Source organism: Streptomyces sp. NPDC026301 (assembly GCF_055567935.1).
Genome location: NZ_JBVHPN010000006.1, coordinates 1 through 113,727 on the forward strand (window position 1 = coordinate 1; position 113,727 = coordinate 113,727).

At 71.9% G+C, this 113,727-nt stretch carries 105 protein-coding genes, 2 tRNA genes and 1 riboswitch (1 of these 108 only partly in view); of the genes, 21 read left to right on the forward strand and 86 right to left on the reverse strand.

Annotated elements, in window-relative coordinates; all coding sequences use genetic code 11:
• Positions 1-144: 144 nt before the first annotated feature.
• The 10 genes from ACZ4MH_RS11630 to ribD form a co-directional block, all read right to left on the reverse strand.
• On the reverse strand, positions 145-1,266 hold the full coding sequence (locus ACZ4MH_RS11630) for a hemolysin family protein (RefSeq protein ID WP_351595949.1): 1,122 nt from the start codon (positions 1,264-1,266) through the stop codon (positions 145-147).
• Positions 1,263-2,642 (reverse strand): hemolysin family protein, encoded by a 1,380-nt coding sequence (locus ACZ4MH_RS11635; RefSeq protein ID WP_351595946.1) that lies wholly within the window; start codon positions 2,640-2,642, stop codon positions 1,263-1,265. Before ACZ4MH_RS11635 ends, ACZ4MH_RS11630 begins: the two co-directional genes overlap by 4 nt.
• A gap of 258 nt (positions 2,643-2,900) precedes the next feature.
• Positions 2,901-3,350 carry a PH domain-containing protein gene (locus tag ACZ4MH_RS11640; RefSeq protein ID WP_351595943.1) on the reverse strand — a complete coding sequence of 150 codons (450 nt, stop codon included), beginning with the start codon at positions 3,348-3,350 and terminating at the stop codon, positions 2,901-2,903.
• 85 nt (positions 3,351-3,435) lie between these two features.
• Positions 3,436-4,284 carry an ATP phosphoribosyltransferase gene (hisG, locus tag ACZ4MH_RS11645; protein ID WP_351595940.1) on the reverse strand — a complete coding sequence of 283 codons (849 nt, stop codon included), beginning with the start codon at positions 4,282-4,284 and terminating at the stop codon, positions 3,436-3,438.
• A gap of 50 nt (positions 4,285-4,334) precedes the next feature.
• Positions 4,335-4,607, reverse strand: coding sequence for a phosphoribosyl-ATP diphosphatase (locus ACZ4MH_RS11650; RefSeq protein WP_030251465.1), 273 nt, complete (start codon positions 4,605-4,607; stop codon positions 4,335-4,337).
• 33 nt (positions 4,608-4,640) lie between these two features.
• Positions 4,641-5,126 (reverse strand): 6,7-dimethyl-8-ribityllumazine synthase, encoded by a 486-nt coding sequence (ribH, locus tag ACZ4MH_RS11655; RefSeq protein ID WP_031059195.1) that lies wholly within the window; start codon positions 5,124-5,126, stop codon positions 4,641-4,643.
• Positions 5,127-5,197: 71 nt separating this feature from the next.
• Positions 5,198-6,490: a bifunctional 3,4-dihydroxy-2-butanone-4-phosphate synthase/GTP cyclohydrolase II gene (locus ACZ4MH_RS11660; protein WP_351595935.1), complete on the reverse strand. Its 1,293-nt coding sequence runs from the start codon at positions 6,488-6,490 to the stop codon at positions 5,198-5,200.
• Positions 6,487-7,140, reverse strand: a complete 654-nt coding sequence (locus tag ACZ4MH_RS11665; protein WP_351595932.1) for a nicotinamide mononucleotide transporter family protein — start codon at positions 7,138-7,140, stop codon at positions 6,487-6,489. The genes ACZ4MH_RS11660 and ACZ4MH_RS11665 overlap by 4 nt, the downstream gene beginning before the upstream one ends.
• Positions 7,137-7,745: a riboflavin synthase gene (locus ACZ4MH_RS11670; protein ID WP_351595929.1), complete on the reverse strand. Its 609-nt coding sequence runs from the start codon at positions 7,743-7,745 to the stop codon at positions 7,137-7,139. The genes ACZ4MH_RS11665 and ACZ4MH_RS11670 overlap by 4 nt, the downstream gene beginning before the upstream one ends.
• Position 7,746: 1 nt before the next feature.
• A complete protein-coding gene (gene ribD, locus ACZ4MH_RS11675; protein WP_351596001.1) occupies positions 7,747-8,823 on the reverse strand; it encodes a bifunctional diaminohydroxyphosphoribosylaminopyrimidine deaminase/5-amino-6-(5-phosphoribosylamino)uracil reductase RibD in 1,077 nt (358 codons plus the stop codon).
• Between the two features lie 181 nt (positions 8,824-9,004).
• Positions 9,005-9,135, reverse strand: a riboswitch (FMN riboswitch).
• Between the two features lie 200 nt (positions 9,136-9,335).
• Here ribD and ACZ4MH_RS11680 point away from each other — a divergent pair.
• A complete protein-coding gene (locus ACZ4MH_RS11680) occupies positions 9,336-10,148 on the forward strand; it encodes an SDR family oxidoreductase (protein ID WP_351595926.1) in 813 nt (270 codons plus the stop codon).
• Positions 10,149-10,173: 25 nt separating this feature from the next.
• Here ACZ4MH_RS11680 and ACZ4MH_RS11685 read toward each other — a convergent pair whose 3' ends face one another.
• Positions 10,174-10,980: a GAF and ANTAR domain-containing protein gene (locus ACZ4MH_RS11685; RefSeq protein ID WP_351595923.1), complete on the reverse strand. Its 807-nt coding sequence runs from the start codon at positions 10,978-10,980 to the stop codon at positions 10,174-10,176.
• 309 nt (positions 10,981-11,289) lie between these two features.
• Here ACZ4MH_RS11685 and ACZ4MH_RS11690 point away from each other — a divergent pair, with 309 nt between their 5' ends.
• Complete coding sequence (locus ACZ4MH_RS11690; RefSeq protein WP_351595920.1) at positions 11,290-12,015, forward strand: response regulator transcription factor; 726 nt, start codon at positions 11,290-11,292, stop codon at positions 12,013-12,015.
• A 31-nt stretch (positions 12,016-12,046) separates the two neighbouring features.
• The gene (locus tag ACZ4MH_RS11695) at positions 12,047-13,819 is read left to right on the forward strand and encodes an ATP-binding protein (RefSeq protein WP_467754478.1); all 1,773 of its coding nucleotides are present in this window, start codon (positions 12,047-12,049) and stop codon (positions 13,817-13,819) included.
• A gap of 49 nt (positions 13,820-13,868) precedes the next feature.
• Here the strand turns inward: ACZ4MH_RS11695 and ACZ4MH_RS11700 are convergent, their stop codons facing one another.
• A complete protein-coding gene (locus ACZ4MH_RS11700; protein WP_467754479.1) occupies positions 13,869-15,110 on the reverse strand; it encodes an ROK family transcriptional regulator in 1,242 nt (413 codons plus the stop codon).
• Between the two features lie 74 nt (positions 15,111-15,184).
• On the opposite strand from ACZ4MH_RS11700, the gene ACZ4MH_RS11705 reads away from it, so the two are divergent.
• Positions 15,185-16,402 (forward strand): MFS transporter, encoded by a 1,218-nt coding sequence (locus tag ACZ4MH_RS11705; RefSeq protein ID WP_351592624.1) that lies wholly within the window; start codon positions 15,185-15,187, stop codon positions 16,400-16,402.
• A gap of 60 nt (positions 16,403-16,462) precedes the next feature.
• Here the strand turns inward: ACZ4MH_RS11705 and ACZ4MH_RS11710 are convergent, their stop codons facing one another.
• The gene (locus ACZ4MH_RS11710; RefSeq protein ID WP_351592621.1) at positions 16,463-16,957 is read right to left on the reverse strand and encodes an acyl-CoA thioesterase; all 495 of its coding nucleotides are present in this window, start codon (positions 16,955-16,957) and stop codon (positions 16,463-16,465) included.
• A gap of 227 nt (positions 16,958-17,184) precedes the next feature.
• Here ACZ4MH_RS11710 and ACZ4MH_RS11715 point away from each other — a divergent pair, with 227 nt between their 5' ends.
• Entirely contained in the window at positions 17,185-18,588 is a 1,404-nt protein-coding gene (locus tag ACZ4MH_RS11715; RefSeq protein WP_351592618.1) for a uracil-xanthine permease family protein, read from the forward strand.
• Positions 18,589-18,832: 244 nt separating this feature from the next.
• On the opposite strand, the gene ACZ4MH_RS11720 is transcribed toward ACZ4MH_RS11715, so the two are convergent.
• Positions 18,833-19,525 (reverse strand): DUF5995 family protein, encoded by a 693-nt coding sequence (locus ACZ4MH_RS11720; protein WP_351592615.1) that lies wholly within the window; start codon positions 19,523-19,525, stop codon positions 18,833-18,835.
• 187 nt (positions 19,526-19,712) lie between these two features.
• Here ACZ4MH_RS11720 and ACZ4MH_RS11725 point away from each other — a divergent pair, with 187 nt between their 5' ends.
• Entirely contained in the window at positions 19,713-20,642 is a 930-nt protein-coding gene (locus ACZ4MH_RS11725) for an LLM class F420-dependent oxidoreductase (RefSeq protein WP_351592612.1), read from the forward strand.
• A 222-nt stretch (positions 20,643-20,864) separates the two neighbouring features.
• Here the strand turns inward: ACZ4MH_RS11725 and ACZ4MH_RS11730 are convergent, their stop codons facing one another.
• From ACZ4MH_RS11730 to ACZ4MH_RS11750, 5 genes are all read right to left on the reverse strand, one after another.
• Positions 20,865-22,556 carry a flavin monoamine oxidase family protein gene (locus tag ACZ4MH_RS11730; protein ID WP_351592609.1) on the reverse strand — a complete coding sequence of 564 codons (1,692 nt, stop codon included), beginning with the start codon at positions 22,554-22,556 and terminating at the stop codon, positions 20,865-20,867.
• Positions 22,557-22,696: 140 nt separating this feature from the next.
• Positions 22,697-23,494, reverse strand: coding sequence for a carbon-nitrogen hydrolase family protein (locus tag ACZ4MH_RS11735; RefSeq protein ID WP_351592606.1), 798 nt, complete (start codon positions 23,492-23,494; stop codon positions 22,697-22,699).
• Between the two features lie 269 nt (positions 23,495-23,763).
• A complete protein-coding gene (locus ACZ4MH_RS11740; RefSeq protein WP_351592603.1) occupies positions 23,764-24,219 on the reverse strand; it encodes an Lrp/AsnC family transcriptional regulator in 456 nt (151 codons plus the stop codon).
• Positions 24,220-24,229: 10 nt separating this feature from the next.
• A complete protein-coding gene (locus ACZ4MH_RS11745; protein WP_351592600.1) occupies positions 24,230-25,711 on the reverse strand; it encodes an amino acid permease in 1,482 nt (493 codons plus the stop codon).
• Positions 25,712-26,179: 468 nt separating this feature from the next.
• On the reverse strand, positions 26,180-27,616 hold the full coding sequence (locus ACZ4MH_RS11750) for a GuaB1 family IMP dehydrogenase-related protein (RefSeq protein ID WP_351592597.1): 1,437 nt from the start codon (positions 27,614-27,616) through the stop codon (positions 26,180-26,182).
• A gap of 287 nt (positions 27,617-27,903) precedes the next feature.
• Here ACZ4MH_RS11750 and ACZ4MH_RS11755 point away from each other — a divergent pair, with 287 nt between their 5' ends.
• Entirely contained in the window at positions 27,904-28,896 is a 993-nt protein-coding gene (locus ACZ4MH_RS11755) for a hypothetical protein (protein WP_351592594.1), read from the forward strand.
• A 98-nt stretch (positions 28,897-28,994) separates the two neighbouring features.
• Positions 28,995-29,444 (forward strand): GNAT family N-acetyltransferase, encoded by a 450-nt coding sequence (locus tag ACZ4MH_RS11760; protein ID WP_351592591.1) that lies wholly within the window; start codon positions 28,995-28,997, stop codon positions 29,442-29,444.
• A 9-nt stretch (positions 29,445-29,453) separates the two neighbouring features.
• Here the strand turns inward: ACZ4MH_RS11760 and ACZ4MH_RS11765 are convergent, their stop codons facing one another.
• From ACZ4MH_RS11765 to fmt, 9 genes are all read right to left on the reverse strand, one after another.
• Positions 29,454-29,897: a barstar family protein gene (locus ACZ4MH_RS11765; RefSeq protein ID WP_351592631.1), complete on the reverse strand. Its 444-nt coding sequence runs from the start codon at positions 29,895-29,897 to the stop codon at positions 29,454-29,456.
• A gap of 166 nt (positions 29,898-30,063) precedes the next feature.
• Positions 30,064-31,047 carry a sugar-binding transcriptional regulator gene (locus ACZ4MH_RS11770; protein ID WP_351592630.1) on the reverse strand — a complete coding sequence of 328 codons (984 nt, stop codon included), beginning with the start codon at positions 31,045-31,047 and terminating at the stop codon, positions 30,064-30,066.
• Between the two features lie 192 nt (positions 31,048-31,239).
• Positions 31,240-31,923 (reverse strand): ribulose-phosphate 3-epimerase, encoded by a 684-nt coding sequence (rpe, locus tag ACZ4MH_RS11775; RefSeq protein ID WP_351592588.1) that lies wholly within the window; start codon positions 31,921-31,923, stop codon positions 31,240-31,242.
• Positions 31,924-31,988: 65 nt separating this feature from the next.
• On the reverse strand, positions 31,989-33,188 hold the full coding sequence (locus ACZ4MH_RS11780) for a M20 family metallopeptidase (RefSeq protein WP_467754480.1): 1,200 nt from the start codon (positions 33,186-33,188) through the stop codon (positions 31,989-31,991).
• A complete protein-coding gene (locus tag ACZ4MH_RS11785; RefSeq protein WP_351592582.1) occupies positions 33,185-34,627 on the reverse strand; it encodes an MFS transporter in 1,443 nt (480 codons plus the stop codon). Before ACZ4MH_RS11785 ends, ACZ4MH_RS11780 begins: the two co-directional genes overlap by 4 nt.
• A 118-nt stretch (positions 34,628-34,745) precedes the next feature.
• Complete coding sequence (locus ACZ4MH_RS11790) at positions 34,746-35,369, reverse strand: TetR/AcrR family transcriptional regulator (RefSeq protein WP_351592579.1); 624 nt, start codon at positions 35,367-35,369, stop codon at positions 34,746-34,748.
• A gap of 198 nt (positions 35,370-35,567) precedes the next feature.
• Entirely contained in the window at positions 35,568-37,001 is a 1,434-nt protein-coding gene (locus ACZ4MH_RS11795; RefSeq protein WP_351592576.1) for an RsmB/NOP family class I SAM-dependent RNA methyltransferase, read from the reverse strand.
• A 42-nt stretch (positions 37,002-37,043) separates the two neighbouring features.
• Positions 37,044-37,484, reverse strand: coding sequence for a nuclear transport factor 2 family protein (locus tag ACZ4MH_RS11800; protein ID WP_351592573.1), 441 nt, complete (start codon positions 37,482-37,484; stop codon positions 37,044-37,046).
• A gap of 90 nt (positions 37,485-37,574) precedes the next feature.
• Positions 37,575-38,513, reverse strand: a complete 939-nt coding sequence (fmt, locus tag ACZ4MH_RS11805) for a methionyl-tRNA formyltransferase (RefSeq protein WP_351592571.1) — start codon at positions 38,511-38,513, stop codon at positions 37,575-37,577.
• A gap of 230 nt (positions 38,514-38,743) precedes the next feature.
• Here fmt and ACZ4MH_RS11810 point away from each other — a divergent pair, with 230 nt between their 5' ends.
• Positions 38,744-39,268, forward strand: coding sequence for a hypothetical protein (locus ACZ4MH_RS11810; protein ID WP_351592569.1), 525 nt, complete (start codon positions 38,744-38,746; stop codon positions 39,266-39,268).
• A 224-nt stretch (positions 39,269-39,492) separates the two neighbouring features.
• On the opposite strand, the gene ACZ4MH_RS11815 is transcribed toward ACZ4MH_RS11810, so the two are convergent.
• The 14 genes from ACZ4MH_RS11815 to pyrR form a co-directional block, all read right to left on the reverse strand.
• Positions 39,493-41,637 (reverse strand): primosomal protein N', encoded by a 2,145-nt coding sequence (locus ACZ4MH_RS11815; RefSeq protein WP_351592567.1) that lies wholly within the window; start codon positions 41,635-41,637, stop codon positions 39,493-39,495.
• Between the two features lie 116 nt (positions 41,638-41,753).
• Positions 41,754-42,962: a methionine adenosyltransferase gene (metK, locus tag ACZ4MH_RS11820; RefSeq protein WP_351592564.1), complete on the reverse strand. Its 1,209-nt coding sequence runs from the start codon at positions 42,960-42,962 to the stop codon at positions 41,754-41,756.
• Positions 42,963-43,202: 240 nt separating this feature from the next.
• Positions 43,203-44,411, reverse strand: coding sequence for a bifunctional phosphopantothenoylcysteine decarboxylase/phosphopantothenate--cysteine ligase CoaBC (gene coaBC, locus ACZ4MH_RS11825; protein WP_351592561.1), 1,209 nt, complete (start codon positions 44,409-44,411; stop codon positions 43,203-43,205).
• A gap of 135 nt (positions 44,412-44,546) precedes the next feature.
• Positions 44,547-44,819, reverse strand: a complete 273-nt coding sequence (gene rpoZ, locus ACZ4MH_RS11830; RefSeq protein WP_030610454.1) for a DNA-directed RNA polymerase subunit omega — start codon at positions 44,817-44,819, stop codon at positions 44,547-44,549.
• A 53-nt stretch (positions 44,820-44,872) separates the two neighbouring features.
• Positions 44,873-45,478 (reverse strand): guanylate kinase, encoded by a 606-nt coding sequence (gmk, locus tag ACZ4MH_RS11835; protein WP_078649466.1) that lies wholly within the window; start codon positions 45,476-45,478, stop codon positions 44,873-44,875.
• 39 nt (positions 45,479-45,517) lie between these two features.
• A complete protein-coding gene (locus ACZ4MH_RS11840) occupies positions 45,518-45,841 on the reverse strand; it encodes an integration host factor (RefSeq protein WP_030251572.1) in 324 nt (107 codons plus the stop codon).
• Between the two features lie 222 nt (positions 45,842-46,063).
• Positions 46,064-46,903 carry an orotidine-5'-phosphate decarboxylase gene (gene pyrF / locus ACZ4MH_RS11845; RefSeq protein ID WP_351592557.1) on the reverse strand — a complete coding sequence of 280 codons (840 nt, stop codon included), beginning with the start codon at positions 46,901-46,903 and terminating at the stop codon, positions 46,064-46,066.
• Positions 46,900-48,012 carry a quinone-dependent dihydroorotate dehydrogenase gene (locus ACZ4MH_RS11850; RefSeq protein ID WP_351592555.1) on the reverse strand — a complete coding sequence of 371 codons (1,113 nt, stop codon included), beginning with the start codon at positions 48,010-48,012 and terminating at the stop codon, positions 46,900-46,902. The genes pyrF and ACZ4MH_RS11850 overlap by 4 nt, the downstream gene beginning before the upstream one ends.
• A gap of 64 nt (positions 48,013-48,076) precedes the next feature.
• The gene (carB, locus tag ACZ4MH_RS11855; RefSeq protein WP_351592552.1) at positions 48,077-51,385 is read right to left on the reverse strand and encodes a carbamoyl-phosphate synthase large subunit; all 3,309 of its coding nucleotides are present in this window, start codon (positions 51,383-51,385) and stop codon (positions 48,077-48,079) included.
• Positions 51,378-52,520, reverse strand: a complete 1,143-nt coding sequence (carA, locus tag ACZ4MH_RS11860) for a glutamine-hydrolyzing carbamoyl-phosphate synthase small subunit (protein ID WP_351592550.1) — start codon at positions 52,518-52,520, stop codon at positions 51,378-51,380. The genes carB and carA overlap by 8 nt, the downstream gene beginning before the upstream one ends.
• Complete coding sequence (locus ACZ4MH_RS11865) at positions 52,517-53,116, reverse strand: PH-like domain-containing protein (RefSeq protein WP_351592547.1); 600 nt, start codon at positions 53,114-53,116, stop codon at positions 52,517-52,519. The genes carA and ACZ4MH_RS11865 overlap by 4 nt, the downstream gene beginning before the upstream one ends.
• Positions 53,113-54,399 (reverse strand): dihydroorotase, encoded by a 1,287-nt coding sequence (locus ACZ4MH_RS11870; protein WP_351592544.1) that lies wholly within the window; start codon positions 54,397-54,399, stop codon positions 53,113-53,115. The genes ACZ4MH_RS11865 and ACZ4MH_RS11870 overlap by 4 nt, the downstream gene beginning before the upstream one ends.
• A gap of 2 nt (positions 54,400-54,401) precedes the next feature.
• Entirely contained in the window at positions 54,402-55,391 is a 990-nt protein-coding gene (locus ACZ4MH_RS11875; protein ID WP_351592541.1) for an aspartate carbamoyltransferase catalytic subunit, read from the reverse strand.
• Between the two features lie 92 nt (positions 55,392-55,483).
• The gene (pyrR, locus tag ACZ4MH_RS11880) at positions 55,484-56,074 is read right to left on the reverse strand and encodes a bifunctional pyr operon transcriptional regulator/uracil phosphoribosyltransferase PyrR (RefSeq protein ID WP_351592538.1); all 591 of its coding nucleotides are present in this window, start codon (positions 56,072-56,074) and stop codon (positions 55,484-55,486) included.
• Positions 56,075-56,295: 221 nt separating this feature from the next.
• On the opposite strand from pyrR, the gene bldD reads away from it, so the two are divergent.
• Complete coding sequence (gene bldD, locus ACZ4MH_RS11885) at positions 56,296-56,796, forward strand: transcriptional regulator BldD (RefSeq protein WP_030251597.1); 501 nt, start codon at positions 56,296-56,298, stop codon at positions 56,794-56,796.
• Positions 56,797-57,189: 393 nt separating this feature from the next.
• Here bldD and nusB read toward each other — a convergent pair whose 3' ends face one another.
• The 13 genes from nusB to ACZ4MH_RS11950 form a co-directional block, all read right to left on the reverse strand.
• The gene (gene nusB, locus ACZ4MH_RS11890; RefSeq protein ID WP_351592534.1) at positions 57,190-57,618 is read right to left on the reverse strand and encodes a transcription antitermination factor NusB; all 429 of its coding nucleotides are present in this window, start codon (positions 57,616-57,618) and stop codon (positions 57,190-57,192) included.
• A gap of 2 nt (positions 57,619-57,620) precedes the next feature.
• Positions 57,621-58,187, reverse strand: a complete 567-nt coding sequence (gene efp, locus ACZ4MH_RS11895; protein WP_351592531.1) for an elongation factor P — start codon at positions 58,185-58,187, stop codon at positions 57,621-57,623.
• Positions 58,188-58,255: 68 nt separating this feature from the next.
• Positions 58,256-59,374, reverse strand: coding sequence for a M24 family metallopeptidase (locus tag ACZ4MH_RS11900; protein ID WP_467754498.1), 1,119 nt, complete (start codon positions 59,372-59,374; stop codon positions 58,256-58,258).
• A gap of 90 nt (positions 59,375-59,464) precedes the next feature.
• Entirely contained in the window at positions 59,465-60,349 is an 885-nt protein-coding gene (locus ACZ4MH_RS11905; RefSeq protein WP_351592525.1) for an AAA family ATPase, read from the reverse strand.
• 122 nt (positions 60,350-60,471) lie between these two features.
• Positions 60,472-61,563, reverse strand: a complete 1,092-nt coding sequence (gene aroB / locus ACZ4MH_RS11910; RefSeq protein ID WP_351592522.1) for a 3-dehydroquinate synthase — start codon at positions 61,561-61,563, stop codon at positions 60,472-60,474.
• Entirely contained in the window at positions 61,560-62,075 is a 516-nt protein-coding gene (locus tag ACZ4MH_RS11915; protein ID WP_351592519.1) for a shikimate kinase, read from the reverse strand. Before ACZ4MH_RS11915 ends, aroB begins: the two co-directional genes overlap by 4 nt.
• Positions 62,072-63,256, reverse strand: coding sequence for a chorismate synthase (aroC, locus tag ACZ4MH_RS11920; RefSeq protein WP_351592516.1), 1,185 nt, complete (start codon positions 63,254-63,256; stop codon positions 62,072-62,074). The genes ACZ4MH_RS11915 and aroC overlap by 4 nt, the downstream gene beginning before the upstream one ends.
• Before the next feature lie 134 nt (positions 63,257-63,390).
• Entirely contained in the window at positions 63,391-64,224 is an 834-nt protein-coding gene (locus tag ACZ4MH_RS11925) for a shikimate dehydrogenase (protein WP_351592513.1), read from the reverse strand.
• 34 nt (positions 64,225-64,258) lie between these two features.
• Positions 64,259-65,899 (reverse strand): endolytic transglycosylase MltG, encoded by a 1,641-nt coding sequence (gene mltG, locus ACZ4MH_RS11930; RefSeq protein WP_467754481.1) that lies wholly within the window; start codon positions 65,897-65,899, stop codon positions 64,259-64,261.
• 129 nt (positions 65,900-66,028) lie between these two features.
• Positions 66,029-66,493, reverse strand: a complete 465-nt coding sequence (gene ruvX / locus ACZ4MH_RS11935) for a Holliday junction resolvase RuvX (RefSeq protein ID WP_351592874.1) — start codon at positions 66,491-66,493, stop codon at positions 66,029-66,031.
• 14 nt (positions 66,494-66,507) lie between these two features.
• Positions 66,508-69,177: an alanine--tRNA ligase gene (gene alaS / locus ACZ4MH_RS11940; RefSeq protein WP_351592871.1), complete on the reverse strand. Its 2,670-nt coding sequence runs from the start codon at positions 69,175-69,177 to the stop codon at positions 66,508-66,510.
• Positions 69,177-69,515 (reverse strand): DUF6167 family protein, encoded by a 339-nt coding sequence (locus ACZ4MH_RS11945; RefSeq protein WP_351592868.1) that lies wholly within the window; start codon positions 69,513-69,515, stop codon positions 69,177-69,179. Before ACZ4MH_RS11945 ends, alaS begins: the two co-directional genes overlap by 1 nt.
• A gap of 7 nt (positions 69,516-69,522) precedes the next feature.
• Positions 69,523-69,957 (reverse strand): DUF948 domain-containing protein, encoded by a 435-nt coding sequence (locus ACZ4MH_RS11950; RefSeq protein WP_351592865.1) that lies wholly within the window; start codon positions 69,955-69,957, stop codon positions 69,523-69,525.
• Positions 69,958-70,165: 208 nt separating this feature from the next.
• Here ACZ4MH_RS11950 and ACZ4MH_RS11955 point away from each other — a divergent pair, with 208 nt between their 5' ends.
• Positions 70,166-72,349, forward strand: a complete 2,184-nt coding sequence (locus ACZ4MH_RS11955; RefSeq protein ID WP_351592862.1) for an ATP-binding protein — start codon at positions 70,166-70,168, stop codon at positions 72,347-72,349.
• Between the two features lie 54 nt (positions 72,350-72,403).
• On the opposite strand, the gene rpsD is transcribed toward ACZ4MH_RS11955, so the two are convergent.
• Positions 72,404-73,015 (reverse strand): 30S ribosomal protein S4, encoded by a 612-nt coding sequence (gene rpsD, locus ACZ4MH_RS11960; RefSeq protein WP_351592859.1) that lies wholly within the window; start codon positions 73,013-73,015, stop codon positions 72,404-72,406.
• A 188-nt stretch (positions 73,016-73,203) separates the two neighbouring features.
• Here rpsD and ACZ4MH_RS11965 point away from each other — a divergent pair, with 188 nt between their 5' ends.
• Positions 73,204-73,956, forward strand: coding sequence for a DUF2470 domain-containing protein (locus ACZ4MH_RS11965; protein ID WP_351592857.1), 753 nt, complete (start codon positions 73,204-73,206; stop codon positions 73,954-73,956).
• 79 nt (positions 73,957-74,035) lie between these two features.
• Here ACZ4MH_RS11965 and ACZ4MH_RS11970 read toward each other — a convergent pair whose 3' ends face one another.
• The 5 genes from ACZ4MH_RS11970 to ACZ4MH_RS11990 form a co-directional block, all read right to left on the reverse strand.
• Positions 74,036-76,258 (reverse strand): NADP-dependent isocitrate dehydrogenase, encoded by a 2,223-nt coding sequence (locus tag ACZ4MH_RS11970; RefSeq protein WP_351592855.1) that lies wholly within the window; start codon positions 76,256-76,258, stop codon positions 74,036-74,038.
• 113 nt (positions 76,259-76,371) lie between these two features.
• Positions 76,372-77,739 carry a replication-associated recombination protein A gene (locus ACZ4MH_RS11975; RefSeq protein WP_351592852.1) on the reverse strand — a complete coding sequence of 456 codons (1,368 nt, stop codon included), beginning with the start codon at positions 77,737-77,739 and terminating at the stop codon, positions 76,372-76,374.
• 55 nt (positions 77,740-77,794) lie between these two features.
• On the reverse strand, positions 77,795-78,442 hold the full coding sequence (locus tag ACZ4MH_RS11980; RefSeq protein ID WP_351592849.1) for a vitamin K epoxide reductase family protein: 648 nt from the start codon (positions 78,440-78,442) through the stop codon (positions 77,795-77,797).
• A gap of 250 nt (positions 78,443-78,692) precedes the next feature.
• Entirely contained in the window at positions 78,693-79,955 is a 1,263-nt protein-coding gene (hisS, locus tag ACZ4MH_RS11985; protein ID WP_351592846.1) for a histidine--tRNA ligase, read from the reverse strand.
• An 11-nt stretch (positions 79,956-79,966) separates the two neighbouring features.
• Positions 79,967-80,683: an MBL fold metallo-hydrolase gene (locus ACZ4MH_RS11990; RefSeq protein WP_351592843.1), complete on the reverse strand. Its 717-nt coding sequence runs from the start codon at positions 80,681-80,683 to the stop codon at positions 79,967-79,969.
• Between the two features lie 183 nt (positions 80,684-80,866).
• On the opposite strand from ACZ4MH_RS11990, the gene ACZ4MH_RS11995 reads away from it, so the two are divergent.
• Together ACZ4MH_RS11995 and ACZ4MH_RS12000 are read left to right on the forward strand one after the other, a co-directional pair.
• Positions 80,867-81,685 carry a peptidylprolyl isomerase gene (locus ACZ4MH_RS11995; protein ID WP_351592840.1) on the forward strand — a complete coding sequence of 273 codons (819 nt, stop codon included), beginning with the start codon at positions 80,867-80,869 and terminating at the stop codon, positions 81,683-81,685.
• A gap of 245 nt (positions 81,686-81,930) precedes the next feature.
• Positions 81,931-83,160: a DUF349 domain-containing protein gene (locus ACZ4MH_RS12000; RefSeq protein WP_351592838.1), complete on the forward strand. Its 1,230-nt coding sequence runs from the start codon at positions 81,931-81,933 to the stop codon at positions 83,158-83,160.
• Between the two features lie 69 nt (positions 83,161-83,229).
• Here the strand turns inward: ACZ4MH_RS12000 and ACZ4MH_RS12005 are convergent, their stop codons facing one another.
• From ACZ4MH_RS12005 to pgsA, 15 genes are all read right to left on the reverse strand, one after another.
• The gene (locus tag ACZ4MH_RS12005; RefSeq protein WP_351592835.1) at positions 83,230-85,761 is read right to left on the reverse strand and encodes a RelA/SpoT family protein; all 2,532 of its coding nucleotides are present in this window, start codon (positions 85,759-85,761) and stop codon (positions 83,230-83,232) included.
• 257 nt (positions 85,762-86,018) lie between these two features.
• Positions 86,019-86,567 carry an adenine phosphoribosyltransferase gene (locus ACZ4MH_RS12010; protein WP_351592832.1) on the reverse strand — a complete coding sequence of 183 codons (549 nt, stop codon included), beginning with the start codon at positions 86,565-86,567 and terminating at the stop codon, positions 86,019-86,021.
• Positions 86,564-87,700, reverse strand: a complete 1,137-nt coding sequence (gene secF / locus ACZ4MH_RS12015; RefSeq protein ID WP_351592829.1) for a protein translocase subunit SecF — start codon at positions 87,698-87,700, stop codon at positions 86,564-86,566. The genes ACZ4MH_RS12010 and secF overlap by 4 nt, the downstream gene beginning before the upstream one ends.
• A gap of 1 nt (position 87,701) precedes the next feature.
• Entirely contained in the window at positions 87,702-89,453 is a 1,752-nt protein-coding gene (gene secD, locus ACZ4MH_RS12020; RefSeq protein ID WP_351592827.1) for a protein translocase subunit SecD, read from the reverse strand.
• 149 nt (positions 89,454-89,602) lie between these two features.
• Positions 89,603-90,139 (reverse strand): preprotein translocase subunit YajC, encoded by a 537-nt coding sequence (gene yajC / locus ACZ4MH_RS12025; protein WP_351592824.1) that lies wholly within the window; start codon positions 90,137-90,139, stop codon positions 89,603-89,605.
• A gap of 162 nt (positions 90,140-90,301) precedes the next feature.
• Complete coding sequence (ruvB, locus tag ACZ4MH_RS12030; RefSeq protein ID WP_467754482.1) at positions 90,302-91,402, reverse strand: Holliday junction branch migration DNA helicase RuvB; 1,101 nt, start codon at positions 91,400-91,402, stop codon at positions 90,302-90,304.
• 55 nt (positions 91,403-91,457) lie between these two features.
• Positions 91,458-92,078, reverse strand: coding sequence for a Holliday junction branch migration protein RuvA (gene ruvA / locus ACZ4MH_RS12035; RefSeq protein ID WP_351592821.1), 621 nt, complete (start codon positions 92,076-92,078; stop codon positions 91,458-91,460).
• Positions 92,075-92,701, reverse strand: coding sequence for a crossover junction endodeoxyribonuclease RuvC (gene ruvC, locus ACZ4MH_RS12040; protein ID WP_351592818.1), 627 nt, complete (start codon positions 92,699-92,701; stop codon positions 92,075-92,077). The genes ruvA and ruvC overlap by 4 nt, the downstream gene beginning before the upstream one ends.
• Before the next feature lie 222 nt (positions 92,702-92,923).
• A complete protein-coding gene (locus ACZ4MH_RS12045; protein WP_351592815.1) occupies positions 92,924-93,676 on the reverse strand; it encodes a YebC/PmpR family DNA-binding transcriptional regulator in 753 nt (250 codons plus the stop codon).
• Between the two features lie 63 nt (positions 93,677-93,739).
• Complete coding sequence (gene pdxT, locus ACZ4MH_RS12050; RefSeq protein WP_351592812.1) at positions 93,740-94,336, reverse strand: pyridoxal 5'-phosphate synthase glutaminase subunit PdxT; 597 nt, start codon at positions 94,334-94,336, stop codon at positions 93,740-93,742.
• Positions 94,337-94,344: 8 nt separating this feature from the next.
• On the reverse strand, positions 94,345-95,256 hold the full coding sequence (pdxS, locus tag ACZ4MH_RS12055) for a pyridoxal 5'-phosphate synthase lyase subunit PdxS (RefSeq protein WP_351592880.1): 912 nt from the start codon (positions 95,254-95,256) through the stop codon (positions 94,345-94,347).
• A gap of 183 nt (positions 95,257-95,439) precedes the next feature.
• Positions 95,440-95,982 (reverse strand): LemA family protein, encoded by a 543-nt coding sequence (locus ACZ4MH_RS12060; RefSeq protein WP_351592809.1) that lies wholly within the window; start codon positions 95,980-95,982, stop codon positions 95,440-95,442.
• Between the two features lie 128 nt (positions 95,983-96,110).
• Positions 96,111-97,271: a glycosyltransferase family 4 protein gene (locus ACZ4MH_RS12065; protein ID WP_351592806.1), complete on the reverse strand. Its 1,161-nt coding sequence runs from the start codon at positions 97,269-97,271 to the stop codon at positions 96,111-96,113.
• Positions 97,268-98,215: a phosphatidylinositol mannoside acyltransferase gene (locus ACZ4MH_RS12070; protein ID WP_351592803.1), complete on the reverse strand. Its 948-nt coding sequence runs from the start codon at positions 98,213-98,215 to the stop codon at positions 97,268-97,270. The genes ACZ4MH_RS12065 and ACZ4MH_RS12070 overlap by 4 nt, the downstream gene beginning before the upstream one ends.
• Positions 98,212-98,862 (reverse strand): phosphatidylinositol phosphate synthase, encoded by a 651-nt coding sequence (gene pgsA, locus ACZ4MH_RS12075; RefSeq protein ID WP_351592800.1) that lies wholly within the window; start codon positions 98,860-98,862, stop codon positions 98,212-98,214. The genes ACZ4MH_RS12070 and pgsA overlap by 4 nt, the downstream gene beginning before the upstream one ends.
• Before the next feature lie 364 nt (positions 98,863-99,226).
• Here pgsA and ACZ4MH_RS12080 point away from each other — a divergent pair, with 364 nt between their 5' ends.
• Entirely contained in the window at positions 99,227-101,434 is a 2,208-nt protein-coding gene (locus tag ACZ4MH_RS12080; RefSeq protein ID WP_351592797.1) for an elongation factor G-like protein EF-G2, read from the forward strand.
• Between the two features lie 215 nt (positions 101,435-101,649).
• A complete protein-coding gene (locus ACZ4MH_RS12085; RefSeq protein ID WP_351592877.1) occupies positions 101,650-103,302 on the forward strand; it encodes a hypothetical protein in 1,653 nt (550 codons plus the stop codon).
• Positions 103,303-103,370: 68 nt separating this feature from the next.
• On the opposite strand, the gene ACZ4MH_RS12090 is transcribed toward ACZ4MH_RS12085, so the two are convergent.
• The gene (locus ACZ4MH_RS12090) at positions 103,371-103,931 is read right to left on the reverse strand and encodes an HIT family protein (RefSeq protein ID WP_351592794.1); all 561 of its coding nucleotides are present in this window, start codon (positions 103,929-103,931) and stop codon (positions 103,371-103,373) included.
• A 72-nt stretch (positions 103,932-104,003) separates the two neighbouring features.
• A complete protein-coding gene (thrS, locus tag ACZ4MH_RS12095) occupies positions 104,004-105,983 on the reverse strand; it encodes a threonine--tRNA ligase (protein WP_351592791.1) in 1,980 nt (659 codons plus the stop codon).
• Positions 105,984-106,138: 155 nt separating this feature from the next.
• Here thrS and ACZ4MH_RS12100 point away from each other — a divergent pair, with 155 nt between their 5' ends.
• A complete protein-coding gene (locus tag ACZ4MH_RS12100) occupies positions 106,139-106,693 on the forward strand; it encodes a DinB family protein (RefSeq protein ID WP_351592788.1) in 555 nt (184 codons plus the stop codon).
• A 21-nt stretch (positions 106,694-106,714) separates the two neighbouring features.
• Here ACZ4MH_RS12100 and ACZ4MH_RS12105 read toward each other — a convergent pair whose 3' ends face one another.
• A complete protein-coding gene (locus ACZ4MH_RS12105; protein WP_351592785.1) occupies positions 106,715-107,890 on the reverse strand; it encodes a hypothetical protein in 1,176 nt (391 codons plus the stop codon).
• Positions 107,890-108,456 carry a DUF4365 domain-containing protein gene (locus tag ACZ4MH_RS12110; RefSeq protein WP_351592782.1) on the reverse strand — a complete coding sequence of 189 codons (567 nt, stop codon included), beginning with the start codon at positions 108,454-108,456 and terminating at the stop codon, positions 107,890-107,892. The genes ACZ4MH_RS12105 and ACZ4MH_RS12110 overlap by 1 nt, the downstream gene beginning before the upstream one ends.
• 236 nt (positions 108,457-108,692) lie before the next feature.
• Between ACZ4MH_RS12110 and ACZ4MH_RS12115 the strand changes: the two genes are divergently transcribed.
• On the forward strand, positions 108,693-109,418 hold the full coding sequence (locus ACZ4MH_RS12115) for a 3'-5' exonuclease (protein ID WP_351592779.1): 726 nt from the start codon (positions 108,693-108,695) through the stop codon (positions 109,416-109,418).
• Positions 109,419-109,491: 73 nt separating this feature from the next.
• Here ACZ4MH_RS12115 and ACZ4MH_RS12120 read toward each other — a convergent pair.
• From ACZ4MH_RS12120 to ACZ4MH_RS12135, 4 genes are all read right to left on the reverse strand, one after another.
• Positions 109,492-109,563, reverse strand: a tRNA-Val gene (locus ACZ4MH_RS12120).
• A 64-nt stretch (positions 109,564-109,627) separates the two neighbouring features.
• Positions 109,628-110,098 (reverse strand): SRPBCC family protein, encoded by a 471-nt coding sequence (locus ACZ4MH_RS12125; protein ID WP_351592776.1) that lies wholly within the window; start codon positions 110,096-110,098, stop codon positions 109,628-109,630.
• Positions 110,099-110,186: 88 nt separating this feature from the next.
• Positions 110,187-110,258: transfer RNA gene (locus tag ACZ4MH_RS12130), tRNA-Val, on the reverse strand.
• Positions 110,259-110,344: 86 nt separating this feature from the next.
• A complete protein-coding gene (locus tag ACZ4MH_RS12135; protein WP_351592773.1) occupies positions 110,345-110,788 on the reverse strand; it encodes a TIGR02611 family protein in 444 nt (147 codons plus the stop codon).
• Positions 110,789-110,974: 186 nt separating this feature from the next.
• Here ACZ4MH_RS12135 and ACZ4MH_RS12140 point away from each other — a divergent pair, with 186 nt between their 5' ends.
• Both ACZ4MH_RS12140 and ACZ4MH_RS12145 read left to right on the forward strand, forming a co-directional pair.
• Positions 110,975-111,388 (forward strand): SsgA family sporulation/cell division regulator, encoded by a 414-nt coding sequence (locus tag ACZ4MH_RS12140; RefSeq protein WP_003959770.1) that lies wholly within the window; start codon positions 110,975-110,977, stop codon positions 111,386-111,388.
• A 336-nt stretch (positions 111,389-111,724) separates the two neighbouring features.
• Positions 111,725-112,291 carry a CGNR zinc finger domain-containing protein gene (locus ACZ4MH_RS12145; protein ID WP_351592770.1) on the forward strand — a complete coding sequence of 189 codons (567 nt, stop codon included), beginning with the start codon at positions 111,725-111,727 and terminating at the stop codon, positions 112,289-112,291.
• A 31-nt stretch (positions 112,292-112,322) separates the two neighbouring features.
• On the opposite strand, the gene ACZ4MH_RS12150 is transcribed toward ACZ4MH_RS12145, so the two are convergent.
• Entirely contained in the window at positions 112,323-112,520 is a 198-nt protein-coding gene (locus tag ACZ4MH_RS12150; protein ID WP_351592886.1) for a hypothetical protein, read from the reverse strand.
• A 195-nt stretch (positions 112,521-112,715) separates the two neighbouring features.
• Positions 112,716-113,165 carry a hypothetical protein gene (locus ACZ4MH_RS12155; RefSeq protein ID WP_351592767.1) on the reverse strand — a complete coding sequence of 150 codons (450 nt, stop codon included), beginning with the start codon at positions 113,163-113,165 and terminating at the stop codon, positions 112,716-112,718.
• A 175-nt stretch (positions 113,166-113,340) separates the two neighbouring features.
• Here ACZ4MH_RS12155 and ACZ4MH_RS12160 point away from each other — a divergent pair, with 175 nt between their 5' ends.
• Positions 113,341-113,727: the 5' portion of a DsbA family protein gene (locus ACZ4MH_RS12160; protein WP_351592764.1), read on the forward strand. 135 nt of this gene lie beyond the right edge of the window; only the first 387 of its 522 coding nucleotides appear in the window; it begins with the start codon at positions 113,341-113,343; its stop codon lies beyond the right edge, outside the window.

A 113,727-nucleotide genomic window follows, 5' to 3' on the forward strand; every position in this document is an offset into this window, starting at 1 on the left:
GGGGGGGGGGGGGGGGGGGGGGGGGGGGGGGGGGGGGGGGGGGGGGGGGGGGGGGGGGGGGGGGGGGGGGGGGGGGGGGGGGGGGGGGGGGGGGTAGGGGGGGGGGGGGGGACCCCCCCCCGCCCCGCTCTCGTACACGGGCTCTCAGCCCGCCATCGCCCGGTCCCCCGGCTGCGCGTTTCCGGACTGCAGGTCGCCGGCGCCGCGTGGTTCGGCGATGTGCGCCGGGCCGGTCTCACCGCGGTGTGCGGGGTCGCGTACCTCGCCGACCAGCTTCTCCAGTACGTCCTCCAGGGCGACCAGGCCGAGCACCCGGCCCGCGCCGTCGGAGACCGCCGCGAGGTGCGAGGCCGCCCGGCGCATCGCCGTGAGCGCGTCGTCCAGCGGGAGTTCGGCGCGCAGCGTGGTCATCGGGTGCCAGATGTGCTGCGGCACCGCACGGTCCCGCTCCTCCAGGTCCAGTACGTCCTTGACGTGCAGATAGCCCATGTACGCACCGCCCGGCGCGGACACCGGGAAGCGCGAGAAGCCCGTCTTCACGGTCAGCTCCTCGACCTGCCGGGGCGTCACGGACGGGTCGACAGTGACCAGGGCCGCCCGGTCGATCAGTACGTCGGTGACCGGGCGGCGGCCCAGCTCCAGGGCGTCGGAGAGGCGTTCCTGCTCCCCCGGGTCCAGCAGCCCGGCCTGGCCCGCGTCCGCCACGAGGTGGGTGAGCTGCTCGGTGGTGAACACCGCCTCGACCTCGTCCTTGGGCTCCACCCGGAAAAGCCGCAAAATGCCGCGGGCGCAGGCTCCCAGCAGCGCGGTGACCGGGCGGCACATCCGGGCGAAGACGACCAGGCCCGGGCTGAACCACAGGGCGGTCTTCTCCGGCGCGGCCATCGCGAGGTTCTTCGGCACCATCTCGCCGATGACCAGGTGCAGGAAGACCACGAGGGCCAGGGCGATGGCGTAACCCAGCGGGTGGATCAGCGCTTCGGGGAGATGCACCGCGTGGAAGAGCGGCTCCAGCAGCCGGGCCACGGTCGGCTCGGCGACCGCGCCCAGCGTCAGCGAGCAGACGGTGATGCCGAACTGCGCGGCGGCCATCATCTGCGGGAGGTTCTCCAGCCCGTACAGCACCCGCTTCGCCCGCTTGGAGCCCTCGGAGGCCAGCGGTTCGATCTGGCTGCGGCGTACGGAGACCAGCGCGAACTCCGCGCCGACGAAGAAGCCGTTGACGAGCACCAGCAGGGCGGCGACGAACAGTTGCAGCACGCTCATCGGACACCTGCCCGCTCGCCGGCCGGCACGGCCACGGCGGCGCCCTGCGCCGTGCCGGTCTCGGCCTGCGCCGCACCGGTCCGGATCAGGCGCACCCGGTCGGCGCGGTGGTGCGCGACCAGCCGCACCCGCAGCCGCCAGCCGTCCAGTTCGGCGGTGTCCCCGGAGGCGGGGATCCGGCCGAGTACGTGGGCGACCAGTCCGGCCACGGTCTCGTACGGGCCGTCCGGCGCGCTCAGGCCGATCCGGCGGAGCGTGTCGACGCGGCAGCCGCCGTCGGCGTCCCAGGCGGGGTGGCCGTCCTCGGCGGGCGCGAGCACCAGCTCCGGCAGGTCCGCGTGGTCGTGCTCGTCGCGGACCTCGCCGACCAGTTCCTCGATGATGTCCTCCAGGGTCACCACGCCGGCCGTGCCGCCGTACTCGTCGACGACCACGGCTATCGGCTGCTCGCTGCGCAGCCGCTCCAGCAGCGGCTGGACGGGCAGCGACTCCGGGACCAGCAGCGGGGCGACCGCTATCCGGCCGACGGGGGTGCGCAGCCGGTCCTGCGCCGGGACGGCGAGCGCGTCCTTGAGGTGGACCATGCCCACGACCTCGTCGATCCGGGTGTGGTAGACGGGGAAGCGGGAGAGGCCCGTGGCGCGGGTGAGGTTCAGTACGTCCTCGGCGGTCGCGGAGGACTGCAGCGCGGAGACCCGTACGCGCGGAGTCATCACGTTCTCCGCGGTCAGCTCGCCGAGCGCGAGGGTGCGCACGAACAGGTCGGCGGTGTCCTGCTCGATGGCGCCGGCCCGCGCGGAGTGCCGGGCCAGCGAGACCAGTTCGCCGGGGGTGCGGGCGGACGCCAGCTCGTCGGTGGGCTCGACGCCGAGGGACCGCACGAGGCGGTTGGCCACGGTGTTGAGCAGCGAGATCACCGGGCGGAAGAAGCGCGAGAAGGCGTGCTGCGGGCCCGCGACGAAGCGCGCGACGGTGAGCGGCTTGGAGACCGCCCAGTTCTTGGGGACCAGCTCGCCGATCACCATCTGGACGGCGGAGGCCAGCAGCATGCCGATGACGACGGCGATGCCGGGCACCGCGCCGGCGGGCAGCCCGGTGGCCGCCAGCGGCCCGCCGAGCAGGTCGGCGAGGGCGGGCTCGGCGAGCATGCCGACGACCAGCGAGGTGATGGTGATGCCCAGCTGGGTGCCGGAGAGCTGGAAGGAGAGCTCGCGCAGCGCGGTGACGACCGTACGGGCACGGCGGTCACCGGCGTCGGCGGCCCGTTCGGCGGCCGCCTTCTCCACGGTGACGAGGCCGAACTCCGCGGCCACGAAGAAGCCGTTCGCCAGGATCAGCACAAAGGCCGCGGCGAGCAGCAGCAGAGGGACTGTCATGCCGCCGCCTCCCACGTGCACGGGAGCGCCGCGGTCTGCGGGCGGCGTCCGGGAGGGGCGGCGCAGGTACTACAGGACGATCCGTCCATTGCTGGAAGGAGTCACTCCTCGGGTCGCAGGGTCCCCACGAAGGGGGCGGGGCACGGCACGGCCCCGGGCTACAGAGTAATCAGGCCGGGCGCGGCGAGGGGAGAGCCGACGGACGTGCGGTACGCCGCACGGCGCGGCCCTTGCCGGATCGGGGCGGCGGGCCTTCGGTCAGCGGTCGCGGCCGTCGGTGCCGTGCGCCTCGGCGAGGGCCCGCAGCGTACGGGCGTCCTGGACGGCCTGCTCCTTGGCGATGCCGGGCTGGATGCCCATCGCGGGCAGGCTGGTGCCGTCGGCGAGGTCGAGGTGGACCCAGGCGTCGCCGACGCGGAGGTTCACCCGCAGGACTTCGGCCCAGACCAGCTCGCGCTTGGTCGTGAGGTTGACGACGGTGACGCCGCGCTCCGTGGCGACGACCTTGGGCCGCGCGAGCAGCAGCAGTACGGCCAGTACGAGCAGCCCGGTGAACACGAAGCTGATCCGCTCGCCGCCGCTGAGGGCCGGCAGCAGGAACGCGACGACCGTGAGGGCCACCAGCTGGGCGATGCCGACGACGTACAGGACGGCACGGGTGCGGGCGGGCCGGAAGGTCACCGGGAGGTCGGGCAGAGGCGCGGACACGTCGTCGTCTTCCGTGGCGGGGGCGGCGGTACGTACACGGGCCGTACGCAGGCCGCGGAGCGGATACGTACGGCCCGGCGGGCGGTCAGAGGCGGCAGGCGTGGATGCCGGTCGTCAGGATCGCGCGGGCACCGAGGGCGTACAGCTCGTCCATGACGCGCTGGGCGTCCTTGGAGGGGACCATCGAGCGGACCGCGACCCAGCCTTCGTGGTGCAGCGGGGAGACGGTCGGCGACTCCAGGCCCGGGGTGAGGGCCACGGCCTTCTCGACCTGGTCGACGCGGATGTCGTAGTCCATCATCACGTACCGGCGGGCCACCAGGACGCCCTGCATGCGCCGCAGGAACTGCTGCACCTTCGGGTCGTCGGCGGGGGCGCCCTCGCGGCGGATGACGACGGCCTCGGACTTCAGGATCGGCTCGCCGATGATCTCCAGGCCGGCGTTGCGCAGCGTCGTACCGGTCTCGACCACATCCGCGATGATCTCGGCGACGCCGAGCTGGATGGCGGTCTCCACCGCGCCGTCGAGGTGCACGACGGAGGCGTCCACGCCGTTGTCGGCGAGGTGCTGCTTGACCAGCCCGGAGAAGGAGGTCGCGACGGTCATGCCGCCGAACTCCTTGACGTCCTTGGCCGTGCCCGGGCGGGTGGCGTAGCGGAACGTCGAGCCGGCGAAGCCGAGCTGCATGATCTCCTCGGCGTCCGAGCCGGAGTCCAGCAGCAGGTCACGCCCTGTGATGCCGATGTCGAGCTTGCCGGAGCCGACGTAGACCGCGATGTCGCGGGGGCGCAGGAAGAAGAACTCGACCTCGTTCTCGGCGTCGACCAGGACCAGCTCCCTGCGGTCCTTGCGCTGGCGGTAGCCGGCCTCATGGAGCATCGCCGACGCAGGCTCGGACAGTGAACCCTTGTTGGGGACGGCGATGCGCAGCATGAGGGGGCTTCCTTTGTACGAGGGAGAGGGTGAGCGGTGGGTGATGCGGATCAGAGGTGGGCGTAGACGTCGTCAAGGCTGATGCCCTTGGCGACCATCATCACCTGAAGGTGGTAGAGGAGCTGCGAGATCTCCTCGGCGGCGGCGTCGTGGGATTCGTACTCCGCGGCCATCCACACCTCGGCGGCCTCTTCGACGACCTTCTTGCCGATCGCATGGACGCCGGACTGGACCAGCTCGGCGGTGCGGGAGGTAGCGGGGTCGCCGGTGGCGGCCTTCTGCTGGAGCTCGGCGAAGAGCTCCTCGAACGTCTTCTTGGACATGATGTCCCTACCCTAGCGGTCGGCCGCCCTTGGTCAGCGCCAGGGTTCGGATACGGAACGGAGCGTGGCAGCGGTGGCGACGGCGGCGGTGACCGCCTCGTGGCCCTTGTCCTCATTGGAGCCCTCAAGGCCCGCGCGGTCCAGCGCCTGCTGCTCGTCGTCGCAGGTCAGCACGCCGAAGCCGATGGGCACGCCGGTGTCGATGGAGACCTGGGTCAGGCCCTGGGTGACGCCCTGGCAGACGTACTCGAAGTGCGGGGTGCCGCCGCGGATGACCACGCCGAGCGCGACCACCGCGTCGTATCCGCGGCCCGCGAGCACCTTGGCGACGACCGGGAGCTCGAAGCTGCCCGGGACGCGCAGCAGGGTCGGCTCGTCGATGCCCAGCTCGGTCAGCGCGCGCAGCGCGCCGTTCACCAGGCCGTCCATGACCTGGGTGTGCCACTGGGCAGCGATGACGGCCACCCGGAGGTCGCCACAGTTCTTCACGGACAGTTCGGGTGCGCCCTTGCCGCTCACGTTGCTCCTCGTGCTGATGGTGCGTAGTAGGTGATGTACGTAGTGATGTACGTAGTGATCTATCGGGTGTCTTACTGGGTGCCGCAGGCCGAGGCGCGGTCCGCCGGGTCCAGCCACGGCAGGTCGTGCCCCATGCGGTCCCGCTTGGTGCGCAGGTACCGCAGGTTGTGCTCGCCGGCCTGGACCGGCATCGGCTCCCGGCCCGAGACGTGCAGGCCGTGTCCGGCCAGTGCCGCGGTCTTCTCCGGGTTGTTGGTCATCAGGCGCAGCGAGCTCACGCCGAGGTCGTCGAGGATCTGCGCGCCGGCCGCGTAGTCCCGGGCGTCGGCGGGCAGGCCCAGCTCCAGGTTGGCGTCCAGGGTGTCCCGGCCGCGCTCCTGGAGCTCGTAGGCGCGCAGCTTGGACAGCAGTCCGATGCCGCGTCCCTCATGGCCGCGCAGGTAGATCACCACGCCGCGGCCCTCCTCGCTGATCCGGCGCAGCGACTCCTGGAGCTGCGGGCCGCAGTCGCAGCGCAGCGAGTGGAAGATGTCGCCGGTCAGGCACTCGGAGTGGACCCGGACGAGGACGTCCTCGCCGTCGCCGAGCTCCCCGGCGACCAGCGCGATGTGCTCGACGCCGTCCACGGTGGAGCGGTAGCCATGCGCGGTGAAGTCGCCGAAGGCGGTGGGCAGGGTGGTCGTGGCCTCGCGGCGCACGGTGGGCTCCGCGCTGCGGCGGTAGGCGATCAGGTCCTCGATGGAGATGATCGCGAGGCCGTGCTTGCGGGCGAACGGGATCAGCTCGGGCAGCCGCAGCATGGTGCCGTCCTCGCCCGCGATCTCCACGATCGCGGCGGCGGGGCGCAGTCCGGCGAGCCGGGCGAGGTCCACGCCGGCCTCGGTGTGGCCGTTGCGTACGAGCACGCCGCCGGGCTTGGCCCGCAGCGGGAAGATGTGGCCGGGCCGGACGAAGTCGCCGGGGGCGGACTCGCCGGAGGCCAGCAGGCGCAGCGTGGTGGCGCGGTCGGCGGCGGAGATGCCGGTGGACACGCCGTGCTCGGCGGTGGCGTCCACGGAGACGGTGAAGGCCGTCTGCATGGACTCGGTGTTGTGCTGGACCATCTGCGGGAGCTCCAGCCGGTCCAGCTCCGGGCCCTCCATGGGCGCGCAGATCAGGCCGCGGCACTCGCTCATCATGAAGGCGACGATCTCGGGGGTGGCCTTCTCGGCGGCGAGGACGAGGTCGCCCTCGTTCTCGCGGCTCTCGTCGTCGACGACCACGACGGGGCGTCCTGCGGCAATGTCCGCGATGGCCCGCTCGACGGGGTCGAGCGTGAGGTCGATCGCGTCGGGACCTTCGTACCAGTTCTGCTGTGCGGTCATGCCGCCGCTCCTTCCAGGACGGGCTGCGTACTCGTACGGGAGCGCAGCCACCAGTCGCGCAGGCCCCACAGGACGAGACCGAAGTAGACGACGTAGACCAGGCCGGAGAAGGCCAGGCCGCTGCTGAAGGCCAGCGGGACGCCGACCACGTCGACCAGCAGCCAGGCGAACCAGAACTCCACCAGGCCGCGGGCCTGGGCCACCATCGCGGCGAGCGTGCCGACGAAGATGTAGGCGTCCGGCCAGGGGTTCCAGGACAGCTGGGGAACCTGCGCGAAGAGGAAGCCGACGGCGAGGGTGCCGACGGCGGTGCCCGCGATCAGGGTGGAGCGCTCGCGCCAGGAGGCGAAGCGGACGGCGATCGTGCCGTCCTGGGCCTGCTGCCGGCCGCGCTGCCACTGCCGCCAGCCCCACAGGGCGACGCCGATGACCAGCAGCTGCTTGCCGACGCCGCCGGCGAGCTGCGCGGAGGCGTACGCGGCGACGAGGATGACGCCGGAGAGGAACTGCGCGGGCCAGGTCCATATGGAGCGCCGCCAGCCGAGGGCCAGGGCTATCAGGCCGACGGTGTTGCCGATCATGTCGGTCCAGATGACGTGCTGGCCGAAGGCGGTGAACGCCTCGCCGTTCAGCCAGGTCAGTACGGTCATCGCGCGGCCCCCGCAGCGTCGTGGCCGAGCAGCCGCTCGACGTACTTGGCGAGGACGTCGACCTCCAGGTTCACCGGGTCGCCGACCTGCTTGATGCCGAGCGTGGTGAGGTCCAGGGTGGTCGGGATGAGGCTGATGGTGAAGTGGTCGGCACCGGCCTCGACGACGGTGAGGCTGACGCCGTCGACGGTGATAGAGCCCTTCTCGACGACGTAGCGGGCCAGGCCGTCCGGCAGGGCGATCTTCACGATCTCCCAGTGCTCGCCGGGGGTGCGCTCGGCGATGGTGCCCGTGCCGTCGACGTGGCCCTGGACGAGGTGGCCGCCGAGCCGTCCGCCGAGCGCCATCGGGCGCTCCAGGTTCACCCGGGAGCCCTTCTCCAGCGCGCCGAGGCTGGACCGCTTGAGCGTCTCGGCCATCACGTCGGCGGTGAACTCACCGTCCGCCGTCTCCACGACGGTCAGACACACGCCGTTGACCGCGATGGAGTCGCCGTGCTTCGCGCCGTCGGTGACGAGCGGGCCGCGCAGTCGGAAGCGGGAGGCGTCCGTCAGCGTCTCGACGGCGACGACCTCACCCAGTTCTTCGACGATTCCGGTGAACACTTCAGTTCTCCTCGTGGAGGGCGGGGGTGGCGGTGATGCGCAGATCGGGGCCGAGCCGTTCGGTGTCGGTCACATCGAGGCGCAACGCCCGGGCGATGGTGGAGATTCCGGCGTCGCCCAGCGCGGCCGGGCCGGCGCCGAGCAGTGTGGGGGCGAGATAGCCGACGACCTTGTCGACGACGCGGGCCGCGACGAAGGACCCGGCGAGGGTCGGGCCGCCTTCCAGCAGTACGGAGCAGACGCCGCGGTCGTACAGCGCGCCGAGCAGGGCCGGTACGTCCAGGCCCGGGCCGTCCGCGGCGCGCGGCAGCCGGACGACGGTCGCGAGCTCTTCGAGGTGGGTCGCGTCGGCGTCCTCGGCGACCGCGATCAGGGTCGGCGCCGTGCCGTCCAGTACTCGGGCGCCGGGCTTCACGGCCGTGGCGGAGGAGTCGACGACGACCCGCAGCGGCTGGGTGACCTCGGTGTCCGGCAGCCGCGCGCCGAGCTGCGGGTCGTCCGCGCGTGCGGTGCCGGAGCCGACGATCACGGCGTCGGCCACGGCGCGCAGCCGGTGCACGTCGGCGCGGGACTGCGGCGAGGTGATCCACCGGCTGGTGCCGTCGGCGGCCGCGATCCGGCCGTCCAGCGTGGCCGCGTACTTCCACAGCACGAAGGGTCGGCGGCGCAGTACGGAGGTCAGCCAGGCTTCGTTCCCGGCGGCGGCCTCGTCGGCCAGCAGCCCGCCCTCGACGTCGACGCCGGCCGCGCGGAGCGTCACGGCGCCGCCGGTCGCGGCCGGATTGGGGTCGGAAACGGCGTAGACGACGCGGGCGACGCCGGCGTCGATGAGGGCCTGGGCGCAGGGACCGGTACGGCCGGTGTGGTTGCAGGGCTCCAGGGTGACCAGCGCGGTGCCGCCGCGGGCCCGCTCACCGGCCGCTTCGAGTGCGTGGACCTCGGCGTGGGGGCCACCGGCCCGTTGGTGCCAGCCCTCACCGACCAGCTGCCCGGACGCGTCGAGGACGACGCAGCCGACGGCGGGATTGGGGCTGGTGTGCCCGAGGCCGCGGGCGGCGAGCTCGATGGCCCGGCGCATCGCCGTGGTCTCAGCGGGGGCTGTCGCGGCCACCGGGTCCTCCTGCCTCTTCAGGCACGGACTCCGGGGCTGTCGCGAGCGACAGAAGCGGTACGGAACAACACGATCACCGGGCCGGACAGAGGATCCCGTCCGTCATGGACGGGACCGCCGACGGCGGTGCACCGATGCTGCTCGCCCGCCGCGCACTGCCTCCCATCCGGACTTTAACCGTCGGTGCAGGAATTTCACCTGCTCAACCGGCCGCTGGCTGCGGACGGGTCGCGGACTGTAACCGCCGGTTCGGACTTTCACCGACCCCGGAGTGCGCTGCGTATGTCAGTACCCCTCCAGTCTGCCACGTCTGATCGTCGGCCATGCGGGCGCACACCTGTGGGCTGACTCACACTGGGTGGCGGGATGTGTACGCACCTGCCCCGGGAGTTCTCCGCGCGTTCCCGGGGAGTTCTTACGGTGACGGACCGCGCCCCGGCGCGGTCGAATGACAGGACAGTCTCCGGGAGGAGCGGGCGATGACGACGTTTCTGGTGACCGGCGGCACGGGGACCCTCGGGCGGGTGGTGGTGGACCGGCTGCTGGCCGACGGGCACACCGTGCGGGTGCTCAGCCGACGGCCGCACACCCGCGCGGAACACCCGCGGCTGCACTCGTACGCCGTCGATCTGCGCAACGGCGTCGGGCTCGCCGCCGCGGTGTCCGGCGTGGAGGTGATCGTGCACTGCGCTTCGACGCCGTCCGGCGGCGACCTGGATGCGGCGGGCCAATTGGTGGACGCGGCGCGGACGGCGGGCGTAGGCCACCTCGTCTATATCTCCATCGTCGGCGTGGACCGGGTGCCCCTGCGCTACTACCGCACCAAGCACGAGGTCGAGCGGCTGCTGGCGGAGTCGGACGTGCCGTGGACCGTGCTGCGTACGACGCAGTTCCACGACCTGGTGCTGCGGATGGTGAAGGCCGGCGCGCGGTCGCCGGTGCTGCCGGCCCCGGCGGGCGTACGGGTCCAGCCCGTCGACGTCCGCGAGGTGGGCGCGCGGCTGGTGGAGCTGGCGTACGGCAAGCCGTCCGGGCACGTCCCGGACATGGGCGGCCCGGAGATCTTCACCGCCCGCGAACTGATCGACCGCACCCTGCACGCGGGCGAGCGCCGCCGCCTCGCGCTGCCGGTGCGCCTCCCCGGCGCGACGTACCGGGCCTTGCGGGCGGGCGGCAACCTCGCCCCGGACCACGCGACCGGCAAGCTCCGCTACACCGACTTCCTGGCCGAACGCGGCGGCCGGGTCCCGGGCGTCCGGGTGGTCCGGAGCGGCGACACGACGGCGGGCTGAGGACCGGGACCGCCCGCCCGCTCCGTCACCGCCCCCGTCCGATCGGTGCGGACGGGGGCGGCCAGGGGCCGGCGGGGTCGTCGACGAGGGCGCGGGCGAGGTCGTACAGGCGCATCCGGTGCGCGCGGGCGTAGCCGCGCAGCACCTCGAAGGCGGCGTTCGGGGAGAGGCCGAGCCGGACGGCGAGGATGCCCTTGGCCTGTTCGATCGGGACGCGGGTGGAGAGGGCCTGTTGGAGTTGGCCGACCCGGACGAGGCAGTCGGTGAGCGTCCGTTGCATCAGGAGTCCGGTGGTGGCGGCCCGGGCCAGGGTCTGGGCGCGCTCCTGGTGGTGCGCGTCCAGCGACCCGGTGGCGCGGCGGTAGAGGTTGATGACCCCGACGGCGTGGTCGTCGTGACACAGGGGTTCGGCCCACATGGCCCGGTAACCGGCGGCCGTCGCCCGCAGGGCGAGTCCGGGCCAACGGGACCGGCCGGCGGTGAAGTCCGCGACGCGGTGCGGGCGGCAGGTGCGCAAGGCTTCGATGCACGGCCCCTGCGCGGTCTCGATCTCGTACACCTCCACGCGGCGCAGCGCTTCGTCGGAGCTGGCGGCCATTTCGACGGCTCCGCCGTTGGGGCCGGAGGGCGCCCCGGCCTTCATGGCCGCGGCCGCGGGTCCGACGAGTATGACGCCGACGGAGTCGACGGGCAGCAGGTCGAGGCAGTGCTGGATCAGGCGCCGGGTGAGCGGCGCCGACGTGGTGTCGGTGTGACACTGGATCAGGTTCAGCAGGGCCCAGGTGAGAGCGCGGTCCTGCCCGCCGCATGAGGGACCGGTGGCATGGGGCATCGGAGGTTCCCGGGAGTAAGCGGTGTCCTGGGCGTGGCGGTGGTGGCCGGACAGGCCGCCCGGGCGTCGACGGAACGGCTGCCCGCCCGAATCGACGCCCTTCGTCCTGCCCTCGTTGTTCTCGGCGTGAGATGCTGCGATGGACAGCACTTCGAGGGCCGGTGGTCCAGTAATAGCGCGGCTGGTTGGCCGACTCCTCCACGCCGGATCAACGTCGTCTCAACACTGTCGACTCTCGCGGAGTCACCGTTGCCGTTATCCTCCGGACCGCATTCGGACTACTGCGCAGCCGGCGCCGCGGCGGACCGCGTGCCGTCCGCACACCGGCCGGTGGTCGCGCTCATCGAGGACGAGCCCGACCTCATGGCCATGTCGCAGGCGTACCTGGAGCGCGAGGGCTTCGCCGTGGTGAGCGCGCGCGACGCCCGCTCGGGGCAGGCGGTGCTGGACGGCGAACCGGTCGACCTGGTCATCCTGGACCTGGGGCTGCCGGACGGCAACGGCCTGGACCTGCTGCGCGGGGTACGCGAAGCGGACGGACCACCGGTGATCATCGTGACCGGGCGCGGCGAGGAGACCGACCGGGTGCTCGGGCTGGAGCTGGGCGCCGACGACTATGTGGTCAAGCCGTTCTCCCAACGCGAACTGGCAGCGCGCATCCGGGCCGTGCTGCGCCGGGCGGCACCCCGGCAGGACCGGCGGAGCGCCGGACGGCCGCCGGTCCTCCGGCTGGGCGAGCTGATCGTGGACACCGGCGCACGGCAGGTGCGCACCGTGGGCGGACCGATCGCCTTCACGCCGCGCGAGTACGCGTTGCTGGAGTTCCTCGCGGCGGCGCCGGGCCAGACCTTCTCGCCCGGTCAGCTGATGGGCCGGGTGTGGGACGGCGGCGACTGGCAGGCCCCGGCCACCGTCACCGAACACGTCTACCGCGTACGGCGCAAGCTCCTGGCCGCCGGTGTCGGTGCGCCGCGCATCACGACGGTGCGCGGCTTCGGCTACCGGCTGGACGTAACGGCCGATCCGTACGCGTGACACCCCCGTACTCAGCAGGAGGTGAAGTGCCATGACTGCGGGCCCGCAGCAGGACGGCACCACCCACCGCACCACGTCCGCACCGGACTACCACGCACTTTTCGACGCGACACCCTCGCCCTACCTCGTCCTGGACCCCGAACTGCGCATCGTCGAGGTCAACCGGGCGTATCTGGCGGCCACCCTCACCGAGCGCCGGGCCATCCTCGGCCGCCCGATCTTCGAGGTGTTCCCCGACAACCCGGCCGACCCGACCGCGGACGGCGTCCGGAATCTGGCCCACTCCCTGCGCACCGTGCTCGCCACGGGACGGGCCGACACCATGGCCATGCAGCGCTACGACATTCCGGACGGGACGGACGGCGCCTTCGTGGAACGGTACTGGTGTCCGGTCAACACCCCTGTATTGGACGACACCGGCGCGATCACCCACATCATCCACCGGGTCGAGGACATCACCGAGTTCATACGCCTGCGCAGCGCGGGGCAACGCCAGCAGCGGGCCGCCGCCGAGCAACAGCAGCGCGCCGAACGCATGGAGAGCGAACTGTTCGCCCGCAGCCGCGAGGTCCAGGCGGCCAACCAGCGGCTGACGCAGGCCAACGAGGCGCTGACGGCGGCCGGGGCGGCGCTGCGCGCGCAGCAGGAGGCCAAGGACCGCTTCATCGCCACCCTCTCGCACGAACTGCGCAATCCGCTGGCCGCGTTGCAGGCCGCCGGTGAACTGCTCGCCCTGGACATTCCGGCCGCGCACCCGGCACTGGCCGTCCTGCAGCGGCAGATCACGCACATGGTGCGGATGACCGACGACCTGCTGGACGCGACCAGAGCGCTGACCGGCCGGCTGCAAGTGGCCCGTGAGCGGCTCGATCTGCGCTCCGTGGTCACCGCCGCCGCCGAGGACATGCTCCCCGAGTACGACCGGACGCGGCGCAGGCTCCTGGTCGTCATGCCGTCCGGCCCTGTGCCCGTCGAGGGGGACCGCGTGCGGCTCGCGCAGATCACCGCCAACCTGCTCAGCAACGGCCGCAAGTACACCCGGCCGAACGGCACGGTGGAACTCGCCCTGGAGACGGTGGCCGGCCCCGGCGGCACCGAACACGCCCTCCTGACCGTGCGCGACGACGGCGTCGGATTCGACCCGGCCACCGCCGACACCCTCTTCGACGCCTTCGTCCGGGCCGCCCCGGCCGCCGACACGACGACCGGCGGGCTCGGACTCGGCCTGCCGATCGTCCGCGGCATCGCCGAGATGCACGGCGGCACCGTGGAAGCCCACAGCGACGGCCCCGACAGCGGCGCGTGCTTCCTCATCCGCCTTCCGCTGACCTCCGCCGCGGCACCGCTCCCCCGCCGGTCCGGGCGGCCGGCCGCGGCCGCCCGGCGCCCGCCGCTGCGCGTCCTGGTGATCGAGGACAACGCCGACCTGGCCGCCACCTACCGCGCCCTGCTGGAGCGGAGCGGCGACCGCGTGACGGTCGCGCACACCGGCAGCGCCGGCCTGGCCGCCGCCGGCGCCGCCCCCTTCGACCTGGTCCTCAGCGATCTCGCGCTCCCCGACATCCACGGCCACGACGTCGCCCGCCGACTGCGCGAAGCACTCCCGGCCGACCGCACCCGGCTGGTCGCCGTCTCCGGTTTCAGCCAGCGCGCCGACCGCGACCGCTCGGCCCGCTCCGGTTTCGACGCCCACCTGACCAAGCCGCTGACCCTCACCGAGCTGGACCGCCTCCTGGCCCGGTGGGCCGGCGATCCGTCTCCGTGGCCACAGGACGCGTCCGCGTCCGGGCCCTCCTCCCTGTGACCGCTTCCCGACCGAAACGCTCCCTGCGTCGTTCAGTGAGTGGCGTCGTTCAGTGCGCCGCGTCGTCCGGGCTGAAGAGGTCGTCCTGGGCGGCGTCCTTGGCGGCGAGTACGGCACCGCGCAGGACGCCGCGGCCGCCCACCGTGCCCGCGCGGACCTCGGTGTACAGGGGCGACATGCGGGCCGCGTACGTGGCCACCCGGGTGGCCAGGGCCTCGCCGCCGGCCCGGCCGATCTCGCCGCCGAGTACGACACAGCCGGGGTCGAGCACGGCGGCCACCGCGGCCACGCCGACGGCGACGCGCCGCGCGAGGGCGTCGAGGAAGGCGGCACCAACGGGCCCCGCGGCCACGGCCGCGCGGACGACGTGTTCGGCGGGCGGTGCGTCCGTACCGTCTTCGACGTTCGCGGGGACGAAGCCGTACTCCCCCGCGAGTGCCACGATCGCCGGGGAGGCGGCGAGGGAGTGGAAGCCGCCGTCGCAGCCCGCGGCGGTGGGCAGCGACGGTGTCCCCGGTACGGGCAGGAAGCCGATCTCGCCCGTGCCGCCGGAGGCGCCGCGGCGGAGCCGGCCGTCCAGGAACACCGCGGCCCCCACGCCGTGGCCCAGCCACAGGAGGACGAAGGTGTCGCGGTCGCGGTCGCGGGCCGCGCCGTCCCGGCATTCGGCGATGGCCGCGAGATTGACCTCGTTCTCCAGGAGCAGCGGCGCTTCGAGGCGGTCGCGCAGCCCGGCGACCAGCGCGCCGTGCCAGGAGGGCAGCGTCCCGGTGCCGGTCAGCCGCCCGGTGGCGGGGTCGACGAGGCCGGGGGCGCCGACCGCGACGGTGTGCGCGCGTACCCCGCCGGCGCGCGCCAGCGCACGGTCCAGCGCGGCGTACGCGCCGGCCACCGCGTCCTCGGGGGCGGCGTCCTCGGCGACCGGTACGGACTCCTGCGCGCGGATGACGCCGAGCAGGTCGGCGACGGCGACGGTGACGCCGTGCGTGCGAACGTCGATGCCGGCGAGGTGGGCGCGGTCGGCGACGATGCCGTAGAGCCGGGCGTTGGGGCCGCGGCGGTCGGCGCCCGTCTCGCCGACGACCGCGATCAGCCCGGCGGCCCGCAGCCGCTCGACGAGGTCGGCCACCGTCGGCCGGGACAGCCCGGTCCGCTCCTTGAGCTGATGGGCCGTCATCTGACCCTCGTCCTCCAGCAGTTGGAGAGCGATGCGGTCGTTGATGGCCCGCGCGGTGCGCGGCGACGCGGTACGGGACGCCGTACGGCCGGTGCGCGCGGAGGTGTCAGGCATGGCGGAATCCTTCCAGAGCACACGCCCCGCAAATATCGGAGGTTAATAGGCAGGGACCCTGATAGTTTGCCGCCATGCCCGTCAACGGTGGTTCCGCAGCGGCAGCCCCGCCCCGCCAACTGCGCCGCGCACGCTGGTCGGTGGCGCTGGTCTTCCTCGTACACGGCTCGGTGACCGGCAACTTCGCCACCCGCGTCCCCTGGATCCAGGAGCACACCGGCGTCAGCGCCGGGGAGCTCGGGCTCGCGCTCGCGTTCCCCGCGATCGGCGCGTCCCTGGCGATGCCGCTGGCCGGCCGGATCAGCCACCGCTTCGGCGCCCGTACGGCGCTGCGCGGACTGCTCGCCCTGTGGACGCTCGCCCTCGCGCTGCCCGCACTCGCCCCGAACCTCTACGCGCTCTGCGGCGCGCTGCTGGTCTATGGGGCCGCGGCCGGGACCTCGGACGTGGCGATGAACGCGCTGGGCGTCGAGGTCGAGCAGCGCCTGGAGAAGCCGATCATGTCGGGGCTGCACGGCATGTGGAGCGTGGGCGCGCTGCTGGGCTCGGCGGCCGGTACGGTCGCGGCCCACGCCGCCACCGACGCCCGCTTCCACCTCTCGCTCGCCGCGGGCGTGCTGACCGTACTGGGCGCGGTCTTCTGCCAGGGCGTACTGGACCTGCGCAGCACCCCGGACGAGCATCCGCCGCCGCGGTTCGCGCTGCCCCCGAAGTCCGCGCTGATCATCGGCGCGGTCGGTTTCTGCGCGGTGTTCGCCGAGGGCGCGAGCCTGGACTGGTCGGCGGTGTACCTGCGGGACGTGCTGGGCACGTCGGCGGGGCTCGCGGCCGGCTCGACGACCGCGTTCGCCTGCACGATGGCGGCGGCCCGACTGGCGGGCGACCACGTGGTGGCCCGCTTCGGAGCGGTGCGCACGGTACGGGCGGGCGGCGTACTGGCCACGGCCGGCGGGCTGCTGATCGTCACGGCACAGCACCCGGTCATGGCGGTGGCGGGTTTCGCGCTGATCGGGCTGGGCATCGCGGTGGTCGTGCCGCTGGCGTTCGCGGCGGCGGGCCGCAGCGGCCCGGCCCCGAGCCAGGCCATCGCGGGCGTCGCGACGATCACGTACACCTCGGGCCTGATCGCGCCCTCCGCCATCGGCTCGATCGCCCAGGCCACCTCGCTGACCGGCTCCTTCGCGCTGGTCACGGTGCTGGCACTGGGCCTGATACTGGGCGCGGGCGTGCTCCGCGTACCGGAGCGCCGGGCGTCGGTCAGCTCGGCGACATTCGACCTGAAGGGGTCGTGAAGGGGTACCGAAGGGGCACTAAAGGCCTCCTGACCCGGCGCGCTCGGCAGCGGCCGGCGATCAGCTCGCGTCCGGCAGGGCCTCCGGGCGGGCGAGCTTGCGGGCTATCGCGCGGCCCTCGTCGGTCCAGGGCGTGGGCCGCAGGGTCCGCGCGTCGACGCGGACCAGGATGCGATGGCCCTGCGCGTACGTGGTGGCGCCGTCCGCCGAGCAGACCCGGAAGCCGTAGGTGAGGCTGGTACGGCCCAGGCGCTCGACCCACAGGTGGGCGGCGTACTGGCCGGGGCGGGTGATCGGCGCCTCGTAGGAGACGCGCATCTCCTTGATGACGTTGGCCATGTCGCCTGCGGCCGCCCAGTCGCCCTCGAAGCCGAAGCCGTGGCCGTGCCAGTACTCGCCCCAGGCGCGCTCGACGAGCAGCGGGAAGCGCGAGTTGTGGAGCATGCCGAGCGCGTCGAGGTCGTCGAAATGGACCGTCACAGGGACCAGCTCGCCGTACGGGAGGGTCTGGGCGGTCTCGGCGGTCTCGGCGGTATACGGGGCGGCGGCGCTCACGGTCGTACTCCTGGTGGTGCGGGGTGGTCGGGGCACATGCGTTCAAAAGTTGAACCATCTTCATCGTAAGCATGCGCTTAGACCGCTTTCACCACCGGGAGGAGTGACCGAGGCCATACACCTCGCACCCGGACACAGCAGGCGGAAGCGGACCGCCCCCGCACTAACATTGGCCGGTCACCGCCGGTCGGTGGCCTCATGACAACTTGACGAGAACGGGAGCATTCATGGGCCTCGGCGTGCGCTGGACCCTCCACGGAGACGGGCGCACCCCAGCGCCGGGTGCCGTGGTCCGACCCGACGAGCGGCTGACCTGGCCGCGTACCGCGGGCCTCGGCGCGCAGCACGTGGTGGCGATGTTCGGCGCGTCCTTCGTGTCGCCGGTCCTCATGGGGCTGGACCCCAACCTCGCGATCATGATGTCCGGCGTCGCGACGATGATCTTCCTGCTCGCGACCCGCGGCCGGGTGCCCTCCTACCTCGGGTGCAGCCTCTCCTTCGTGGGCGTCGCGGCGGTCATCCGGGCGCAGGGCGGTACGAGCGCCACGGTGACCGGCGCGGTCCTCGTGGTCGGCGCGGTGCTCTTCGCGATCGGGCTCGCCGTGCAGAAGTTCGGCGCGCGGATCATTCACGCGGCGATGCCGCCGGTCGTCACCGGCGCGGTCGTCATGCTGATCGGCTTCAACCTCGCGCCGGTGACCGCGAGTACGTACTGGCCGCAGGACCAGTGGGTGGCGCTGCTGACCATGCTCTTCACCGGGCTGGCCGTGGTCTGCCTGCGCGGCTTCTGGTCGCGCATCGCGATCTTCCTCGGCCTGGTCTTCGGGTACCTCGTGTCCTGGCTCTTCGACCTGGTCTTCGGGATGATCCACTCCCAGAACGGCGCGGGCAAGGTGACCGACCACTGGCGACTGGACTTCTCGGCCGTCGCCAAGGCCGACTGGGTCGGCCTGCCCTCCTTCCACGGACCGAGCTTCAGCTGGTCCGCGATCCTGGTCGCGCTGCCGGTGGTGATCGCGTTGGTCGCCGAGAACGCCGGGCACGTCAAGGCGGTCGGCGAGATGACCGGCGACCCGCTGGACGACAAGCTCGGCACCGCGATCTCCGCGGACGGCGCCGCCTCCGTACTCTCCACCGCGCTCGGCGGCCCGCCCAACACCACGTACTCCGAGAACATCGGCGTCATGGCGGCCACCCGCGTCTACTCCACCGCCGCCTACTGGGCCGCCGCCTGCTTCGCGCTACTCTTCGGACTCTGCCCGAAGTTCGGCGCGGTGGTCGCCGCGATCCCGGGCGGCGTACTGGGCGGCATCACGGTCATCCTATACGGCATGATCGGCCTGCTGGGCGCGCAGATCTGGGTCCACAACAAGGTGGACCTGCGCAATCCGCTGAACCTCGTCCCCGTGGCCGCGGGCGTCATCATCGGCGTCGGCGGCGTCAGCCTGAAGATCTCCGACAACTTCGAACTGGGCGGCATCGCCCTGGGCACGATCGTCGTCCTCTCCGGCTACCACGTACTGCGCGCACTGGCCCCGGCCCACCTGAAGCAGCAGCACCCGCTGCTGGACGAGGGAACTTCGTCGTACGACGAGGGGTCGGACGGCGAGGGCGGGGGCGGGGCCGCGTAGGGGGACGCGTCAGGCCCGGGGCTTGGCGCAACGGGTCACGCGCGGGGCGGTAGCGTCGTGGCGCAACGCGTCACGCGCGGGGCGGTAGCGTCGTAGCGCAACGCGTTTCAGGCCCCGGCGGCGCGTATACAGGTGCACACCCCAGAGGCCCCCACCAGGGGGTTACCCAAGGGGGTGGCCGGCGAAGCGCGGCGGGGCAGGGCCCGCGCGCATCCGGTGGCCCTCAGGCGCGTGTCGGGGTCCGTCAGTCGCGGAGTGGGGTCAGGAGCATTTGGCCGATCAGGCCGACGCTTGCGTCCAGGCGCTGGGCGAACTCCTCCCCCACTTCCGGCAGTCCGCGCAGGCTCCACAGCACCCGGGCCGCCGCCCACGCGCCGTCCCGGGCCGCCTCCAGGCTCCACGAGCCGGCCAGGTGGGTCAGCGGGTCGGCGATGTCCAGCAGGTCGGGGCCCGGCATCAGCCGCTCGCGCACCCGCTCCTCCAGCCCGGTCAGCACCCGCCCCACCCGGTCGAAGTCGGCCTCCAGCGCGGCCGGTTCGCACTCCAGGGCCTGGCAGGTGTCCACCAGGGCGAACGCCAGGTCGTGCCCGATGTGCGCGTTGATCCCGGCCAGCGCGAACTGCAGCGGCTTGACGCCGGGGTGGCAGCGGAGCTGGAACAGCGGGCGCCAGCAGGCCGGGGCCCGCAGCCCTGCCGTGACGGCGTCCACCGCGCTCAAGTACCGCAGCGCGAACCGCACGTCCAGCTCGGCGGCCGCGCCCGCGTCCCGGAAGCCGCCCGCGCCGATCTGCCGTCCGACCTCCTCGGTGACCTGCAAGTACACCCGGTTGAACACCGCGACGCCGTCGCGCGGGGGCAGCGCCGCGTCCAGCGCGCGCATCCGCGCCACGATCTTCGCCACGCCTGCCGGCGCGCCCGTCGGCTGCATCGTCGTCATGCGGTCAGCGTGGCAGGGCCGGGGGCCGGGCAGGGACGGCGCGGCGACGCGTGACCGGATCGGGCTAACGATCAGTGCGCGCCGGGGCGCGCGCCTTTGCGCCCCCTGGCGGCCGGAACTCCCGCGGGTCCGGCGGACGTTGATCGCTCGTACACCGCCGGCGAACCGGATCCGAAGGAGCACAGACATGGCTGTCCGACTCGGGCTGAGCCTCCCGCAGATGCGGCAGTACGACCTCGGGCGTGACGTGCCGGACGTGGCGCGCGCCGCCGAGCAGACCGGTTACGAAAGCCTCTGGGTCTTCGAGCGCGTGCTCTTCCCCGAGCCCGCGACTCAGGGGTTGTACGGCATACCGGGCCTGCCCTGGCCCGATCAGTACCGCTCGGTGGCCGACCCGCTGGTGACGCTGACGCTGGCAGCCGCGGCCACGGAGCGGGCGAGGCTGGGCACGAGCGTGCTGGTCGCTCCTTTGCACGTGCCCTTCCAGCTCGCCCGCAGCCTCGCCTCGCTGGACGCGGCCAGCGGCGGCCGGGTGATCGCCGGGCTCGGCACGGGCTGGTCCCTGGACGAGTACGCGGCCGCTGCGGTGGCCCCCTTCGAGCGGCGCGGCAAGGTGCTGGACGAGCTGCTGGAGGTGTGCCGGGCGGTGTGGGGACCGGACCCGGTGGCGTACGAGGGCGAGCTGACCACGATCGCGCCGTCCGAGGTCGGCCCCAAGCCGGCCCGGCCGATCCCGGTGCTGCTGCCCGCCAACAGCCCGCGGGCGCTGCGCCGCCTGGTGGACCGGGCGGACGGCTGGATGCCGGTGGGCATGGGCGCCAGGAAACTGGCCGAGCAGTGGCGGCAGATACAGGACCTGGCCGCGGAGCGCGGCCGCACGGCCCCGTTCCAGAACGTCCTGCGGGTGAACACCCAGCACACACCCAAGGCGTACGAGGGCCAGGACCGCGCCCCCTTCCAGGGCAGCGTCGCGCAGATCGTCGAGGACCTGGCCGCCCACGCCGAGGTGGGCCTGGAGGAGATCCTGGTCGACCTCCAGGGTCGGGCCCGGGACGCGGAGGAGCTGAAGGACCTGGCGGCGGAGGTGTACGAAGCGGCGCGGGCGGCGGGGATATGAAGCGCGGCCGGGACACCACGGGCGGTCGGCGGACGGGCGGTCAGCGGATGGGCCACTGAGCCTGCGGGGGGAGCCGCCGCGCGACTCCCCCCGTCCCCGAGTCCGGGCCCCCGGCCGGTTCAACGGCGGCCGGTCCACCGACGGCCGGTTCGCCGACGGCCGGTCCGCCGTCGGCCGGCCGGGAGGGCGGTCAGGCCTCCGTCGGTCGGCCGGGGTGGGCGGTCAGTCCTCCGGCAGTTCGACCGGGGCGATCTCGTCGTACAGGTCGCCGGGGCCGGGGTTGGTGGTGTCCGTGCCGCCGCCGAAGTGGTGCATCACGCCCCACACCGCGTTCAGCGCGGTCTGCACGGCGCCCTCGGCCCAGCCGGCGGTCCAGGAGATGTCGTCACCGGCGAGGAAGAGGCCGCGCTTGTCCTCAGGAAGGAGGTCCTGCATGAAGTGCGTGAACAGCCGGCGCTGGTAGCGGTAGTGCCCCGGCAGGTTGGCCTTGAACGCGCCCATGAAGTAGGGCTCGTTCTCCCAGGACACGGTCACGGGGTTGCCGATGATGTGCTTGCGGATGTCGACCTTCGGATAGATCTCCGAGAGCGACTTCAGCATGACCTCCATGCGCTCGTTGGCGTCCAGCGGCAGCCACTTCAGGCTGTCGTCGCACCAGGTGTAGGAGAGGCAGATGACCGCGGGCTCGTCGGGCCCGTTGTCGAGGAGGTAGGTGCCGCGGGTCATCCGGTCGGTGAGCGTCATCGACATGACGTCCCGCCCGGTGTCCTCGTCCTTGTCCAGCCAGAAGGGCCGGTCGACCGGCACGAAGAGCTTGGAGGACTCCATGTAGTGAGTACGCTCCATCGCCGTCCAGTGGTCGATGGGGAACAGCGCGTCGTCGCACTCGATCTTTGACAACAGCATCCAGGACTGCGCGGTGAAGACGGCCGCCTGGTAGGTGCGGATGTCGCCGGAGGCGTCGGTGACGGTGATCCGGTTGCCGGCGGTGCGGTTCAGCCGGGTCACGGCCGGGCGCGGCGCGCCGTCGTGCAGCGAGGAGAGGGACGTGCCCTGGGCCCAGTGCACGATCTTCGCCGGCTCACGCTCCCACAGCCGCAGCGGGAGCTGCTGGCTGCCGCCGACGATGCCGCGGTGGTGGTCGTCGGCCTCGGTGTAGACGACGCGGAGGATCTCCAGGATGGAGTTGGGGAAGTCGGTGTCCCAGCCGCCGGTGCCGAAGCCGACCTGGCCGAAGATCTCCCGGTGCCGGAAGGACTTGAAGGCGCTGGAGTCGCAGAGGAAGCCGTAGAAGGTCTGGTTGTCGAGCTTCTCGACGAGCTTCGCCCAGATCTCGCGGATCCGCGGGACGTCGCGCTCGCGGAGGGCGCGGTTCATGTCGGAGAAGTCCGCGCCCTCCTCCAGGCAGGCGTTCCAGGCGTTCATGACCTGGTGGTAGACCTCCGGCAGGTCGTCCACGGTGCGGGCGTAGTGCGACTCGCCCTTGAGGTCGACGACGGTGGAGGGGGTGTCGGGCGCGAGCGGGTTGGGGAACGGCTTGGTCGTGAGGCCGACCAGGTCGATGTAGTGCTGCAGCGCCGTGGAGGACGGCGGGAAGCGCATGGCGCCCATCTCGGCGGTGAGCGAGGAGTCGCAGCCCTCGAAGCCGACGGTGCGCAGCCGGCCGCCGATCTGATCCGCCTCGTAGACGACGGGCTTGAGGCCCATCTTCATCAGCTCGTAGGCGGTGACGATGCCGGAGAGGCCGCCGCCGATGACCGCGACCTCGGTGCCGTGCTCGGTCGCGGGTATCTGGCCCAGGCCCGCCGGGTGGGCGAGGAAGTCGTCGTACGCGAAGGGGAAGTCCGGTCCGAACATGGTGATCGGCGGCTGCGCGTCGGTGTGCTGGACAGCGGTGGGCACCGTGGACGTCATGGGGGCGAGACTCCTTGCAAAACAGCGCAAAACGCGGGGAAAGGGGCAGGCGGGGCCAGGGCGGGGCGGCCAGGGACGGGCCGGGACGGCCAGGGGTGCAACGGGGGTGCGACGGGGGTGCGACGGGGGCGCCGCCGAGGTCAGCTCAGCGAGCCGTACAGCCCGGGGCGGCGGTCCTTCAGGTAGGTGTTCGCCTCGCGGGAGGCCGCGAGGAAGCCGGGGTCGACGTCCCCGTACACCACTTCCTCGCCGCGGCCGGCGCGGGCGCGCACGACTCCGTCGGGACCGGCCAGCGTGGAGAGCCCGACGAACTCGAACTCCTCCTCCTGGCCGACGCGGTTGACGTACGCCACGTACAGCTGGCTCTCGAAGGCGCGGACCGGGATCATCGACTCCGCGACGAACTGGTACGGATGCATCTGGGCAGTGGGCACGACCAGGAAGTCGGTGCCGGCCAGCGCGTGGGCCCGGACGTTCTCCGGGAATTCCACGTCGTAGCAGATCAGCAGGCCGATCCGGACGCCGTTCAGCTCGGTCTGGACGACGGGCTCGTCGCCGGGGGTGAACCACTCCTGCTCGAAGCAGCCGAAGAGGTGCGTCTTGCGGTAGTTCGCGAGCCGCGTGCCGTCGGGGCCGATGAGCTGCGCGGAGTTGTAGACGGTGTCGCCGTCGCGCTCCGGGTAGCCGTACAGGACGGCGATGCCGTGCTCGGCGGCGATCCGCGCGATCTCGTCGGCGCTCTCGCCGTCGGCCGGCTCGGCGAGCCGGGAGACGCCGGAGCCGATGGCGTAGCCGGTCAGGTACAGCTCCGGGCAGGCCAGCAGTCCGGCGCCGGCCGCCGCCGCGTCGGCGGCGGCCCGCTCCAGCGCCTTGAGGTTGTACGCCACATCTCCGGGCCGTCCCGAACTCTGAAGCAGGGCGGTGCGCAGCGAAGACATGGGACCCCTCGGGTGATGCGTACGGACGTTCGGACGACGCCTTTCAAGAGCGCCTGTCGTCGGACGACGGCTCTCAGGAACGTCTTCCGGAAGACGTCTAGACGGTACGGTCCGGGGAGCAAGTGGTACAAGGCTGCACCATTGCGCTCCACGTACCGATTCGTTGCGCCTTATGGGCCGCTCGCGGCGATTCGTTGCGTCCCTGCCGCGCGCTCACCGCGGCGCCGCACTCAAAGTGCTCGGACACGGGCTCTCAGGCGGTCGAGCGCTCAGACCGGGGAGCCGGAGGAGAAGCGCCGCAGGAGGGGCGAGAGCACCAGGACGGACTTGGTCCGCTCGACGAAGTGCTCGCCGGCGATGCGTTCCAGTACTCGCTCGAAGTGCCGCATGTCGGCGGCGAAGACCTGGACGATGGCGTCCGCCTCACCGGTCACGGTGGAGGCGGACGCCACTTCGGGATAGCGCGAGAGGCCACGGTGGATGGCCTCGGGCGAGGTGTTGCGACGGCAGTACAGCTCGACGAAGCCTTCGGTCTCCCAGCCGAGCGCCGCCGGGTCCACCCGTACGGTGAACCCGGTGATGGCGCCCTCGGTGCGCAGCCGGTCCACCCGGCGTTTGACGGCCGGGGCCGAGAGCCCGACCTCCTGACCGATGTCGGCGTAGGAGCGGCGGGCGTCCTCAGCCAGGGCGTGGACGATGCGTTCGTCGAGGTCGTTCAGTCGCACGGAGGGTGGTTCACTTCTCTGCGGTGGCCAATCGGGAGCGGCGCATGCCGTAAGCGAAGTAGAACACGAGACCGGCCGCCATCCAGACTCCGAAGACCACCCAGGTGACGGCGTCGAGGCTGCCCATCATCCAGATGCAGAGCAGGAAGCCGATCACGGGGAAGAGCGGCGACAGCGGCGTGCGGAAGCTGCGCGGCATCTCGGGGCGGGTCTTGCGCAGCACGATGACCGCGATGTTGACCAGCGCGAACGCGAAGAGCGTGCCGATGCTGGTGGCGTCGGCGAGCTGGCCGAGCGGCACGGCGGCGGCCAGGATGCCGCAGAAGAGCGAGACGATGACGGTGTTGGCGCGGGGCGCGCCGGTCTTCGGGTGGACCTTGGAGAAGACCTTGGGCACCAGGCCGTCGCGGGACATCGCGAAGAGGATGCGGGTCTGGCCGTAGAGCACGGTCAGCACGACGCTGGCGATGGCGACCACGGCGCCGGCCGCGAGCAGCACGGCCCAGAAGCTCTGGCCGGTGACGTTCTTCATGATCCCGGCGAGCGCGGCCTCGGCGCCGTCGAACTTCTGCCAGGGCAGCGCGCCCACGGCGATGGCCGCGACCAGGCAGTACAGCGCCGTGACGATCACCAGCGAGAGCATGATGGCGCGCGGCAGGTCGCGCTGCGGGTTCTTGGCCTCCTCGCCGGCCGTGGAGGCGGCGTCGAAGCCGATGTAGGAGAAGAAGAGGGTGGCGCCGGCGGCGCTGACGCCCGCCATGCCCAGCGGCATGAAGGGGGCGTAGTTCCCGGCGCGGATGCCCTGGAAGGCGACGCCGCAGAAGAGCAGCAGCGCGGCGATCTTCACCGCGACCATGATCGTGTTGGCGCGGGCGCTCTCCTTCGCGCCGCCCAGCAGGAAGGCCATCGCGAGCAGCACGACCAGCAGCGCGGGCAGGTTGAAGATGCCGCCGTCACCGGGCGGCGCGGCGATCGCCTCGGGGATGGTGAAGCCGAACGTGCCGGACAGCAGCTCGTTGAGGTACTGCCCCCAGCCCACCGCGACCGCGGCCACGGACACGCCATACTCCAGGATCAGACACCAGCCGCAGATCCAGGCGACCAGCTCGCCGAGCGTGGCGTAGGCGTAGGAGTACGAGGAGCCGGAGACCGGGATGGTGCCGGCCAGCTCGGCGTAGGACAGCGCCGAGAAGAGCGCGGTGATGCCGGCGATCACGAAGGAGATGACGACCGCGGGGCCCGCGTCCGGCACCGCCTCGCCCAGCACGACGAAGATGCCGGTGCCGAGGGTGGCGCCGATACTGATCATCGTCAGCTGCCACATGCCCAGGGAGCGGCGCAGGGTGCCGCCCTCTCCCTGGCCGCCCTCGGCGACCAGGCGTTCGACGGGCTTGCGCCGCATCAGCGTTCCGAGCGGCCCGGGGCGGGACGGAGGCTGCTGCGGCTGGGGGTCGCTGCCCTCGGAGGGAGGGGCTGCGCCGTGGTCCAACACTGGGGTGGCTCCTTTATCGCTGCCGTTCCGGCGGCGGTGACCATGGCGGCCCGCACGCGGGCAGCATGAAGCAACCCGCACGGGGACCCGCCGAGCGGACGGTCCCCGCCACTCCACGTAACTAACTTGCCTGACCTTAAGGCCCGCGTGTGACCTGCCGTAATGCGGGTTCTTTGCGTATCGGCGCATGATCCTTGCGCACGAACGGCGACGGCGGCCATTTGTTGCGCGACTGCGGCGTGTTGAGGCCATGGAATCGAAGGAGGGGCATTTCGGCCGGACGGGCGGGCGGAAGCGGAAGTAAGCGATCTCACGCGCCTCCGCCACCGGGACGGGACGCTGCCGCGACGGGACGGACCGCTGCGGGCGCCCCGGAAACGCGCACGGGCCCGGCCCCGCGCGGCGTGCGCGCGGGACCGGGCCCGTGACGAGCGACGAGGCTCGCCGGCTGCTGACGAGGCGCGTCGGCTACCAGCTGTTGTGCAGCGGCTTGCCCTCGGCGTAGCCGGCCGCGCTCTGCACGCCGACGACGGCCTTCTCGGCGAACTCGGTGAGGTTCGAGGCGCCCGCGTAGGTGCAGGAGGAGCGCACGCCCGCGATGATCGAGTCGATCACGTCCTCGACGCCGGGGCGGGCCGGGTCGATGAACATCCGGGAGGTGGAGATGCCCTCCTCGAAGAGGCCCTTGCGGGCCCGGTCGTACGCCGACTCCTCGCTCGTGCGGTTGCGCACCGCACGCGCCGAGGCCATGCCGAAGCTCTCCTTGTAGAGCCGGCCGTCGGCGGTCTGCTGGAGGTCGCCGGGCGACTCGTACGTACCGGCGAACCACGAGCCGATCATGACGTTGGACGCGCCGGCGGCCAGCGCCATGGCGACGTCGCGCGGGTGCCGCACGCCGCCGTCCGCCCAGACGTGCTTGCCGTACTTCTTGGCCTCGGCGGCGCACTCCATGACGGCGGAGAACTGCGGGCGGCCCACGCCGGTCATCATGCGGGTGGTGCACATGGCGCCCGGACCGACGCCGACCTTGATGATGTCCGCGCCGGCCTCGATGAGGTCGCGCACGCCGTCGGCGGCGACGATGTTGCCCGCCACGATCGGGACCTGCGGGCCCAGCGCCCGGACCGCCTTGACCGCGCTGATCATGGACTCCTGGTGGCCGTGCGCGGTGTCCACGACGAGGGTGTCCACGCCCGCGGCCAGCAGCGCCTTGGCCTTGCCCGCCACGTCGCCGTTGATGCCGACGGCGGCGGCGATGCGCAGCTTGCCGTCGGCGTCGGTCGCCGGGGTGTAGAGGGTCGCGCGCAGGGCGCCCTTGCGGGTGAGGATGCCGACCAGCTGGCCGTCCTTGCCGACCGCGGGGGCGAGCTTGCGGTTGGCGGCGTCGAGCCGGTTGAACGCCTCGCGCGGGTCGATGTCGGCGTCCAGGACGAGCGGGTCCCGGGACATGACCTCGGCGACCTGGGTGAAGCGGTCCACGCCGGTCAGATCGTGCTCGGTGACGATGCCGATGGGGCGGCCGCCCTCGACGACGATGCCCGCGCCGTGCGCCCGCTTGGGCAGCAGGGACAGCGCGTCGGCGACGGTCGCGATCGGCGACAGCACGATCGGGGTGTCGAGGACGAGGTGGCGCCGCTTGACCCAGCTGACGACATCGGTGACGACGTCGATCGGGATGTCCTGCGGGATGACGACGAGACCGCCGCGGCGGGCGACCGTCTCGGCCATCCGGCGCCCGGCGATCGCGGTCATGTTCGCCACGACCAGCGGGATGGTGGTGCCCGTGCCGTCCGGCGTGGCGAGATCCACGGCCTGCCGGGAGCCGACCGCGGAGCGGTTCGGCACCATGAACACGTCGTCGTACGTCAGGTCGTACGGCGGCTTCGAATCGTTCAGAAATCGCATGCTAACTCTCTCACCTGCGGTTTTGCTTGGGTAGCGGGCGGGGAGTCAGCACCGGTCCGGCGGCCGGATATGGATCGGCCAACAGCGGATCAGGCATCAAGCTCCTAGTACATCATCGCTGATCCGGCACCGGAATGACGAGCTTCGGGCGCCGAACGGCCAGGTTCTGTGTCATCACCCGAGCGGCGCACGCGCCGGCTGTGTTTTCCCCCGAAATTGCGCCGGTCGAGGTAAACGCCGTGCACAGGGAGGGTTTCCGGAGCGGGGGACTCCCTTAACGTGCAGTGATGATCAGAAAAGCACTCCTCGCGTCGGGTGTCGCCGGCGTGTGCCTCGCGTCCGTCGCCGCCACCGTCGCCTTCGCGGACGGCACGGACCACTCCGCCTCCCACGCCCCGGCCTGGCAGAAGGTCGGCGACGGGATGACCGGCGGCGTCAGCGGGATGGCCGTGGCCAAGGCCGCGGGCGACCGCCTCGACCTGCTCGTGGCCCGGGACAACAAGGACGCCGGCCAGGTCCGGCTCTCGTCGGTACGGCTGGCGCCCGGCCATCGGCCCGTCGTACGGGACCTGAAGTGGGCCGGGAGCGAGGTGCCCAAGGACCTGGAGTCGCTGGACGCCGTGCCCGGCCGGCCCGGCGAGTACACCACCGTGAGCAGCGGCGACAGCGGAAAGTTCCGCCCGACGGTGTACGACGTGGCGGTGAGCGGCGGTACGGCGACGGTCCGCTGGTCGGCGCCGCTGCCGGGCACCGAGAAGTACGCGGGCGACCACACGCAGAACTACGAGGCGTTCGCCCTCCACCGGGACCGCGCCACCAAGAAGTACGTGGCGGTCTGGGCCACCCGCGGCAGCAACGGCACCGCCTCCCAGGTGCGGACCGCCGCCTTCGACCCGGCCGCGGCCGCTGCGGACAAGGCCTTCGGACAGGTCAGCGCCCCGGTGGCGTTCCGCGCGCCGTGGCCGACGCAGGACGAGGTGCGGCACATCAGCGACCTGAAGATCGCGCGGGACGGGACCGTGGTGCTCTCCTCGGCCCAGGACCCGAACAAGAACTCGGGGCCGTTCAGCTCCGCGGTGTTCACGGCGGGCCGGCTCACGGTCGACAAGGGCCGGCCGTCGCTGAAGCTGCGCAAGCCGGAAGAGGTTCGCCGCTACACGACGGGGGACAACCGCAAGATCGAGGCGGTCGCCCTGCTGCCCGACGGCGACCATGCCCTGTGGGGCACGGACGACGAGGACTTCGGCGGCTCGGTGCTGCAGGACCGCCTGGACGACTGACGCCCCGCGTACCGGCTCCGGGTCCGGCCGGGGCCGGAGCTCCGGTGCCGGTCCACCGCGTTACCCGCCCGAAACGGGACCTCGGCAGAATCCCGGCCATGAAGATCGAACAGGTGGCCTGGGACGACCCGGACGCCGCCGTCCTGCGGGCACAGCAGCGGACCGAGATCGCGGAGATCTACGGGACCCCGGACAGCGAGCCCGGGGTCCCGCCCTCGGCGGCGGACATCACCGCGTTCTTCGTGGCGTACGAGGACGACGGCATACCGGTGGGCTGCGGCGGCCTGCGCGACCTCGGCGACGGAATCGGCGAGGTCAAGCGGATGTACGTGCTGCCGGACCGGCGCGGCTCGGGCGCCGCGGCCGCCGTGCTGCGGGCCCTGGAGGAGTGGGCGCGCGACCGGGGCTGGACCCGGCTCCGGCTGGAGACGGGCGACCGGCAACCCGCCGCGGTCCGCTTCTACACGCGCTCGGGATACGCCCGCATTCCGAACTTCGGGACGTACGCGGGCCTCGCGGCCTCCTGGTGCTTCGAGCGGGTGCTGTAGGACGGGCTGCTACCGGTGGGCCCGTGCCGTGCCGCCCGCGTCGCGGGTCAGCAGCACGGCCAGTCCGGTGTCCGTGTCGCGCCAGTGCGCCACCGCGTCGGCGAGGACCGACTCGGCCACCCGCCACTCCTCCGGCTCCGCCGCGGCATAGCCCTGCCAGGCCCGTACGACCAGCAGCCGGCCGCCGTGCGCCGCCGGCCACCAGGACAGGTCGCCGAGGCAGTCGGCGAGCGCGTCCCAGTTCCGCCCGAACCAGGACGGCAGCCGCAGCGCCTCCGCGGCGCGCGTCATGAACTCCGCCTTGTCGGCGGCCCCTTCGAGGTCGAGCACGGTGCCCTGCCAGCCCGCGGTCAGCGCGGCGTCCAGCGCGTCCTGCACGGGGCGGCCCGCGGGCCAGGACAGTACGCCGGGCGGCGTCCGCCCGTCGAGCACCGCGGCCAGCGGCCTGGGCACGCCGTCCGGCGCGGGGCCGGGGGCGCCGGTACGCCGGCCGGCACCCGCCTGGCCGGGGACTCCGGGTGAATCTGGCATGCCGCGATGCTGTCACAGCCCCGGCCGGCGCGCCGGGCGAACGGCCTCCGTACGGTGCACGCCCTGTGGGGCGGTTACTCCAGCAGGCTCAGGAGTCCGGGTCCTCGCGGTCCAGTGCCGGCCGCGGGCCCGGAGCGGACTCCAGGAGGAGGTGATCGGCGGCGGCGGTATCCGTGACCAGGCTCGTGACCAGGCCGGACTTCAGGACCGCGCCGATCGCGTGGGCCTTGCGCTGGCCGCCCGCGATGGCGATCACCTCGGGGATGCGGCGCAGCCGGTCGGCCTCGACCGTGATGCAGCGCTCCCCCAGGTCACGGCCGATGCGCCGGCCCTCGGCGTCGAAGAGGTGCGCGGACATCTCCGCGGCGGCGCCGAGCGAGGCGTAGTGCTCGCGCTCGTCCTCCGAGAGCATGTCGTACACCGTCGAGATGCCCGGCGCCCAGGAGCCGATGGAGACGCACGCGACGGTGACCTTGTCGAAGTAATCGAACGCCCGCGCGATACCCGTCTGGCCCCGCAGCGCCGCGGCTGTGGCCGAATCCGGCAGCAGCATCGGCGCGTAAATGGGGTGGGCCTCGCCGCCGGAGACATCGGCGGCGCGGCGGACCGCCTCCACCGAGCCGCTGTCGGCGGTCCCCGCGTCGTACACACCGGTCAGCTGAACCACCGTGCACGGCGGCAGCCGGTGCAGCGCCGACGCCATGTGGATCGTCGAGCGGCCCCAGGCGATGCCGAGCACGTCGCCCTCGGCCACCAGCTCGCCGAGCAGGTCGGCGGCGACGTCGCCGAGGTTCTCCGGGTCCGGCGCGTCGTCGGAGTCGGCGGCCGACTCCACGACCACGGCGTGCCGCAGGCCGTAGCGGGCCCGCAGCGCGTCCGAGCGCTCGGCGTCCAGCTCGGCCGGGACGCGGATCTCGATACGTACGAGGTCACGCTCCAGTGCGGTCTCCAGCACCCGCGCGACCTTGAAGCGGCTGACGCCGAACTCCTCGGCGATCTGGATCTTGGATTTGCCCTCGAGATAGAACCGGCGGGCCATGGCCGCAGCCTGCACCAGCTCGGCGGGGCCCATCCCGGAATGTGGGCGGCTGGCAACCACGAAAATCTCCCCTACTGCGCACCTGATCGACTCTGCGCTCATCCTTCCAGAAACCCGAGGTCGCCGTGGGCCATGACCCTTCGGCCCGCGATGAACGCTGCGTGGCCACGAGGTCAACCCCCGCCGCCCCGGGTGGTGGCCGCGCGTCCGCGCGGCCCGGCCGCGTCAGTGCGCGCAGCCCCAGCCGGCCGCCGCGGTCGCGGCGTCGGCCTTGTCCCGCAGCGCGCGGACGGCCTTCGCCGGGTCCTCGGCGCCGTACACCGCGGAGCCCGCGACGAAGACGTCGGCGCCCGCCTCGGCGCAGCGCTCGATCGTCTTGTCGGACACCCCGCCGTCCACCTGCAGCCACATCTCCAGACCGTGCTTGGCGATCAGCGCGCGGGTGCGGCGGATCTTCGGAAGCATGATGTCCAGGAACGCCTGCCCGCCGAAGCCCGGCTCAACCGTCATGATCAGCAGCATGTCGAGCTCGGGGAGCAGGTCCTCGTACTGCTCGATGGGCGTGGCGGGCTTCAGCGCCATCGAGGCCCGCGCGCCCTTGGCCCGGATCTCCCGCGCGAGGCGGACCGGCGCGGCCGCGGCCTCCGCGTGGAAGGTGACGGAACCGGCACCGGCCTCGACGTACTGCGGCGCCCAGCGGTCCGGGTCCTCGATCATCAGGTGGCAGTCGAGGGGGGTGTCGGTCGCCTTCCGCAGCGACTCCACCACGGGGACGCCGAGCGTCAGATTGGGCACGAAGTGGTTGTCCATGACGTCGACGTGGAGCCAGTCCGCGCCCTCGACGGCCTTCGCCTCCTCGGCGAGGCGGGCGAAGTCGGCGGACAGAATGCTGGGGTTGATCAAGGCCATGACACCAGTATGTCGTGACGGCGCCGACATCCATAAGCGGGTCGGGGCCGACGTCCATGAGGGGGTCAGGGGCGCGGGCTCGCGGCGCCCTCCCGGGCGGCGGCGCGCTGCCCCACCGCGGCCAGCAGCCGATCGCGCTGCCCGGGGTCCGCGGCCAGCGAGACGCCCGTCCAGGCCATGGCGACGGCGCCGTCCAGGACCGCCCGGTCGGCGCTCTCAGAGGTGCCGGCGGCGGCGAACTCGGGTGTGTGCTGCCGGGCGCCGCCGGTGTCGTAGCCGATCATCGGGTGGATCGTGGGCAGCAGGTGCGAGACGTTGCCCATGTCGGTGGAGCCCGCGCGCTCCGGAGCGCGCCCGACGGTACGCCCGAGGGCCTCGGCGGCGCCCGCGTACAGCTCGGCCACGGTCGTGTCCTGGCGCAGGTCGGCGAAGTCGTGCCCGTGCCGCTCCATCCGCAGCTCGGTGCCGGTGGCCAGCGCGCCCGCCTCGAAGCAGGCCCGTACCCGCTCCTGGAGGGCGCGCAGCGACTCCAGGGTGGGCGAGCGTACTTCGTAGCGGGCGGCGGTCCGGGCGGGGATGACGTTGGCGGCCTGGCCGCCGTCCGTGATGATGCCGTGCACGACGCTCTCCGGGGGCAGCTGCTGGCGCAGCAGGCCGAGCCCGGTCTGGGCCACGGTGAGCGCGTCAAGGGCGTTGCGGCCCTCCCAGGGAGCGGCGGCGGCGTGCGCCGGGCGTCCGGTGTAGGTGAGGTTCCAGGAGCCGATGGCCAGCGAGCCGTTGCCCACGGTGTCGGCGTCGTTCGCGTGCACCATCATCGCGACGGCCACGTCGTCGAAGAGCCCGTCCTCGATCATGTACACCTTGCCGCCGCCGTCCTCCTCGGCCGGGGTGCCGAGCAGTTTGACGGTGATGCCGAGGTCGTCGGCGACCTCGCCGAGCGCGAGGGCCGCGCCGAGCGCCGCTGTGCCGTTGACGTTGTGGCCGCAGGCGTGACCGATCCCGGGCAGCGCGTCGTACTCCGCGCACAGGCCGACGACCAGCTCGCCGCCGCCGCGGACCGCGGTGAACGCGGTGGGCAGTCCGGCGACGCCGCGCTCGACGGTGAATCCGGCCCGCTCGGCGAGCCCGGCCAGCGCGGCCGCCGACCGGTGCTCCTCGAAGGACAGCTCGGGGTCGGCGTGCAGCCGGTGGCTGAGGCCGAGCAGTTCCTCCCGCCAGGACTCGGCGGCGTCGCGCACGGTGCGGTGGTGGGCGGTGGGCTTCACTGGTGTGCTCCTTCGGGGGCGGTGGCGTGCGGGGCGGAGGACGCGGCGGGGCGCAGCTTCAGGACGGCCAGCGCGGCGGCGAGACCGGCGGCGCCGCACAGCGCCCAGCCGGTGGTGTAGCCGCCGAGGGCGATCCGGCCGTCGGCGGTGGCGTGCGCGGCGAGCGCGGCGCCGAGCAGGGCGGACCCGACGGCGGAGCCCAGCGACAGTACGAGTTCGTTGACGCCGGCCGCAGTCGCGGTCTCCTCCGGGGCGACGGCCTCGACGGTCAGGGTGCGGGTGGCGGACTCGAAGAGCCCCAGCGCGGCACCGATGAACAGGGACGCGATCAGGTAGTGGGCCAGGCTGGTGTGGAGTACGAGCAGGAACCCGAAGCCGAGGAGTGTGGTGACACCGGCCGCCGACACGGTGACGCGCTCCCCCAGCTGCCGCAGCAGCGCCGGGCAGAGCGCCGAGGTGGCCACGCTGGCGAGCGTCATCGGGAGCAGCGCCCAGCCGATGGCGGTCGCGTTCAGTCCGATGCCGTAGCCCGCTGCCTGCGGCGAGGCGCCGAGGAACGTCGCGTTGACGGCGATCGACCCGATCGTGGCCGCCGAGACGCAGAAGGTCACCACGCTCAGCACGGCGACTCTGGGGTTGCGGAACATCCGTACGTCGACGAGCGGCTGTGCCACCCGCAGTTCCAGCGCCCACCAGCCGGCCAGCGCCACGATCCCCACCAGCCCGCAGCCCACGGTCGCGGCCGAGGTCCAGCCCCAGGCGGCGCCCTGTGCCAGCGCGACCACCACGCCGACCAGCCCGGCGGTGAGCAGGAGGAAGCCCGGTACGTCGAACCGCCGGGCCGCGGCCGCCGGCGTCGCGCCGTCCGGCAGCAGGAACCCCGCGACCAGCCCCAGTACGCCCGCGCCCACGCCGATCCACAGGCCGAGCCGGGCGTCCTGCGCGCCGACCGCGCCGGAGACGATGCCCGCGCAGCCGACGGCCAGCAGCAGCGCGCCGACCAGCACGCCGATGCCGCGCCGGGAGGCGGCCTCGCCCTGCTGGTGGCGGAGTACGCCGATCATCAGCGGCATGAAGCCGACTACGCCGCCCTGCAGGGCCGCGCCGAGGGTCAGGAAGGGGAGCGTGGGACGCAGCGCCATGACCAGCGAGCCGAGTACGACCATGAGGATCGAGGCGCGGAGGAGCCGCCGGTAGCCGAAGCCGTCGCCGAGCCGGGAGAGGACCGGGGTGAGCACGGCGCAGCTCGCCATCTGCACCACGATGATCCAGTTCTGCTGTGCGGTGCCGAAGCCGGCCTGCGCGCCCAGTCCGGGCAGGATCGGCGGCAGGTACTGCTGGGTGGCGCCGCTGGCGACCTCGACGAGCGCCATGGACGCGAGCATGGCGCGGGGCCCGAGGGGGCGGCCCTGCCGTACGGGTCTGACTGTTCTGTTCATGACAGAAACCTCGGTTCAGGAGGGGGCGGTACGCGCTTGCGGGCAGGCCGGAGCGACGGCCCGCCACGGAGGCGTACCGGGAGAGGGGCTTCGCGGGATTGAGCGGGATTGGGCGGGATTAAGGAGCGGTTTCCGGCTTCGGCAGGCGCGGCACGGCCCCGGACAGCGCGAGGTCGACCATGGCCTCGGCCTGGGAGGCGAGCAGCGCGTCCGAGCGGACTTCGGTACGGAACATCACCGTGCCCGACCACATGTCGATCAGCAGGTCCACGTCGATGTCCGCCGGCAGATCGCCGCGGGCCACCCCGCGCTGGACCGCGGCGCGCGCGAACTGCCGCCGGGGGCCCAGTACTTCGGTACGGAAGCGGTGCAGCACGGCCGGGTCGCCGATGGTCGCCCACAGGGAGGACAGCAGCCTGCCGCGGCTCTCCCCCACGTCCCGCACGATCTGCGCGAAGAGCTCCCGCATCTCGGCGCGGGTGTCCCCGAGGTCGGGGATGTGCTCCACCTCGGCGTTGCGGATGAGCAGCTCGCCGACGAGCGCGGATTTGTTCGCCCAGCGGTGGTAGACCGTCTTACGGGTGACGCCGGCCCGGGCCGCGACCTTCTCGATCGTCAGCTCCAGATAGCCCAGCTCTTCGAGGAGCCCGGCCGCGGCGTCCAGGACCTTGCCGTCCAGCTCGGGGTCTTTGGGACGGCCGCCGCGGCCCGCTTCGGTCTTCGGGGTGGGACGCGAACTCATGGGGCACTCCGCAGCGGCAAGGGGAGAGAGGCCGGCGGATCTCCGCCGGCAGGCCAACAACGTACGACGGGCCACCCACCCGGTCAATACTTCAACGGGAACACTCTGTACCCGATCATCGACCGCACCCTGTCCAGCAAGGCGGGGAAGCTCCCGCAGTTAGAACCCAGAGCGTCCCCTAACCCACCCGCCGCGTCCTCACGCCGTGCGGCGCAGCAGCGCCAGGTACATCGCGTCCGTGCCGTGCAGATGCGGCCAGAGCTGGACGTCCGGACCGTCGCCGAGGGCGGGGACGCCGGACATCAGCGGGCGTGCGTCGACGAACTCCGCGGCCACGCCCTCGTCCCGCCCCTTGAGCACGTCGTCGACGACGGCGCGGGTCTCCGCCAGGTGCGGCGAGCAGGTCGCGTACCCGACGACCCCGCCGACCCGTACGGCCTTCAGCGCCTGCCGCAGCAGGTCGCGCTGGAGCGGCGCGAAGCCGTCCAGGTCCTCGGGGCGGCGGCGCCAGCGCGCCTCCGGACGGCGGCGCAGCGCACCCAGACCCGTGCAGGGCACGTCCACCAGGACGCGGTCGAAGGAGCCGGGGCGCCAGACCGGACGCGTACCGTCGGCGGCGATCACCTCGTACGGCCCGGGGTTGCCCGCCAGCGCCCGCGCGACCAGCCGCGCGCGGTGCGGCTGCTTCTCCGCGGCGAGCAGCGCGGCACCGCGATCGGCCGCCAGCGCGCCGAGCAGCGCCGCCTTGCCGCCGGGCCCGGCACACGCGTCCAGCCAGCGCCGGTCGGCCCCCTCGACAGGCGCGTTGGCGAGCGCGACGGCGACCAGCTGGCTGCCCTCGTCCTGTACGCCCGCGCGCCCCTCGCGCACGGCGTCCAGCGCGCCCGGCTCGCCGCCCTCGGTGAGCCGCACCGCGTACGGCGACCAGCGACCGGGCAGTCCGTTCTCCTCACCGACCGCGGCGAGCAGCTCCTCCGGGGTGGACCGGCCGGGCCGGGCGACCAGCGTCACCTCGGGCCGCTCGTTGTCCGCCTCCAGCAGGTCCTCGATCCCGGCCCGGCCGCCGCCCAGCGCGTCCCACAGCGCCGAGACGACCCACCGCGGGTGCGAGTGCACGACCCCCAAGTGGTCTTCCGGGTCCTCGTCGTACGGCGGCGCGACCCGCTCCAGCCAGCCGTCCAGGTCATTCGCCGCGATCTTCCGCAGCACGGCGTTGACGAACTTCGCCCGCCCGTCACCGAGCACCACCCGCGCCAGCTCGACGCTCGCGCTGACCGCGGCGTGCGTCGGGATGCGCGTGCCCAACAGCTGATGCGCGCCCAGGCTCAGCACGTCCAGCACCGGCGGATCGACCTCGCGCAGCGGCCGGTCGACGCACGCCGCGATGATCTCGTCGTACGTGCCCTGCCGGCGCAGCGTCCCGTAGACCAGCTCGGTCGCCAGCGCGGCGTCCCGCCCGTCGAAGTTCCCGGCCTCCCGCGCCTTGCGCAGCAACGGCGGCAGGACGAGGTTCGCGTACGCGTCCCGCTCGTCGACCGCGCGCAGGGCCTCGAACGCGAGGACGCGTACGGGGTCCTTCTTCGGCCTCCGGTGGGGCTTGCTGCCGGGACGACGACGAGGCTGGTCGTTCACGAGAAAGGTGCTCCGCTGCTGACGAGGACGAATCCCCCCAGCCTACCGCCGCAGCAGGTCGCCCCAGCCGCCCTGGATCATGGTCTGGAACGCCCACGCCCCGTCCCGCTTCACCAGCACGTCCGCGTACCGCACCGCCTGCGCCTGCCCGCCGGCGGTGAACACGGCGTCGGTGAACACCACGGCGAGCGACGCACTCAGGAAATGAGGCGTCCGCGTCGACTCGAACGACACCTCCTCGCCCCCGCCCATCACCTCACGCATCGTCCGGACGAACTCCGCCCGGCTCCACTGCCCGGCCCAGCCGTTCCCCGCGGAGTCGTCACTGACGACGTTGAGCGGAAACACGGCCATCTCCGCCATCCCCTCGGCATCGACCTCCGCACTCAACGCGTCGTACCGCGTGAACCACTCCGCCAGCTCCCGGCGGTCCTGCTCGGTCGGGCTGTACCCGGCGGCTTGGGGCACCACGTACTCAGCCATGCGGACTCCTCATTAGACAAGTTTGACTAGTGACACCGGCCCAATACCCGGACGTCGCACTAATCAAACTTGAACAATGACGGCCGGGGCTCAGTCCCCGAGCCGCTCCCCGGCCGCGATCCGCACGCCGCGCGCCCAGTCAGCCGCGGCCATCGGCTTCTTGCCCTGCGGCTGCACCCACTGCAGCTGGACGGGGTGACTGCCGGTCCCCACGAAGACGGCCTTCTTCGTGGCCGCGATCTCGCCGGGCGCCAGCTCCAGGTCCGTACGGTCGGGCACCAGCGCCACCGACATCACCTTCAGCCGCTCGTCCCGGAAGAGCGTCCACGCGCCCGGCGCGGGTGCGCAGCCGCGGACCACCCGGTCCACCCGCAGCGCGGGCGCCGACCAGTCGATCTTCGCGTCCTCGACCTCGATCTTCGGCGCGAGCGTGATGCCCTCGGCCGGCTGCGGCACCGCGTTCAGCGTGCCGTCCTCGATGCCGTCCATGGTCGCGGCCAGCAGCCCGGCCCCGGCGAACGCCAGCCGGGTCAGCAGGTCGCCACTGGTGTCCGTCGGCCGGACGTCCTCGGTCAGCACGCCGTAGACCGGCCCCGAGTCCAGCCCCTCCTCGATCCGGAACGTCGACGCGCCGGTCACCTCGTCACCCGCCAGCACCGCGTGCTGGACGGGCGCCGCGCCGCGCCACGCGGGCAGCAGGGAGAAGTGCAGGTTCACCCACCCGTGCGCGGGAATCTCCAGCGCGGACTTCGGGAGCAGCGCGCCGTACGCCACGACCGGGCAGCAGTCGGGCGCGATCTCGCGCAGCCGGGCCTGGAAGTCCTCGTCCCGCGGCCGGGCGGGCTTGAGCACCTCGATGCCGGCCTCCTCGGCGCGCTGCGCGACCGGGCTGGCGACGAGCCGGCGGCCGCGCCCGGCCGGGGCGTCCGGCCTGGTCACGACGGCCACCACCTCGTGCCGGTCCGACGCGATCAGGGCGTCAAGGGCGGGCAGGGCGACCTCGGGGGTGCCGGCGAAGACGAGCCTCATGGGTGGCGTACTACCTCTCAGCGCTGCGGAACGGCGCACCAGTCTATGGGGCGTCAGCACCGGGGGCGTACGGGTTACCGCGCGCCCCAGCTGGAAGCTCGTACGCCCCCATACCGTGACCCCACCCGGCGCTGTCGCGTTGGTCAAACGACATTGACCACAGCGGACCGCTGACCCGGTCCACGAAATGTGTCTTCTTCCGCATCAACGCCGGTTCGAGAGGCTTGTTCATGGCCGACCACGCAACCCACGACGCCCAGGCACGCGCCAGTCTCCATCTACTGGTGCGGGACATCGAGCGGGTCCGCCGGCAGGTGGACGCACTGCGCACGCTCACCGCACAGCTCGGCAACGTCTACCGACCGCGGCGCTCCGGCCCCTCCACGGGCTTCGTCGTGTACGGACGCGCCCCGGCACCCACGGTGCGCCTCGCCCAGGAGCTGCGGGACAGCGTCGAGACGCTCGTCACGGCCGCGGTCGACTTCGACCGTTCGCTCGGCTTCTCGTGGGACGCGGTGGGTTCGGCACTCGGCGTCACCAAGCAGGCGGTCCACCGCCGGTACGGCGCCCGCCGCGCCGCCGCCCAGCCCCCCGCCGACGGCCAGGACACCCCCCGCGTCCCCGAAGCCACCACCTCGCGCCCGGTCTCCGTAGCGCCGGCGCTGCCGCCCACCCCCTCCGTCCCCGCCGCCCGCACGATGCCGACCCAGAAGGACCCCCGAGCCGGCGCTTTCCCGGGTCCGCGCAACGGCTGACCCTCCGCAGCCCCGCCGACAGGCTACGGACACCAGCCCCCACGCACCCCTTCCCTCCCCCACTACGGGAGGGGGCGGGCCGCAGCGGGTGGGTGTTCGGACGTAAAGCGAAGCAGTCCGAACACCCACCCGCGGAGGTCCGTCACCGCGCCGAAACGCACCCAGCCCGTCCGGCGTTTGAGGACACCGTCGACGGGGCGCACCCCGACGGACAGAACCGCTGGCTATCCAAGGTCCAGCGGATCGACCCGAACCCGCACTGCGGAACCCTCCCTCTTCACCATCCGCGCAGCCCAAGCCGCCTTCAGCGCGGCGGCCATCGCCGCCCCCTCCCCCGGCGGCACCCGGACAAGCACCCGCTCCCACTCCTCGCCCACCGGCGGCTCCCCCGCCCGCCGCGGGCGTCCCGCGGCGGGGGCCGGTACGGGGACCGGCCCCAACACCTCGGCCGACGGCGGCAAAGCCGCCCCCCGCACCAGCTCCGCGACGTCCTCGGGACGCCCCGCCACCGAAGCCATCCGCGACACCGGCGGAAACCCCAGCTCCGCCCGCTCCGCGAGCTCCCGTACCGCGTGCCCCACGGGATCCCACCGCACCAGCGCCTGCACCGGCCGCAGCGTCGGCTCCCCCGTCACCACGACGACGCCCCCGTCCTCCGCGCCGCGCACCAGCGCCCCCGCGCCCAGCCAGCGCCGCAGCGCCTCCTCACCGGCCCGCAGATCGGGGCGGTTCAGCAGGGCCCAGCCGTCCAGCAGCAGCGCCGCCGCATAGCCGCCCGTCGCGACCGGCTCCGCGCCGGGCGTGGAGACGACGATCGCCGGCCGGTCGGGGACGGTGTCCAGCACATGGTCCCGGCCCGACGTCCGCACCGGCACCCCGGGGAACGCCCGCCCCAGCTCCTCCGCCGTCCGCCGCGCGCCCACGACCTGGGCCCGCAGCCGCGCGTGCCCGCACTCCGTGCAGTGCCAGTCCGGCGCAGCCGTACCGCACCAGCCGCAGCACAGCGCGCTGTCCTGGTCCGGCGCCTCCAGCGGCCCCGCGCAGTGCCGGCAGCGCGCGGGCTCGCGGCACCGCGCGCAGGCCAGCCGCGGTACGTATCCGCGCCGGGGCACCTGGACCAGTACCGGACCGCGGGCCAGCCCGGCGCGCGCGGTCTGCCAGGCGAGCGAGGGCAGTCGCGCCGCCCGCGCGGCCTCGTCGCGCGCCGTCTCCGCGTCCCCGATCGTGCGGACCAGCGGCGCCGCCGCGCGCACCTGGTCGCGCCCCGCTTCCAGCGACCGCGCCCAGCCGTTCTCGACGAGCTGCGCGGCCTCGACCGTGCGCCCGAGATCACCGATCAGGCACGCCGCCTTCTCGTGCACCGCACGCAGCAGCAGCACGTCCCGCGCGTGCGGATACGGCGCGTTGGTGTCGCTGTGGCTGGAATTCCCGTCGTCCCACACCGCCACCAGCCCCAGATCGGCCACCGGTGCGTACATCGCCGCGCGCGTCCCCACGACGGCCCGCACCGCGCCCCGGCGTATCGCCAGCCAGCGGCGGTACCGCTCCTCGGGGCCGGAGTCCGCCGTCAGCAGCGTGTGCGTCCCCCGGCCCACCAGCTCGGTCAGCGCGGCGTCCACCCGGGCGGCCGACCGCCCGTCGGGCAGCACGACCAGCGCGCCCCGCCCCGACGCCAGCGTCGCCGCCACCGCGGCGGCCAGCTCCCACGGCCAGTGCGGCCCCGGCAGCGCGGTCCACACGACGCGGGGCGAGCCGCCCCCCGCGAGCGCGTCGATGAAAGCGGTCCCGTCGGGATACCGCTCCCAGCTCGCGAGCGCGGGCACCGCGGGCGGGGGCGGCGGCGCCGGGAAGCGCTCCGCCTCGGCCTTGGCGTGCCGCGGCGGGATGGCCAGCTGCAGTACATCGGCGAGCGAGCCGGCATACCGGTCGGCCACCGCGCGGCACAGCGCCAGCAGCGGCGGGCTGAGCACCGGCTCCGGGGAGACGACCTGGGCGAGGGCCGCCAGCGGGCCTCGGTAGTCGGACTCGGCGATGCGCTCGACGATGTACCCGTCGAGCAGGCCGCCGCCCTCGCGCCGGCCCTCGCGCACCCGGCTCGTCCCCGCGCCGAACCGGACCCGGACCCGGACGCCGGGCTGCGCCTCCTCGTCCATCGCGGCGGGCACCGCATAGTCCCAGAGCTTGTCCAGATGCACCGGGCCCTTGTCCACCAGGACCCGGGCCACCGGCCGGTCCTTGGCCAGCTCGGCGCCGCGCCACGTCCGCGGCCTGGCCTTCGGCGCCTTCTTCTTGGCCTCCCGCACGGTCTCCCGGATCAGGGCCAGCTGCTCCCCCTGCTCCCCGGCCCCCGACCCGTTCTCGCTGCTCACACCCTCAGTCTTAGCAGACGGCACTGACAGCGCCCGCGGGGCACGGACGGGCCGGAAACGCCTCCGGGCCCGTACCACCGCAGTGGTACGGGCCCGGAGGCAGGAAGAACGGGGGCTTAGAGGCCCGCGGCCTTGCGGAGGGCGTCGACGCGGTCCGTGCGCTCCCAGGTGAAGGCATCCAGCTCGCGGCCGAAGTGACCGTACGCGGCGGTCTCGGCGTAGATCGGGCGGAGCAGGTCGAGGTCGCGGATGATCGCGGCCGGGCGGAGGTCGAAGACCTCGCCGATGGCCTGCTCGATCTTCTCGACGTCGACGGTGGCGGTGCCGAAGGTCTCCACGAAGAGACCGACCGGCTCGGCCTTGCCGATCGCGTAGGCGACCTGGACCTCGCAGCGCTGGGCCAGGCCCGCCGCCACGACGTTCTTCGCGACGTAACGCATGGCGTACGCGGCGGAGCGGTCGACCTTGGACGGGTCCTTGCCGGAGAAGGCGCCGCCGCCGTGGCGGGACATGCCGCCGTAGGTGTCGATGATGATCTTGCGGCCGGTGAGGCCCGCGTCACCCATCGGGCCGCCGATCTCGAAGCGGCCGGTCGGGTTCACCAGGAGGCGGTAGCCCTCGGTGTCGAGCTTGATGCCGTCCTCGATGAGCTGGTTCAGGACGTGCTCGACGACGAACTCGCGGATGTCGGGAGCGAGCAGCGAGTCCAGGTCGATGTCCGAGGCGTGCTGCGAGGAGACGACCACGGTGTCCAGGCGGACCGCCTTGTGACCGTCGTACTCGATGGTGACCTGGGTCTTGCCGTCGGGGCGGAGGTACGGGATGGTCCCGTTCTTGCGCACCTCGGACAGGCGCTTGGACAGGCGGTGCGCGAGGTTGATCGGGAGCGGCATCAGCTCCGGGGTCTCGTCGCAGGCGTACCCGAACATCAGGCCCTGGTCGCCGGCGCCCTGCTTGTCCAGCTCGTCCTCGTCGCCCTCGACCCGCTTCTCGTAGGCGGTGTCGACACCCTGGGCGATGTCCGGGGACTGCGCGCCGATCGATACGGAGACGCCGCAGGAAGCGCCGTCGAAGCCCTTCTTGGAGGAGTCGTAACCGATCTCCAGGATCTTGTTCCGCACGAGGGTGGGGATGTCGGCGTAGGCCTTCGTGGTCACCTCGCCGGCCACGTGCACCAGGCCGGTGGTGATCAGCGTCTCGACGGCGACCCGGGAGGCCGGGTCCTCCTTCAGGAGGGCGTCGAGGATGGTGTCGCTGATCTGGTCAGCGATCTTGTCGGGGTGGCCCTCGGTGACGGACTCCGAGGTGAACAGGCGGCGGGACACATCGCTCCCTGGGGTTGCAGCGGCTGCTGTCTGATCATTGACGGACCTGCCGAGAGCTGCGCTCGGCGCGATCCACGGCCAGTTTATCGGTCGGGCGTCCTGTTCGGGCACGCAGTCTCGTTCTGTGGATGCGCCGTGACCAGGGACACCCTGCCAGCAGGCCCTGGAGTACCGCTCAACGGCAGGCCGGCACAAGGGTTTTTGCCGTGGCGAGCGGGCCGGAATGGGCTCATCGAGTGATCAGGAAATTCGCTCGGCGACCAGGTCCCAGACCGTGTCGGCCAGGGCTTCCTTGGGCCCGTGGGGCACGGGGATCTCGGCGCCGTCGGCGGCCAGCACGACCGCCTCGTTCTCGGCCGAGCCGAAGGTCTTGTGCTCCCCGACCTCATTGACGACCAGCAGGTCACAGCCCTTGCGGGCCAGCTTCTTGCGGCCGTTCGCCAGGACGTCGTCGGTCTCGGCGGCGAACCCGACGACGATTTGCCCGGGACGCGCCCGCTCCGCGGAGATTTCCGCGAGGATGTCGGGATTCCGCACCAGCTCGATCGGCGGCTGCTCCACGTCGTCCCGCTTCTTGATCTTGCCGGGGGCGTAGTGGGCCGGGCGGAAGTCGGCCACGGCGGCCGCCATGACCACGGCGTCCGCGTCGGCCGCCGCCTTCAGCACCGCCTCGCGCAGCTGGACGGCCGTACCGATGTGGACCACGTCCACGCCCGCCGGGTCGGGCAGCCCGGTCTCCCCCGTGACCAGCGTCACGCGGGCGCCGCGCGCCACGGCCGTACGGGCCAGCGCGTACCCCTGCTTCCCGGAGGAGCGGTTGCCCAGGTACCGGACGGGGTCCAGCGGCTCGCGGGTGCCGCCGGCGCTGACCACGACGTGCCGGCCCGCGAGGTCGGCGGTGACCGCCTCGGGGCCGCGCGCCAGCACCCGGCGGCAGACCTCGAAGATCTCGGTGGGGTCCGGGAAGCGGCCCTTGCCGGTGTCGACGCCGGTCAGGCGGCCCACGGCGGGCTCGATCACGATCGCGCCGCGGCGGCGCAGGGTCGCGACGTTCTCCTGGGTGGCCGGGTGCTCCCACATCTCGGTGTGCATCGCCGGGGCGAAGATCACCGGACAGCGGGCGGTCAGCAGCGTGTTCGTCAGCAGGTCGTCGGCGAGGCCGTGGGCCGCCTTGGCCAGCATGTCGGCCGTACAGGGAGCCACCACGACCAGGTCGGCGCCCTGGCCGATCCGGACGTGCGGAACCTCGTGCACGGACTCCCAGACCTCGGTCGAGGCGGGATTGCCGGAGAGCGCGGCCCAGGTCGCCTCGCCCACGAAGTGCAGCGCGGAGGCCGTCGGCACCACGCGGACGTCGTGCCCGGACTCGCTCAGCCGCCGCAGCAGCTCGCACGCCTTGTACGCGGCGATCCCGCCGCTGACCCCCAGGACGACCTTGGGCTTGTCCATCGTCTTCGCTGCTCCCCGAGCCAGGGCGCCCCTGCGCCGAACACCTGCGTGCACCTGTGCGTGCACGTACCCATGACACACCAAGGGCCCGGCAATCGCGTTGCCGGGCCCTTGGTGAAGGAAATGCTCGCGGCCTTACTGGGCCGGGCCCTCCACGGCCTCGGAGGTCAGCAGACCCGCGTTGATCTCGCGCAGCGCGATCGAGAGGGGCTTCTCGTGGACGTGGGTGTCCACCAGGGGGCCGACGTACTCGAGCAGGCCCTCGCCGAGCTGCGAGTAGTACGCGTTGATCTGTCGCGCACGCTTCGCCGCGTAGATCACGAGGCTGTACTTCGAGTCGGTGGCCTCGAGAAGCTCATCAATCGGCGGGTTGATGATGCCCTCGGGCGTGGTGATGGAAGAGGACACTCTCTGCCTTCCGAAGGTGTGTGATCAGGGAATTTCCGGAAAAGTACAGAAGGTCATTCTCCGGAGTTATTCAGCATCAAGGCTAGCAGCTCACGGGAGACGTCCTCGACGGAGGTGTTGACGAGCGTCTCGTCGAACTCCTTCTCGGCGGCCAGCTCGACGCGCGCGGCCGCCAGCCGGCGCTCGATCACCTCGGCCGACTCCGTGCCCCGGCCGGTGAGCCGGCGGACCAGCTCCTCCCAGCTCGGCGGGGCCAGGAAGACCAGCCGGGCCTCGGGCATCGACTCGCGGACCAGCCGTGCGCCCTGGAGGTCGATCTCCAGCAGGACCGGCTCGCCCGCGGCCAGGTGGTCCAGGACCGCCTGGCGCGGGGTGCCGTAGCGGTTGCCCGCGAATTCCGCCCACTCCAGCAGCTCACCATTGGCGATCAGCTTGTCGAATTCCTCGTCGTCGACGAAGAAGTACTGGACGCCGTGCCGCTCGCCGGGACGCGGCTTGCGGGTGGTGGCCGACACCGAGAGCCATACCTCGGGGTGGACCTTGCGCATATGGGCGACGACCGTGCTCTTGCCGACCCCGGAGGGGCCGGAGAGCACGGTCAGCCGCGGTTGTCTGTCCGGGGTTGCCGGGGTCGCCCCCCGGGAGACTGCAGAACTCATGCAGCGATTATTCCAGCTCCCCGGGGATGCCTGAGCACCTCAGGAAGCGGCGTTGCCGAACTCACGCTCAAGAGACGCGATCTGGTTGGAGCCGAGACCGCGCACGCGGCGGCTCTCGGAGATGCCGAGCCGCTCCATGATCTGCTTGGCGCGGACCTTGCCGACGCCGGGCAGGGACTCAAGGAGGGCGGAGACCTTCATCTTGCCGATGACGTCGTTCTCCTGGCCCTGCTTGATGACCTCGTGGAGGGAGGCACCGGAGTGCTTGAGCCGATTCTTGACCTCGGCGCGCTCCCGGCGAGCCGCGGCGGCCTTCTCGAGCGCGGCTGCGCGCTGTTCAGGGGTAAGGGGCGGAAGAGCCACGCCTACGTCACCTCGGATGTCGAACTGGATACGGACCGGTGTGGAACCTAGTCGCCCCGCACCTGCGGAGCAACGAACAACGCGCTTACGTGCGGTGCTCTCGTCGGAGACTAGCGGGCGAGGGCGCCAGAGTCAGCGAGAACAGACGAAAAGTCCTGGTCAGCCTCTGCCGACCAGGACATTTCGGGACCAAAGTACCGGCGAAAATGCCGGTGGCTGTCACTAACCGACCGCTGCGGCCACATCCTCGGCGAATCGAGCCGCCGCATCGCGCAGACCTGCGGCGTCCGGACCGTGACGCAGAACACCCCGGCTGACACTCGGGACCACATTGCGCACAGCGGCCCCGAAGACCTTCGGCAGGTCCGCGGGGGTCGCTCCCTGCGCACCGATACCGGGCGCGAGCAGCGGCCCGTTCACGGCGAGGTCGTACGAGGACAGGTCGCCCAGCGTCGCGCCCACGACGGCCCCGAAGGAGCCCAGGGGCTCGGCGCCCGCGTTCTCCTCCTTGAGGTGGGCGAGCATGGCGGCCCCGACCGTGGCGCCGTCGGCCCGTACGGCGTGCTGCACCTCCTGGCCCTCCGGGTTGGAGGTCAGCGCCAGCACGAAGAGGCCGCAGCCGTTCTCCTTGGCCAGGTCCACTGCGGGCTTCAGGGAGCCGTAGCCCAGGTACGGGCTGACGGTGAGCGCGTCGGAGAAGAGCGGGCTGTCCTTGCCGAGGAAGGTGTCGGCGTACGCGGCCATGGTGGAGCCGATGTCGCCGCGCTTGGCGTCCATGACGACCAGCGCGCCCCGCTCCCGGGCCTCGGCGACGGCGGTCTCCAGTACGGCCAGACCGCGCGACCCGAAGCGCTCGAAGAACGCGGCCTGCGGCTTGAAGACCGCGACCGTCTCGCCGAGCGCCTCGACGACGGTACGGGTGAACCGCGCCAGGCCCGCGACGTCGTCGTTCAGGCCCCAGTCGGCCAGCAGCGAGGCGTGCGGGTCGATGCCGACGCAGAGCGGGCCGCGGGTGTCCATGGCGCGGCGCAGACGGGCGCCGAAGGACTCTACGGAGGTCATGGGGAGGTCACCTTCCGGTGCTCGGCGCCGACGGCCTCGGCGAGGGTGGCGTACGGACTGGTGGCCAGGCGCGCTGCCAGGCCCTTGTGGATCGCGCGGCACCAGAAGGGGCCCTCGTAGATGAAGGCGCTGTAGCCCTGGACGAGGGTGGCGCCGGCCAGGATGCGCTGCCAGGCGTCCTCGGCGTTCTCGATGCCGCCGACGCCGATCAGGGTGATGCGGTCGCCGACGCGGGCGTACAGGCGGCGCAGCACTTCGAGGGAGCGCTGCTTGACCGGGCGGCCGGAGAGCCCGCCGGTCTCCTGGACGAGCGCGGGGTCGGACATCAGGCCCAGGCCCTCGCGGGCAATGGTGGTGTTGGTGGCGATGATGCCGTCCAGGCCCAGTTCGAGGGCGAGGTCGGCGACGGCGTCGACGTCCTCGTCGGCGAGATCGGGGGCGATCTTGACCAGGAGCGGGACGCGGCGGTCCGTGACCGTACGGTCCGCGGCTTCCCGTACGGCCGACAGCAGCGGGCGCAGGTGGTCGACGGCCTGGAGGTTGCGCAGGCCGGGGGTGTTCGGCGAGGAGACGTTGACGACGAGGTAGTCGGCGTGGGCGGCGAGGCGCTCGGTCGAGGTCACGTAGTCGCCGGTCGCCTCCTCCTCCGGCACGACCTTGGTCTTGCCGATGTTGACGCCGAGCGTCGTGCTGAAGGCGGCCTTGCGGGCCGCCAGGCGGGCCGCCACGGCCGCGGAGCCCTCGTTGTTGAACCCCATGCGGTTGATCAGCGCGCGGTCCTGCACGAGGCGGAAGAGGCGCTTCTTGGGGTTGCCGGGCTGCGGCTGCGCGGTGACCGTGCCGATCTCGACGTGGTCGAAGCCGAGCATGGTCATGCCGTCGATCGCGACGGCGTTCTTGTCGAAGCCCGCGGCGAGCCCGAAGGGGCCGTGCATCCGGCGCCCCAGGGCCTCGACGCGCAGCTCCTTGTAGCGCGGCGCGAGGACGGCGGCCACGAAGGTCCGCAGTACGGGGACGCGGGCGGCCAGCCGGATCCAGCCGAAGGCCAGGTGGTGGGCCTGTTCGGGGTCCATCCGCTTGAAGAGCAGGTTGAAGAACAGCTTGTACACAGGAATGTCCTCATGCAGAGGGGGACACCGTGGTGGTCGGTGTCCCCCTCGATCGGCTGGCTGCTTAGTCGCGGGCCGCGGTCAGGTGCTCCGCGTGCTCCTGGAGGGAGCGGACGCCCACCTCACCGCGGGACACCGCCTCGATGCCCTGGACGGCGGCCGCGAGGGCCTGAACCGTGGTCAGGCAGGGCACGGAGCGGGCCACCGCCGCCGTACGGATGTCGTAGCCGTCCAGGCGGCCGCCGGTGCCGTACGGGGTGTTGACGATCAGGTCGACCTGGCCGTCGTGGATGAGCTGGACGATGGTCTTCTCGCCGTTCGGGCCCTCGCCCTCGGACTGCTTGCGCACGACCGTGGCGTTGATGCCGTTGCGGCGCAGCACCTCGGCGGTGCCGGAGGTGGCCAGCAGCTCGAAGCCGTGCTGGACCAGCTCGCGGGCCGGGAAGATCATCGCGCGCTTGTCGCGGTTGGCGACGGAGACGAACGCGCGGCCCTTCGTGGGCAGCGCGCCGTACGCGCCGGCCTGCGACTTGGCGTACGCCGTGCCGAAGACCGAGTCGATGCCCATGACCTCGCCGGTGGAGCGCATCTCCGGGCCGAGGACGGTGTCCACGCCGCGGCCCTGCATGTCGCGGAAGCGCGACCAGGGCATCACGGCCTCCTTGACGGAGATCGGCGCGTCCATCGGGAGCGTGCCGCCGTCGCCGGTCTTCGGGAGCATGCCCTCCGCGCGCAGCTCGGCGACGGTCGCGCCCAGCGAGATGCGGGCCGCGGCCTTGGCGAGCGGTACCGCGGTGGCCTTCGAGGTGAAGGGCACCGTACGGGAGGCACGCGGGTTGGCCTCCAGGACGTACAGGATGTCGCCGGCCATCGCGAACTGGATGTTGATCAGGCCGCGGACGCCGACGCCCTTGGCGATGGCCTCCGTGGAGGCGCGCAGCCGCTTGATGTCGAAGCCGCCGAGGGTGATCGGGGGCAGCGCGCAGGCGGAGTCGCCGGAGTGGATGCCGGCCTCCTCGATGTGCTCCATGACGCCGCCGAGGTAGAGCTCGGTGCCGTCGTAGAGCGCGTCGACGTCGATCTCGATGGCGTCGTCGAGGAAGCGGTCGATCAGCACCGGGTGCTTGTCGATCAGGCCCGCGTGCCGCTCCAGGTACTCGCCGAGGGAGGGCTCGTCGTAGACGATCTCCATGCCACGGCCGCCGAGCACGTAGGACGGGCGCACCATGACCGGATAGCCGATCTCGGTGGCGATCTTCTTGGCGTCCTCGTACGAGAAGGCGGTGCCGTACTTCGGGGCCGGCAGGCCGGCCTCGGTGAGCACACGGCCGAAGGCGCCGCGCTCCTCGGCGAGGTCGATGGCCTCGGGCGAGGTGCCGACGATCGGCACGCCGTTGTCCTTCAGGGCCTGCGCGAGGCCCAGCGGGGTCTGGCCGCCGAGCTGCACGATGACGCCCGCGACCGGGCCCGCGGCCTGCTCGGCGTGCACGATCTCCAGCACGTCCTCGAGCGTGAGCGGCTCGAAGTACAGGCGGTCGGAGGTGTCGTAGTCCGTGGAGACGGTCTCCGGGTTGCAGTTGACCATCACGGTCTCGTAGCCCGCGTCGCTGAGCGCGAAGGAGGCGTGGACGCAGGAGTAGTCGAACTCGATGCCCTGGCCGATGCGGTTCGGGCCGGAGCCCAGGATGATCACCGCGGGCTTCTCGCGGGGCGCGACCTCGGTCTCCTCGTCGTAGGAGGAGTAGAAGTACGGCGTCTTCGCGGCGAACTCGGCGGCGCAGGTGTCGACCGTCTTGTAGACCGGGCGCACCCCGAGCGCGTGCCGGACCTCGCGGACGACGTCCTCGCGCAGCTCGCGGATCTCGGCGATCTGGTGGTCGGAGAAGCCGTGCCGCTTGGCCTCGGCGAGGATCTCGGGGCCGAGCTTGTCGGCGGCCGCGATCTCGTCGGCGATCTCCTTGATCAGGAAGAGCTGGTCGACGAACCACGGGTCGATCTTGGTGGCGTCGAAGACCTCCTGCGGGGTGGCCCCGGCGCGGATGGCCTGCATGACGGTGTTGATCCGGCCGTCGGTCGGGACCTGCGCCTTGACCAGCAGCTCGGCCTTGTCACCGGGCTCGCCGGCGAAGGCGAACTGGCTGCCCTTCTTCTCGATCGAGCGCAGCGCCTTGTTCAGCGCCTCGGTGAAGTTGCGGCCGATGGCCATGGCCTCGCCGACCGACTTCATGGTCGTGGTCAGCGTGGCGTCGGCGGCCGGGAACTTCTCGAAGGCGAAGCGCGGCACCTTGACCACGACGTAGTCGAGCGTGGGCTCGAAGGACGCCGGGGTCTTCTCGGTGATGTCGTTCGGGATCTCGTCCAGCGTGTAGCCGACGGCGAGCCGGGCCGCGATCTTGGCGATCGGGAAGCCGGTGGCCTTCGAGGCGAGCGCGGAGGACCGGGAGACGCGCGGGTTCATCTCGATGACGATGACCCGGCCGTCCTCGGGGTTGACCGCGAACTGGATGTTGCAGCCGCCGGTGTCGACGCCGACCTCACGGATGATCGCGATGCCGACGTCCCGCAGGACCTGGTACTCGCGGTCGGTCAGCGTCATCGCGGGCGCGACGGTGATCGAGTCGCCGGTGTGCACGCCCATCGGGTCGAAGTTCTCGATGGAGCAGACGACCACGACGTTGTCGTTCTTGTCGCGCATCAGCTCCAGCTCGTACTCCTTCCAGCCGAGGATGGACTCCTCCAGGAGCACCTCGGTGGTCGGGGAGAGCGTGAGGCCCTGGCCGGCGATGCGGCGCAGCTCCTCCTCGTCGTGCGCGAAGCCGGAGCCGGCGCCGCCCATGGTGAAGGAGGGGCGGACGACGACCGGGTAGCCGCCGAGCTCCTCGACGCCCTTGAGGACGTCGTCCATGGAGTGGCAGATGTACGAGCGCGCGGACTCGCCGTGGCCGATCTTCTTGCGGACCTCCTCCACGACCTCCTTGAAGAGGTCGCGGTCCTCGCCCTTGTTGATCGCCTCGACGTTGGCGCCGATCAGCTCGACGCCGTACTTGTCGAGCACCCCCTGCTCGTGCATGGAGATGGCGGTGTTGAGCGCGGTCTGGCCGCCGAGCGTGGGCAGCAGCGCGTCGGGGCGCTCCTTGGCGATGATCTTCTCGACGAACTCGGGGGTGATCGGCTCGACGTACGTGGCGTCGGCGATCTCCGGGTCGGTCATGATCGTCGCCGGGTTGGAGTTCACCAGGATGACGCGCAGGCCCTCGGACTTGAGGACCCGGCACGCCTGGGTGCCGGAGTAGTCGAACTCGGCGGCCTGGCCGATGACGATCGGGCCGGAGCCGATGACCAGGACGGACTGGATATCGGTGCGCTTAGGCACGCTGGCCCTCCATCAGGCTAACGAAGCGGTCGAACAGGTAGGCGGCGTCGTGGGGACCGGCCGCCGCTTCGGGGTGGTACTGGACGCTGAAGGCCGGCCGGTCGAGCAGCTGGAGGCCCTCCACCACGTTGTCGTTCAGGCAGACGTGGGAGACCTCGGCGCGGCCGTAGGGGGTCTCGGAGACCTTGTCGAGCGGCGCGTCGACGGCGAAGCCGTGGTTGTGCGCGGTGACCTCGACCTTGCCGGTGACGCGGTCCTGCACCGGCTGGTTGATGCCGCGGTGGCCGTACTTCAGCTTGAAGGTGCCGAAGCCGAGCGCGCGGCCCAGGATCTGGTTGCCGAAGCAGATGCCGAACAGCGGGGTGCCCCGCTCCAGTACGGCCTGCATCAGCGCGACCGGGTGCTCGGCGGTGGCCGGGTCGCCCGGGCCGTTGGAGAAGAACACGCCGTCCGGCTGCACCGCGTAGATGTCCTCGACGGTGGCGGTGGCGGGCAGCACGTGCACCTCGATGCCGCGCTCGGCCATGCGGTGCGGGGTCATGCCCTTGATGCCGAGGTCGATGGCGGCGACGGTGAACTTCTTCGTGCCGATCGCCGGGACGACGTACGCCTCTTCGGTGGCGACCTCGGCGGAGAGGTTCGCGCCCTTCATCTCGGGGGCCTGGCGCACCTTGGCCAGCAGCGTGCCCTCGTCGGGCAGCGCGTCGCCGGAGAAGATGCCGACGCGCATGGCGCCGCGCTCGCGCAGGTGGCGGGTGAGCGCGCGGGTGTCGACGCCGCTGATGCCGACGACGCCCTGGGCGCGCAGCTCGTCGTCCAGGGTGCGGACGGAGCGCCAGTTGGAGGGCGTCCGGGCGGGGTCGCGGACGACGTAGCCGGAGACCCAGATCTTCCGGGACTCGGGGTCCTCGTCGTTGACGCCGGTGTTGCCGATGTGCGGGGCGGTCATGACGACCACCTGGCGGTGGTAAGAGGGGTCGGTCAGGGTCTCCTGGTATCCGGTCATGCCGGTGGAGAACACCGCCTCGCCGAACGTCTCCCCCACGGCCCCGTAGGCGCGGCCGCGGAAGCTGCGGCCGTCCTCCAGGACGAGTACGGCGGGAACCTTCGCGGTTCCCCTGGTGGAGGTCGTCATCGTGCGCCTTCCGTTTCGGTGGTCGTGCTGGTCAGCGCCTCGTTGCGCTGGATGGTCTCGTTGAGTGCGGTCACCCACGCGGGGTGCTCGGTGGCCCGGTCGGAGCGGAAACCGGAGTCGATCTCCTTCTCGCCCAGCCGCCAGGTGATCACCAGCAGGCCGCCCTCGGGCAGCACCTTGCCGGCGATGCCCTTGTCCAGGCGGGCGCCGAGCAGGTCGGCGGCGGGGACGAAGAAGTCCTGCGCCCCGGGACGTACGACGTCCACGCCCTGCTCCGTGAGGGTGACCTCGGCGCGGCTGCGGGTGCCGAGCCCGCGCGCCACGATCCGGTCGAGCCACTGCCCCGCGGTGGTGGAGCCGTGGTACCGGCCGCTCATCGTCAGCCGCGGCTCGCCGGGCTCGTCCGGGGTGACGGGGAGCTCGGGCAGGTCGCCCTGGAGCGTGCCGCGCCACTTCCAGCCCTCGCGCATCAGCCAGTACAGCAGCGCGATGAAGAGCAGCAGGCCGACGACCCAGCCGATCCGCGCGGGCCAGTTCGTGACCTCCGCGGACTGCGGCCCGGCGGCCAGGGAGATCAAGGTCAAATGAGGTGTCACGCCAGCTTCCCGTCCACGACCGTTGCCCGGCCCCGCAGGAAGGTGTGGGTCACGCGGCCCGGCAGCTCACGGCCCTCGTACGGGGTGTTCCGGCTGCGGGAGGCGAACCCTGCGGGGTCCACAGCTCCACGGTAAGCGGAATCGACCAGGGTGAGGTTGGCGGGCTCACCGGCCGAGACGGGGCGGCCCTGGCCTTCGAGGCGGCCGATGCCCGCGGGCCGGAACGACATCCGGTCGGCGACCTGCGCCCAGTCCAGCAGGCCGGTGTCGACCATCGTGTGCTGGATCACGGACAGGGCGGTCTCCAGGCCGACCATGCCCATGGCCGCCGCGCCCCACTCGCAGTCCTTGTCCTCGTGCGGGTGCGGGGCGTGGTCGGTGGCCACGCAGTCGATGGTGCCGTCGGCCAGCGCCTCGCGGAGCGCCATGACGTCGCGCTCGGTGCGCAGCGGCGGGTTGACCTTGTAGACGGGGTTGTACGTGCGCACCAGCTCGTCGGTGAGGAGGAGGTGGTGCGGGGTGACCTCGGCGGTGACGTCGATGCCGCGGGACTTGGCCCAGCGGACGATCTCGACGGAGCCGGCGGTGGAGAGGTGGCAGATGTGCACGCGGGAGCCGACGTGGTCGGCGAGCAGCACGTCGCGGGCGATGATCGACTCCTCGGCGACGGCCGGCCAGCCGCCCAGGCCCAGCTCGGCGGAGACGATGCCCTCGTTCATCTGGGCGCCCTCGGTCAGCCGCGGCTCCTGGGCGTGCTGGGCGACGACGCCGTCGAACGCCTTCACGTACTCCAGGGCGCGGCGCATGATCACCGCGTCGTCGACGCACTTGCCGTCGTCGGAGAAGACCCGGACGTTGGCCGCGGAGTCGTGCATGGCGCCCAGCTCGGCGAGCTTCTTGCCCTCCAGGCCGACCGTGACGGCGCCGACGGGCTGCACGTCGCAGTAGCCGGACTCCTTGCCGAGCCGCCAGACCTGCTCGACGACGCCGGCGGTGTCGGCGACCGGGAAGGTGTTCGCCATGGCGTGCACGGAGGTGTACCCGCCGACCGCGGCGGCCTTCGTACCGGTCAGGACCGTCTCGGAGTCCTCGCGGCCCGGCTCGCGCAGGTGGGTGTGGAGGTCGACCAGGCCCGGCAGCAGGATCCGGCCGGCCGCCTCGATCACCTCGGCGCCCTCGGCCTGCAGGTTCTGGCCGACCTCGGCGATGGTCTCGCCGTCGATCAGGACGTCCTGGGGCTCGCCACCGAGGATCTTCGCACCGCGGATAAGAGTCTTGCCCATGATCAGTTGTTCTCCTCGGTGCGAGTGCCGGTGGTGCTGGTGGGGCTGGTCGAGAGGGCCGGCTCATTGCCGCCCAGAAGCAGGTACATGACCGCCATACGGATGCTGACACCGTTGGTGACCTGTTCCACGGCGGTGCAGCGCGGCGAGTCGGCGACCTCGGCGGTGATCTCCATGCCGCGGTTCATCGGACCCGGGTGCATGACGACGGCGTGCTCGGGCATCCGGGCCATCCGGTCGCCGTCCAGGCCGTACCGGCGGGCGTACTCGCGCTCGGTCGGGAAGAAGGCGGCGTTCATCCGCTCCCGCTGGACGCGCAGCATCATGACCGCGTCGGACTTGGCGAGCACGGCGTCCAGGTCGTACGAGACCTCGCAGGGCCAGCGCTCGACGCCCACCGGGACGAGCGTGGGCGGCGCGACGAGCGTGACCTCGGCGCCCAGCGTCGTCAGCAGATGGACGTTGGAGCGGGCGACGCGGCTGTGCAGGATGTCGCCGACGATCGTGATGCGGCGGCCGTTCAGGTCGCCCTCGCCGCCGGCCAGCCGGCGGCGCATCGTGAAGGCGTCCAGGAGGGCCTGGGTGGGGTGCTCGTGGGTGCCGTCGCCTGCGTTGATCACCGAGCCGCCGATCCAGCCGGAGGTGGCCAGGCGGTGCGGCGCGCCGGAGTCGTGGTGCCGTATGACGACGGCGTCGGCGCCCATCGCCTCCAGGGTCAGCGCAGTGTCCTTCAGCGACTCGCCCTTGGAGACGGACGAGCCCTTGGCGGAGAAGTTGATGACGTCGGCGGAGAGCCGCTTGGCGGCGGCCTCGAAGGAGATGCGGGTGCGGGTGGAGTCCTCGAAGAAGAGGTTGACGACGGTGCGCCCCCGCAGGGTGGGGAGCTTCTTGATCGGCCGGTCGGCGACCCGGGCCATCTCCTCGGCGGTGTCGAGGATCAGGACGGCGTCGTCGCGTGAGAGATCGGCGGCCGAGATGAGGTGACGCTTCATCCGGTTTCTCCGTGAGTGAGGCAGGTGTACGGGAATGTCCGTCGAGCGGGCATGGGTACGCACCCGGGCACACCCGGGGCGTACGGGAGGGCCTAGCGCTCGGCGGCCCGGGCGGTCGGAGCCGGCCTGTCGGTCTTCACGCCGAGCAGCACGGCGTCCCGGCCGTCCTCCTCGGCGAGCTGGACCTTGACCGTCTCCCGCAGCGACGTGGGGAGGTTCTTGCCGACGTAGTCGGCGCGGATCGGCAGTTCGCGGTGGCCCCGGTCGACGAGGACCGCGAGCTGTACGGCGCGCGGCCGGCCGATGTCGTTCAGCGCGTCCAGCGCGGCGCGGATCGTGCGGCCGGAGAAGAGCACGTCGTCGACGAGGAGGACCACGCGGCCTTCGATGCCGTCACCGGGGATGTCGGTGCGCGCGAGCGTGCGGGCCGGTCCCAGGCGCAGGTCGTCGCGGTACATCGTGATGTCGAGCGAGCCGACGGGGACCGCGCGGCCGGTGATCTCTTCGAGCTTGGCGGCGAGCCGCCGGGCGAGGAAGACGCCGCGGGTGGGGATGCCGAGCAGGACCACGTCCTCGGCGCCCTTGGCGCGCTCCACGATCTCGTGGGCGATGCGGGTCAGCATGCGCGCGATGTCCGGGCCTTCCAGAACGGGGCGCGCCGGAGTCGCGGGTGTTGCGTCCATACGAAACGGACCTCCTTCTCCGCCTCACGGGACGGACCTTAAAGGACGTCGGATTTACCGCATTCACGGTACCAGGAGCCCCCGCATCGGCCGTAAGCACCCCTGCCGGTCAGCGGTATGCCTCATTCGGCTTGACGAAGCCAAATTACGCTGCGTAACCTCACAGTGAGTTACCAGTCCGCGGCGGAGCCGCATATCGACACAGTTGTCTGGGGAGCTTTATGTCCAGCGAATACGCTAAACAGCTCGGGGCCAAGCTCCGCGCCATCCGCACCCAGCAGGGCCTCTCCCTCCACGGTGTCGAGGAGAAGTCCCAGGGCCGCTGGAAGGCCGTGGTGGTGGGTTCGTACGAGCGCGGCGACCGTGCCGTGACCGTGCAGCGCCTCGCCGAGCTGGCCGACTTCTACGGCGTGCCGGTCCAGGAGCTCCTTCCGGGCACGACCCCGGGCGGCGCCGCCGAGCCGCCGCCGAAGCTGGTGCTGGACCTGGAGCGGCTCGCCCACGTCCCGCAGGAGAAGGCCGGCCCGCTGCAGCGGTATGCCGCGACGATCCAGAGCCAGCGCGGCGACTACAACGGCAAGGTCCTCTCGATCCGCCAGGACGACCTGCGCACGCTCGCGGTCATCTACGACCAGTCCCCCTCGGTCCTCACCGAGCAGCTGATCAGCTGGGGCGTCCTGGACGCCGACGCGCGCCGCGCGGTCCAGCACGAGGACCTCTGAGCCCGGCGGGCCCACAGCAGAAACGAAACGCCTCGGGGCGGGAGCCGACACGGCTCCCGCCCCGAGGCGTCTGTGCACCCGGTGCGCGGCGCGGGCGCGGGCCCGGCCGGGCAGTTACCGCCCGCAGTCCGCAGGCGGCCCTGGCGGCGCCTCAGGCGGCGTACGCCGTCGCGGGGCGGAGCACTACGGGCGCACCGCGCCCGCGCGTTCGGGGCGCACGCTCACGGGCGGTGAGCGGGAAGCGGGCGCGGTCCGGAGCCCCGGGCGGCGGCTCAGGAAGCCCGCGTCCGAGCCCCGGAAAACGGCACCGGGCCCGGAGGCGGAAGCGGTGGAACCGTCTTCCGTCTCCGGGCCCGGTGGATGCGTGGATGCGCGCGGGGCCCGGCGGGGCCGTCAGGACCGGCGCAGGCTCGGCTTGAGGTCCTTCAGGCGGCCGAGCATGCCGTTCACGAAGGACGGCGAATCGTCGGTGGAGAACTCCTTGGCCAGCTGCACGGCCTCGTCGATCGCGACCGCGTCCGGGGTCGCGTCCACCCAGATCAGCTCGTAGGCGCCGAGCCGCAGGATGTTGCGGTCGACGACCGGCATCCGGTCGAGAGTCCAGTCGACGGCGTAGGTGGAGATCAGCTCGTCGATGCGCTCGACGTGGTCCGCGTACCCCTCGACCAGTTCGAGGGTGTACTCGTTGACCGGGGGCTGCCGGGTGTCGGTCCGGGCGTGCCGCATCCAGTCCGCGAGCACGGTCTGCACGTCGGCGCCGCGCTGGTCGGCCTCGAAGAGGATCTGGAAGGCGCGCTTACGGGCCTTGTTACGGGCAGCCACGGTTAGCTGTTCACCCGACCGAGGTACTCGCCGGAGCGGGTGTCGACCTTGATCTTCTCACCCGTGGTGATGAAGAGCGGGACCTGGATGACGTGGTCGGTCTCCAGCGTGGCGGGCTTGGTGCCGCCGGTGGAGCGGTCGCCCTGGACGCCCGGCTCGGTCTCCTTGATGGAGAGCTCGACCGCGGCGGGCAGCTCGACGTAGAGCACCGAGCCCTCGTGCTGCGCCACGACCGCCTCGAAGCCCTCGATGAGGTAGTTCGCGGCGTCACCGACGGTCTTCCGGTCGATGTGCAGCTGGTCGAAGGTGTCCATGTCCATGAAGACGAAGTACTCGCCGTCCATGTACGAGAACTGCATCCCGCGCTTGTCGACGGTGGCCGTCTCGACCTTCACGCCGGCGTTGAAGGTCTTGTCCACCACCTTGCCGGAGAGCACGTTCTTCAGCTTGGTGCGGACGAAGGCCGGGCCCTTGCCGGGCTTGACGTGCTGGAACTCGACAACGGACCACAGCTGGCCCCCGTCGAGCTTGAGCACCATGCCGTTCTTGAGGTCGTTCGTGGATGCCACGGTTGCGGTATCTCCTGGACTGCAGGTGGTGGGGACCCGGAAGACGCACGCTCCGAGCCCGTCAAGGCTCAGAGGGCGAGCAGCTCCTTGGTCGTGATCGTGAGTAGCTCTGGCCCGCCGTCCGCCTCGGGGCGGACGACGAGTGTGTCGTCGATCCGGACACCGCCGCGGCCCGGGAGGTGTACCCCAGGATCGACGGTGACCGGCACGCAAGCGTCCAGTTTACCCATGGCCGCAGGTGACAGCTGAGGGTCCTCGGCGATTTCGAGCCCGACGCCGTGTCCGGTCCACGGTCCGAGCCCCTCTTCGTGACCTCCGGAGGCCAGCACCTGGCGGGCCGCGCGGTCCACTTCGCGGCACTCGACGCCGGGTGCCAGCGCCTCCCGGCCGGCCCGCTGGGCTGCGAAGACGAGGTCGTACAGCTCGATCTGCCAGTCGGCGGGCGTGGTGCCGATGACGAACGTACGGCCGATCTCGCAACGGTATCCGCGGTAGTCGGCGCCCAGGCTCACGGTGAGAAAATCGCCCTCCTCGACCCGGCGGTCGGTGGGCAGATGGCCGGGGCGGCCGGAGTGCGGGCCGGTGGCGACGGAGGTCGGGAAGGCCGGGCCGTCCGCGCCGTGGTCGACGAGCCGGCGCTCCAGCTCCAGCGCGAGATGACGTTCGGTGCGGCCCACGAGGATCGATTCGAGCAGCTCGCCGAGCGCCTGATCGGTGATCTCGGCCGCGATCCGCAGACAGGCGATCTCGTCCTGGTCCTTGACCAGGCGCTGCGCCTCCACGGCGCAGCCGAGGTTCTCCAGGCACAGGTCCGGTGCGACGGAGCGCAGCGCGCGGTGGCGGGCCACGGTGAGGTGGTGCTCCTCCACGGCGAGCGCCGTGGCACCGGACTTGGCGGCGAGGTCGGCGGCGGCGACGGCCGGGTCGCCGGTGTGCGCGGGCAGCAGGCTCACCCGGAGGTCCTCGGCGGGTCTGCCCTCCGACGGGTCGCCGGTGGGCGCGCTGGGGCACAGCAGCGTGTCGCCGCCGTCGTGCAGCAGCAGGGCCGCGCCGCGCGGGGCGCAGCCGGTGAGGTAGCGGATGTTGGCGGGGCTCGAAACGAGTGCCGCGGCGGTGTCGGTCGCGCCCGCGCCGGTGCCGACCGCTGCGTAGCGGTCACGCAACCGGGCGCGTCGGGTTGCGTACATGTCTGGCATGTACCGAGCGTACGGGTGCGCGGGGCCTCGCGCCCTTTGAGCGCGTCTGTGGGGGTTTCGCGGCCGGCCGGGCGCGGGCACTCACCAGGCCGGCGGGCTGGCGATGCTGCGGGCCACGACCTCGTCGAGCATCCGGGCCGTGGTCGCCACGTCGTGGCTGGAGTTGTCGATGATCGGCAGCCCCGAGCTGTACCAGCCGGCCATCCGGCCGTGGATGCGGGCGACCTCCTCGTCGGTCAGCCGCCGGTTGCCGCTGCGCTGGGAGTTCCGCTCCAGGACGATCTCCAGGCCGGGGAGCAGCACGACGGGCAGCAGGCCGGGGCCCACGTGCCGCTTCCAGCCGCCGAGGCCGACGACCGGGCGGTCGGGGAAGACGGCGTCGTCGAGGATGCAGGAGATGCCGTTGGCGAGGAAGTTGCGCGCGGCGAAGCCGCAGGTGCGGCGCGCGAGACGGTACTGCGCCTCGGAGTGGTCGTTCCAGCCCTGCTGGGGGTCGGCGAATCCGGCCCGCACCCATTCGCGTACGTCGTCCAGGCTGATGTGCGCGGTGGGCACCCGGCGGAGGTCGGCCCAGTGCCGGGCGACGCTGGTCTTGCCCGCGCCCGCCGGGCCGATGAGCAGCACCGCGACGGCGGTGTGCGCGGCGTCGGGGACCGTGCCGGGCGGCGGGGTCGGCAGCGCGACGGGATTGCCGTCGGGCAGCCGGATGTGGCCCGTGGACTCCGGACGCGGCGTCTGCTGCGTACCGGCCCAGCCGGCGGGCGCACCCTGCGGAGGCGGCGGCGGGCCGGTCGGGGCGCCCTGCGGAGGCGGCGGCGGGCCCGTGGGCGCTCCCTGCGGCGGCGCGGCCGGTGCCGGGGGCCGGTGCGGCCCGGAGGGTATGGAGCGGGCCTGGGGGTCGGTCCAGGTCCCTGCGCTGCCCGGCAGATGAGGCGGTGGCAGCGGAACCCCCCCTGGGTGCTGCATCCGGTGGCTCTCCGTCTCGTGGGGTGAGGTGGCGGGTCGTCGGACCCGGGCTTTACCGAAAGGTACCGCCCCCGGCCGTAGTTGTGGGATCGGCCGGGGGCGGCGGGAGGTGCCTGGTGGTGTCAGGCGGCGATCTCGGCGTGCGCCGCGAGGAGCATGGCCGGGTCGGGGCCCTCCATCACGGTCGGCTTGGCCAGGCCGTCCAGGACGATGAAGCGCAGCAGGTCACCGCGGGACTTCTTGTCGACCTTCATGGTCTCCAGCAGCTTGGGCCACTGGTCGCCCCGGTAGGTCAGCGGCAGGCCGACCGCGCCGAGTACCGCACGGTGCCGGTCGGCGGTCGCGTCGTCCAGCCGTCCGGCGATCCGGCCGAGCTCGGCGGCGAAGACCATGCCGACCGAAACGGCCGCGCCGTGGCGCCAGTTGTACCGCTCGTTCTTCTCGATGGCGTGCGCCAGGGTGTGCCCGTAATTCAGGATCTCCCGGCGGCCCGCCTCCTTGAGGTCGCCGGAGACCACCTCGGCCTTGACGCGGATGGCGCGCTCGATCAGCTCGGCGGTGTGCGGGCCGTCGGGGCGCTTCGCGCCCTCCGGGTCGCCCTCGATGAGCTCCAGGATGGCCGGGTCGGCGATGAAGCCCGCCTTGATGACCTCGGCCAGTCCCGAGACGTAGTCGTGGACCGGGAGGGAGTCGAGCGAGGCGAGGTCGCACAGCACGCCGGCCGGCGGGTGGAAGGCGCCGACGAGGTTCTTGCCCTCGGCGGTGTTGATGCCCGTCTTGCCGCCCACGGCCGCGTCGACCATGCCCAGTACGGTCGTCGGTACGGCGATCCAGCGCACCCCGCGCAGCCAGGTGGCCGCCACGAAGCCTGCCAGGTCGGTGGTGGCGCCACCGCCGACGCCCACGATGACGTCGGTCCGCGTGAAGCCGGTCTGGCCCAGCGCCTTCCAGCAGTACGCCGCGACCTCGGCCGTCTTGGCCTCCTCGGCGTTCGGCAGCTGGATGGCGATCGCCTCGTAGCCCTGGCCCGCCAGGTCTTCGCGGAGCGCCTCACCGGTGGCGGCCAGCGCCTCCGGGTGCAGCACGGCGACGCGCTTGGCCTGCTTGCCGATCAGGCCCGGGAGCTCGCCGAGCAGCTGCCGGCCGACGAGGACCTCGTACGGGTCCGTACCGGCCGAGCCGCCGACCTGGATGCGGATGGGTGCGTCGGTCATGCTTTCCTCAGCTCCAATGCGTCGAGGACGGCCTCGGCGACGTCCTCGGGGGTACGGCCCTCCGTGGAGACCACGGCGCGGGACACCTCCATGTACAGCGGGCGGCGCTCGGCCATCAGCTCGCGCCAGCGCTGCCGGGGGTTGACGGCCAGCAGCGGGCGCGGCGCGTCCAGGCCGACCCGCTTGACCGCCTCGGCCACGCCCATCTCCAGGAAGACGACGGGCAGGCCGGCCAGCAGCTCACGGGTCGAGTCGTCCAGGATCGCGCCGCCGCCGAGCGCCAGTACTCCGGCGTGCTCGGTCACCGCGGCGCGTACGGCCTGCCGCTCCAGCTCGCGGAAGTGCGGCTCGCCCTCGTCGATGAAGATCTCGGCGATCGGCTTGCCAGCACCGGCGACGATGTCCGCGTCGGTGTCCCGGAAGGTGGTGCCCAGGCGCTCGGCGAGCGCCACTCCGGTCGTGGTCTTCCCCACTCCCATGGGGCCGACGAGGACGACGGCCGGACCGCTCACCGGATCGCCAGGTTCTCGAGGAAGGACTCGACGTTCCGGCGGGTCTCGGGCACGCTGTCGCCGCCGAACTTCTCCGCCACGGCGTCGGCCAGGGTCAGCGCCACCATGGCCTCGGCCACGATGCCGGCAGCCGGCACCGCGCACACGTCCGAGCGCTGGTGGTGGGCTTGCGCCGCTTCGCCGGTGGCCACATCGATGGTGGCCAGGGCGCGCGGCACGGTGGCGATCGGCTTCATCGCGGCCCGGACGCGCAGGAGTTCGCCGGTCGTGAGGCCGCCCTCGGTGCCACCGGCGCGGCCGGAGGTCCGCTTGATGCCGTCGTCGGTGGCGACGATCTCGTCGTGCGCCTTGGAACCGGGCACCCGGGCCAGGTCGAAGCCGTCGCCGACCTCGACCCCCTTGATCGCCTGGATGCCCATCAGGGCACCCGCCAGGCGGGAGTCCAGGCGGCGATCCCAGTGCACATGGCTACCGAGGCCCACCGGCACGCCGTATGCCAGCACCTCCACCACGCCGCCGAGCGTGTCGCCGTCCTTGTGCGCCTGGTCGATCTCCGCGACCATCGCCTTGGAAGCCTCTTCGTCCAGGCAGCGCACCGGGTCCGCGTCCAGCTTCTCCACATCGGAGGGCTTGGGGTACACGCCGTACGGGGCCTTGGCCGCGGCCAGCTCGACGACGTGGCTGACGATCTCGATGCCGGCCGTCTCCTTGAGGTAGGAGCGGGCCACCGCGCCCAGCGCCACCCGGGCCGCGGTCTCACGCGCCGAGGCGCGCTCCAGGATCGGGCGGGCCTCATCGAAGCCGTACTTCTGCATCCCCGCGAGGTCCGCATGGCCGGGCCGGGGCCGGGTCAGCGGCGCGTTGCGGGCCAGCTCGGCCAGCTCCGCCTCGTCCACCGGGTCGGCCGCCATGACCTTTTCCCACTTGGGCCACTCGGTGTTCCCCACCATGATCGCGATGGGCGAACCCAGCGACAGGCCATGCCGCACGCCACCGAGGAAGGTCACCTCGTCACGCTCGAACTTCATCCGGGCACCGCGGCCATAACCGAGCCGGCGACGGGCCAGGGCGTCCGCCACCATCTCCGTGGTCACGGGGACGCCGGCCGGAAGGCCCTCCAGCGTCGCCACCAGTGCGGGGCCGTGCGACTCCCCCGCCGTCAGCCAGCGCAACCTGCTCAACGGTGCTCCTCGTGTACTGCGCGTACGGTCTTCCCCTGATCCTCCCACGTCCGGCGCGGCGGCCGGCGGCCAGTCCAGGGAGCGGACCGCCGCCCCCGTGTCAGGGCCCCGGCCGACGACCGCGTACGCGGCGGTCAGCGGGCCGCCAGCGCCGCCTCGCCCGCCTTGCGCATCGCGGCCAGCGGGGCCCGCTCGCAGCCGGTCATCTGCTCGACCTGCAGCACCGCCTGGTGGACCAGGAGGTCCAGGCCGCCGACAACGGCGCCGCCGCGCGCCGACCAGGCGGCGGCGAGCGCGGTGGGCCACGGCTCGTACAGCACGTCGAAGAGCGTGCCGGGGCGCTCGGGCACCGCGCCGGCCAGCGCGTCCGTGGTCCCGGCCGGAGTGGTGGCGATCACCAGGGGCGCCGCGAAGGCGCTCGCGGCGGCGTCCCAGAGGGCGGTGCGCACGGCGACGCCCAGCCGCTCGCCCCAGCCGCGCATCTCGTCGGCGCGCGCCTGGCTGCGCACGTACACGGTCACCTCGCCGGTGCAGACGCGGGCGAGCGCGGCCAGCGCCGAGGAGGCGGTGGCGCCGGCGCCGAGGATCGCGGCGTGCTCGACGGTGGTCACGCCGCGCTCGCGCAGCGCTTCCTGGATGCCGGGGATGTCGGTGTTGTCGCCGATGCGGCGGCCGTCCTCGGTGAAGACCACGGTGTTGACCGCCTCGACGGAGGCGGCGGTCTCGCTGATGCCGTCCAGCAGCGGGATGACCGCGCGCTTGAGCGGCATGGTGAGCGACAGGCCCGCCCACTCGGCGTCGTCCAGCCCCGCCAGGAAGCCGGGCAGGGCCGCCTCGTCGATCTCGAAGCGGCCGTACTCCCGGCCGTTCAGGCCCAGTTCGTCGTACGCGGCGCGGTGCAGCACCGGCGAGAGCGAGTGGGCGATGGGCGATCCGAGGACCGCCGCCTTGTGGTGGGTTGCCGACACCGATCCGTCCTCAGCGTTCTAGCGGGTCTTGGTTCTAGCGGGTCTTGTTGAATTCCTCGACGAGCTTTTCGTGCTCGGCGTAGGTCTTGGCGAACGACGTCTTCCCGTTGATGGCGACGAAGTAGTACCAGCCCTCGTCGGTCGGGTTGAGCGACGCCTTCAGCGCGTCCTCGCCCGGATTGCCGATCGGCCCCGGCGGCAGCCCCTTGTAGTAGTACGTGTTGTAGGGGTTGTCGTAGTTCTTGATGGCGCTGATCGGAATGTCGAGTTCGCTCTGGTTCTTGATGTAGTTGTACGTCGAGTCGAATTCGAGCTTGCCGTAGGTCTGGGAATTGCCCGGATCCAGGCGGTTGTAGACGACCTCGGCCATCTTGCGGAAATCGTCGTGCGAGGTGCCCTCGGCCTGGGTGAGGCTGGCGACCGTGATGAGGTCCAGCGGCGAATCCAGACCGAGTTTCTTCGCCTGTCCCGCCAGGTCGTAGCGGGCGTAATTCTGCTTGGCCCGCTCGACCATCTGCTTGAGCACGGCCGCCGGTTTCATCTTCTTGTTCACCTCGTACGTCGAGGGGTACAGGAAGCCTTCCAGCGGGTCCTTTATGTCGGGGTCGTCGTCCGCCCAGGACGGCAGGCCGAGATTCTTCGCCTCGCTCGCGGCGACGCCCTTGGTCGTACCGGTCTTCAGCCCGAGCTTCTTGTCGATGCGCGCGTAGACCGTGACGGCGCGCGAGCCCTCGGGGATCGTCAGGTTGTTGCGGCTCTTCGGGCTGAGCATCAGCTCCACGGCCGAGGCCGCCGACATTTCCTTGCGCAGCGTGTAGACGCCCGGCTGGAGCCCGCCCTTGGCCTTGGCGTTCTCGGTGACCGCGGCGGTGAACGCGTCGGCGCTCTTGACGACGCCCTCCTTCTTGAGGAGCAGCCCCATCTGCAGCACCGGCGAGCCGTCCGGGATCTCCACCTGCACGCTGCCGGTGCCCGCGCCTTCGTAGTCCGGCGCGGGGCCGAAGCGGTCGTAGGCGAGGTAGCCGCCGCCGGCGAGCACCGCGAGGACGACGACCGTCGCGACCGCGCGGCCGCGCCGCTTCGGGCGCCGGTCCTTGTCGCGGCGCTCGCGCGCCGACCGGCGGTTCTCGCGCGGTGCGGGGGCGTCGTCCTCGGCGTCCGCGTCCGCGTCGCCGCCGGAGAAAAAGGCGTGCTCCGGCTCCGGTTCGGGCCGGGCCGACTCCGCCTCGTCCTGCCAGGGCGCGTCGTGCCCCGCCGGCTGCCAGTCGTCGCCCTGCGGGCCCGGGGGCACGACGGGCATCGGCGCCGTCTGGTCGTGTCTCAGCTGCTGGGGCTGGTGCGGGGGCGGGTAGCCGTCGTGCGTGCCGTAGTAGTCCGGCGCCGCGCCGCCGTAGGGGTCCGGCTGCCGGCCGTAGGGGTCGGGCTGCTGCCCGCCGTACGGGTCGTACGGCACGCCGCCGGGCTGCCCGGCCTGGCCGTACGCGTCGTACTGGTACTGGTGCTGCTGCTCCGGCCCGGGGGCGTCCCAGCCCGGCTGCTGCTGCCCCGCGTAAGGGTCCTGGTTCCCGTAGGAAGCCTGGCCGCCGTAGGCACCCTGGTCGCCGTAGGACTCTCCGTAGAGAGGGTCCTCGGGATGCCAGGGTTCGGAGCCGTAGCCCCGGCCGTACTCAGTCATCGATCCCCTAGAGCCGCGAGGCGGTGCGCTCCGTGGTCGGCAGCGCGCCTGACGTACTACTGACCGCCTCTTCTTGCGCGCGCCACTGTTCGAACGCGGCCGGTCGCGCGGAACGTTACCGTACCGCGATCAGCCGCCCGCCTCGACGCTCTCACCAGGGACCTGTCCGGACGTGCGTTCGGTTTCCAGGGCGCTCTGCAGAATGACCACGGCCGCCGCCTGATCGATGGCGGAACGTCCCTTCTTGGCCTTCACACCGGAGGCGCGCATCCCCTGGGCCGCGGTGACCGTCGACATCCGCTCGTCCACCAGCCGTACCGGCACCGGCGCGATGTTCGCCGCCATCTGCTGCGCGAAGGCCCGCACCTTGGCCGCGGCCGGCCCCTCTCCCCCGTTCAGGGAGCGGGGCAGGCCGACGACGACCTCCAGCGGTTCGTACTCCTCGATGATCGCCTTCAGGCGCCGGTGGGCGGCCGGGACGTCGCGTCCCGGCACGGTCTCCACCGGTGTCGCGAGGACCCCGTCGGGGTCGCACGAGGCGACCCCGATGCGGGCGTCCCCGACGTCGACGGCGATCCGCCTGCCACGTCGCATGGAGCTCACGTACCTCAGCCCGCCTGGGCGACGAGGCGCTCGACGGCCTCGAGGGCCTCGGGCACGGCCGCGGCGTTCTGGCCGCCGCCCTGGGCGACGTCCGGCTTGCCGCCGCCACCGCCGCCGAGGGTCTTGGCGGCCGTACGGACCAGGTCACCGGCCTTGATGCCGCGCTCGCGGGCCGCCTCGTTGGTGGCGATCACGGTCAGCGGGCGGCCGTTGGCCACCGAGAACAGGGCGACCACGGCGGGGCGGTCGCCGGGGATGCGGCCGCGCACGTCGAGGACGAGCTTGCGCAGGTCGTCGGCGGAGGTGCCGTCGGGCACCTGGCCGGAGGCCAGCGCGATGCCGCCCACGTTCTTGGCGCCCTCGGCGAGCCCGGCGGCGGCCTGCAGGACCTTCTCCGCGCGGAACTGCTCGATCTGCTTCTCGGCGTCCTTGAGCTTGGCCAGCACGCCGGAGATCTTCTCGGGCAGTTCCTCGGGCCGGCCCTTGACCAGCTCGGTCAGCTGCGAGACGACCGTGTGCTCGCGGGCCAGGAAGTTGTACGCGTCGACGCCGACCAGGGCCTCCACGCGGCGCACGCCGGAGCCGATGGAGGACTCGCCGAGCAGCTTCACCAGGCCCAGCTGGGCGGTGTTGTGGACGTGCGTGCCGCCGCACAGCTCCTTGGAGAAGTCGCCGATGGTCACGACGCGCACGCGCTCGCCGTACTTCTCGCCGAACTCGGCGATGGCGCCCTGCTTCTTGGCGTCGTCCATGCTCATCACCTCGGCGGTGACGTCCAGTTCGCGCGAGAGGACCTCGTTGATCTTCTGCTCGACGTCCGTGAGGACCGTGCCGGGCACGGCGGTCGGCGAGCCGAAGTCGAACCGGAAGCGGCCCGGGGAGTTCTCCGAACCGGCCTGGGCGGCCGTGGGGCCGAGGGCGTCGCGCAGCGCCTGGTGGGTCAGGTGGGTGGCGCTGTGGGCACGGGCGATGGCCCGGCGGCGCGTGACGTCGATGGTGGCGTACGCGGGCGAGCCCACGACGACCTCGCCGACCTGCACCGAGCCCTTGTGGACGGTGACGCCCGGGACCGGCTGCTGGACGTCGCGGACCTCGATCACGGCGCCGGAGTCGGTCCTGATGCGGCCGGTGTCGGCGAGCTGGCCGCCGCCCTCGGCGTAGAACGGCGTGCGGTCCAGGACGACCTCGACCTCGTCGCCCTCGTGGGCGGCCGGCGCCGAGACGCCGTCGACCAGCAGGCCGACCACGGCGGACTCGCCCTGGGTGTTGGTGTAGCCGGTGAAGACGGTCGCGCCGGAGGCGTCGGCGACCTGGCGGTAGGCGGACAGGTCGGCGTGGCCGTGCTTCTTGGCCTGGGCGTCGGCCTTGGCGCGCTCCCGCTGCTCCTTCATCAGGCGGCGGAACCCGGCCTCGTCCACCGACAGGCCCTGCTCGGCGGCCATTTCGAGGGTGAGGTCGATCGGGAAGCCCCAGGTGTCGTGGAGCAGGAAGGCCTTCTCGCCGGCCAGCACCTTGCCGCCGGCGGCCTTGGTCTCCGTGACGGCGGTGTCGAGGATGTTCGTGCCGCCCTTGAGGGCCTTGAGGAAGGCGGCCTCCTCGGCGAGCGCGACGGTCTCGATGCGCTTGCGGTCCTGGATCAGCTCCGGGTACTGCTGGCCCATCGTCTTGATGACCACGTCGATCAGGTCGCCGACGACCGGCTCGGTGGCGCCCAGGATGCGCATGTTGCGGATGGCGCGGCGCATGATGCGGCGCAGCACGTAACCGCGGCCCTCGTTGCCGGGGGTGACGCCGTCGCCGATGAGCATCACGGACGTGCGGATGTGGTCGGAGACGACGCGCAGCGAGACGTCGCTGTCGTGCGCGGCTCCGTAGGCGACGCCGGTCAGGTCGGTGGCCTTGTCGATGACCACGCGCAGGGTGTCGGTCTCGTACATGTTCTGTACGCCCTGCAGGATCATGGCGAGGCGTTCGAGACCGAGGCCGGTGTCGATGTTCTTGCTGGGCAGCTCGCCGAGGATCTCGAAGTCCTCCTTGCCCGTGCCCGCGCCGCGCTCGTACTGCATGAAGACCAGGTTCCAGATCTCCACGTACCGCTCGTCGTTGACGGCCGGGCCGCCCTCGACGCCGAACTCCGGGCCGCGGTCGTAGTTGATCTCGGAGCACGGGCCGCAGGGGCCCGGGACGCCCATGGACCAGTAGTTCTCCTTCTTGCCGAGGCGCTGGATGCGCTCCTTGGGCACGCCGACGACCTCGTGCCAGATGCGCTCGGCCTCGTCGTCCTCCAGATAGACGGTGATCCAGAGCTTCTCCGGGTCCAGGCCGAAGCCGCCGTCGGCCACGGAGCCGGTCAGCAGCTCCCAGGCGTACTTGATGGCGCCTTCCTTGAAGTACTGGCCGAAGGAGAAGTTGCCGCACATCTGGAAGAACGTGCCGTGCCGGGTGGTCTTGCCGACCTCTTCGATGTCCGGCGTACGGACGCACTTCTGGACGCTGGTGGCCGTCGGGGCGGGCGGGGCGACCTCACCGAGGAAGTACGGCTTGAAGGGGACCATGCCCGCGTTGACCAGGAGCAGCGTCGGGTCGTCCGCGATGAGCGACGCCGACGGCACGACCTTGTGCCCACGCTCCTCGAAGAAGCTCAGCCAGCGGCGGCGGATTTCAGCCGACTCCATCAGTGGTCCTCGTTTCGGTTCGGTCCGGTTGTCCGGGTGTTACGTGTCGTGGGGTGGTGCGGTTCGAGCGCCGCGGTCCGGCGGGCGGGCGGCAGCTCGCGCGCCGCTCCGGTCTCCGTCAGACCGAGCGCTTCGTGCAACTGCTCTTCACGGTCCGCCATTCCGTCGCGTACGTCCAATGCAAATTGCCGCAGCCGGTGTCCGGTCTCCACCGCCTTGTCCGCGGCCTGTGCCGCGAGACTGTCGGGCTGGAGCTTGCGCAGTTTGCGGTGGACCTTGTTGGTGGCCCACACTCCGGCGGCTGCGCCGGTGGTGAACCAGAATGCGCGGCGGAACATCGCGTGATCAGTCCTTGGAGCGACGGGTGCGGCGCCCGCCCCGGCGGGCGGCGGGCAGGGTGCGGCCGACGACGACGGGGTGCTCGGGCTCGGGCGCGCCCTTCTTGCCGAGCGCGCGGCGGACGCCGTAGCCGAACGCCGCGACCTTGACCAGCGGGCCCCCGAAGGCGGAGGAGACGGTCGAGGAGAGCGCGGAGGCGTTGGCCGTGACCTCCTGGACGTCGGAGGCGATGGCGTCGACGCGGGCGAGCTGGGTGTGCGCGGAGCGGACGGTCGCGGAGGCGTCGGCGAGCAGCGGCACGGCCTTCTCGGACACCTCGGAGACCATCTTGGTGGTCGCCTTGAGCGTCTGCGCGAGCCTCACCAGCACGAGGGCGAGGAACGACACGAGGATCGCCCAGAAGACGGCCACGAGGATCCCGGCCACCTCTCCACCGGACACGCGCACACCACTTTCCGACTGGTTCTCTGCTTGTCTCGTCCTGCTCGATCGGCAGACTTCGACCTTATCGCGCCGGGGCTCCCGCTCCGCACCGTGTTCCCGTGTGCCACCGCGGGTTTCCGGCGCTGCGGCGGTACGGCGGACCGCGTACCGGGACAGGGCGGCGCGATTGTACGGTCTGCACACCTCCGAGTACGCTCCGTGTGCCATGCGACGATCCCGGGGACCGGACCCCGCTGCTTTCCGAGACCGCTGCCACCGCTCGCCGGCCCCGGGCAATCTGCCCGCGGAGCTGAACCGGTTCTTCGGACGCGAGGCCGAACTCGCCGAGCTGACCGACATGGTGGCGGCCACGCGGCTGGTCACGCTCACGGGCATGGGCGGGGTCGGCAAGACCCGGCTCGCCACACAGGCCGGCAGGGCCCTGACGGAACGGTTCCGCGACGGGGTGTGGCTGATCGAGCTGTCCACTGTGCAGGAGCCGCACCTGCTGGACCACGCCGTCGCCGAGTCGCTGGCGCTGGCCGACCACAGCGGCCGCCCGGCCCGCGAGGCGCTCTGCGACGACCTCGCCGACAGCGACCTGCTCCTGGTGCTGGACGGCTACGAGCAGCTGGTCGACGACTGTGCGCCGCTGGTCGCGCAGCTGCTGCGGCGGGCGCCCGGCGTGCGGGTGCTGGCAGCGGGCCGGCGCCCGCTGGGCCTGCCCGGGGAGCGGACCTACCCGCTGCCGCCGCTGCCCGACGCGGCGGCGGGCGAGCTGTTCGCCGACCGGGCCGGCTGTGTGGTCCCGGACTTCACCGTCGACGAGGCCAACAGCGCGGCGGTCGCCGAGCTGTGCCACCGGCTCGACGGCATCCCGCTCGCCCTGGAGCTGGCCGCCGGCCGGCTGCGCGCCCTCTCCGTGGAGCAGGTGCTGCGCCGCCTGGACGACCGCTTCCGGCTGCTGACCGGCACCGACCGGACCGCCCTGCCCCGCCACCGGACGCTGCGCACGGCGATCGGCTGGAGCCACGAGCTGTGCACGCCGCAGGAGCGGCTGCTGTGGGCGCGGCTGACGGTGTTCGCCGGGCAGTTCGACCTGGAGGCGGCCGAGTACGTCTGCTCGGGACCGGACCTGCCCGCCGACGAGCTGCTGGACGTGCTGACCGAGCTGGTCGCGCAGTCGGTGGTGGTCCGCGAGGAGACCCCGGTGGGGGTGCGCTACCGGATGCTGGACACCGTACGGGCCTACGGCGCGGACTGGCTGGCGGCGCTGGGCGACACCGCGCGGCTGCGGCGCCGCCATCGCGACTGGTACGTGGGACTGGCCACCTGGTGCGAGCTGGACTGGTTCGGGCCCCGGCAGGACGAGGTGGCCGCCCGCATCGACGTGGAACTGCCCAATGTGCGGCTGGCGCTGGAACACAGCCTGGAGGTGCCGGAGGAGGCGTATCTGGGGCAGTTCCTGGCCGGGACGCTGTGGTTCTTCTGGGTCGGCTGCGGCCGCCTGTCGGAGGGGCGGCACTGGCTGGAGCGGTCCCTGGCGATGCCGGCCGACCATCAGGACGCGCGGCTGAAGGCGCTGTGGGTGACCGGCTACGTCGCGGTGCTCCAGGGCGACCCGGCCGGTGCGCTGCTCGCGCTGGAGCAGTGCCGTACGGAGGCGGAGCGCGCGGGGAACGCGCGGGCCGCCGCCTATGCCCAGCACCGCCTGGGCTGCCTGGCGCTGACCGGCGACGACATGCCGCGCGCCGAGACGCTGTTGCGCGCGTCGCTGGCGGCCTACCGCGAGGTCGGCGAGCTGAACAGCAACGTGCTGATGGCGCAGGTCGAACTGGCGATGGCGGTGGCCTTCGGCGGCGATCTGGCGGCGGCCGAGGAGCTGTGCGCCGAGGTGCGGGAGGTGTGCGCGGACCACGGGGAGCGGTGGGCACAGGCGTACGCGCTGTACGTCCTGGCGTACGCGGCCTGGACGCGCGGGGACCTGGCGGGCGCGCACCGGCTGCTGACCGAGTGCCTGCTGATCGATCACGCCTTCCACGACCTGCTGGGCGTGGTGCTGGCGGTGGAGCTGCTGGCGCTGGTCACGCTGGACGAGGGGGACGCCGCGGAGGCGGCGGTGCTGCAGGGGGTCGCGGCGCGGATCTGGCCGTCGGTCGGGCCGCCGCTGTTCGGCTCCCGGTACTACAACCAGCCGCACGAACTGTGCGAGCGGCGGGCCCGCGGGGAGCTGGGCGACGCGGAGTACGAAGCGGCCGTGCGGCGGGGCCGGGCGCTGGACCTGGACGGAGCCGTCACGCGGATCCTGGGCGGTCTGCCGCGCCCGCGCGGCGGGTCGGGCGGCAGACCCCCGGAAACCGGCGAGCCCGCCGTGTCCCCTGCCGTGAACGGCGGGGAGACGGCGGGCTGAGGCAGCGCGCGCCGTTGAAGCGGCGCGCGGGCCGTGCGCTGCCGGGCTGCTCGCTCAGCGCGCGTAGTACTCGACGACCAGCTGCTCGTCGCAGATGACCGGGATTTCCTTGCGGTTGGGGTCCCGGTCCAGGCGGAACGCCAGCGCCGGGAGGTTGACCTCCAGGTAGCGCGGGGTCTCGCCCTCGGTGTCGTAGCCACCCTCGCGGGCGACCTGGAAGGGGTGCTTCTCGCGGCTGCGCTCGCGGACCATCACCACGTCGCCGGGGCGGACGCGGAAGGACGGCTTGTCGACCTTGCGGTCGTTGACCGCGATGTGGCCGTGCACGACCATCTGGCGGGCCTGGTAGATCGTGCGGGCCAGGCCGGAGCGCAGGACGAGGGCGTCCAGGCGGCGCTCCAGCTCGATGATCAGCGCCTCGCCGGTCTTCATGTCGACCTTGCGGGCGCGGTCGTAGGCCCGCGCCATCTGGCGCTCGCTGATGTCGTACTGGGCGCGCAGCCGCTGCTTCTCCAGCAGCCGGACCTTGTAGTCACTGCTCTGCTTGCGGCCGCGGCCGTGCTCGCCGGGCGGGTACGGACGGGCCTCGAAGTACTTGACGGCCTTCGGAGTCAGCGCGATGCCGAGCGCGCGGGACTTCTTGACCTTGGGACGCGACTGGTTCACGTGGAACGGACCTCCATGTAAGTTAGGTGAGGCTTACCTTAGCAGCGCGAGGAGACCGCATGTATCGACCTGGGAACCCCCTGCCCAGTGCTGGCGAGAGCACAGAGGCGGGTCAGCCGCGTCCCACGGAAGACGCCCAGCAGCCGACCGCCGCCGAGCGTGTGCGAACCCTCGTGGATTCCCATGCTATGGCGTCCCTGACCATTCCCGGAGTCCACGATCCCGACGAAGCCGGCTTCGCCGCGCCCGCCTGCAGAACGGTCGACGCCTCAGGAGACGTGCTCATCCTGGTTCCTGGCGACTGTGCCGCCGCCCGAGCCGCCTCCTACGCCCAGGACGACGACGTCACCGCCGTGATGGAACTCACGGACGTCGCGCCCGTCTCGGTACCGCACCGCGTCCGCGGCCGCGCCTGGGTCGCCGGCTGGCTCACCCCCGTACGCGGCGAGGACCGGGCGCACGCCGCCCGGCTGCTCGCCGAGCGGCACCCCGTCGGCGAGCTGCTGGGCATCGGCGAGGCGCTGCGCCCCGACCCGCTGCCCGGCACCGAGGGGCGGGCCGCCTGGATGATGCTGCGCCTGGAGGTCGGCGAGGCCACCGTGGACGACCTGTGGGGCGCGGAGTCCATCGAGCCGGAGGAATTCGCGCAGGCGGCCCCGGACCCCGTCGCGGGCCACGAGGCCGAGCTGCTGCAGCACCTGCACTCCTCGCACGGCGAGCAGGTGCGCGACCTGTGCGGGCTGCTCGGCGACCGGGCCGAGCGGGTGTGCGCGGCGCGCGGCACCGTCACACCGGTGGCGCTGGACCGCTTCGGGCTGCGGGTCCGCTTCGCCGACCCCGGCCACCAGGTCTTCGACGCCCGCTTCGACTTCCCCGCGCCCGTGCGCGACCTGATGGAGTTGCGGCGGGCGATGCACCACCTCTTCGACGCGGCGGCGTGAGGGCGGATACGGGACCGCCCCGGCTGGTCGTGGGACCGGCCGGGGCGGTACGCGTACGGGCAGCCGCCCGCGGGTCGCGTCAGGCGCTGAGCGAGGCGATCGCCTTGTTCAGCGTGGCGGACGGACGCATGACGGCCGCGGCCTTGGCCGGGTCGGGCTGGTAGTAGCCGCCGATGTCGACCGGCTTGCCCTGAACGGCGACCAGCTCGTCGACGATCGTCTGCTCCTGCTCGGCCAGCGTCTTGGCCAGCGCCGCGAACGCCTCGGCGAGCTGCGCGTCCTCGGTCTGCTTGGCCAGCTCCTGCGCCCAGTACAGGGCGAGGTAGAAGTGGCTGCCGCGGTTGTCGATGCCGCCGAGCTTGCGGCTGGGCGACTTGTTCTCCGCGAGGAAGGTGCCGGTCGCGCGGTCGAGGGTGTCGGCGAGCACCTGGGCGCGCGCGTTGCCCGTCTTCTGCGCGAGGTGCTCGAAGCTCACCGCGAGCGCGAGGAACTCACCCAGGCTGTCCCAGCGCAGGTAGTCCTCCTTGACCAGCTGCTGGACGTGCTTGGGAGCGGAGCCGCCGGCGCCGGTCTCGAACAGGCCGCCGCCGTTGATGAGCGGCACCACCGAGAGCATCTTGGCGCTCGTGCCGAGCTCCAGGATCGGGAACAGGTCGGTGAGGTAGTCACGCAGTACGTTGCCGGTGACGGAGATCGTGTCCTCGCCGCGGCGGATGCGCTCCACGGAGAACTTGGTCGCCTCGAACGGGGACATGATCTCGATCTGCAGGCCCTCCGTGTCGTGCTCCGGGAGGTACTGCTTGACCTTGGCGATGAGGTTCGCGTCGTGCGCGCGGCCCTCGTCCAGCCAGAACACGGCCGGGGTGCCGGTCGCGCGGGCGCGGGTGACGGCCAGCTTGACCCAGTCCTGGATCGGCACGTCCTTGGTCTGGCACATGCGGAAGATGTCGCCGGCGCTGACCGTCTGCTCCAGCACGGCGTCGCCGTTGCCGTCGACGACCCGCACGGTGCCCGTGGCGGGCACCTCGAAGGTCTTGTCGTGGCTGCCGTACTCCTCGGCCTTCTGCGCCATCAGGCCGACGTTCGGCACCGAGCCCATGGTCGACGGGTCGTACGCGCCGTTGGCCTTGCAGTCGTCGATGACGGCCTGGTAGATGCCGGCGTACGAGCTGTCCGGGATGACCGCCAGGGTGTCCTGCTCCTGGTCGTCCTTGTTCCACATGTGGCCCGAGGTGCGGATCATGGCCGGCATGGAGGCGTCGACGATGACGTCGCTCGGGACGTGCAGGTTGGTGATGCCGCGGTGCGAGTCGACCATCGCCAGGTCCGGGCCCTCGGCGAGCTCGGCGTCGAAGGACGCCTTGATCTCCTCGCCCTGGGGCAGCGACTCCAGGCCCTTCCAGATGCCGCCGAGGCCGTCGTTCGGCGTCAGGCCCGCGGTGGCGAGCACGTCACCGTACTTCGCGAAGGTCTTCGGGAAGAAGGCACGCACGACGTGACCGAAGATGATCGGGTCGGAGACCTTCATCATCGTGGCCTTGAGGTGCACCGAGAACAGCACGCCCTCGGCCTTGGCGCGGGCGACCTGCTCCTTGAGGAACTCGCGCAGCGCGCCGACGCGCATGACGGAGGCGTCCACGACCTCGCCCGCCAGCACCGGCACCGACTCGCGCAGCACGGTGGTGGAGCCGTCGTCACCGACCAGCTCGATGCGCAGCGCGCCGTCCTCGGCGATGACGACGGACTTCTCGGTGGAGCGGAAGTCGTCGCCGGTCATGTGCGCGACGTTCGTCTTGGAGTCGGCGGACCAGGCGCCCATGCGGTGCGGGTTGGCCTTGGCGTAGTTCTTGACCGACGCGGGGGCGCGGCGGTCGGAGTTGCCCTCGCGCAGGACCGGGTTGACGGCGCTGCCCTTGACCTTGTCGTACCGGGCGCGGATGTCGCGCTCCTCGTCGGTCTTCGGGTCGTCCGGGTAGTCCGGCAGCGCGTAGCCCTGCTGCTGCAGCTCGGCGACCGCGGCCTTGAGCTGCGGGATCGAGGCCGAGATGTTCGGCAGCTTGATGATGTTCGCCTCGGGCGTCTTGGCCAGCTCGCCGAGCTCGGCCAGCGCGTCCTCGATGCGCTGGTCCTCCCGAAGACGCTCGGGGAAGCTGGCGATGATCCGGCCCGCCAGCGAGATGTCACGGCTCTCCACGGCGACACCCGCGGTCGAGGCGTAGGCCTCGATCACCGGCAGGAACGAATACGTCGCCAGGGCCGGGGCCTCGTCGGTGTGCGTATAGATGATGGTCGAGTCAGTCACCGGTGCTCCGCTCCACGTCTGCAACATTGCTCGACATCAAGATATCTCGTGAGCGGCCCCCGTTCGACAGGGCCCTGCCGCGCGGTGCCGGAACGGCCGCTTCCGTACGCGCCTCACTCCCCCGACGGCCCCGCCTCCCCCGCCAGCCTGCCGCGCACCCGCTCCACCACGTCGTAGTACCGCGCCTCCGAGCCGTACCGCGTCGGGGTGTAGTACCGCTTGCCGTGCACCTCGTCCGGCGCGTACTGCTGCGCCGCGATGCCGCCCGGGAGGTCGTGCGGGTATTGGTATCCCTTGCCGTGGCCGAGCTTCTTCGCGCCCTGGTAGTGGCTGTCGCGCAGATGCGCCGGCACCGGCCCGGCGAGGCCCGCGCGGACGTCGGCCAGGGCCGCGTCGATCGCCATGTATGCCGCGTTCGACTTGGGCGCGAGGGCCAGCGCGATCGTCGCCTGGCTGAGCGTGATCCGGGCCTCGGGGAAGCCGATCATCGCGACGGCCTGCGCGGCGGCCACCGCCGTCTGCAGCGCGCTCGGGTCGGCCAGCCCGATGTCCTCGCTCGCGGAGATCATCAGCCGCCGGGCGATGAACCGCGGGTCCTCGCCCGCCTCGATCATGCGCGCCAGATAGTGCAGCGCGGCGTCCACGTCAGAGCCGCGGATGGACTTGATCAGCGCGCTGGCCACGTCGTAGTGCTGGTCACCGGCCCGGTCGTACTTCACCGCCGCCCGGTCGACGGACTCCTCCAGGGTCCGGAGCGTGATCTCCTTCTCGCCCTTGGAGATCGCGGACCCGGCACCGGCCTCCAGCGCCGTCAGCGCCCGGCGCGCGTCGCCGCCCGCGATGCGCAGCAGATGTGCCTCGGTGTCCTCGGGCAGCGTCACCGCGCCCGCCAGCCCGCGCGCGTCGGTCAGCGCACGCTTCAGCAGCCCGCGCAGGTCGTCGTCGGTGAGCGGCTCCAGCGTCAGCAGCAGCGAGCGGGAGAGCAGCGGGGAGATCACGGAGAAGTACGGATTCTCCGTCGTCGCCGCGATGAGCGTCACCCAGCGGTTCTCCACCGCCGGGAGCAGGGAGTCCTGCTGGGCCTTGCTGAAGCGGTGGATCTCGTCCAGGAAGAGGACGGTCTCTTTTCCGTATCCCCCGGAGGCGCGGCGGGCGCCGTCGATGACGGCCCGCACCTCCTTCACGCCCGCGGTGATCGCGGAGAGCTCCACGAAGCGCTTGTTGGTCGCCTGGCTGACGACGTACGCGAGGGTGGTCTTGCCGATGCCGGGCGGACCCCACAGGAACACCGAGGAGGGGCCGGCCGGGCCGCCCTCCCCCTCGCCCACCAGCCGCCGCAGCGGCGACCCGGGCTTGAGCAGATGCTGCTGGCCGACCACCTCGTCCAGGGTGCGCGGACGCATCCGTACGGCGAGCGGGGACCCCGCGGGGTCCTTCTCCTGGCGGTCTTCGGCAGCGGCGGTGAACAGGTCGGGCTCCACGCTCCCGAGACTATGTCACCCCACTGACAACGCGGCTGCCGCCCAGAGCTGCCGCCTAGAGCAGCGTGCTCCAGTACTGCGTCCACCACTTGGTGAGGATGAGCAGCGCGATCACTCCGTACCAGAGCACCGGCACGACCCAGTGGAACTCCAGGACGGCGTTCCGCAGGCCGGCGGGCGCCGGGATGATGCGGTGCTTGATGTTGTGGACGGTGGTGTACCAGAACATCAGGATCGTGACGAGCCAGGTGAGCGTGCACCACAGGCACAGCGAGTTGATGACGTACAGCGACTGGCTCATCAGCCACATGCAGAAGACCGTGCCGAGCAGCGTGCCGATGTTCAGGCCGATCCAGTACCAGGCCTTGAAGCGGGCTCCCGCGAGGACGGCCATGCCGACGGCGATGACGACGCCGAAGCCGACGAGGCCGGCCATCGGGTTCGGGAAGCCGAAGACCCCGGCCTGCGCGCTCTTCATGATGTTGCCGCAGGAGATGATCGGGTTGATGCTGCAGGCCGGCTTGAAACTCGGGTCCTCGAGCAGCTTGAACTTGTCGAGGGTGATGACCCAGGCCGCGAGCAGGCCGAGCGCGCCGGTGATCACCAGGAGCAGGGCGAAGGGGCGACCCGCCCCGATGGCGCCGTCGCCGTCCGTACGGCCATGGTCGGTGGTGGACACGTCATCAAGCGTAGTCGTCGTCATATGCCGTTCCGTCGGTCCCTTGGTGAATCCGCCCGTTGGAGCCTCACATTGTGCCCCAACAGGCGCGCCGGGCACCGTCGGAAGGACATAAAGCCACCCGCACGCGAACAGTGCTTTTGTACGACGAAGGGCCCGGCATCTCGTGCCAGGCCCTCCTCGCATCCGGCACATCAGCCATCAATTGAGGAACCCACATGGCGAGCAACCAGCTCCGCGAGAGCGGCGGCGGTTTAGCCGCAAAGGGGGGCACTCAGCCCAGCTTGCGCTGAACCTCCTGCACCACCGCGTCCAGCGCGACCGGCGACTGCTCGCCGCTCTCCAGGTCCTTGAGCTGGACCACGCCCTCGGCCAGGTCCCGCTCGCCGGCCACGATCGCGAGCCGCGCGCCGGAGCGGTTCGCGGACTTCATGGCGTTCTTCAGACCCTTGCCGCCGTACGCGAAGTCGGTGGCGAGACCGGCCCGGCGCAGCTCGGTGACCGTACCGAAGAGCACCCGGCGGGCCTCCTCGCCCAGCGGCACCGCGAAGACGGCCGTGCTGGCGGGGATTTCCAGCTCGACGCCCTCGGCCTCCAGCGCCAGGACCGTGCGGTCCACGCCGAGCGCCCAGCCGACGGACGGCAGCGCCGGGCCACCGATCATCTCGGACAGGCCGTCGTACCGGCCGCCGCCGCCCACAGCCGACTGCGAGCCCAGCCCGTCGTGGACGAACTCGAAGGTGGTACGGGTGTAGTAGTCCAGGCCGCGCACCAGCTTGGGGTCGTCCTCGTACGCCACGCCCGCCGCGGTCAGCAGCCCGCGCACCTGCTCGTGGTACGCCTTGCAGTTCTCGCAGAGGTGGTCGCGCAGCAGCGGCGCGCCGGCCAGCTGCTTCTGCACGTCCGCGCGCTTGTCGTCGAGGACCCGCAGCGGGTTGATCTCGATCCGGCGGCGGGTGTCCTCGTCCAGGTCCAGGGCGCGCAGGAAGTCCTGCAGCGCGGCCCGGTAGGCGGGGCGGCACTCCTGGTCGCCGAGGCTGTTGAGCAGGATGCGGAAGTTCCGCAGGCCCAGCGAGCGGTACGCGTCGTGGGCCAGGATGATCAGCTCGGCGTCCAGCGCCGGGTCCTCCGCGCCGATGGCCTCCGCGCCGACCTGCGAGAAGTGGCGGTAGCGGCCCTTCTGCGGGCGCTCGTAGCGGTAGTACGAGCCGGAGTACCAGAGCTTGACCGGGAGGTTGCCCGCCTTGTGGAGGTTGGCCTCCAGCGCGGCGCGCAGCACGGAGGCGGTGCCCTCGGGGCGCAGCGCGAGCTTGTCGCCGCCCTTGGTCTCGAAGGCGTACATCTCCTTGGTGACGATGTCGGTGGACTCGCCGACGCCGCGCGCGAACAGCTCGACGTTCTCGAAGCCGGGCGTCTCGATGTAGCCGTAGCCGGAGCGCTTGAGGGGTCCGGAGATCGCGTCACGGACCGCCAGGTAGGTCGCGGACTGCGGCGGGATCAGGTCGTAGGTGCCCTTGGGGGCCTTGAAGGTGCTCACGGAAGCTTTCGTCACATTCCTCGTCGCGGAGCCGGGCTCTGGGGGCCCGTTCCGAGGCCGGCGGCCACCTCCCGAAGGAAGGGGTTGGTGGCGCGTTCCTGGCCGATGGTGGTCTGGGGGCCGTGTCCTGACAGCACCACGGTCGAGTCGTCCAGCGGGAGGCATACGCGCTCCAGCGACCGGAGGATCTCGGCGTGGTCGCCGCCGGGCAGGTCGGTGCGTCCGATGGAGCCGGCGAAGAGCAGGTCGCCCGAGAAGAAGACCGGCGGAATGTCGGCCTGCTCGGGCATCCTGAAGGTCACCGACCCCTTGGTATGGCCCGGGGCGTGCGCGACGGAGAATTCCAGTCCGGCCAGTTCCAGCGTGCCACCGTCCGCCAGCTCCTTGACGTCGTCCGGCTCCCCCACGGTCAGCTCGCCCATGAGCTGCTGTCCGATGGAGCGGCCCAGCGCCTTCTCCGGGTCGCTCATCATGTAGCGGTCCTCGGGGTGGATCCAGGCGGGGACGTCGTGCGCGCCGCAGACCGGCACCACCGAGGCGACGTGGTCGATGTGGCCGTGGGTGAGGACGACGGCGACGGGCTTGAGGCGGTGCTTCTTCACCGCTTCCGCGACGCCGTCGGCGGCCTGGTGGCCGGGGTCGATGATCACGCACTCCTCACCGGCGGCGGGGGCGACCAAGTAGCAATTGGTGCCCCAGGCCCCGGCGGGGAATCCGGCAATCAGCACGTTCGTCCTCATCAATCGTCCGGCGGACAGATCCTGGCAGGCCCTGGATGCGGCCCTGGCGGATCTCACAGAAACATGCTGCAAGATCTCTGCTGTTCAGAGCCTACCGGCGGGACTCCCGCCGGAGCGAACCCGTATACGGTACGGGCCACGGCAGATCATGCGGACCAAGGAGACGGCCTGGTGGTCAAGGGGGATCAGCGGCGCAAGCAGCTCGCGCGCCAGAAGTACGAGCGTCAGCTCCAGCGGCGGACGGCCGCGCAGCGGAAGGCCAGGCGCCGCACCGTGATCATCGCGTCGGTGCTCGCGGTGGTGCTCGCCGCGGGCGCGACCGTGTACGCGACGGCGGGGCTGGTCGGCGGCGACAACAAGAACGCGGCGGCGGCCGAGCAGCGGACCGAGGACCCGTGCGGCACGCCCGCCAAGGGCGAGCCGTCGAAGAAGCGGTGGAAGAAGGAGCCGAAGCTGACGGTGGACACCGCCGCTTCGTACACCGCGAAGCTCTCCACCACCTGCGGCGACCTCGCGCTGAAGCTGGACGCGAAGAAGGCCCCGCACACGGTCAACTCGTTCAATTTCCTGGCGGCACAGGGCTATTTCGACCACAGCAAGTGCCACCGCCTGGTCGACGACGGCCTCCACGTCCTGCAGTGCGGCGACCCGACCGGTACCGGCCAGGGCACCCCCGGCTACACCATTCCGGACGAGAACCTCAAGGACCCGCGGCTCAAGGGCGGCGTCTACCCGGCGGGCACGGTCGCGATGGCCAACCGCTACGACGGGCAGGACAAGAAGACCCGGAACACCGGCGGCAGCCAGTTCTTCCTGGTCTTCCAGGACAGTCAGTTGCCGCCCAACTACACGCCGTTCGGCACGATCACGCAGGGCATGGACGTCCTGAAGAAGATCGCGAAGGCGGGCTTCACGACCGATCCGCAGACGCAGAACACGGCGCCCAACGCCACCGTCGTCATCGACCGCGCCCGCGTCACCGAGTCCTGAGAGCCGGTGCCCGACGTGTCCCGGCCGTCCGTGCCGGGACCACGGAATTTCGGTCGTGCGGGATGCGGACAGCCGGGCCGCCGGTCGCCTAGATTGGCGTTGGGTAGGGTGCCTGCTCCGACGGCTGCCACCCTCGCCCGCAAGAACAGTCCGTCGGACCGGCCGGGGCGCGGTCCCGCCGGACAGAAACTGTGGACGATGCCCGGGGCCCCGGTGTCCCGCCGGCATCATGTGGAGGAGGCGCTGTGAGCAGCGACCCATGGGGCCGCGTCGATGAGACGGGGACCGTGTACGTGCGTACCGCCGACGGCGAGCAGGTCGTCGGATCGTGGCAGGCGGGATCGCCCGACGAGGCCCTCGCCTACTTCGAGCGCAAGTATGAGGGCCTGGTCGTCGAGATCGGCCTCCTCGAGCGGCGGGTCAGGACCACCGACCTGTCGGCCAAGGACGCCATGACCGCGATCGACCACCTGCGGCAGCAGGTCGACGAGCACCACGCGGTGGGCGACCTCGACGCCCTGCGGAAGCGTCTGGACGCGCTCGTCCGGACGGTCGAGGCCCGCCGCGAGGAGCGCAAGGCGGCCAAGGCCCGGCAGGCCGACGAGGCCAGGACGGCCAAGGAGAAGCTGGTCGTCGAGGCCGAGGAGCTGGCGGCGAGCGAGCAGTGGCGGGCGGCCGGCGAGCGGCTGCGTGCCCTGGTCGACACGTGGAAGGGGCTGCCGCGGCTGGACCGCAAGTCCGACGACGAGCTGTGGCACCGCTTCTCGCACGCCCGCTCCGCCTTCTCCAAGCGGCGCAAGGCGCACTTCGCGTCGCTGGACGCGCAGCGCGAGCAGGCCAGGCAGGTCAAGGAGAAGCTGGTCGCGGACGCCGAGGCGCTCTCGGGCTCGACGGACTGGGGCCCGACGGCCGCCCGGTACCGCGAGCTGATGCAGGAGTGGAAGGCCGCGGGCCGCGCGCAGCGCGAGCACGAGGACGACCTGTGGAACCGCTTCCGCGGCGCCCAGGACGTCTTCTTCCAGGCCCGCAGCGAGGTCTTCGCGGAGCGGGACGCCGAGCAGCGGGAGAACCTCACCCGCAAGGAGGAGCTGGTCGTCGAGGCCGAGAAGCTGCTCCCCGTCTCGGACCTCAAGGCCGCGCGCGCCGCGTTCCGTTCGATCAACGAGCGGTGGGAGGCCATCGGCCACGTGCCGCGGGACGCCCGCCCGAAGATCGAGGGCCGGATGCACGCCGTCGAGCGCGCCATCCAGGAGGCCGAGGAAGCCGAGTGGCGGCGGACCAACCCCGAGGCGCGGGCGCGTGCCGCGGGGCTGTCCGGCCAGCTCCAGGACGCCGTCGACAAGCTCCAGAAGCAGATCGACACGGCCCGTGCCGCCGGCAACGACGCCAAGGCCGACAAGCTCGCCCGCGAGCTGGAGGGCCGCCAGGCCCTGCTGGACCAGGCCCAGAAGGGCCTCCAGGAGTTCGGCGGCTGAGCGAGCGCCCCGCACGCGAGGAGGGCCCCGGTACCGCGGTACCGGGGCCCTCCTCGCGTGCTACGGCGGCTAGTTGGGCCGACGCGCAGACGTCACGCGGTACACGTCGTACACGCCCTCCACGCCCCGTACCGCCTTCAGGACGTGCCCCAGGTGCTTGGGGTCGCCCATCTCGAAGGTGAAGCGGGAGGTGGCCACCCGGTCGCGGGAGGTCTGGACGGCCGCGGACAGGATGTTGACGTGCTGGTCGGACAGGACCCGTGTGACGTCCGAGAGCAGGCGGGAGCGGTCCAGCGCCTCGACCTGGATGGCGACCAGGAAGACCGAGGACTGGGTGGGCGCCCACTCGACCTCCAGGATCCGCTCCGGCTGCTTGGACAGCGAGTCGACGTTGACGCAGTCCGCGCGGTGCACCGAGACGCCGGAGCCGCGGGTCACGAAGCCGATGATCGGGTCGCCCGGCACCGGCGTACAGCAGCGCGCGAGCTTGACCCAGACGTCCTCGACGCCCTTGACGACCACGCCCGGGTCCGCGCTGGAGCGCCGCTTGGAGCGGCGGATCGGCGTGGACTCGGCGATGTCCTCGGTGGCCTCGTCCTGGCCGCCGAGCGCCTGCACCAGCTTCTGCACGACGGACTGCGCGGTGACGTGGCCCTCGCCGATCGCCGCGTACAGCGACGAGATGTCCGGATACCGCATCTCGTGCGCGAGCGTCACCAGCGAGTCGCCGGTCAGGATGCGCTGGATCGGCAGGTTCTGCTTGCGCATGGCCCGCGCGATGGCGTCCTTGCCCTGCTCGATCGCCTCGTCGCGGCGCTCCTTGGAGAACCACGCGCGGATCTTGTTGCGGGCCCGCGGGGACTTGACGAAGCCCAGCCAGTCGCGAGACGGCCCCGCGCCCGGCGCCTTGGAGGTGAAGACCTCCACCAGGTCGCCGTTGTCGAGGGTCGATTCGAGCGGTACGAGGCGGCCGTTGACGCGCGCGCCTATCGTGCGGTGGCCGACCTCGGTGTGCACCGCGTACGCGAAGTCCACGGGCGTCGCACCGGCCGGCAGCGCTATGACGTCGCCCTTGGGCGTGAAGACGAAGACCTCGTTGCGCGAGAGGTCGAAGCGCAGCGACTCCAGGAACTCGCCCGGGTCCTCCGTCTCCTTCTGCCAGTCCAGCAGCTGCCGCAGCCACGCCATGTCGTTGACCGCGTCGTCCTTGCCGGCCTTGCCCCTGGGCACGTCGGTGCGGATCTTGGAGGCGCCGGCCACGGCCTCCTGCTTGTACTTCCAGTGCGCCGCGATGCCGTACTCGGCGCGGCGGTGCATGTCGAAGGTGCGGATCTGCAGCTCGACCGGCTTGCCGTTGGGCCCGATGACCGTCGTGTGCAGCGACTGGTACATGTTGAACTTGGGCATCGCGATGTAGTCCTTGAACCGGCCGGGGACCGGATTCCATCGCGCGTGCACGGTGCCGAGGGCGGCGTAACAGTCCCTGACCGTGTCGACGAGGACACGGATACCCACCAGGTCGTAGATCTCCGCGAAGTCGCGCCCGCGGACGATCATCTTCTGGTAGACGCTGTAGTAGTGCTTGGGCCGCCCGGTGACGGTGGCCTTGATCCGCGCGGAGCGCAGGTCGGCCTGGACCTCGTCGGTCACTATCGCGAGGTATTCGTCCCGCTTGGGCGCCCGCTCGGCGACCAGCCGGACGATCTCGTCGTACATCTTGGGGTAGAGGATCGCGAAGGCGAGGTCCTCCAGCTCCCACTTGATGGTGTTCATGCCCAGCCGGTGCGCCAGCGGGGCGTAGATCTCCAGCGTCTCGCGGGCCTTCTTCTCCTGCTTCTCCCGCTTGAGGTAACGCATCGTGCGCATGTTGTGCAGCCGGTCGGCGAGCTTGATCACCAGGACCCGCGGGTCCTTGGCCATCGCCACGACCATCTTGCGCACCGTCTCGGCCTGCGCGGCCTCGCCGAACTTGACCTTGTCCAGCTTGGTGACGCCGTCGACCAGCAGCGCGACCTGGTCGCCGAAGTCCCGGCGGAGGGTGTCGAGGCCGTACTCGGTGTCCTCGACGGTGTCGTGCAGCAGGCCCGCCATCAGCGTCGCCGGGTCCATGCCCAGCTCGGCCAGGATCGTGGTCACCGCGAGCGGGTGCGTGATGTACGGGTCGCCGCTCTTGCGCTTCTGGCCGCGGTGCCAGCGCTCGGCGACCTGGTAGGCCCGCTCGACCTGGCGCAGCGTGGCCGCCTCGATCTTGGGGTCGTTGCCGCGCACGATGCGCAGCAGCGGCTCCAGTACCGGGTTGTACGGGCTCTGCCGCTGCACGCCGAGGCGGGCCAGGCGGGCGCGGACGCGGTTGGAGGAGCCGGAGCGGCCGCCGGGCTGGCCGGTGTGGCCGGGCGGCAGCGGCTTGGGCGCCGACGGCGGCGGGGTGGGCCGGGGCGCCGTGGCGGCAGGCCCGGAAACCGCCGGGACGGGCCCCGCCGGCGCTTCCTTCCCGCCGTTCTTCGGCGCGTCCGCGGCGCCGTCCGCGGGACGGTCGTCCGGGCGCGCGGCGGGGCTGCCCCCCGGCGTACGGGGGGAGAGCGGCTGGGCCTCGTCTGGCAAGAGCAACTCCTCGCTGGGACCTTTCCCACCGGTGAACGGGCGGAAAAGAGCGGTGCCGGACCACCGGTCCACTGAGTGGCCGGGCTGCCATGGTATCCATGCCGGCTGCCCCGGCTCATTCGCGGGCCGATGCTCCTGTGGTCACAGCAAAAGGGCATCCGCATTTATGCCGGATGCCCTTTTGCTTGCACTTTGCTCGGTTTTCGAGCGGTGGTCGCGGTACCGAATGGCGTACCCTACGCCGCTCGGCCGCGGCCTCAGACCGTGATCAGCGCCTCCAGCGGCGCCCCGTCGAGCCCCGCCGCCAGCTTCTCCCTGCCGTCCAGGAAGCCCAGCTCCAGCAGGACCGCCACGCCCGCGACCTCGGCGCCGGAGCGGCGGATCAGGGTCAGCGAGGCGTCGGCCGTACCGCCCGTGGCCAGCACGTCGTCGATCACCAGCACCCGGTCCCCCGGGGCCAGCGCGTCGGCCTGGATCTCGATCGTGGCGTGGCCGTACTCCAGCGCGTAGCTCTGGCCGAGCGTTGCGCCGGGCAGCTTGCCGGCCTTGCGCACGGGCACGAAGCCGACGCCCGCCCGCACGGCCACCGGGGCCGCGAGGATGAACCCGCGGGCCTCCAGCGCCACGATCTTCGTCGCGCCGAGCGTGGTGCAGATCCCGGCCAGCGCGTCCGTCAGCTTCCCGAACGCCTCGGCGTCGGCCAGCAGCGGGGTGATGTCCTTGAAGACGACCCCCGCCTGCGGGTAGTCCGGCACGTCCGCGATCTTGCCGAGCAGCAGCTCACGCAGCTCCGCGGGGGCGCTCATCGGCGCTTGCCCGACGGACGGCCGCGGCCGCGAGTGCGGGACGCGGGCTGGCTGCGCGGGCCGGCCGCCGAGCTGCCGGCCGCCGCCGGAGCGCCGTCCTGCGGCTCCTCGCCGGACTCCGCCGCGCCCTCGGCCGGCTCCTCGCGGGAGTCGCCCTTGGCGGCGGCCGCCGCACGCTTGGCGCGGACCCGGCGGGCCAGCGCCTTCATCTGCGGCTCGCGCTCCTTGAGGTCGGCGACCAGCGGGGTGGCGATGAAGATCGAGCTGTACGCACCGGCCGCGAGGCCCACGAACAGGGCGAGCGAGATGTCGTTCAGCATGCCCGCGCCGAGGAAGCCGCCGCCCACGAAGAGCAGGCCCGCCACCGGCAGCAGCGCCACGACCGTGGTGTTGATCGACCGCACCAGCGTGGAGTTGATCGACCGGTTGGCGATCTCGCCGTAGGTGTAGCGCGTCTGCTTCGTGATGCCCCGGGACGCTTCCTTGAGGCTGTCGAAGACCACGACCGTGTCGTACAGCGAGTAACCGAGGATGGTCAGCAGGCCGATGACCGTGCCGGGCGTGACCTCGAAGCCGACCAGCGCGTACACACCCACCGTGATCGTGAGGTCGTGGATCAGCGCGATCAGGGCCGCCAGCGCCATCCGCCACTCGAAGGCGATGGCGAGGTAGAGCACCACGAGGACCATGAAGATCCCCAGGCCCAGCCACGCCTTGTTCGCGATCTCCTCGCCCCAGCTGGGGCCGACCAGCTGGGTGTTGACGTCCTTGACCGGGACGTTCAGGTCCTTGGCCAGCTTCTCCTGGACCGGCACGGCCTCCTTGGTGTCCAGCTCACTGATCTGGATGCGGAGGCCGCCGTTGCCGAGCTTCTGGACCGTGGCCGGGTTGCCGCCGGACGCGGACTCGGCTTCGTGCTGGGCCTGGCTCGCCGAGACGGTGGTCTTCGGAGTGGTGAAGACCGCACCGCCGGAGAACTCGATGCCCATGTTCAGACCGCGGACCCCGAGGCCCACGATCGCCGTGATGGTGATCAGGATCGAGACGGCGTACCAGATCTTGCGCTTGCCGATGAAGTCGTAGCCGACCTCGCCGCGGTACAGCCGGGCGCCGATGTTGCCGAGCTTGGACATCTCACGCCTCCTTCGTCTCGATGGGGGCGGAGGTGCGCCGGCCGCGGCGCAGCGGCGGCTTCGCGCCGAGACGCGTGGGGTCCAGACCCGACCAGGGATGGCCCGAGTAGAAGAACTTCCGCTTGGCCAGCAGCGTCATCAGCGGCTTGGTGAAGAAGAAGACCACCACGACGTCCAGCAGGGTCGTGAGGCCGAGCGTGAACGCGAAGCCCTGGACCTTGCCGACGGTGACGATGAAGAGCACGGCCGCGGCCAGGAACGACACGAAGTCGGAGACCAGGATCGTGCGCCGGGCGCGCGGCCAGGCCCGCTCCACGGAGGGCCGCAGCGTACGACCCTCGCGGATCTCGTCACGGATGCGTTCGAAGTACACGATGAACGAGTCCGCCGTGATGCCGATCGCGACGATCGCACCGCAGACGGCCGGGAGGTTCAGCGCGAACCCGATGGCCGGGCCCAGCAAGGTCATGATCGTGTACGTCAGGACCGCCGAGACCACGAGGCTCGCCAGCGCGACCAGGGACAGGCCGCGGTAGTAGGCGATCAGGTAGATGATGACCAGCGCGAGGCCGATGGCGCCGGCGATCAGGCCCGCGTTCAGCTGCTCGCCGCCCAGGGCCGCGGTGACGGTGGTCTCGTCCGCGATCTTGAAGGAGAGCGGCAGCGCACCGTAGGACAGCATGTTCGCCAGGTCCTCGGCGGACTGCTGGGTGAAGCCGCCGGTGATCTGGGCGTTGCCGCCCGCGATCGCGCTGCTCACCTGCGGGGCCGAGACGACCTCGCCGTCCAGGGTGATGGCGAACTGGTTCTGCGGCGGGGTCTTGGTGGCGATGTCACCGGTCACGTCGGCGAACTTCTTGCCGCCGGCGGAGGTGAAGTTCATCTGGACGAGCCAGCCCTGGCCGCCCTGCTGGTCGAAGCTGGCCTTGGCGTCGTCCACGTCCGTGCCCTCGACCTTGACCGGCCCGAGCGCGTACTTCGTCTTGCCGTCGTCCTCGCAGGCCACGATCGAGTCGCTGGGCTTGGCTCGGGCGGCCTGCTCGGCCGCGGCGGAACGGCTCTCCTTGGTCGAGCAGTTCAGCGCCGCGAGCTTCTTCTGCAGCGCGGCGGGGATGTTGGCGCCCGTGGGCGGCTGCTGGACCGGGGGCGCGCTGGGGGAACCGGTGGGCTTGGCGGAGCCCGAGGGGGCGTCGTCCTTCTTGAGCGCGTCGCCGACGGCGCGGCCCTGCGGGGCGGGCTTGCCGGAGGGGGTGGCCGACGCGCTGCCGGCGCCGCCCTGCTTCTCCTTCTCGCCGCCGCCGGCCTTCGGGCTCTCGGAGGCGCCCGGCGTGGGCGCCTTCGCGCCGGCCGCCGCGGTCAGCACCGTACGGAAGCCGAGCTGGGCGGTGGTACCGACCTGCTGGCGGGCCTGCCTCGCGTCCGTCCCCTTGGGGATGTTCACGATGATGTGGTTGGTGCCCTGCGTCTGGACCTCGGCCTCGGAGACGCCGAGACCGTTGACACGGCGCTCGATGATGCCCGCGGCGGTCTTCATGTTGGTCTCGTTGATCGCGTTGGGCTTGCCCGGCTGGTTCTGTGCCGCCAGCGTGAAGCTCGTACCGCCCGCGAGGTCGATGCCCAGTCGCGGCGTCATGGTGCCGGAGTAGAACATCCCCCCGACCAGCGCCGCGATGACGACCACGATCAGGATCAGGGCGCGCCCCGGCCTGCTCTGGGCCGCCGGCGACCTTCGGCCCTTGTTCGGTGCTGCCACCTTCTCGTATCTCCCTGTCCAACCGCCCGCGTCAGGTCAGTGCCGGACGGCCACGAAGTCTTGTGGGGACGTGCCCCCGCCGGAGCCTAGACGGTCCCGGAACCGCGAGCACCGCTCCCGGTGCACCGCGGTTCCGTGAAAGTGCGCGCCTACTTCGCGTCGGCGCCGCCGTCCTTCTTGGCGTCCTTCGCCTCGGCGGCCTCGGCGTCGGCGTCCTCGGCCGGGGTCTCGTCGGCCTTCGGCTCCTCGGCCTTCGGCTCGGCGGCCTTCTCGGCGGGGGTCTCCTTGCCCAGGTCGATCTTCTCGGCGACGTCACCCTTGCCGGTGGTGTCGTCGTCGCCGTCGTTGACGGCCGAGGCGCCGGTCAGGGAGGACAGGTCGTCCGGGACGACGGAGCCCTGCTCGGCGCCGTCGATGATGCGGTTGTACTCGTCGTCGGGCAGCACGGCGCCGATGGCGTTCTTCGCGAAGAGGGCGTGGACGCCCGGCGCCACCTCGAGGAGGACCGCGTCGTCGTGGATCTCCTTGACGGTGGCGTACATGCCTCCGATCGTGCGGACGCCGGTGCCGGGCTGCATTTCGTTCCGCATCTGGGCGGCCGCCTGCTGCTTCTTCTTGGCAGAGCGGGTCATCAGGAACATGGCCCCGATGAGCACGATGAACGGGAGGAGAGTCACGATATTCACGGGACGGAATTTCCTTCGCACGACCGCGGAGCCGCGGCCTGGTATACGGGGGTTGGATGCCGGACCGTACGGACGGCATCGGCGGAGTCTAAGCGAGTCCGCACCAGTGGAACAACGCCCAGGATGGCACCGCAGTTCCTGACCCGGCGAGTCCCCGCGCCGTCACGTCCCGAACAGCCCCTGCTGTCCGTTTCCGCCCGTCATCTGCTGCGGCGGCACCAGCCCCATGTGCGTCCATGCGGCGGGCGTGGCGATGCGGCCGCGGGGCGTACGCGCGAGCAGCCCCTCGCGCACGAGGAACGGCTCGGCGACCTCCTCGACCGTCTCACGCTCCTCTCCCACGGCCACCGCCAGGGTCGACAGGCCCACCGGACCGCCGCTGAACAGCTTGAGCAGCGCCGTGAGCACCGCGCGGTCCAGCCGGTCCAGGCCGCGCCCGTCGACCTCGTACACGTCCAGCGCCTGCTCCGCGATCTCGCGCGTGATCAGGCCGTCCGCCTTGACCTGGGCGTAGTCCCGTACGCGGCGCAGCAGGCGGTTGGCGATACGGGGCGTACCGCGCGACCGCCCGGCGATCTCGGCGGCGCCCTCCGCCTCTATGTCGACATCCAGCAGCCCTGCCGAGCGGTGGATGACCCGCTCCAGCTCATTCGGGGCGTAGAACTCCATGTGCCCGGTGAATCCGAACCGGTCGCGCAGCGGCGGCGGCAGCAGACCGGCCCGCGTCGTGGCCCCGACCAGCGTGAAAGGCGGAAGTTCGAGCGGAATGGCGGTGGCCCCCGGCCCCTTCCCCACAATCACGTCGACCCGGAAATCCTCCATCGCCATATAGAGCATTTCTTCAGCGGGCCTCGACATCCGGTGGATTTCGTCGAGGAAGAGCACCTCGCCCTCCTGGAGCGAGGAGAGGATGGCGGCCAGATCGCCGGCGTGCTGAATGGCGGGGCCGGAGGTGATGCGGATCGGGGCGCCCATCTCGGCCGCGATGATCATCGAAAGGGTGGTCTTGCCGAGTCCCGGGGCGCCGGAGAGCAGTACGTGGTCGGCGGTGGCGCCGCGCGCCCGGGCGGCGCGCAGCACCAGGTCCAGCTGCTCGCGCACCCGCTCCTGGCCGACGAACTCTTCCAGGTCCTTCGGGCGCAGCGCGGCCTCGACGGCCGTGTCCTCGCCGTCGGCGTCCGCGCCCACCAGCCGGTCGGCGCCGCCCGGCGGCAGGCCGGGCTCCTGTCCGTCCGCGGTGTCGGTGCTGTCGTCCCAGTTCACTGCGTACTGCCTCGCGTCGTCGGGTGGGTGGAGTGCCGGGTGGCGCGTGCGCCGGTCAGCGGGCCCGGTTCAGGGACTGCAGGGCCGCCTTCAGGAGCTGCGGGACCTGCGGCGTGCCGCCCTCGGCCACGGCCGCTTCGGCCTGCGGGGCGACCGTGCCCACCGCCTCGTCGGCCTCCCGGGTGGCGTAGCCGAGGCCGATCAGCGCGGCGTGCAGCTGGTCGCGCCAGCCGGCCGTGACCGGGCTGCCGACCGCGGGCCCGGCGCTGCCGACCGGCTCGCCGAGCCGGTCCTTCAGCTCCAGCAGCAGCTTCTGCGCGCCCTTCTTGCCGATGCCGGGCACGGCCGTGAGCGCCTTCTCGTCGCCCGTGGCGACCGCGCGGCGCAGCGCGTCCGGGGAGTGCACCGCGAGCATCGCCTGCGCCAGCCGCGGGCCGACGCCGCTCGCCGTCTGCAGCAGCTCGAAGGTCTGCCGCTCGTCGTCGTCCGCGAAGCCGTACAGCGTGAGGCTGTCCTCGCGTACGACGAGGGAGGTGGCGAGCTTCGTCCGCTCGCCCATGCGCAGCCCGGACAGGGTGTTGGGCGTGCACTGGACGGCCATGCCGATGCCGCCCACCTCCACGACGGCGGCGTCGGGAGCCAGGGCCGCGACCGGGCCGGAGACGAAGGCGATCATGACGTGCCCTTCGGGATGCGGGTGGAGCGTACGGGGGCGGGGGTGCGGTCCGGCGCGGAGGCGCGGGGGGTGCCGGCGGGGCGCGCGGCGGGCGGGGCGCGCCGCACCGCGGTCCGAGCCTGGGCCTGGGCCTGCTGGAGGCGGTTGACGGCGGGGGCGCGCCAGATATGACAGATGGCCAGCGCCAGTGCGTCCGCCGCGTCGGCCGGCTTGGGCGGCGCCGACAGCCGCAGCAGCCGGGTCACCATCGCGCCGACCTGCGCCTTGTCGGCGCGGCCCGAGCCGGTGACGGCGGCCTTGACCTCACTGGGGGTGTGCAGCGCGACCGGGAGTCCGCGGCGCGCGGCGCACAGCATGGCGACCGCGCTGGCCTGGGCCGTGCCCATGACCGTACGGACGTTGTGCTGGCTGAACACGCGCTCCACGGCGACGTACTCGGGCCGGTGCTCGTCGAGCCACTCGTCGATGCCGCGCTCGATGAGCACGAGGCGGTGCGCGATGTCCGCGTCGGCCGGGGTGCGGACCACGCCGACCCCCACCATCGTCAGCGGCCGCCCGGCCACCCCCTCGACGACGCCGACGCCGCAGCGCGTCAACCCCGGGTCCACGCCCAGCACCTTCACGGGTGTTCCCCTCCCCTCATGCCGCGCTGTCACCACCCGGCGCCGTACCGTTTCGGCCCTCCACCCCCACCACGGGGGCCGGAGATCCCCTGCTCAGCACAGTATCGGGTGGCACTGACAACGCCGACGGGCCGGCAGGGTGTGTCCCCCTGCCGACCCGTCGTGTCAGCCGTGCCGGCCGTGTACGTACCGGCCGTCCGCCTCAGCCGTCGCCGTGGCGCCTCAGGCGTCGACCTTCGCCATGACCTCGTCCGAGACGTCGAAGTTGGCGAAGACGTTCTGGACGTCGTCGCTGTCCTCCAGCGCGTCGATCAGCTTGAAGATCTTCTTCGCGCCTTCCTCGTCCAGCTCGACCTGCATGGTCGGGACGAAGTTGGTGTCGGCCGAGTCGTAGTCGATGCCGGCCTCCTGGAGCGCGGTGCGGACCGCGACCACGTCGGTGGCCTCGCTGAGCACCTCGAAGGACTCACCGAGGTCGTTGACCTCCTCGGCGCCCGCGTCCAGGACCGCGCCCAGCACGTCGTCCTCGGAGAGCTCGCCCTTGGGGACGATGACGACGCCCTTGCGGTTGAACAGGTACGCCACCGAGCCCGGGTCGGCCATCGAGCCGCCGTTACGGGTCATGGCGACGCGCACGTCCGAGGCGGCACGGTTGCGGTTGTCGGTGAGGCACTCGATGAGCACCGCGACACCGTTCGGGCCGTAACCCTCGTACATGATCGTCTCGTAGTCGGCGCCGCCGGCCTCCAGGCCGCCGCCGCGCTTGACCGCGGAGTCGATGTTCTTGTTCGGGACCGACTGCTTCTTCGCCTTCTGGATGGCGTCGTACAGGGTCGGGTTGCCCTCGATGTCCACGCCGCCCATGCGCGCCGCGACCTCGATGTTCTTGATCAGCTTCGCGAAGAGCTTGCCGCGCTTGGCATCGATCACGGCCTTCTTGTGCTTCGTCGTAGCCCATTTAGAGTGGCCGGACATCCGCCTGTCTCCTTCGCGTAACCAATTTCTGAAAACGAACGCCTAGATCCTACCGGGACCCGCTCACGCGGTGTGACGCACCATGTCCACGAAGAACGCGTGGACGCGATGGTCGCCGGTGAGTTCCGGGTGGAAGGATGTGGCGAGGACGTTACCCTGCCGGACGGCCACCGTGTGGCCGCCGTGCTCGGCCAGTACCTCGACCTCGGCGCCGACCGACTCGACCCAGGGCGCGCGGATGAAGACGCCCTCGACCGGTCCGCCGTCGATCCCGGCGACGTCGACCGCCGCCTCGAAGGACTCGTTCTGCCGCCCGAAGGCGTTACGCCGCACGATCATGTCGACGCCGCCGAAGGTCTCCTGGTCGGCGCGGCCGTCCAGGATCTTCTCCGCGACCATGATCATGCCCGCGCAGGTGCCGTACACCGGCTTGCCCGCACGGATGAACGCGCGCAGCGGCTCCAGCATGCCGAAGATGCCCGCCAGCTTGGACATGGTCGTGGACTCGCCGCCGGGGATGACCAGGCCGTCCAGCTCGTCCAGTTCCTCGGCGCGGCGCACCGGGCGCGCCAGGGCGTCGGCGGACGCGAGCGCCGTGAGGTGCTCGCGTACGTCGCCCTGGAGCGCCAGCACACCGATGGTGGGGGTGGTGCTCGTCATGGAAGTGATCACCAGCCGCGGTTCGCGTACCGCTCCGCCTCGGGGAGGGTGTCGCAGTTGATGCCGACCATGGCCTCGCCGAGGTCGCGGGAGGCGTCCGCGATGATCTTGGGGTCGTCGTAGAAGGTGGTGGCCTTCACGATCGCGGCGGCGCGCTTGGCCGGGTCGCCGGACTTGAAGATGCCGGAGCCGACGAAGACGCCCTCGGCGCCGAGCTGGCGCATGAGCGCGGCGTCGGCGGGGGTGGCGACGCCACCGGCGGAGAAGAGGACGACCGGCAGCTTGCCCAGCTCCGCGACCTCCTTGACCAGCTCGTACGGGGCGCGCAGGTCCTTGGCGGCGGCGAACAGCTCGTTGTTGTCGCAGCCGCGCAGCTTGGCGATCTCGGCCTTGATCTGGCGGAGGTGGCGGACGGCCTCGACGACGTTGCCGGTGCCGGCCTCGCCCTTGGAGCGGATCATGGCCGCGCCCTCGGCGATGCGGCGCAGGGCCTCACCGAGGTTGGTGGCGCCGCAGACGAAGGGGGTGGTGAAGGCCCACTTGTCGGAGTGGTTGACCTCGTCGGCCGGGGTGAGGACCTCGGACTCGTCGATGTAGTCGACGCCGAGGGACTGCAGGACCTGGGCCTCGACGAAGTGGCCGATGCGGGACTTGGCCATGACGGGGATGGAGACGGCGTTGATGATGCCGTCGATCATGTCCGGGTCGGACATCCGTGCCACGCCGCCGTCCTTGCGGATGTCCGCGGGGACGCGCTCCAGGGCCATGACCGCCACGGCACCGGCGTCCTCGGCGATCTTCGCCTCCTCCGGCGTGACGACATCCATGATCACGCCGCCCTTGAGCTGCTCGGCCATGCCGCGCTTGACGCGGGCGGTTCCGGTCTCCGGGGACTGGGGCGTGGTGGGCGTGCTCACGATTGACCTCACTAAGTGCGGGTGGCTGTGCTACTGCACCTAGGGAACCGTTTGTGTACGGGAGATGAAAGGGCCAATTGCAGGGCGGTGGCTCTTGGAGCGGCCCCGGCGGCCCTCCCGACCCGGTGGGCCGCCCCTTGGCCGCCGTACTGGTACGGGGCTCAGGCCGCCGTACTGGTACGAAGCTCAGGCCGCCGTGCGCTCCCCGAGCGCCGCCGGGGCCTCGTCGTCCATCTCGAAGGCCAGCGGGAACGGGGCGTGGCCCGCGAGCCGGAACCAGCGTACGACGCGGTGCCTGCGGACCGCGCGGGCCGCGCGTACGGCGTCGTTGTGGAAGCGGCGGGCCATGGGGACGCGCCGCACGGCCGCGTTCAGCTCCGCGAGCGTCTGCTCGCCGCCGGGGGCCGCGCGTACGGCGTCGACCTGCTCCGCCTCGCCGAAGACCGCGCGCAGCGCCTGGCTGAGCGCGCTCTCGGCGACCTCCCGCTGGTCCTCCTCGGCCTGCCGTGCCTCGTGGGCCGCCTCGTACAGGACGATCGAGGCGGCGGGGTCGAGGACGCCGGACGTGCCGAGCTCCTGCGCCACGGAGGCGCGGCGCAGGAGCTGCGCGTCGAGCGCGGCGCGGGCCGCGTCGATGCGCGCGTGCAGCCGGTCCAGCCGCCCCGCCGTCCAGCTGAGGTACACACCGATGACGACGACCGCCACGAGGATCCAGATGAGAGAGGTCACGGGGCGTCACGTTACCGTGGCCTCACAGGGGTGCTTTCCGAGCCGGCACGCGCCGTGGCCGCGGGGCGCCGTGGCCGACTGCCGCGCCGTCGTGGCCGGTCGCGCAGTTCCCCGCGCCCCTGGACCCGCTAATCGCGGGCCAGGCCCCACCGCGCCCGTAGTCCCACCCGTTCATCCGTATCCACCGACGCCGCCCCGTCGGCGACCGTCTCGTACACGGCGAGGATGTCCGCCCCCACCGTCGACCAGTCGAACCGGCGTACATGGCGGCTGCCGCGTTCGCGTAGTTCGGCGAGGCGGGCGGGGTCGCGGAGAAGCCGAATGGCAGCCGCGGCGAGCGCGGGCGCGTTCTCGTTGGTGAAAAGTTCGCCCGCCTCGCCCTGGTCCAGGACCTGGGCGAAGGCGTCGAGGTCGCTGGCGAGGACGGGCGCCGCAGCGGACATCGCCTCGACCAGGATGATGCCGAAGGACTCGCCGCCCGTGTTGGGGGCGACGTAGAGGTCGACGCTGCGCAGCAGGCGCGCCTTGTCCTCGTCGGTGACCATGCCGAGGAATTCGACGCGGGAGCGGAGCTCCGCGGGAAGACCGGCGACGGCTTCCTTCTCGTCGCCGCGGCCGGCGACGAGGAGGCGCGCGTCGGGGACCTCGGCGAGGATCGCGGGCAGGGCCTTCATCAGGACGGGCAGGCCCTTGCGGGGCTCGTCGATGCGGCCTATGAAGCCGATCGTGCGGCCCTGCCACTCCTTCTTGGGCTCGGCGCGGGCGAAGAAGTCCACGTCGACGCCGTTGGGGATCACCACGGCATCCCCGCCCAGGTGCTCCACCAGCGTCCGGCGGGCGTACTCGCTCACCGCGATCCGCGCGCTGATCTTCTCCAGCGCCGGCTGCAGGATCGGGTACGCGGCGATCATGGCGCGGGAGCGCGGGTTGGAGGTGTGGAAGGTCGCCACGATGGGGCCCTGGGCCGCCCAGCAGGCCAGCAGGCCGAGGGACGGGGAGGCCGGCTCGTGGATGTGGATGACCTCGAACGCGCCGTCGTGCAGCCAGCGGCGTACCCGGGCGGCGGAGAGGAAGCCGAAGTTGAGCCGGGCGACCGAACCGTTGTACGGGACGGGTACGGCACGTCCGGCGGAGACGACGTACGGCGGGAGCGGTGTCTCGTCGTCCGCGGGGGCGAGTACGGAGACCTCGTGGCCGAGCCGGATCAGATGCTCGGCGAGGTCGCGGATGTGGAACTGGACGCCGCCCGGGACGTCCCACGAGTAGGGGCAGACGATCCCGATCCTCAAGACGTCTCCGTCTCTCGGGCGCCCGCACCGCGCGGCTCCAGGTCGGCGAGCCACAGTCGCTGCAGCATGTGCCAGTCCTCCGGGTGCTCGGCGATGCCCGAGGCGAAGGCGTCGGCCAGGGCCTGGGTCATCGCGGCGGCCTTGTCGGTGCGCGTTCCGGTCTCGGGTACCTCGATGCCGGGGTGCACACGGCCCCGCATGACGGGCGTACCGTCGTACCACAAGGTGACCGGCAGCAGCAGTGCGCCGGTCTGGAGCGCGAGCATCGCGGGTCCGGCGGGCATCTTGGCGGCCTCGCCGAAGAACTTCACCTCCATGCCGGAGCTGGACAGGTCGCGGTCGGCGACCAGGCAGATCAGGCCGCCGGCGCGCAGCCGCCGGGCGAGTATGCCGAAGGCCGCGCCGCCGTTGTGCGGCAGCACCTCCATGCCCAGGCTCTCGCGGTAGGCGACGAACCGGTCGTAGAGGGATTCGGGCTTCAGGCGCTCGGCGACGGTGGTGAAGGGCACGCCGAGGGTGCGGGTGACCCAGACGCCGGCGAGGTCGTAGTTGCCCATGTGGGGCAGGGCCAGGATGACGCCGCGGTCGCCGGCCAGCGCGTCGGTGAGGTGGTGCACGTCGGTGACGTCCACGCCCTTCGCCACCCGCTCGCGGCTCCAGGCCGGGAGGCGGAAGGATTCCATCCAGTACCGCATGTACGAGCGCATGCCGGCCCGGGAGAGCCGGGAGAGGGCCTGCGGGGAGGCGTCGGGGACGACGCGGGCGAGGTTGGCCTCCAGGCGCTGTACGCCCTTGCCGCGCCGCTTCCAGACGGTGTCGGCGAGGCGCTCGCCGAGCCGTACGGCGACCGGCTCGGGCAGCTTCTTGACCGTGGCCCAGCCCAGGCCGTACAGCGCGTCGGTCAGTTTCCCCGTGTCCAGCAGCTTTCCGATGTCGAGCTTCACGCGCCCTCTCCCCCCACGGCGTCCGCCTCGGCGGACTCCCGGCGTACGGTGACCACCCGCTGGCCCAGGGTGACCGCGCTGCCGACGGCCACGATCCACAGGGCGATCGGCAGCAGATTCTGGATCCAGGGCACGCCGAACTTGTGCAGGCCGGAGAAACCGCAGGCCACCAGCGAGATCACCAGGCGCTCGGCGCGCTCGATCAGGCCGTTGACGTCGACCGGCAGGCCGATGCTCTCGCCGCGGGCCTTGGTGTACGACACGACCTGGCCTGAGGCGAGGCAGAAGATCGTCACCGCGCAGAGCAGCAGGTCGTCGCCGCGGCCCGCGTACCAGAGGGCGAGGCCGCCGAAGATCGCGGCGTCGGCGACGCGGTCGAGGGTGGAGTCCAGGAAGGCGCCCCAGCGGCTGGAGCGGCCCAGCTGCCGCGCCATGTTGCCGTCGACCAGGTCCGAGAAGACGAACAGGGTGATGACGACGGTGCCCCAGAAGAACTCGCCCAGCGGGTAGAAGACCAGCGCGCCGGCGACCACCCCGGCGGTACCGAGGACGGTGACCACGTCGGGGCTGATGCCGAGGCGGATGAGCAGGGCGGCGAACGGCGTGAGAACACGCGTGAAGAACGCACGCGCGTACTTGTTCAGCATGGCCTTCCCGGAGGTTGTGTGCGGGCCGCGCGGTCAGTGGGGCCACCGGCTGGCCCATCGTAGCCAGGCGTCCTCGGCGCTTTGCGAACGCACCACGGCTCACGGCCGCCCCCGGGGCGCGCCGGAGCCTCCCCCGCCACCCGCCCGGCGCACCCGGCTCGGATCGCGCAGAAGGCCATGACCACGGCGGAAGGGGGCAGTTGGCGGCCGTACACGGGTGCCCTGTGCACCCGTTCGGGCTTGTCCCGCATGATCCCCGGCCACCCCCAAGATCCCCTATCGTCCCTTGTGCGATGTATGGACGCACCATGACCTCGGTGGAAAGCTCGGAACACCGCAGAGTGTCGACCTGGAGGCGAGACACATGGGCGACAAGACGAGCACACATCCAGGAGCCGCCGGCAGGGCAGCGGCGGTCGACCACCCCTCCTCCGTACGGAATGTGGTGCTGGTCGGCCACAGCGGATCGGGGAAGACCACCCTGGTCGAAGCCCTCGCGCTGGCGTCGGGCGCGGTCAACAGGGCGGGCCGGGTGGAGGACGGCGGCTGCCTCTCCGACTACGACGAGATCGAGCACCGGCAGCAACGCTCCGTACAGCTCTCCCTGGTCCCGGTCGAATGGGACGGGATCAAAATCAATCTCTTGGACACCCCCGGATACGCCGATTTCGTCGGGGAGCTGAGGGCCGGTCTGCGGGCAGCGGACGCGGCCCTTTTCGTCGTCTCGGCGGCGGACGGCGTGGACGGCGCCACCCGAATGGTCTGGGACGAGTGCGCGGCCGTGGGAATGCCCCGCGCCATAGTGATCACCCACCTCGAAGCGGCCCGCGCCGACTTCGACAGCATGACCGAGACCTGCCGCACGGCCTTCGGGGGCGAGGACCCCGACGCCGTGCTGCCGCTGTACCTCCCGCTGTACGGCGAGGCCGGCGCCGACGGCCACCGCCCCGTGCACGGCCTGATCGGGCTGCTCTCCCAGCGGGTGTACGACTACTCCGGCGGCGGCAGGAAGGAGCGCGATCCGGAGTCCGGCGAGCTGCCCCTCATCGAGGAGGCCCGCAACCGCCTCATCGAGGGGATCATCGCCGAGAGCGAGGACGAGTCCCTCATGGACCGCTATCTCGGCGGCGAGGACATCGACATCAAGACCCTCATCGGCGACCTGGAGACCGCCGTCGCGCGCGGCACCTTCCACCCCGTACTGGCCGCGGCGCCCGCCGCCGACGGCAGCAAGGAGGGCCTGGGCACCATCGAACTGCTGGAGCTGATCACCGGCGGCTTCCCCACTCCCGCCGAGCGGGACACCCCCGCCGTCACCACACCCGACGGCAAGCCACGCCCCGCCCTCACTTGCGACCCCGCGGGGCCCCTGGCCGCCGAGGTCGTCAAGACCTCCTCCGACCCCTACGTCGGCCGGCTGTCCCTCGTACGGGTCTTCTCCGGCACCCTGCGCCCCGACGAGACGGTGCACGTCTCCGGGCACGGGCTGGCCGACCGCGGCCACGAGGACCACGACGTCGACGAGCGCATCGGCGCCCTGTCGGCCCCCTTCGGCAAGCAGCAGCGCCAGGTCACCAAGGTCGTCGCCGGCGACCTGGCCTGCGTCGCGAAGCTCTCCCGCGCCGAGACCGGCGACACCCTCTCCGCCAAGGACGCGCCGCTGCTGATGGCGCCCTGGGACATGCCCGACCCGCTGCTGCCGGTCGCCATCCAGGCACACAGCAAGCCCGACGAGGACAAGCTCTCCCAGGGCCTCGCGCGGCTCGTCGCCGAGGACCCCACCATGCGCCTGGAGCAGAACCCCCACACCCACCAGGTCGTCCTGTGGTGCCTGGGCGAGGCGCACGTGGACGTGGCACTGGAACGGCTGCGCGCCCGGTACGGAGTACAGGTCGACGCCGTACCGCACAAGGTCTCGCTGCGCGAGACGTTCGGCGCGCAGGCCACCGGGCGCGGCCGGCACGTCAAGCAGTCGGGCGGGCACGGACAGTACGCGATCTGCGAGATCGAGGTCGAGCCGCTCCCGGGCGGCAGCGGCATCGAATTCGTCGACAAGGTCGTCGGCGGTGCCGTGCCCCGGCAGTTCATCCCGTCCGTGGAGAAGGGCGTACGGGCCCAGGCGGCGCGCGGGGTCGCGGCCGGATACCCGCTCGTCGACATCCGCGTGACGCTGCTGGACGGCAAGGCGCACTCCGTCGACTCCTCCGACGCCGCGTTCCAGACCGCGGGCGCCCTCGCCCTGCGCGAGGCCGCCGCCGACGCCCGCATCCACCTGCTGGAGCCGGTCGCCGAGGTCACCGTCCTGGTGCCCGACGACTACGTGGGCCCGGTGATGAGCGACCTGTCGGGGCGCCGCGGCCGGGTCGTGGGCACCGAACAGTCCGGCGCGGGCCGGACGTTGGTGCGCGCCGAGGTCCCGGAGATCGAAATCGGCCGCTACGCCGTCGATCTCCGGTCACTTTCGCACGGCACCGGGCGCTTCCAGCGCAGTTACGCGCGGCACGAGCCGATGCCGCCGCAACTCGCCGTCAAAATCCGCGAAGAGCGGGAAAAGCCGGAGAACGGCGGCTAGTTCGGCCCCCGGCGACCCGCGGAAGGACCGGCGTACCGCCCGACGAGGGGGACTCAACTCCCTTGGGCGGTACGCCGGCTGCACGTCGCCTGTACGCTGAGGGCGCAGCTCAGAGGTGTGCCGGGGGCGGCCGGTGGGAAGGGCGCTTAAAGGCGTTCGGCGGGGCACGCCCAACGGCAGGGGCAGACGGCGGCGAGGGGGCCTTGGTGACGACGATGGACGGCTTCGATTTCAGCCCGGGAGCGCAGGTCCCGCTCTCCGGCGGCGCGGGCCAGACCGCCGCCACCCAGGCGCTGGCCTCGGCCGCGTACCGGGACAGCAAGCTCGCCACGATCTCCGACGCCGACTCCGAGGCCGGCAAGTCGGGCATCAAGAAGCCCAAGCTCTCGCTGTTCGAGCCCAATCTCGGCGAGGCGTTCTCGCGCGCCGTACAGCTCCGGATGCTCGGCGGCGGCCGCAAGCCGCTCATCCAGTCCTTCGGCACCGAGCCGCAGACCGTCGTCGAGCACTGCCTCGCCGCCAACCGCATCCGCAAGGAGCGGGACACCAAACTGACGGTCCTCATGGCCGTCTTCGGGGTGCTCTTCCTGCCCGGCGTGCTCCTCTGGCTCGGCGGCTTCCAGCTCAAGCGGATCCTGGACAAGGCCACGAGCAAGGGCAAGAGCGCGCTGGGCACGGTGCTGCTCGTGGCGCTCTGCGGCGTCGCCCTGATCTTCCTGATCAAGCTCCCGTTCAACAGCTTCTGGACGGTCTACCTCCGGCTGATGCTGATCGCCCCGGTCATAGGCTGGTGGTGGGCCAAGCGGATCTGCGAGCGCACCGCCACCGACCTGCGCGACGCGTGGAAGGGTCTCCTGGAAGGCGGCGGCGTCGGCGCGAAGATCCCCGAGGCCGTGCCCCAGGACCCGAACCAGACCGCCGCCGAGCGCCTCCGCCAGAACCTCGCCAAGCTCACCGCCGAGCAGGCCGCCAACGTCGTCTTCTACGCAGGCCCCAAGGGCATACTCGGCATGGGCACCCGCTGGGGCAGCTGGCAGCTCGCCGAGGAGCTGCGGCCCGCGGACCCGGACAGCGAGATCCACCCCTTCCGCAGCTGGGACGTCATCCGCGCCATCCACGACCGGCTCAAGCTCCTGGAGCGCAGCCCGCTGCACACCGGCGGCTTCGGCCAGCCGCCCTCCGTACGCCACTGGATCGTCTCCCCCATCGGCGAGAACGCCGACGCCGTCGCCCGCCCCGAGGGCACCGACACCGACGCCTTCCAGATCCGCCCGCACGAGATAGAGCGGATCTGCAACGAGCAGCAGTTCGGCAGCGGCAACCGCCACTATCTCGGCGTGCAGTTCGTCCTCTGGGACGGCCAGCTCGTCCTCACCCTGATGATCACCGTGACCGTGCTGCACGAGACGCTGCGCATCGAGGTCACGGGGCACGCCCTCGGCCCGGTCCACGGCCTGTTCACCACCAAGCCCAAGGCCAAGACCGTGACCGAGGCGAAGGTCGTGAAGTTCTGGGAGACCAAGGAGCGACAGCTCCCGCTGATCGACGCCGACGAGGTCGTCCGCCTCGCCGCACGCGCCCCGCTGACCTGGTTCCCGCCGGTCCTGGACTTCCTCGGCGGCAAGCTCACCCTGCCCGAGCCCTTCGGGCTGCGCCACGCCTGGGCCGACAAGCCCTGGCGGCACCGCTTCATGGCGGACGACGCGCTGCGCGCCGCCACGCCCGTACTGCGCGTGGTGCACTCCGCCGCGATGGGCGTCCTGAAGGAGTACGGCGTGGACACCGAGCGCTTCGACAACCGCTCGCTGGTGCTCAGCGGCGCGGTGCAGGACGTCGCTCCGAAGAAGGCCGACGTCTACGACGCGTGACCGCCGCGCGGTACGCCCGGGGCCCGTACGGAAGCTTCCGTACGGGCCCCGGGCGCGAGAACCGGCCGTTACACCGCCGGCCAGGCGTCCGCCAGCATCGCGCGGGTGTCGGCGAGCAGCTGGGGCAGCACCCGCGTGTGGCCGACCACCGGCATGAAGTTCGTGTCGCCGCCCCAGCGCGGGACGACGTGCTGGTGCAGGTGGGCGGCGATGCCGGCGCCTGCGACCCCGCCCTGGTTCATCCCGATGTTGAAGCCGTGCGCGCCGGAGGCCGCGCGCAGCGCCGCCATCGCCTGCTTCGTGAGCTTCGCCAGCTCCGCCGTCTCGGCGTCGTCCAGCTCGGTGTAGTCGGCGACGTGGCGGTAGGGCACGACCATCAGGTGGCCGCCGTTGTACGGGTAGAGGTTGAGCACCGCGTACACGTGCTCGCCGCGGGCGACGACCAGGCCGTCCTCGTCGGACTTCGACGGGATCGTGCAGAACGGACAGCCGTCGTCGGCTCCCGGGCCGGTGGGCTTGTTCTCACCCTGGATGTAGGCCATCCGGTGCGGCGTCCACAGGCGCTGGAAGGCGTCCTGTGTCCCGACTCCGATCTGCTGCTCCGGCTCAGTCGTCATGAAACGCAGCATATTCCCTGGTACGGACGCGGTGAGGGGCGGCCCTGGTGGACCGCCCCCCGAATCCTCGCGTCGTGGCCCGGGTCAGACCTGGGCGCGCTCCTCGACCGCCTTGCGGATCTTGGCGATCGCCTCGTCCTTCGGGATGCCGTTCTCCTGCGAGCCGTCGCGGTACCGGAAGGAGACCGCGCCCTTCTCGACGTCCTCGTCACCCGCGATGATCATGTACGGGGTCTTGGCCTTCTGGGCGTTGCGGATCTTCTTCTGCATCCGGTCCGAGGACGAGTCGACCTCGATGCGCAGGCCCTGCTTCTTGGCCTCCGCGGCGAACTCCTCCAGGTACGGCACGTGCGCGTCGCCGATCGGGATGCCGGTCGCCTGGACGGGCGCGAGCCAGACCGGGAAGGCGCCCGCATAGTGCTCCAGCAGCACCGCGAAGAAGCGCTCGATGGAGCCGAAGAGGGCACGGTGGATCATGACGGGACGCTGCTTGGAGCCGTCCGGCGCGGTGTACTCCAGGTCGAACCGCTCCGGCAGGTTGAAGTCCAGCTGGACCGTCGACATCTGCCAGGTACGGCCGATCGCGTCCTTGGTCTGCACCGAGATCTTCGGGCCGTAGAACGCGGCGCCGCCCGGGTCCGGGACCAGCGGCAGCCCCTGCTTCTCGGCGACCTTGCGCAGCGTCTCGGTGGCCTCTTCCCAGACCTCGTCCGAGCCGACGAACTTCTCCGGGTCCTTGGTGGACAGCTCCAGGTAGAAGTCGGTGAGGCCGTAGTCGCGCAGCAGGTCCAGGACGAAGGTGAGCGTGGCGTCCAGCTCGTCCGCCATCTGCTCCTTGGTGCAGTAGATGTGCGCGTCGTCCTGGGTGAAGCCGCGGGCGCGGGTCAGGCCGTGCACCACACCCGACTTCTCGTAGCGGTACACGGTCCCGAACTCGAAGAGGCGCAGCGGCAGTTCACGGTACGAGCGGCCGCGCGCGTCGAAGATCAGGTTGTGCATCGGGCAGTTCATGGGCTTGAGGTAGTAGTCCGTGCCCTCGTCGAGCTGCATGGGCGGGTACATGCCGTCGGCGTACCAGTCCAGGTGGCCCGACTTCTCGAACAGCTTCCCCTTGGTGGCGTGCGGGGTGTAGACGAACTCGTACCCCGACTCCTCGTGGCGCCGCCGCGAGTAGTCCTCCATGACCCGGCGGATGATGCCGCCCTTGGGGTGGAAGACCGCCAGGCCCGAGCCGATGTCCTCGGGGATGGAGAAGAGGTCCAGCTCCGCGCCCAGCTTGCGGTGGTCGCGCTTCTCGGCCTCGGCCAGGAACTCCAGATACGCCTTCAGCTCGTCCTTGGTCGGCCAGGCGGTGCCGTAGATGCGCTGGAGCTGCTTGTTCTTCTCGCTGCCGCGCCAGTACGCGGCGGCGGAGCGCATCAGCTTGAACGCCGGGATGTTCCGGGTGGTGGGCAGGTGCGGGCCTCGGCAGAGGTCCTTCCAGCACAGGTCGCCGGTCTTGGCGTCGAGGTTGTCGTAGATGGTCAGCTCGCCCGCGCCGACCTCGGCGTCCGCGCCCTCGGCGGCCTCGCCGGCATTGCCCTTGAGGCCGATCAGCTCGAGCTTGTACGGCTCGGCGGCCAGCTCCTCGCGGGCGTCCTCGTCGGTGGTGACCCGGCGCGAGAAGCGCTGGCCCCGCTTCTGGATCTCCTGCATCTTCTTCTCGATGCGCTTGAGGTCCTCGGGGGTGAACGGGGTCTCGACGTCGAAGTCGTAGTAGAAGCCGTCCTTGATGGGCGGGCCGATGCCGAGCTTGGCCTCCGGGAACAGCTCCTGCACGGCCTGGGCCATCACGTGCGCGGTGGAGTGCCGCAGGATGTTCAGGCCGTCCTCGGAGGTGATCTCCACGGGCTCGACGGTCTCGCCGTCGGCGACCTCGTACGCGAGGTCCTTGAGCTCTCCGGCCACCCGCGCGGCGACGATGGCGCGCTCGCCCTGGAAGAGGTCGGCGGCCGTAGTGCCCGTGGTCACCACGCGTTCTTCCCGCTCGGAATCGCGTTGGATGGTCACACGGACGTCTGACACCGGTCTCTCCTGACGTATGTCTGCTGGGCGGCAGCGATCGCTGCGCTCCCCGAATCGTACCGAGCCACAGGGCCGCCTCGCGAAACGGTTGTTTGCCGGGCTCCCGTCCTGGGCATTTCCGGGCGCCGTGCGCCCCGCGCCCGTACTGTCGCGTCATGACCATCGACTGGAACGACCAGCTGTCCGAGCAGCTCGACTTTCACTGGCGCTACCAGCTGCGCGAACGCCTGTCCGGGCTGAGCGACGAGGAGTACTTCTGGGAGCCGGCGCCGGGCGCCTGGAACGTACGGCGGCGGGGCACCGGCAGCGCGCCCGTCGGCGGTGGCTCCGGCGATTTCACGGTCGACTTCGCCTTCCCCGCGCCGACGCCCGTGCCGGTGACGACCATCGCCTGGCGGCTGGCCCACATCATCGTAGGCGTGCTCGGCATGCGCGTCGCCCACCACTTCGGCGGGCCGGCGATGACGTACCAGGAATTCGCGTACGCGGGTACGGCCCGGGAGGCGCTGGAGCAGCTGGACAAGGTGTACGCGGCGTGGCACGCGGGCGTGCGGGGGCTCGGCGAGGCGGACCTGGCGCGGCCGTGCGGTCCCGCCGAAGGGCCGTACGCCGAGTACCCGATGGCCACACTGGTGCTGCACATCAACCGCGAGGTCATCCACCACGGCGCGGAGATCGCTCTGTTGCGTGATCTGTACGCGCACCGTTGACGCGCGGCGGCGGCGCGGCGCTCACTCTCCCCCGCACGCCTCCTCGAAGTGGTCCAGGTTCTCCTGGAGCGACTTCAGCAGCCGGTCCCGCTCCGCCTCGTCGACCTGTACGGGTGTGACGCCGGCGGCCCCGGTGATCCGGCGGAAGCCGCCGCGGCTCTCCAGCCGCCCGGTCACCCGTACCGGCAGCCCCAGCAGGTGGGCGTGGCCCGCGATCCGGTAGTCCTCCTCGCCGAGGGCGACCCTGACCTGCGCCACGTCCGCGCCGGCCAGCACCCGCAGCCGTACCGCGCCGGCGCCGTCGGGCCGCTCGCGGCGCATCCGTACGACCGTGCCGGTCACCCGCACGGCGAGCGAGGGCTCGTCCCGTACGTACCGCTGGGCGGCCTGCCGCAGCGCGGGCAGGTCGCCGGGGGTGAACTCGACGGGCTCGGGGCGGGCCGGGCAGCCCGGCGGCGGGCCCTCGGCGGGTGACCACTGGATCACGATGCGTACTCCTTCGGCGCCGCGCACCAGAGAGATCAGCGCCTCGGTCAGCTCGTGGCAGACGCCCAGCTCGACGGCGGCCTGGTACGCCTCCATACGGCCGGTGGCGCGCTGGTAGTCCGTGGCGTCGCGGGCGGCGTGCAGCGCCCGCTGGAGGCCCGCGACCGTGCCGCGCCCCGCGGTGACCGGCACGTAGGCGGTGAGGCTGCGGCCCGCGGGGGCCGGGCCGACCAGCACCTGGTCCAGGAGCGCCTCGGCCTGCCGCTTGTGCCGGGCGCCGTGGTAGCCGGCCCGCGCGTACGTGCCGAGCGCCCCGGCGGCCAGCAGGGAGCGGGCGGCGGCGCGCAGCTGTTCCTGTGCGGTCCACAGGGTCGCGCCGGAGCCCTCGTCGGGGATGTCGCGCTCCCAGCGCACCTCGTCGCTGGGCAGCGCGAGACCGACCAGCACTTCGCGGGCCGAGGGCGCGGCGCTGCGGGCGAGCGCGGTCAGGGCCTCGGCGAGCAGGTCGGCGCTGTCGGGGTAGCGGGCGGACTCGGGTACGAGGAGGCTGGTGCCGGCGGTGCCGCCGGGCGGGGTCCAGCGGCCGTACCGGCCCTGGATGCCGCCGCGGCGGTGCCAGCCGTTCCGGCCGAGAAGGGCGATGAGGACGGCCGGATCGACCCGGGCGGGGTCCGGAACGGGGAACGGGTGCTCGTCGGTCGGCCGGTACATCAGGGTCTCCCTCCCGCCCCGACCCGCGTCATGATCTCGATGAGCGCACGGTCGTCGAAGATCCGCGTGGTCGGTATCCGCACAGTGGTCTTGCGCCTGCCGGTGGCCTGCTGGCCGGCCAGGTTGATCCAGTAACAGCAGTGCCGCAGTTCGAGCCGGTCGTGGCTCGCGCGCAGCCAGTCCTCCTGCGTGCGCGGTACGAGCATCACGACCAGGATCTTGTGCACCGCGACGGGGGTACGGGCGAGCTTCACGAGGTGGTCGTTGTCCAGCGTGAAGCCGAAGCTGGGCCCCGGCGGGCGGGGCGGTACCTGATAGGTGCACTTGAGCTGCACCTTGATGGTGACTTCGTCGTCGATGGTGTGGCCGGACGAGCCGTGGCTGACGTGCCAGTCGATGCCGTTGTCCGGGAAGGGCTGCGCGAGCGAGCAGCCGGCGGCCGCGGCCACGGCGTGGAGATAGCCCACCTGGAGCGTCTCCATGGAGGCGGTGGTGGCGAGCTGGCCGCGCAGCGGTACCGGTCGCTCGGGCAGGAACCCACCCGGTTCGGGCTGCGCGAGCGTCATCGCTCCAGTGCCTTCCGGGCGTTGCGGTGGTGCCGGTCGGGTGCGTGGGGGTGTGGGGAGGTCCGGGCCGCACGGCGGTCCGGCGGACCGCGCGTGGGGCTGCGGTCCCCTCTGTGTTGTCTCCGTGTCAAGTGGTCAACAAACTAAGGCGGTTCGACAACCGCGGCGGCCGGGTATCACCAGCTCGGGAGGCCCGGGGCAGGCCACCCGCCGCAGGAGCACGAGGAGTTGAAACTATGCCGTGCTGGTTCGACGGTCCGCTGGCTGCCTTCGACACCGAGACGACGGGGATCGATGTGGAGCGGGACCGCATCGTCTCCGCGGCCCTGGTCGTCCAGGAGACGCCGCGCTCGACTCCGCGGGTCACGCGCTGGCTGGTCAATCCGGGTGTGGACATCCCGGAGGCGGCGACGGCGGTGCACGGCCTGACGGCCGGGCATCTGGCGATGAACGGCCGCTGGCCGGCGCCGGTGATGGAGGAGATAGCGCGGGCCCTGGCGGAGCAGGCGATGGCGGGGCGACCGCTGGTCGTGATGAACGCGCCGTTCGATCTGACGCTGCTGGACCGCGAGTTGCGCCGGCACCGGGCGTCGTCGCTGGCGGCGTATCTCGGTACGCAGTCGTTGTGCGTGCTGGATCCGCGGGTGCTGGACAAGCATCTGGACCGGTACCGCAAGGGCCGCCGGACGCTGACGGACCTGTGCGAGCACTACGGCGTCGAGCTGTCGGGGGCGCACGAGGCGGCGGCGGACGCGACGGCGTCACTGCAGGTCGTACGGGCGCTGGGGCAGGCGTTCGCGACGCGGCTCGAAGGGCTGAGCGTGGCGGAGCTGCACGCACTCCAGGCGGTGTGGCACGCGGCCCAAGCGCGGGGCCTGCAGGCGTGGTTCGCGCGCAACGGCACGGAGGAGGCGGTGGACCCGCACTGGCCGCTCCGCCCGGACCTGCCTGCCGCGGCGTGACCGTACAAGGAAGTGCGACGTGAACATACGCAGAAGGCCGGACCGTTGCTGACGGTCCGGCCTTCTCTCCGGGTGGGCGATACTGGGTTCGAACCAGTGACCTCTTCGGTGTGAACGAAGCGCTCTCCCACTGAGCTAATCGCCCGGGGTTCTCGGGGAGGGTGTCCCTCGCGAACGACCTGAACAATACAGGTCGCGGCGGCTTCACTTCAAATTTCTTGGTGGCGGGCCAGCCAGGCGGCCAGTCCGCGCCGCCCGGCCCGCATCATCAGCGTGTGGTTGAGGCGGAAGAACGGGCGTCCCGGGTAGGCCAGCAGCCGCATGAAGGGCCTGCGGACCTCGACCTCCTGCTCGTACAGCGCGCGGGTGCCGGTGCCGTACGGGCGGACCGTCCAGCGCGCCCAGCCGTCGATGTCGCCGTGCAGCGCCGTCTCCAGGACGCCGGCGCGCGGGTCGCGGCGGCTCTCGCGGGCGGTGACGCGCAGGCTGTACGGCAGTACGGAGCGGATGCGGGCGGTGCCGGAGCTGTCGTCGGTCCGGTGCACCTCGGCGACCTGAGGCCACCAGCGGGGGTAGGACTCGGTCCGTTCGAGGACGGCGTAGACGACGCCGGGCGCCGCGTCCAGCAGCCAGACGCTGCGGAAGCGGTAGTGGTGGGGGCGGAGCGGCCAGGCGGACATGGATCCAGTGTGCCGCGCCGGGGGCACCGGAAGGCCGGATACGCCGAAGGGCCCGGAGGTACGAGACCTCCGGGCCCTTCGATCCGGGTGGGCGATACTGGGTTCGAACCAGTGACCTCTTCGGTGTGAACGAAGCGCTCTCCCACTGAGCTAATCGCCCCGGGCGCCCGTGCCTCTCGGCCCGGCGCACCGCCAACATTACCGCATGTCAGCGGGGCTCCTGACCAGGGTGCGGCCGGGCCGCGGTCACTCGGTGATGTGCCAGGGCATCTCGAAGCCGAACTTCCACACGTACACCGCGAGGGCCGCGACGACGATCACCACGGCGATCGAGGTGAGGATGATGTTGCGGCGGCGGACCTTGGGGTCCAGGGCCTTCTGGGCGGCCTCGGTGACCTTGCGCTTGGTCCAGCGCAGCACGAGCTGCGCCCAGACGAACTCGGTCGCCCAGATCGCCATGCCGGCGAAGATCACCAGCCAGCCGGGGCCCGGCAGCGGCAGCATGATGATGCCGCCGACGACCACCGCGAGGCCGATGATGAAGATGCCGACCTGCCAGCTCATGTGGAGGGGCCGGGAGCGCTTCACGAAATGCGGCGCCTTGGACCCCAGCTTCTGCGGGATCGCCGTCGCGCCCTGTGTCGACGCGCCTCCGACGGCACCCTGACGCTCGTCACTCTCCGCATTCATACCGGCAAACCTACCCGACGTCCCGCACCCTCGCATGAACGCTCGGGAGGATCCCGGACTCCGCCGTAAGAGGTACCTGAAGCCACCCAAAACAGTCAGAGGGGTTTACAACGCCACCGTAGGTGGCATGTCGATTTCGCCGACGTGCGAACCCCCGAGCGCACACTGAGCGAAAGGCCCTGGCGTATGAACACCACGGTCAGCTGCGAGCTGCACCTGCGCCTCGTTGTGTCGAGCGAGTCCTCACTGCCTGTACCTGCGGGCCTGCGGTATGACACGGCCGATCCTTATGCCGTGCACGCCACCTTCCACACCGGAGCCGAGGAGACCGTCGAGTGGGTTTTCGCTCGTGATCTCCTCGCCGAGGGCCTGCACCGGCCCACCGGCACCGGCGACGTCCGCGTCTGGCCGTCCCGGAGCCACGGTCAGGGAGTCGTCTGCATCGCCCTGAGCTCTCCGGAGGGCGAGGCTCTGCTCGAAGCCCCGGCGCGGGCCCTGGAATCCTTCCTCAAGCGCACGGATGCCGCGGTCCCGCCCGGCACCGAGCACCGACACTTCGATCTCGACACAGAGCTCTCCCACATCCTCGCGGAGAGCTGAGGAGACCCGCGGCCGCGTACCGCGTCAACCGCTCACCACTCGCGCCGTCCGACTCGGGGAGACGGCGCAGGACGGACAAGTTCATACGGCAAGCACCGGCGCCGTCGCCGCGGAGACCACCGCGGCGGCGGCGCCGCTTCCGTACTGACCGGCCCGGACGGGCACCGGGGAGCCGGGGAAACCTGCGGCACCGGTGGCCGCCGGGCCTTGTTGGAGGCGCTAGAGTCGGCGACCATTCGGCAAGGGGGCGGCCGGCCGATCGCTGGAGATCACCGGCCACCGCACATGGATCCCGGGGGGCGGCAGAATCCGCCCCTCCCGGCCTGGGAGCGACCCGTGATGATCACCCATGACACCCGGTGCGCGCTGGAGGCAGTCGTCGACCTCCTGAACACCGCGCCCGAGGGCGGGGCCCCGTCGGCCCCGGACGCCCTCACCGACGTGCCGGGCCTGTACGAGTTCGTCGCGCGCAACGCCTTCAGCGATGTGGGCACGCTCGGCGAACGTGACCTGGCCTCCGTGCGCTCCGTACGGTCCAGATTCGCCCAGGTCTTCGCGGCGGACGACGACCGCAGCGCGGCCGAGCTGCTGAATTCGCTGGTGGCGGCGGCCGGCACCACCCCTCGGCTGACCGACCACGACGGGTACGACTGGCACGTGCACTACTTCGCGCCCGGCGCCTCGGTCGCCGACCACCTCGCGGCGGACGGCGGGATGGCGCTGGCGTTCCTGGTCGTCGCCGGGGAGCGGGAGCGGCTGCGGCGCTGCGAGGCACCGGACTGCCGGCACGCCTTCGTCGACCTCTCCCGGAACCGCTCGCGTCGTTACTGCGACAGCCGGACCTGCGGCAACCGTCTGCACGTCGCCGCGTACCGGGCGCGCCGCCGCGAGGCCGCGAGCTGACTCCGCCCGCCGGAGGCGCGGCCACCGGCGCTCACAGCAGGAACAGGTCGTGCACGGCGCCCAGCAGGAGCAGGACGCCGATCACGGTGAGGAAGAGCATCAGGGGCGGCTGGGACAGCGCGAAGAGACAGCCGCGGGCTTCAGGGGCCCGGGGAGTGTTCTCCCGGGTCAGGGCGTACTGAGAGCCTGTATCTGAGCCCTGGCCGGGCGTCCGTCGTCTGGCACGCACGCTCGCGGCGTTGCCGAAACGCCCTAGTAGCTCCGCTACGAGGGCGCTCCGGCGCCTTGCGATCGCACGCACCAGACGACGTGCGCTGATCCGACCAGGGCTCAGACACAGGCTCTCATCGTTCATCTCGCGGAGATCATGGCGCAGGTGATCGGCGCGAGGCGCGGGAGATTCCCCCGCAGGAGGGGGAGTTCCTCAGATCCCGTGCTTTTTCAGGATGGCTTCGATATCGGAGAAATCGTCGTTCGCGCCGCCGCCTTGCCGGGCCGGTTTCGCCGCGGGGCGAGGGGCGGTCTCCTGGCCGGTGCCCAGGGAGGGCGCCGAGGCGCCGGGGGCCACCGCACCGCCGTGCTGTGCCGCGGCTGCCGCGCGGCGCTCCTTGCGCCGGCCGGAGCGGCGCTCGGCGAAGCGGCTCAGCAGGAACAGCAGGGCCGAGAGCGCCAGTACGCCGAAGCCCGCCCACACCGTCGGCTTGAGGACCAGCCCGGTGATCCAGTCGATGACACCGGTCATGACCAGGCCGATCGGGATCAGCGCGAAGGCGGCGATGCGCGTCGCGGCGAGGAAGCGCCGGCGGAAGGCGGTCAGCGCGGCGATGCCCAGGCCGGCCGCCGACAGCGCGGCGCAGACGGTCGAGGTCAGCATCGGGTCCTCCTGCCGTGGACGGTTCTCCCTCCATCCTGCCCCCTCGCCCGGCGCAGGGGCCACGGCCGGGCCCGCCCTCGGGGTCATCTCGGGGTCCGGATCCTCCTCAGGTGCCGGTCCGGCGGGGCCCGGGCGCGGGTTCGGCGGAGGCCGCGCGGGCTGGAAGACTGGCCCCATGAACGACGCCTCCTCCCCCGCCGCGCCCGCCTCTCCCGTCCTGGAGGTCTGGTGCGAGCTGCAGTGTCCCGACTGCCACGCCGCCCTGGACGACCTGCGCGCGCTGCGCGAGCGCTACGGCGACCGGCTGGAGATCCGGCTGCGCCACTTCCCGCTGGAGAAGCACAAGCACGCCTACGCCGCCGCACAGGCCGCCGAGGAAGCCATCGAGCAGGGCCGCGGCTGGGAGTACGTGGAGGCCGTCCTCGGGCGCACCGAGGAGCTGGCGAAGCAGGGCGAGAAGCTGCTGGTGAAAGTGGCCGGGGAGGTGGGCCTGGACGCCGAGGAGCTGGACACCGCGCTGATCGACGGCCGGCACCTGCTGATCGTCGACGCGGACCAGGCC

Bases quoted from the DNA above. Each gene is read 5' to 3' on its own strand.
- ACZ4MH_RS11630 (WP_351595949.1), bottom strand. From the start codon at position 1,266: ATGAGCGTGCTGCAACTGTTCGTCGCCGCCCTGCTGGTGCTCGTCAAC.
- ACZ4MH_RS11635 (WP_351595946.1), bottom strand. From the start codon at position 2,642: ATGACAGTCCCTCTGCTGCTGCTCGCCGCGGCCTTTGTGCTGATCCTG.
- hisG (WP_351595940.1), bottom strand. From the start codon at position 4,284: ATGCTGCGCATCGCCGTCCCCAACAAGGGTTCACTGTCCGAGCCTGCG.
- ACZ4MH_RS11650 (WP_030251465.1), bottom strand. From the start codon at position 4,607: ATGTCCAAGAAGACGTTCGAGGAGCTCTTCGCCGAGCTCCAGCAGAAG.
- ACZ4MH_RS11660 (WP_351595935.1), bottom strand. From the start codon at position 6,490: ATGACCGCACAGCAGAACTGGTACGAAGGTCCCGACGCGATCGACCTC.
- ACZ4MH_RS11665 (WP_351595932.1), bottom strand. From the start codon at position 7,140: ATGACCGTACTGACCTGGCTGAACGGCGAGGCGTTCACCGCCTTCGGC.
- ribD (WP_351596001.1), bottom strand. From the start codon at position 8,823: ATGCGCCGGGCCATCGAGCTCGCCGCCCGCGGCCTCGGGCACACCAGC.
- ACZ4MH_RS11680 (WP_351595926.1), top strand. From the start codon at position 9,336: ATGACGACGTTTCTGGTGACCGGCGGCACGGGGACCCTCGGGCGGGTG.
- ACZ4MH_RS11685 (WP_351595923.1), bottom strand. From the start codon at position 10,980: ATGCCCCATGCCACCGGTCCCTCATGCGGCGGGCAGGACCGCGCTCTC.
- ACZ4MH_RS11695 (WP_467754478.1), top strand. From the start codon at position 12,047: ATGACTGCGGGCCCGCAGCAGGACGGCACCACCCACCGCACCACGTCC.
- ACZ4MH_RS11700 (WP_467754479.1), bottom strand. From the start codon at position 15,110: ATGCCTGACACCTCCGCGCGCACCGGCCGTACGGCGTCCCGTACCGCG.
- ACZ4MH_RS11705 (WP_351592624.1), top strand. From the start codon at position 15,185: ATGCCCGTCAACGGTGGTTCCGCAGCGGCAGCCCCGCCCCGCCAACTG.
- ACZ4MH_RS11715 (WP_351592618.1), top strand. From the start codon at position 17,185: ATGGGCCTCGGCGTGCGCTGGACCCTCCACGGAGACGGGCGCACCCCA.
- ACZ4MH_RS11720 (WP_351592615.1), bottom strand. From the start codon at position 19,525: ATGACGACGATGCAGCCGACGGGCGCGCCGGCAGGCGTGGCGAAGATC.
- ACZ4MH_RS11725 (WP_351592612.1), top strand. From the start codon at position 19,713: ATGGCTGTCCGACTCGGGCTGAGCCTCCCGCAGATGCGGCAGTACGAC.
- ACZ4MH_RS11730 (WP_351592609.1), bottom strand. From the start codon at position 22,556: ATGACGTCCACGGTGCCCACCGCTGTCCAGCACACCGACGCGCAGCCG.
- ACZ4MH_RS11735 (WP_351592606.1), bottom strand. From the start codon at position 23,494: ATGTCTTCGCTGCGCACCGCCCTGCTTCAGAGTTCGGGACGGCCCGGA.
- ACZ4MH_RS11750 (WP_351592597.1), bottom strand. From the start codon at position 27,616: ATGCGATTTCTGAACGATTCGAAGCCGCCGTACGACCTGACGTACGAC.
- ACZ4MH_RS11755 (WP_351592594.1), top strand. From the start codon at position 27,904: ATGATCAGAAAAGCACTCCTCGCGTCGGGTGTCGCCGGCGTGTGCCTC.
- ACZ4MH_RS11760 (WP_351592591.1), top strand. From the start codon at position 28,995: ATGAAGATCGAACAGGTGGCCTGGGACGACCCGGACGCCGCCGTCCTG.
- ACZ4MH_RS11770 (WP_351592630.1), bottom strand. From the start codon at position 31,047: ATGGGCCCCGCCGAGCTGGTGCAGGCTGCGGCCATGGCCCGCCGGTTC.
- rpe (WP_351592588.1), bottom strand. From the start codon at position 31,923: ATGGCCTTGATCAACCCCAGCATTCTGTCCGCCGACTTCGCCCGCCTC.
- ACZ4MH_RS11785 (WP_351592582.1), bottom strand. From the start codon at position 34,627: ATGAACAGAACAGTCAGACCCGTACGGCAGGGCCGCCCCCTCGGGCCC.
- ACZ4MH_RS11790 (WP_351592579.1), bottom strand. From the start codon at position 35,369: ATGAGTTCGCGTCCCACCCCGAAGACCGAAGCGGGCCGCGGCGGCCGT.
- ACZ4MH_RS11800 (WP_351592573.1), bottom strand. From the start codon at position 37,484: ATGGCTGAGTACGTGGTGCCCCAAGCCGCCGGGTACAGCCCGACCGAG.
- fmt (WP_351592571.1), bottom strand. From the start codon at position 38,513: ATGAGGCTCGTCTTCGCCGGCACCCCCGAGGTCGCCCTGCCCGCCCTT.
- ACZ4MH_RS11810 (WP_351592569.1), top strand. From the start codon at position 38,744: ATGGCCGACCACGCAACCCACGACGCCCAGGCACGCGCCAGTCTCCAT.
- coaBC (WP_351592561.1), bottom strand. From the start codon at position 44,411: ATGGACAAGCCCAAGGTCGTCCTGGGGGTCAGCGGCGGGATCGCCGCG.
- gmk (WP_078649466.1), bottom strand. From the start codon at position 45,478: ATGAGTTCTGCAGTCTCCCGGGGGGCGACCCCGGCAACCCCGGACAGA.
- pyrF (WP_351592557.1), bottom strand. From the start codon at position 46,903: ATGACCTCCGTAGAGTCCTTCGGCGCCCGTCTGCGCCGCGCCATGGAC.
- carA (WP_351592550.1), bottom strand. From the start codon at position 52,520: ATGACGACCTCCACCAGGGGAACCGCGAAGGTTCCCGCCGTACTCGTC.
- ACZ4MH_RS11870 (WP_351592544.1), bottom strand. From the start codon at position 54,399: ATGGGCAAGACTCTTATCCGCGGTGCGAAGATCCTCGGTGGCGAGCCC.
- ACZ4MH_RS11875 (WP_351592541.1), bottom strand. From the start codon at position 55,391: ATGAAGCGTCACCTCATCTCGGCCGCCGATCTCTCACGCGACGACGCC.
- pyrR (WP_351592538.1), bottom strand. From the start codon at position 56,074: ATGGACGCAACACCCGCGACTCCGGCGCGCCCCGTTCTGGAAGGCCCG.
- bldD (WP_030251597.1), top strand. From the start codon at position 56,296: ATGTCCAGCGAATACGCTAAACAGCTCGGGGCCAAGCTCCGCGCCATC.
- ACZ4MH_RS11900 (WP_467754498.1), bottom strand. From the start codon at position 59,374: ATGTACGCAACCCGACGCGCCCGGTTGCGTGACCGCTACGCAGCGGTC.
- ACZ4MH_RS11905 (WP_351592525.1), bottom strand. From the start codon at position 60,349: ATGCAGCACCCAGGGGGGGTTCCGCTGCCACCGCCTCATCTGCCGGGC.
- aroB (WP_351592522.1), bottom strand. From the start codon at position 61,563: ATGACCGACGCACCCATCCGCATCCAGGTCGGCGGCTCGGCCGGTACG.
- mltG (WP_467754481.1), bottom strand. From the start codon at position 65,899: ATGACTGAGTACGGCCGGGGCTACGGCTCCGAACCCTGGCATCCCGAG.
- ruvX (WP_351592874.1), bottom strand. From the start codon at position 66,493: ATGCGACGTGGCAGGCGGATCGCCGTCGACGTCGGGGACGCCCGCATC.
- alaS (WP_351592871.1), bottom strand. From the start codon at position 69,177: ATGGAGTCGGCTGAAATCCGCCGCCGCTGGCTGAGCTTCTTCGAGGAG.
- ACZ4MH_RS11945 (WP_351592868.1), bottom strand. From the start codon at position 69,515: ATGTTCCGCCGCGCATTCTGGTTCACCACCGGCGCAGCCGCCGGAGTG.
- ACZ4MH_RS11955 (WP_351592862.1), top strand. From the start codon at position 70,166: ATGCGACGATCCCGGGGACCGGACCCCGCTGCTTTCCGAGACCGCTGC.
- ACZ4MH_RS11965 (WP_351592857.1), top strand. From the start codon at position 73,204: ATGGCGTCCCTGACCATTCCCGGAGTCCACGATCCCGACGAAGCCGGC.
- ACZ4MH_RS11980 (WP_351592849.1), bottom strand. From the start codon at position 78,442: ATGACGACGACTACGCTTGATGACGTGTCCACCACCGACCATGGCCGT.
- ACZ4MH_RS12010 (WP_351592832.1), bottom strand. From the start codon at position 86,567: ATGAGCGCCCCCGCGGAGCTGCGTGAGCTGCTGCTCGGCAAGATCGCG.
- secF (WP_351592829.1), bottom strand. From the start codon at position 87,700: ATGTCCAAGCTCGGCAACATCGGCGCCCGGCTGTACCGCGGCGAGGTC.
- ruvA (WP_351592821.1), bottom strand. From the start codon at position 92,078: ATGATCGCCTTCGTCTCCGGCCCGGTCGCGGCCCTGGCTCCCGACGCC.
- ACZ4MH_RS12045 (WP_351592815.1), bottom strand. From the start codon at position 93,676: ATGTCCGGCCACTCTAAATGGGCTACGACGAAGCACAAGAAGGCCGTG.
- pdxT (WP_351592812.1), bottom strand. From the start codon at position 94,336: ATGACGAGCACCACCCCCACCATCGGTGTGCTGGCGCTCCAGGGCGAC.
- pgsA (WP_351592800.1), bottom strand. From the start codon at position 98,862: ATGCTGAACAAGTACGCGCGTGCGTTCTTCACGCGTGTTCTCACGCCG.
- ACZ4MH_RS12080 (WP_351592797.1), top strand. From the start codon at position 99,227: ATGGGCGACAAGACGAGCACACATCCAGGAGCCGCCGGCAGGGCAGCG.
- ACZ4MH_RS12085 (WP_351592877.1), top strand. From the start codon at position 101,650: ATGGACGGCTTCGATTTCAGCCCGGGAGCGCAGGTCCCGCTCTCCGGC.
- ACZ4MH_RS12090 (WP_351592794.1), bottom strand. From the start codon at position 103,931: ATGCTGCGTTTCATGACGACTGAGCCGGAGCAGCAGATCGGAGTCGGG.
- ACZ4MH_RS12100 (WP_351592788.1), top strand. From the start codon at position 106,139: ATGACCATCGACTGGAACGACCAGCTGTCCGAGCAGCTCGACTTTCAC.
- ACZ4MH_RS12105 (WP_351592785.1), bottom strand. From the start codon at position 107,890: ATGTACCGGCCGACCGACGAGCACCCGTTCCCCGTTCCGGACCCCGCC.
- ACZ4MH_RS12110 (WP_351592782.1), bottom strand. From the start codon at position 108,456: ATGACGCTCGCGCAGCCCGAACCGGGTGGGTTCCTGCCCGAGCGACCG.
- ACZ4MH_RS12115 (WP_351592779.1), top strand. From the start codon at position 108,693: ATGCCGTGCTGGTTCGACGGTCCGCTGGCTGCCTTCGACACCGAGACG.
- ACZ4MH_RS12125 (WP_351592776.1), bottom strand. From the start codon at position 110,098: ATGTCCGCCTGGCCGCTCCGCCCCCACCACTACCGCTTCCGCAGCGTC.
- ACZ4MH_RS12135 (WP_351592773.1), bottom strand. From the start codon at position 110,788: ATGAATGCGGAGAGTGACGAGCGTCAGGGTGCCGTCGGAGGCGCGTCG.
- ACZ4MH_RS12140 (WP_003959770.1), top strand. From the start codon at position 110,975: ATGAACACCACGGTCAGCTGCGAGCTGCACCTGCGCCTCGTTGTGTCG.
- ACZ4MH_RS12155 (WP_351592767.1), bottom strand. From the start codon at position 113,165: ATGCTGACCTCGACCGTCTGCGCCGCGCTGTCGGCGGCCGGCCTGGGC.